The sequence below is a fragment of the Roseovarius sp. MMSF_3298 genome, assembly GCF_030733705.1.
GTDB classification, from domain to species: domain Bacteria; phylum Pseudomonadota; class Alphaproteobacteria; order Rhodobacterales; family Rhodobacteraceae; genus Roseovarius; species Roseovarius confluentis.
The window spans coordinates 112,985-207,973 of the sequence record NZ_JASHIN010000004.1; the positions used below are offsets into that span (position 1 = coordinate 112,985).

The 94,989-nt window shown below is 64.0% G+C and carries 92 protein-coding genes and 1 tRNA gene (1 of these 93 running past the window's edge); 51 read left to right on the plus strand and 42 right to left on the minus strand.

What is annotated here, in order from left to right; all coding sequences use genetic code 11:
* The 8 genes from RBB18_RS05835 to tpiA form a co-directional block, all read left to right on the plus strand.
* Positions 1 to 833: the 3' portion of an SPFH domain-containing protein gene (locus RBB18_RS05835; RefSeq protein ID WP_103764186.1), read on the plus strand. It extends 58 nt beyond the left edge of the window; the window shows 833 of its 891 coding nt (coding positions 59-891); the start codon falls outside the window, past its left edge; it ends in the stop codon at positions 831 to 833.
* Entirely contained in the window at positions 830 to 1,102 is a 273-nt protein-coding gene (locus RBB18_RS05840; protein WP_103764185.1) for an NfeD family protein, read from the plus strand. The genes RBB18_RS05835 and RBB18_RS05840 overlap by 4 nt, the downstream gene beginning before the upstream one ends.
* A 113-nt stretch (positions 1,103 to 1,215) precedes the next feature.
* Positions 1,216 to 2,622: a 30S ribosomal protein S6--L-glutamate ligase gene (gene rimK / locus RBB18_RS05845; protein ID WP_103764184.1), complete on the plus strand. Its 1,407-nt coding sequence runs from the start codon at positions 1,216 to 1,218 to the stop codon at positions 2,620 to 2,622.
* 210 nt (positions 2,623 to 2,832) lie between these two features.
* Complete coding sequence (locus RBB18_RS05850; protein ID WP_103764183.1) at positions 2,833 to 3,195, plus strand: SUF system Fe-S cluster assembly protein; 363 nt, start codon at positions 2,833 to 2,835, stop codon at positions 3,193 to 3,195.
* A 50-nt stretch (positions 3,196 to 3,245) separates the two neighbouring features.
* A complete protein-coding gene (locus RBB18_RS05855; protein WP_306110824.1) occupies positions 3,246 to 3,863 on the plus strand; it encodes a MarR family transcriptional regulator in 618 nt (205 codons plus the stop codon).
* A complete protein-coding gene (locus tag RBB18_RS05860; RefSeq protein WP_306110825.1) occupies positions 3,860 to 4,579 on the plus strand; it encodes a DUF3307 domain-containing protein in 720 nt (239 codons plus the stop codon). The genes RBB18_RS05855 and RBB18_RS05860 overlap by 4 nt, the downstream gene beginning before the upstream one ends.
* A 32-nt stretch (positions 4,580 to 4,611) precedes the next feature.
* The gene (locus RBB18_RS05865; protein WP_103764180.1) at positions 4,612 to 4,962 is read left to right on the plus strand and encodes an iron-sulfur cluster assembly accessory protein; all 351 of its coding nucleotides are present in this window, start codon (positions 4,612 to 4,614) and stop codon (positions 4,960 to 4,962) included.
* Positions 4,963 to 5,021: 59 nt separating this feature from the next.
* Complete coding sequence (tpiA, locus tag RBB18_RS05870) at positions 5,022 to 5,774, plus strand: triose-phosphate isomerase (RefSeq protein ID WP_103764179.1); 753 nt, start codon at positions 5,022 to 5,024, stop codon at positions 5,772 to 5,774.
* Between the two features lie 4 nt (positions 5,775 to 5,778).
* On the opposite strand, the gene RBB18_RS05875 is transcribed toward tpiA, so the two are convergent.
* On the minus strand, positions 5,779 to 6,240 hold the full coding sequence (locus tag RBB18_RS05875) for an Lrp/AsnC family transcriptional regulator (protein ID WP_103764178.1): 462 nt from the start codon (positions 6,238 to 6,240) through the stop codon (positions 5,779 to 5,781).
* A gap of 146 nt (positions 6,241 to 6,386) precedes the next feature.
* On the opposite strand from RBB18_RS05875, the gene cysG reads away from it, so the two are divergent.
* The 6 genes from cysG (at position 6,387) to RBB18_RS05905 (ending at position 11,828) form a co-directional block, all read left to right on the plus strand.
* The gene (gene cysG / locus RBB18_RS05880) at positions 6,387 to 7,781 is read left to right on the plus strand and encodes a siroheme synthase CysG (RefSeq protein ID WP_306110826.1); all 1,395 of its coding nucleotides are present in this window, start codon (positions 6,387 to 6,389) and stop codon (positions 7,779 to 7,781) included.
* A complete protein-coding gene (locus tag RBB18_RS05885; protein WP_103764176.1) occupies positions 7,781 to 8,083 on the plus strand; it encodes a DUF2849 domain-containing protein in 303 nt (100 codons plus the stop codon). The genes cysG and RBB18_RS05885 overlap by 1 nt, the downstream gene beginning before the upstream one ends.
* Entirely contained in the window at positions 8,083 to 9,750 is a 1,668-nt protein-coding gene (locus RBB18_RS05890) for a nitrite/sulfite reductase (protein ID WP_103764175.1), read from the plus strand. The genes RBB18_RS05885 and RBB18_RS05890 overlap by 1 nt, the downstream gene beginning before the upstream one ends.
* Entirely contained in the window at positions 9,737 to 10,483 is a 747-nt protein-coding gene (locus tag RBB18_RS05895) for a phosphoadenylyl-sulfate reductase (RefSeq protein WP_306110827.1), read from the plus strand. The genes RBB18_RS05890 and RBB18_RS05895 overlap by 14 nt, the downstream gene beginning before the upstream one ends.
* Positions 10,480 to 10,911: a DUF934 domain-containing protein gene (locus RBB18_RS05900; RefSeq protein ID WP_103764173.1), complete on the plus strand. Its 432-nt coding sequence runs from the start codon at positions 10,480 to 10,482 to the stop codon at positions 10,909 to 10,911. Before RBB18_RS05895 ends, RBB18_RS05900 begins: the two co-directional genes overlap by 4 nt.
* A gap of 71 nt (positions 10,912 to 10,982) precedes the next feature.
* Positions 10,983 to 11,828 carry a ferredoxin--NADP reductase gene (locus RBB18_RS05905; RefSeq protein ID WP_306110828.1) on the plus strand — a complete coding sequence of 282 codons (846 nt, stop codon included), beginning with the start codon at positions 10,983 to 10,985 and terminating at the stop codon, positions 11,826 to 11,828.
* Between the two features lie 76 nt (positions 11,829 to 11,904).
* Here the strand turns inward: RBB18_RS05905 and RBB18_RS05910 are convergent, their stop codons facing one another.
* On the minus strand, positions 11,905 to 12,846 hold the full coding sequence (locus RBB18_RS05910; protein WP_306110829.1) for a hypothetical protein: 942 nt from the start codon (positions 12,844 to 12,846) through the stop codon (positions 11,905 to 11,907).
* A gap of 203 nt (positions 12,847 to 13,049) precedes the next feature.
* Between RBB18_RS05910 and infC the strand changes: the two genes are divergently transcribed.
* The 5 genes from infC (at position 13,050) to RBB18_RS05935 (ending at position 17,834) form a co-directional block, all read left to right on the plus strand.
* A complete protein-coding gene (infC, locus tag RBB18_RS05915) occupies positions 13,050 to 13,595 on the plus strand; it encodes a translation initiation factor IF-3 (protein ID WP_152477076.1) in 546 nt (181 codons plus the stop codon).
* A 204-nt stretch (positions 13,596 to 13,799) separates the two neighbouring features.
* Positions 13,800 to 15,506, plus strand: coding sequence for a peptide ABC transporter substrate-binding protein (locus tag RBB18_RS05920; protein ID WP_306110830.1), 1,707 nt, complete (start codon positions 13,800 to 13,802; stop codon positions 15,504 to 15,506).
* Positions 15,507 to 15,548: 42 nt separating this feature from the next.
* Positions 15,549 to 16,556 carry an ABC transporter permease gene (locus RBB18_RS05925; RefSeq protein ID WP_306110831.1) on the plus strand — a complete coding sequence of 336 codons (1,008 nt, stop codon included), beginning with the start codon at positions 15,549 to 15,551 and terminating at the stop codon, positions 16,554 to 16,556.
* Complete coding sequence (locus RBB18_RS05930; RefSeq protein WP_306110832.1) at positions 16,549 to 17,457, plus strand: ABC transporter permease; 909 nt, start codon at positions 16,549 to 16,551, stop codon at positions 17,455 to 17,457. The genes RBB18_RS05925 and RBB18_RS05930 overlap by 8 nt, the downstream gene beginning before the upstream one ends.
* Positions 17,458 to 17,519: 62 nt before the next feature.
* Positions 17,520 to 17,834 carry a TraR/DksA family transcriptional regulator gene (locus tag RBB18_RS05935; protein ID WP_103764277.1) on the plus strand — a complete coding sequence of 105 codons (315 nt, stop codon included), beginning with the start codon at positions 17,520 to 17,522 and terminating at the stop codon, positions 17,832 to 17,834.
* Between the two features lie 5 nt (positions 17,835 to 17,839).
* On the opposite strand, the gene RBB18_RS05940 is transcribed toward RBB18_RS05935, so the two are convergent.
* The 3 genes from RBB18_RS05940 to RBB18_RS05950 all read right to left on the minus strand — a co-directional run bounded on the left by RBB18_RS05940 (position 17,840) and on the right by RBB18_RS05950 (position 23,485).
* The gene (locus RBB18_RS05940; protein ID WP_306110833.1) at positions 17,840 to 19,000 is read right to left on the minus strand and encodes a M20 aminoacylase family protein; all 1,161 of its coding nucleotides are present in this window, start codon (positions 18,998 to 19,000) and stop codon (positions 17,840 to 17,842) included.
* 11 nt (positions 19,001 to 19,011) lie between these two features.
* Positions 19,012 to 20,823, minus strand: coding sequence for an ABC transporter ATP-binding protein (locus tag RBB18_RS05945; RefSeq protein WP_306110834.1), 1,812 nt, complete (start codon positions 20,821 to 20,823; stop codon positions 19,012 to 19,014).
* 187 nt (positions 20,824 to 21,010) lie between these two features.
* Positions 21,011 to 23,485, minus strand: a complete 2,475-nt coding sequence (locus RBB18_RS05950; RefSeq protein ID WP_306110835.1) for a penicillin acylase family protein — start codon at positions 23,483 to 23,485, stop codon at positions 21,011 to 21,013.
* 106 nt (positions 23,486 to 23,591) lie between these two features.
* Between RBB18_RS05950 and RBB18_RS05955 the strand changes: the two genes are divergently transcribed.
* The 9 genes from RBB18_RS05955 (at position 23,592) to RBB18_RS05995 (ending at position 30,498) form a co-directional block, all read left to right on the plus strand.
* Positions 23,592 to 24,464 (plus strand): NAD(P)-dependent oxidoreductase, encoded by an 873-nt coding sequence (locus RBB18_RS05955; RefSeq protein ID WP_274594253.1) that lies wholly within the window; start codon positions 23,592 to 23,594, stop codon positions 24,462 to 24,464.
* Between the two features lie 177 nt (positions 24,465 to 24,641).
* The gene (locus RBB18_RS05960) at positions 24,642 to 25,325 is read left to right on the plus strand and encodes a Crp/Fnr family transcriptional regulator (RefSeq protein ID WP_306110836.1); all 684 of its coding nucleotides are present in this window, start codon (positions 24,642 to 24,644) and stop codon (positions 25,323 to 25,325) included.
* Between the two features lie 82 nt (positions 25,326 to 25,407).
* Entirely contained in the window at positions 25,408 to 26,049 is a 642-nt protein-coding gene (locus RBB18_RS05965) for a DUF4386 domain-containing protein (RefSeq protein WP_306110837.1), read from the plus strand.
* A gap of 186 nt (positions 26,050 to 26,235) precedes the next feature.
* Positions 26,236 to 27,363: a hypothetical protein gene (locus RBB18_RS05970; RefSeq protein WP_306110838.1), complete on the plus strand. Its 1,128-nt coding sequence runs from the start codon at positions 26,236 to 26,238 to the stop codon at positions 27,361 to 27,363.
* A 208-nt stretch (positions 27,364 to 27,571) separates the two neighbouring features.
* On the plus strand, positions 27,572 to 27,784 hold the full coding sequence (locus RBB18_RS05975) for a DUF2892 domain-containing protein (protein WP_103764275.1): 213 nt from the start codon (positions 27,572 to 27,574) through the stop codon (positions 27,782 to 27,784).
* Positions 27,785 to 27,787: 3 nt separating this feature from the next.
* Positions 27,788 to 28,219 (plus strand): YeeE/YedE family protein, encoded by a 432-nt coding sequence (locus tag RBB18_RS05980; protein WP_306110839.1) that lies wholly within the window; start codon positions 27,788 to 27,790, stop codon positions 28,217 to 28,219.
* A 3-nt stretch (positions 28,220 to 28,222) separates the two neighbouring features.
* Positions 28,223 to 28,660, plus strand: coding sequence for a DUF6691 family protein (locus RBB18_RS05985; RefSeq protein ID WP_306110840.1), 438 nt, complete (start codon positions 28,223 to 28,225; stop codon positions 28,658 to 28,660).
* A gap of 12 nt (positions 28,661 to 28,672) precedes the next feature.
* A complete protein-coding gene (locus RBB18_RS05990) occupies positions 28,673 to 29,557 on the plus strand; it encodes an MBL fold metallo-hydrolase (RefSeq protein ID WP_306110841.1) in 885 nt (294 codons plus the stop codon).
* A gap of 35 nt (positions 29,558 to 29,592) precedes the next feature.
* Entirely contained in the window at positions 29,593 to 30,498 is a 906-nt protein-coding gene (locus tag RBB18_RS05995; RefSeq protein WP_103764159.1) for an MBL fold metallo-hydrolase, read from the plus strand.
* Positions 30,499 to 30,527: 29 nt separating this feature from the next.
* Here the strand turns inward: RBB18_RS05995 and RBB18_RS06000 are convergent, their stop codons facing one another.
* The 4 genes from RBB18_RS06000 to RBB18_RS06015 form a co-directional block, all read right to left on the minus strand.
* Positions 30,528 to 32,546: a hypothetical protein gene (locus RBB18_RS06000; protein WP_306110842.1), complete on the minus strand. Its 2,019-nt coding sequence runs from the start codon at positions 32,544 to 32,546 to the stop codon at positions 30,528 to 30,530.
* Positions 32,547 to 32,844: 298 nt separating this feature from the next.
* Positions 32,845 to 33,510: an alpha/beta hydrolase gene (locus tag RBB18_RS06005; RefSeq protein WP_274594245.1), complete on the minus strand. Its 666-nt coding sequence runs from the start codon at positions 33,508 to 33,510 to the stop codon at positions 32,845 to 32,847.
* A complete protein-coding gene (locus tag RBB18_RS06010) occupies positions 33,507 to 34,136 on the minus strand; it encodes a DNA-3-methyladenine glycosylase (protein ID WP_306110843.1) in 630 nt (209 codons plus the stop codon). Before RBB18_RS06010 ends, RBB18_RS06005 begins: the two co-directional genes overlap by 4 nt.
* Positions 34,133 to 34,861, minus strand: a complete 729-nt coding sequence (locus RBB18_RS06015) for a cobalt-precorrin-6A reductase (protein WP_306110844.1) — start codon at positions 34,859 to 34,861, stop codon at positions 34,133 to 34,135. Before RBB18_RS06015 ends, RBB18_RS06010 begins: the two co-directional genes overlap by 4 nt.
* 232 nt (positions 34,862 to 35,093) lie before the next feature.
* On the opposite strand from RBB18_RS06015, the gene RBB18_RS06020 reads away from it, so the two are divergent.
* Positions 35,094 to 36,314 carry an MFS transporter gene (locus RBB18_RS06020; RefSeq protein ID WP_103764156.1) on the plus strand — a complete coding sequence of 407 codons (1,221 nt, stop codon included), beginning with the start codon at positions 35,094 to 35,096 and terminating at the stop codon, positions 36,312 to 36,314.
* 181 nt (positions 36,315 to 36,495) lie between these two features.
* Here RBB18_RS06020 and RBB18_RS06025 read toward each other — a convergent pair whose 3' ends face one another.
* The 4 genes from RBB18_RS06025 to cysS form a co-directional block, all read right to left on the minus strand.
* Positions 36,496 to 37,266 (minus strand): squalene/phytoene synthase family protein, encoded by a 771-nt coding sequence (locus RBB18_RS06025; RefSeq protein ID WP_103764155.1) that lies wholly within the window; start codon positions 37,264 to 37,266, stop codon positions 36,496 to 36,498.
* Positions 37,267 to 37,271: 5 nt separating this feature from the next.
* Entirely contained in the window at positions 37,272 to 37,991 is a 720-nt protein-coding gene (locus tag RBB18_RS06030) for a trans-aconitate 2-methyltransferase (protein ID WP_306110845.1), read from the minus strand.
* 3 nt (positions 37,992 to 37,994) lie between these two features.
* Positions 37,995 to 39,614, minus strand: coding sequence for a citramalate synthase (gene cimA / locus RBB18_RS06035; RefSeq protein ID WP_306110846.1), 1,620 nt, complete (start codon positions 39,612 to 39,614; stop codon positions 37,995 to 37,997).
* A gap of 187 nt (positions 39,615 to 39,801) precedes the next feature.
* Positions 39,802 to 41,172 (minus strand): cysteine--tRNA ligase, encoded by a 1,371-nt coding sequence (gene cysS, locus RBB18_RS06040; RefSeq protein WP_306110847.1) that lies wholly within the window; start codon positions 41,170 to 41,172, stop codon positions 39,802 to 39,804.
* A 399-nt stretch (positions 41,173 to 41,571) separates the two neighbouring features.
* Between cysS and RBB18_RS06045 the strand changes: the two genes are divergently transcribed.
* The 3 genes from RBB18_RS06045 to RBB18_RS06055 all read left to right on the plus strand — a co-directional run bounded on the left by RBB18_RS06045 (position 41,572) and on the right by RBB18_RS06055 (position 46,387).
* A complete protein-coding gene (locus RBB18_RS06045) occupies positions 41,572 to 42,948 on the plus strand; it encodes an efflux transporter outer membrane subunit (RefSeq protein WP_306110848.1) in 1,377 nt (458 codons plus the stop codon).
* 121 nt (positions 42,949 to 43,069) lie between these two features.
* Positions 43,070 to 44,251, plus strand: a complete 1,182-nt coding sequence (locus RBB18_RS06050; RefSeq protein WP_306110849.1) for a pyridoxal phosphate-dependent aminotransferase — start codon at positions 43,070 to 43,072, stop codon at positions 44,249 to 44,251.
* A 597-nt stretch (positions 44,252 to 44,848) separates the two neighbouring features.
* Entirely contained in the window at positions 44,849 to 46,387 is a 1,539-nt protein-coding gene (locus RBB18_RS06055; RefSeq protein WP_306112131.1) for a trimethylamine methyltransferase family protein, read from the plus strand.
* Positions 46,388 to 46,437: 50 nt separating this feature from the next.
* Here the strand turns inward: RBB18_RS06055 and RBB18_RS06060 are convergent, their stop codons facing one another.
* Positions 46,438 to 48,054, minus strand: a complete 1,617-nt coding sequence (locus RBB18_RS06060; RefSeq protein ID WP_306112132.1) for an acyl-CoA dehydrogenase family protein — start codon at positions 48,052 to 48,054, stop codon at positions 46,438 to 46,440.
* Positions 48,055 to 48,191: 137 nt separating this feature from the next.
* On the opposite strand from RBB18_RS06060, the gene RBB18_RS06065 reads away from it, so the two are divergent.
* The gene (locus RBB18_RS06065; RefSeq protein WP_103764149.1) at positions 48,192 to 48,491 is read left to right on the plus strand and encodes a septum formation initiator family protein; all 300 of its coding nucleotides are present in this window, start codon (positions 48,192 to 48,194) and stop codon (positions 48,489 to 48,491) included.
* Between the two features lie 39 nt (positions 48,492 to 48,530).
* Here the strand turns inward: RBB18_RS06065 and RBB18_RS06070 are convergent, their stop codons facing one another.
* Positions 48,531 to 48,935, minus strand: a complete 405-nt coding sequence (locus tag RBB18_RS06070; RefSeq protein ID WP_306112133.1) for a hypothetical protein — start codon at positions 48,933 to 48,935, stop codon at positions 48,531 to 48,533.
* Positions 48,936 to 49,090: 155 nt separating this feature from the next.
* On the opposite strand from RBB18_RS06070, the gene RBB18_RS06075 reads away from it, so the two are divergent.
* From RBB18_RS06075 to RBB18_RS06095, 5 genes are all read left to right on the plus strand, one after another.
* Positions 49,091 to 49,336 (plus strand): hypothetical protein, encoded by a 246-nt coding sequence (locus RBB18_RS06075; protein WP_306112134.1) that lies wholly within the window; start codon positions 49,091 to 49,093, stop codon positions 49,334 to 49,336.
* Positions 49,337 to 49,478: 142 nt separating this feature from the next.
* Positions 49,479 to 50,489, plus strand: a complete 1,011-nt coding sequence (gene pdhA, locus RBB18_RS06080; protein ID WP_103764147.1) for a pyruvate dehydrogenase (acetyl-transferring) E1 component subunit alpha — start codon at positions 49,479 to 49,481, stop codon at positions 50,487 to 50,489.
* Complete coding sequence (locus RBB18_RS06085; RefSeq protein WP_306112135.1) at positions 50,489 to 51,073, plus strand: hypothetical protein; 585 nt, start codon at positions 50,489 to 50,491, stop codon at positions 51,071 to 51,073. The genes pdhA and RBB18_RS06085 overlap by 1 nt, the downstream gene beginning before the upstream one ends.
* Positions 51,074 to 51,087: 14 nt before the next feature.
* The gene (locus tag RBB18_RS06090; RefSeq protein ID WP_306112136.1) at positions 51,088 to 52,488 is read left to right on the plus strand and encodes a pyruvate dehydrogenase complex E1 component subunit beta; all 1,401 of its coding nucleotides are present in this window, start codon (positions 51,088 to 51,090) and stop codon (positions 52,486 to 52,488) included.
* Between the two features lie 12 nt (positions 52,489 to 52,500).
* Positions 52,501 to 53,853 carry a pyruvate dehydrogenase complex dihydrolipoamide acetyltransferase gene (locus tag RBB18_RS06095; protein WP_306112137.1) on the plus strand — a complete coding sequence of 451 codons (1,353 nt, stop codon included), beginning with the start codon at positions 52,501 to 52,503 and terminating at the stop codon, positions 53,851 to 53,853.
* A 119-nt stretch (positions 53,854 to 53,972) separates the two neighbouring features.
* On the opposite strand, the gene RBB18_RS06100 is transcribed toward RBB18_RS06095, so the two are convergent.
* The 3 genes from RBB18_RS06100 to cysE all read right to left on the minus strand — a co-directional run bounded on the left by RBB18_RS06100 (position 53,973) and on the right by cysE (position 57,003).
* On the minus strand, positions 53,973 to 55,175 hold the full coding sequence (locus RBB18_RS06100; protein WP_306112138.1) for a permease: 1,203 nt from the start codon (positions 55,173 to 55,175) through the stop codon (positions 53,973 to 53,975).
* A gap of 65 nt (positions 55,176 to 55,240) precedes the next feature.
* Positions 55,241 to 55,984 carry a hypothetical protein gene (locus RBB18_RS06105; protein WP_103764142.1) on the minus strand — a complete coding sequence of 248 codons (744 nt, stop codon included), beginning with the start codon at positions 55,982 to 55,984 and terminating at the stop codon, positions 55,241 to 55,243.
* Positions 55,985 to 56,196: 212 nt separating this feature from the next.
* Complete coding sequence (gene cysE / locus RBB18_RS06110) at positions 56,197 to 57,003, minus strand: serine O-acetyltransferase (RefSeq protein WP_306112139.1); 807 nt, start codon at positions 57,001 to 57,003, stop codon at positions 56,197 to 56,199.
* An 85-nt stretch (positions 57,004 to 57,088) separates the two neighbouring features.
* Here cysE and RBB18_RS06115 point away from each other — a divergent pair, with 85 nt between their 5' ends.
* Positions 57,089 to 57,427: a TraR/DksA family transcriptional regulator gene (locus RBB18_RS06115; protein WP_306112140.1), complete on the plus strand. Its 339-nt coding sequence runs from the start codon at positions 57,089 to 57,091 to the stop codon at positions 57,425 to 57,427.
* Between the two features lie 24 nt (positions 57,428 to 57,451).
* Here RBB18_RS06115 and RBB18_RS06120 read toward each other — a convergent pair whose 3' ends face one another.
* From RBB18_RS06120 to fabD, 7 genes are all read right to left on the minus strand, one after another.
* Positions 57,452 to 59,923 carry a glycoside hydrolase TIM-barrel-like domain-containing protein gene (locus tag RBB18_RS06120; protein WP_306112141.1) on the minus strand — a complete coding sequence of 824 codons (2,472 nt, stop codon included), beginning with the start codon at positions 59,921 to 59,923 and terminating at the stop codon, positions 57,452 to 57,454.
* A gap of 402 nt (positions 59,924 to 60,325) precedes the next feature.
* Positions 60,326 to 61,495: an endolytic transglycosylase MltG gene (gene mltG, locus RBB18_RS06125; RefSeq protein WP_103764140.1), complete on the minus strand. Its 1,170-nt coding sequence runs from the start codon at positions 61,493 to 61,495 to the stop codon at positions 60,326 to 60,328.
* Positions 61,495 to 62,754 carry a beta-ketoacyl-ACP synthase II gene (gene fabF, locus RBB18_RS06130; RefSeq protein WP_103764139.1) on the minus strand — a complete coding sequence of 420 codons (1,260 nt, stop codon included), beginning with the start codon at positions 62,752 to 62,754 and terminating at the stop codon, positions 61,495 to 61,497. The genes mltG and fabF overlap by 1 nt, the downstream gene beginning before the upstream one ends.
* A 120-nt stretch (positions 62,755 to 62,874) precedes the next feature.
* Positions 62,875 to 63,618, minus strand: a complete 744-nt coding sequence (locus tag RBB18_RS06135) for a 1-(5-phosphoribosyl)-5-[(5-phosphoribosylamino)methylideneamino] imidazole-4-carboxamide isomerase (RefSeq protein WP_306112142.1) — start codon at positions 63,616 to 63,618, stop codon at positions 62,875 to 62,877.
* A 191-nt stretch (positions 63,619 to 63,809) separates the two neighbouring features.
* Positions 63,810 to 64,043 carry an acyl carrier protein gene (locus tag RBB18_RS06140; RefSeq protein ID WP_057794165.1) on the minus strand — a complete coding sequence of 78 codons (234 nt, stop codon included), beginning with the start codon at positions 64,041 to 64,043 and terminating at the stop codon, positions 63,810 to 63,812.
* Between the two features lie 229 nt (positions 64,044 to 64,272).
* A complete protein-coding gene (fabG, locus tag RBB18_RS06145) occupies positions 64,273 to 65,010 on the minus strand; it encodes a 3-oxoacyl-[acyl-carrier-protein] reductase (RefSeq protein WP_306112143.1) in 738 nt (245 codons plus the stop codon).
* A gap of 80 nt (positions 65,011 to 65,090) precedes the next feature.
* The gene (fabD, locus tag RBB18_RS06150; RefSeq protein WP_274594226.1) at positions 65,091 to 66,035 is read right to left on the minus strand and encodes an ACP S-malonyltransferase; all 945 of its coding nucleotides are present in this window, start codon (positions 66,033 to 66,035) and stop codon (positions 65,091 to 65,093) included.
* 175 nt (positions 66,036 to 66,210) lie between these two features.
* Here fabD and RBB18_RS06155 point away from each other — a divergent pair, with 175 nt between their 5' ends.
* A complete protein-coding gene (locus tag RBB18_RS06155; protein ID WP_306112144.1) occupies positions 66,211 to 67,470 on the plus strand; it encodes a cytochrome b/b6 domain-containing protein in 1,260 nt (419 codons plus the stop codon).
* 126 nt (positions 67,471 to 67,596) lie between these two features.
* Here the strand turns inward: RBB18_RS06155 and RBB18_RS06160 are convergent, their stop codons facing one another.
* Together RBB18_RS06160 and RBB18_RS06165 are read right to left on the minus strand one after the other, a co-directional pair.
* The gene (locus RBB18_RS06160) at positions 67,597 to 68,175 is read right to left on the minus strand and encodes a YceI family protein (RefSeq protein ID WP_103764134.1); all 579 of its coding nucleotides are present in this window, start codon (positions 68,173 to 68,175) and stop codon (positions 67,597 to 67,599) included.
* Between the two features lie 133 nt (positions 68,176 to 68,308).
* A complete protein-coding gene (locus RBB18_RS06165; RefSeq protein WP_103764133.1) occupies positions 68,309 to 68,794 on the minus strand; it encodes a hypothetical protein in 486 nt (161 codons plus the stop codon).
* Positions 68,795 to 69,050: 256 nt separating this feature from the next.
* On the opposite strand from RBB18_RS06165, the gene rpsF reads away from it, so the two are divergent.
* The 4 genes from rpsF to RBB18_RS06185 all read left to right on the plus strand — a co-directional run bounded on the left by rpsF (position 69,051) and on the right by RBB18_RS06185 (position 72,035).
* Positions 69,051 to 69,407, plus strand: coding sequence for a 30S ribosomal protein S6 (gene rpsF / locus RBB18_RS06170; RefSeq protein ID WP_103764132.1), 357 nt, complete (start codon positions 69,051 to 69,053; stop codon positions 69,405 to 69,407).
* 25 nt (positions 69,408 to 69,432) lie between these two features.
* Complete coding sequence (gene rpsR / locus RBB18_RS06175) at positions 69,433 to 69,660, plus strand: 30S ribosomal protein S18 (protein ID WP_093029287.1); 228 nt, start codon at positions 69,433 to 69,435, stop codon at positions 69,658 to 69,660.
* A gap of 12 nt (positions 69,661 to 69,672) precedes the next feature.
* On the plus strand, positions 69,673 to 70,317 hold the full coding sequence (gene rplI, locus RBB18_RS06180; RefSeq protein ID WP_274594222.1) for a 50S ribosomal protein L9: 645 nt from the start codon (positions 69,673 to 69,675) through the stop codon (positions 70,315 to 70,317).
* Positions 70,318 to 70,916: 599 nt separating this feature from the next.
* Positions 70,917 to 72,035: an AI-2E family transporter gene (locus RBB18_RS06185; RefSeq protein WP_103764130.1), complete on the plus strand. Its 1,119-nt coding sequence runs from the start codon at positions 70,917 to 70,919 to the stop codon at positions 72,033 to 72,035.
* A 246-nt stretch (positions 72,036 to 72,281) separates the two neighbouring features.
* Here RBB18_RS06185 and RBB18_RS06190 read toward each other — a convergent pair whose 3' ends face one another.
* From RBB18_RS06190 to RBB18_RS06220, 7 genes are all read right to left on the minus strand, one after another.
* Positions 72,282 to 72,818: a hypothetical protein gene (locus RBB18_RS06190; RefSeq protein WP_306121237.1), complete on the minus strand. Its 537-nt coding sequence runs from the start codon at positions 72,816 to 72,818 to the stop codon at positions 72,282 to 72,284.
* Between the two features lie 658 nt (positions 72,819 to 73,476).
* Positions 73,477 to 74,403, minus strand: a complete 927-nt coding sequence (locus tag RBB18_RS06195; protein WP_306112146.1) for a hypothetical protein — start codon at positions 74,401 to 74,403, stop codon at positions 73,477 to 73,479.
* A gap of 778 nt (positions 74,404 to 75,181) precedes the next feature.
* Positions 75,182 to 76,510: a trigger factor gene (gene tig, locus RBB18_RS06200; protein WP_306112147.1), complete on the minus strand. Its 1,329-nt coding sequence runs from the start codon at positions 76,508 to 76,510 to the stop codon at positions 75,182 to 75,184.
* Positions 76,511 to 76,745: 235 nt separating this feature from the next.
* On the minus strand, positions 76,746 to 77,375 hold the full coding sequence (locus RBB18_RS06205; RefSeq protein WP_103764126.1) for an SCO family protein: 630 nt from the start codon (positions 77,373 to 77,375) through the stop codon (positions 76,746 to 76,748).
* Positions 77,375 to 77,944: a hypothetical protein gene (locus RBB18_RS06210; RefSeq protein ID WP_245890520.1), complete on the minus strand. Its 570-nt coding sequence runs from the start codon at positions 77,942 to 77,944 to the stop codon at positions 77,375 to 77,377. The genes RBB18_RS06205 and RBB18_RS06210 overlap by 1 nt, the downstream gene beginning before the upstream one ends.
* Before the next feature lie 11 nt (positions 77,945 to 77,955).
* On the minus strand, positions 77,956 to 78,408 hold the full coding sequence (locus RBB18_RS06215) for a hypothetical protein (RefSeq protein ID WP_103764125.1): 453 nt from the start codon (positions 78,406 to 78,408) through the stop codon (positions 77,956 to 77,958).
* 237 nt (positions 78,409 to 78,645) lie between these two features.
* Positions 78,646 to 78,721, minus strand: a tRNA-Thr gene (locus RBB18_RS06220).
* Between the two features lie 138 nt (positions 78,722 to 78,859).
* Here RBB18_RS06220 and RBB18_RS06225 point away from each other — a divergent pair.
* On the plus strand, positions 78,860 to 79,735 hold the full coding sequence (locus RBB18_RS06225) for a hypothetical protein (RefSeq protein ID WP_306112148.1): 876 nt from the start codon (positions 78,860 to 78,862) through the stop codon (positions 79,733 to 79,735).
* A 49-nt stretch (positions 79,736 to 79,784) separates the two neighbouring features.
* Here RBB18_RS06225 and RBB18_RS06230 read toward each other — a convergent pair whose 3' ends face one another.
* The gene (locus RBB18_RS06230; RefSeq protein WP_274594216.1) at positions 79,785 to 80,054 is read right to left on the minus strand and encodes a DUF2312 domain-containing protein; all 270 of its coding nucleotides are present in this window, start codon (positions 80,052 to 80,054) and stop codon (positions 79,785 to 79,787) included.
* Between the two features lie 148 nt (positions 80,055 to 80,202).
* Here RBB18_RS06230 and RBB18_RS06235 point away from each other — a divergent pair, with 148 nt between their 5' ends.
* Complete coding sequence (locus RBB18_RS06235; protein WP_103764122.1) at positions 80,203 to 80,418, plus strand: hypothetical protein; 216 nt, start codon at positions 80,203 to 80,205, stop codon at positions 80,416 to 80,418.
* Here the strand turns inward: RBB18_RS06235 and RBB18_RS06240 are convergent.
* The 7 genes from RBB18_RS06240 to RBB18_RS06270 form a co-directional block, all read right to left on the minus strand.
* Positions 80,411 to 82,459, minus strand: coding sequence for an enoyl-CoA hydratase/isomerase family protein (locus RBB18_RS06240; protein WP_306112149.1), 2,049 nt, complete (start codon positions 82,457 to 82,459; stop codon positions 80,411 to 80,413). The genes RBB18_RS06235 and RBB18_RS06240 overlap by 8 nt on opposite strands.
* A 94-nt stretch (positions 82,460 to 82,553) precedes the next feature.
* Entirely contained in the window at positions 82,554 to 82,763 is a 210-nt protein-coding gene (locus RBB18_RS06245; RefSeq protein ID WP_274594214.1) for a hypothetical protein, read from the minus strand.
* 325 nt (positions 82,764 to 83,088) lie between these two features.
* Entirely contained in the window at positions 83,089 to 84,327 is a 1,239-nt protein-coding gene (locus RBB18_RS06250; RefSeq protein ID WP_306112150.1) for a FliM/FliN family flagellar motor switch protein, read from the minus strand.
* Positions 84,328 to 84,463: 136 nt separating this feature from the next.
* Positions 84,464 to 87,157, minus strand: coding sequence for a sensor histidine kinase (locus tag RBB18_RS06255; protein ID WP_103764118.1), 2,694 nt, complete (start codon positions 87,155 to 87,157; stop codon positions 84,464 to 84,466).
* A complete protein-coding gene (locus RBB18_RS06260) occupies positions 87,158 to 87,457 on the minus strand; it encodes a hypothetical protein (protein ID WP_306112151.1) in 300 nt (99 codons plus the stop codon). It abuts the gene before it with no gap.
* Complete coding sequence (locus tag RBB18_RS06265; RefSeq protein WP_103764116.1) at positions 87,454 to 87,822, minus strand: response regulator transcription factor; 369 nt, start codon at positions 87,820 to 87,822, stop codon at positions 87,454 to 87,456. The genes RBB18_RS06260 and RBB18_RS06265 overlap by 4 nt, the downstream gene beginning before the upstream one ends.
* A gap of 83 nt (positions 87,823 to 87,905) precedes the next feature.
* Positions 87,906 to 89,213: a helix-turn-helix domain-containing protein gene (locus RBB18_RS06270; RefSeq protein WP_103764115.1), complete on the minus strand. Its 1,308-nt coding sequence runs from the start codon at positions 89,211 to 89,213 to the stop codon at positions 87,906 to 87,908.
* A 217-nt stretch (positions 89,214 to 89,430) separates the two neighbouring features.
* On the opposite strand from RBB18_RS06270, the gene RBB18_RS06275 reads away from it, so the two are divergent.
* The 5 genes from RBB18_RS06275 (at position 89,431) to RBB18_RS06295 (ending at position 94,792) form a co-directional block, all read left to right on the plus strand.
* Positions 89,431 to 90,783 carry a substrate-binding protein gene (locus tag RBB18_RS06275; RefSeq protein ID WP_103764114.1) on the plus strand — a complete coding sequence of 451 codons (1,353 nt, stop codon included), beginning with the start codon at positions 89,431 to 89,433 and terminating at the stop codon, positions 90,781 to 90,783.
* A 134-nt stretch (positions 90,784 to 90,917) separates the two neighbouring features.
* Positions 90,918 to 91,949 carry a branched-chain amino acid ABC transporter permease gene (locus RBB18_RS06280; RefSeq protein WP_103764113.1) on the plus strand — a complete coding sequence of 344 codons (1,032 nt, stop codon included), beginning with the start codon at positions 90,918 to 90,920 and terminating at the stop codon, positions 91,947 to 91,949.
* Positions 91,950 to 91,952: 3 nt separating this feature from the next.
* Positions 91,953 to 93,152, plus strand: a complete 1,200-nt coding sequence (locus tag RBB18_RS06285) for a branched-chain amino acid ABC transporter permease (protein WP_103764112.1) — start codon at positions 91,953 to 91,955, stop codon at positions 93,150 to 93,152.
* Between the two features lie 12 nt (positions 93,153 to 93,164).
* Positions 93,165 to 93,920 (plus strand): ABC transporter ATP-binding protein, encoded by a 756-nt coding sequence (locus tag RBB18_RS06290; RefSeq protein ID WP_103764111.1) that lies wholly within the window; start codon positions 93,165 to 93,167, stop codon positions 93,918 to 93,920.
* A 116-nt stretch (positions 93,921 to 94,036) separates the two neighbouring features.
* Positions 94,037 to 94,792, plus strand: a complete 756-nt coding sequence (locus tag RBB18_RS06295; protein ID WP_103764110.1) for an ABC transporter ATP-binding protein — start codon at positions 94,037 to 94,039, stop codon at positions 94,790 to 94,792.
* Positions 94,793 to 94,989: the final 197 nt, after the last annotated feature.

Below are 94,989 nucleotides of genomic sequence, written 5' to 3' on the forward strand. Positions count from 1 at the left end.
CGCTGCTGCTGTTCATCGTGATCTTCCAGGGCGTGAAGATCGTTCCGCAATCCGAACAGCATGTCGTCGAACGCTTCGGTCGCCTGCGCTCGGTGCTGGGGCCGGGAATCAATTTCATCGTGCCCTTCCTCGACAAGATCCGGCACCGCGTCTCGATCCTCGAACGCCAGTTGCCCAATGCCAGCCAGGACGCCATCACCCGCGACAACGTGCTGGTCGAGGTTGAAACCTCCGTTTTCTACCGCATCACCAATCCCGAAAAGACCGTCTACCGCATACGCGACGTGGACGCCGCCATCGCCACCACGGTCGCCGGGATCGTGCGCGCCGAGATCGGCAAGATGGATCTCGACGACGTGCAGGCCAACCGCTCGCAACTGATCGACACGATCAAGCAGCATGTCGAGGACGCCGTCGACAACTGGGGGATCGAGGTCACCCGGGCCGAGATCCTCGACGTCAACCTCGACCAGGCCACGCGCGAAGCCATGCTGCAACAGCTCAACGCCGAACGCGCCCGCCGCGCGCAGGTGACCGAGGCCGAGGGCCAGAAACGCGCCGTCGAACTGGCCGCCGACGCCGATCTCTACGCCGCCGAGAAGACCGCCGAGGCCCGCCGCATCCAGGCCGACGCCGAGGCCTACGCCACCGGCGTCGTGGCCCGCGCCATCGCCGATAACGGGCTGGAAGCCGCGCAATACCAGGTCGCCCTGAAGCAGGTCGAGGCGCTCAACGCCCTGGGCCAGGGACCGTCATCTCAAACCGTCATCGTGCCCGCCCACGCGGTCGAGGCCTTCGCCAACGCTTTTACCATGCTCAAGGGCAAGCCATGATCGACCTGCTGTCGCACTGGTGGGTCTGGCTCTGCGCCGCGCTTGCCATCGCCATTCTCGAACTGCTGATGCCGGGCTACATCTTCCTCGGCATCGCGGTCGGGGCCGCGGTCATGGCCCCGCTGGTTGCCCTGTTCGGCCCCTTCGCGCCGCCGACGCTCCTCGCCCTCTTCGCGGGGATCTCGCTGGTGGCATGGCTGATACTGCGCCGCGTCTTCCGGGCGTCTGACGACCAGACCCGCTATTTCGACGAAGACATCAACAAGTAGCTCCACGCGCCGCCCCCGCGACCGTCACCTTACCGTAACCTTGTGCCGACATGCATTACGTGGTGAAACTTGCAGTTCCACCGCCGACCGATCCACAACCAGAAGGCCGTTCCATGACAGACTCCGCCGACAGCCCCGAGATCCTGAACTTTGGCTGGGAAGAATGGATTTCCCTGCCCGGACTGGGCGTGCCGGCGTTGCGGGCCAAGGTGGATACCGGCGCGCGCACCTCCGCGCTGCACGCCTTTGACATCGAAACCTTCGGGCCGTCCTCGAAACCCAAGGTTCGCTTCACCGTCCACCCGATCCCGGGACGCGACGACCTGGTGATCCCCTGCTCCGCCCCCATCGTGGACCGGCGCGAGGTGGCGTCCTCGAACGGCGAGAAGGAACTGCGCTACGTCATCGAAAGCAAGCTCGAGGTCGCGGGCCAGTCCTGGCCCATCGAGATCACGCTGACCAACCGCTCGACCATGAACAGCCGGATGCTGCTGGGCCGCACGGCACTCAAGGATCACATCTCGATCGTCGCCACCGACCGCTTCCTTCAGCCCGAACTGAACTACGAGGTCTATCACACCAAGAAGATGCGCGAGGCCCAGCCCAACCGCTCCCTGCGCATCGCGGTGCTGTCGCGGGAAAACAACTATTCCACCCGCCGCCTCGTCGAGGAGGGCGAGAAGCGCGGCCATTCCGTCGAGGTCATCGACACCACGCGCTGCTACATGGCGATCAACACGCTGGCACCCGAGGTGCATTACGACGGCAAGCGCCTGCCCCGCTACGACGCCGTCATCCCGCGCATCGGCGCCTCGATCACGTCCTACGGCGCCGCCGTCGTGCGCCAGTTCGAGACCATCGGCACCTATTGCGTGAACCCTTCGGCCGGCATCTCCTCCAGCCGCGACAAGCTCTATGCGCATCAGCTGATGGCCCGCGCCAAGGTCGGGATGCCCAACACCGCCTTCGCGGCCTCGCCGCAGGACACCGGCAACCTCATCGGCCTCGTGGGCACCGCGCCCCTGATCGTCAAGCTGCTGGAGTCGACGCAAGGAAAGGGCGTTGTCCTCGCCGAAACCAAGAAGGCCGCCGAGAGCGTGATCGACGCCTTCCGCGGCCTCAAGGCCAACTTCCTCGTGCAGGATTTCGTCAAGGAGGCCGCGGGCGAGGATATCCGCTGCCTCGTGATCGGCGGCAAGGTCGTCGCCTCTATGAAACGCACCGGGGCCGAGGGCGATTTCCGCTCCAACCTGCATCGTGGCGGCTCGGCCAAGTCGGTGCGCATCACCAAGACCGAGCGCGAGACCGCCCTGCGCGCCGCCCGCGCTTTCGGCCTGGGGCTGGCGGGCGTCGACCTTCTGCGGGCCGAGGCCGGGCCCAAGGTGCTCGAAGTCAACTCCTCGCCCGGCATGGAAGGCATCGAGACCTCCACCGGCAAGAACATCGTCGGCATGCTCTACGACGACATCGAAAGCCGCGTGCGCCCCGCCCCGATCCGCCGCCGCCGCTCCGGCAAATAGGGCCGGCCACGCAACGTCATCCGCCGCGCGTTAAGCAATGCGCGCCGTCTGGTGGCGCGCCGGGGCGGTGCACGCCCGGTGCACGGGGGGTGCACGCGTGTCACCCCCGCCCTTCCGGCCGAAATCGAGGTGTTAATCCACCGCGCGCCCTCTGGACGCGCCGCTCTCGTATCCTTATATATTCAGTCGGATAACCGCACAGGATGTGACATGACCCAGCAGCCAGAACCCCTCGAAGGCGCGCCGCTGATCGCGCCCTCCAGCACGGATCACCCGCTTTACGATCAGATCGTCGAGGCGTGCCGCTCGGTCTATGACCCTGAAATCCCTGTGAATATCTACGATCTGGGCCTGATCTACACGATCGACATCACCGCCGAGAACGAGGTCAGCGTCATCATGACCCTGACCGCCCCGGGCTGCCCCGTTGCCGGCGAGATGCCGGGCTGGGTTGCCGAGGCGATCGAGCCGTTAGCAGGTGTGAAACAAGTTGATGTTGATCTGACGTGGGAGCCGCCCTGGGGCATGGACATGATGAGCGACGAGGCCCGCCTCGAACTCGGATTCATGTAAGGCAAGCAAAAACGCTTGCATTTTTCAAAAGCAAGTAATATTACTTGCACATGATCTGGACCGTCTTCACCGGCGATATCGTCGAGTCCACTGCCCTTTCGGCAAAGCGTCTCGACGATGTCATGGCCTGCCTCGATCGGCTGTCAGATGACATTTCCGCTTGGAGCCAAGACGCTAGTGCGGCCTTCGGACGGCGCGGAGGTGACGGTTGGCAACTGGCGGTCAACGCATCCGAATATGACCTCAGATCAACGCTTTACCTGCAATCCAGCCTGATGGCGTTGGACCCGGCCGTGCAATCCCGCATCGCCGTGGCGATCGGCGAAGGCACCCTGCCCGACGGGCCTGACGCCAACCCCAACAGCGCCCACGGCCCCGCGTTCAGCGCCTCGGGCCGCCTGCTGGAGTCGCTCACGGGCAACACGCTTCTCGCGCACGCCGCCGGTGGCCCGCTCGATGCCACCTACCGCCTTGCCGACCACATCGCGCAGGGCTGGACACAGGCCCAGGCCCGCGCCGTGGCCGCGATGCTGCCCCCCGGGACCGGGCCGCGCCGCGTCGCCGCCGACCGCCTCGGCATTTCCCGCCAGGCCATCGACCAGGCCCTGCACGCCGCCGGCTACCCGGCCCTGCATGATGCCCTGACACTCCTGGAGGCGTCGGAATGATCGAGACCTTCACCGCCCTCCTCTTCGCCCATGTCCTGTCCGATTTCGTCCTGCAAACGGACTGGATTCACCGCAACAAGCGTCACTTCGGCGTCATGCTCCTCCACGGGGCGCTGGTACTGGTGGCCTCCTTGGCCGCGCTGGGCGAGGTCGCCGCGCTGCCCGTGCTGGCCCTCGCCGCCGCGCACATGGCCATTGACTGCGCGAAAACCTACGGCAATTTCAAGGGGCTGACCGCGTTTCTCGCCGATCAGGCCCTGCATCTTCTGGTGATCATCGCCGTCGCGTTCCACGCCCCCACCCTTTGGGCCACCGGCGCATGGGCCGACACGCCGACCCTGCTGCCGCTCATGGCGCTTCTGGCCGGGCTGGTCACCACCCTGGTCGCCGGTCAGTACGCCGTCGGCCTGCTGATGCGCTCGCACGGTGTGCTGATCCAGCAACGCGGACTGCGCAACGGCGGCCGCCAGATCGGGCTGATCGAGCGTGGGCTGATCTTCTTTTTCGTCATGGCAAATCAACCGCTTGGCGTGGGCTTCCTGATCACCGCGAAATCCATCCTGCGCTTCGGCACCGCCGCGCGTGACCAGAAAACGGCGGAATACGTGATCATCGGCACGCTGGCCTCCTTTGCATGGGCGTTCCTGGTGTCCGAGGCCACGCGCGCCTGGATGGATTTGCTGCCCCCGCTTGAGATTGCCGTTTGGCTTGCATAGATTGGGGACATCGCAGCGAGAAAGGCAGCACCATGTTCGGAATTCCAGGCAAACAGGCGGTCAGCATGACCCCGAAAGCGGCGTCGATGATTGCCCGCCTGATGGACAAGGATGGCCACCAGGGCCTGCGCATCGGCGTCAAGAAAGGCGGCTGCGCGGGCATGGAATACACCATGGATTACGTGACCGAGGTCGACCCCAACGACGAGGTGGTCGAGCAGGACGGTGCGCGCGTGATGATCGCCCCCATGGCGCAGATGTTCCTGTTCGGAACGGAAATCGACTATCAGACCTCGCTTCTGGAATCGGGTTTCGTGTTCAACAATCCCAACGTGACCGAGGCCTGCGGCTGCGGCGAGTCGATCAAGTTCGAAGGCATGTAGACGTTGCCCCGCCCTGCGCGAGCCGCTACCACTCCGGTCAATTAACCCGGAGGTAACGAATGGCGCGCAAACTGGCGGCAGGTAACTGGAAGATGAACGGCACACGTGCTGCCTTGGAAGAACTGTCTGCGCTCGCACAGGCGCATCCCGACCCCAGCGTTGATATCCTGATCTGTCCGCCCGCAACACTGGTTCAGACAGCGGCGGCAACCGTTGCCAATGGGCCCATCCAGATCGGTGGACAGGATTGTCACGCTCAGGCCAGTGGCGCCCATACCGGCGACATCTCTGCCGAGATGCTGCTCGACGCCGGCGCCACCAGCGTCATTCTCGGCCATTCCGAACGGCGCGAGGACCACGGCGAGAGCAGCGACGACGTCAACGCCAAGACCCGCGCGGCCCACGCCGCAGGGCTTGTCGCCATCGTTTGCGTGGGCGAGTCGCTGTCTCAGCGCGAGGCGGCCAATACGCTCGATATCATCGGTGAACAGCTGGCCACCTCCCTGCCCGATGGGTGCACCGCTGCCAACACGGTCGTCGCCTACGAGCCGATCTGGGCCATCGGCACCGGCAAGGTCCCCACGACCGAGCAGATCGACGAGGTGCACGACTTCATCCGCGCCCGCATGATCCGTCGCTTCGGAGAAAACGAGGGGCGCGCCATCCCGCTGCTCTACGGCGGATCGGTCAAACCCGACAACGCGGCCGAGATTTTCGCCACCGACAATGTCGACGGTGCGCTGGTCGGAGGCGCCAGCCTCAAGGCCACGGATTTTTCCCCCATTATCAAGGCGCTGGAAGGCAAAGCGTAGGCACCTAGACTGGCAGCATCGTGGTTGACTTGATCTCTTCCATCGACAACAGCGCCGTCACGTTGTGCACTTTCACCTCTGAAATCAGCGCCTGGTAAAAGATGTCATAGGCGCGCGCATTGCTGACCACGACCTTGAGAATGTAGTCGATATCGCCCGCCAGCCGGTGCGCCTCCATCACCTCCGGCCGTGTTCTCAGCGCATCGAGAAACCTGTCCTGCCATTCCTTGTCATGTTCAGACGTGCGGATCAGGACGAAGAAGCACGCCTCCAGCCCAAGGGCTTCGGGATCCAGCAGAAAGGTCTGCTGCCGGATTACTCCGCCCTCGCGCATTTTTCGAATCCGGTTCCACACCGGGGTCTTGGAACTGCCGACTGTTTTCGCGATATCGTCCAGCGATTGCCCCCCGTCCTTCTGAAGCTCCGAGAGGATTTTCCGGTCCAGTTCGTCAAGGCGAACACTCATTCTCTATTTTTCCTTTTCCCGGGACATTCCCAACTCAGCGAAAGCAAATTGGAACAAGCGTCCTTATTCACGCCGTCAGGTGGCGCAATACCGGGAATATTTTCTATATTATTACACAAGTCAATCGCAGCCGGAGGCAAGCCGCCGTGAAACATTTTCCCATCTTCGTCGCACTGGAAGGGCGCCGCGTGGTGCTTTCGGGCGGTGGCGACGCCGCACTCGCCAAGCTGCGCCTGCTTCTGAAAACCGAAGCGCAACTGACGGTCTTCGCACCAGCGCCGGCGCAAGAGATCGAGGACTGGCATACCGCCGGCAAGCTGCGCCTCGTGCGCCGCGCGATGGAACCGGGCGATACGACCTGTGCCGTGCTGTTCTATGCCGCGGACGAGGACGAGGCCGAGGACGCGCGCACCTCCGCCATCGCTCGCGCGGACGGCGCTCTGGTGAACATCGTCGACAACCTTCAGGACAGTGCCTTCATCACGCCGGCCATCGTCGATCGTGACCCGGTGACTGTCGCGATTGGTACCGAGGGCGCGGCCCCTGTTCTGGCCCGCGCGATCAAGGCCGATCTGGAAGAACGCCTGCCCGCCACGCTGGGCACCCTCGCCCGCATTGGCAAAGCGTTCCGCAAGGCGGTCGAGGTGCTGCCCATGGGCCGCAAGCGCCGTGATTTCTGGTCGGAGTACTATTTCGGAGCCGGCCCGCGCGCGATGGATGAAGGCGGCGAAGAGGCCGTCAACGAGATTCTTCCCGAGCTTCTGGACAGCCATGTGAACGCCGAAGAACGCCAAGGCCACGTGGCCTTCGTCGGCGCGGGCCCCGGCGACCCCGAACTGTTGACACTCAAGGCCCGCAAGGCGCTCGACGCCGCCGATGTGGTCATCCACGATCGCCTGGTTACGCCCGAGATACTTGAGCTGGCCCGCCGCGAGGCGACACTGATCGACGCGGGCAAGACCGGTTTCGGTCCCGCGATGTCGCAGGAGGTTATCAACGCGCTGATCGTCGAACACGCCGCCACCGGTGCGCAGGTCGTGCGCCTGAAAGGTGGCGATCCGACCGTCTTTGGCCGGCTTGACGAAGAGGTGGACGCGGTCAACGCCGCCGGGGTCGGTTGGCACATCGTGCCAGGGATCACCGCCGCATCTGCCGGTGTGGCCGCCATCGGTCAAAGCCTGACCAAGCGCGAGCGCAACGCCGCTGTCCGCTTTGTCACTGGCCACGACATGAAAGGTTATGCCGAGCAGGACTGGACCGCCCTCGCCCAACCTGGCGAGGTCGCGGCGATCTACATGGGCAAGAAATCCAGCCGGTTCATCCAGGGCCGCCTGCTGATGCACGGCGCGGACCGCGCCACCCCCGTCAGCATCGTCGAGAATGCGTCGCGCCCAGAACAGCGCATCGTCGCCACCACCGTAGCCCGCATGGCGCAGGACCTGGAAGCGTCTGATCTTTCCGGCCCTGCCCTGACCTTCATCGGCCTCGCGCCCCGTGCCGCAGAGGCAAATCTGACCCTTACGTCGCAGGAGTTCGCCTGATGCCCAAAGAATTCACCCCCAAGGTCGTCACCGCCAACGCCCTGCTGGAAGGCGACGTCGTCTACCAGACTGTCGATGACCGCTGGTCGCGGCATCTTTCCGAGGCTGAACTGATCAGCGACGAGGCGCTCGCCAAGCTGCGGCTGGCGCAGGCCGAAGGGCAGCCTGAACTGGTCGTCGGGCCGTACCTGGCCGATGCGAAACCCTCTGATGACGGCCCCCAGCCGACGCATTTCCGCGAGGAATTCCGCCGCACTGGCCCGTCCAACTATCACCATGGCAAACAAGCCGAGGTAAACTGATGTATTCCTATTCCGAATTTGACGCCGCCTTCGTGGCCGAGCGCAACCACCAGTTCCGCGCCCAGGTCGAGCGCCGCATCGCCGGCAACCTCACCGAGGACGAGTTCAAGCCGCTGCGCCTGTTGAATGGCCTCTACCTGCAACTGCACGCCTACATGCTGCGCGTGGCGATCCCGTATGGCACGCTCAACGCGGCCCAGATGCGCCAGCTCGCCCATATCGCCGAGACGTGGGACAAGGGCTATGGCCATTTCACCACCCGCCAGAACATCCAGTTCAACTGGCCGGAACTGCGCGATGTGCCGGAAATCCTCGATGCGCTGGCCGAGGTCGAGATGCACGCCATCCAGACGAGCGGAAACACCATCCGCAACGTGACGGCCGATCATTTCGCGGGCGCCGCCGAGGACGAGATTGCCGATCCGCGCCCGGTGGCGGAACTGCTGCGGCAATGGACCACCGATCACCCGGAATTCCAGTTCCTGCCGCGCAAGTTCAAGATTGCCGTCACCGGCAGCCCGAACGACCGCGCTGTGATCAAGGCGCACGACATCGGCCTGCAGATCGTCGAGCGTGATGGCGAGATCGGCTATCGCGTTCTCGTCGGCGGTGGCCTTGGCCGGACGCCGATGATCGGCAAGGTACTGTCGGATTTCGTCAGCCAGGAAGACCTGCTGCCCTATGTCGAGGCCACGGTCAGCGTCTGGAACCTGCTCGGACGGCGCGACAACAAGTACAAGTCGCGCATCAAGATCACGGTGCATGAACACGGCATCGACGACATCCGCGCCCGGGTGCAGGAGCGGTTCGAGGTTATCCGCCCCGCGTTCAGCGGCATCGACGTTGCCCTCTTCGAAGACATCAAGACCGCTTTCGCACCGCCTGCCTTTCGGCAGGACGGCACCGAGGTGTTCGAGACCACGTACAAGACCGACCCGATCTTCCGGTCCTGGGCCGACACCAACCTCATCGCCCACAAGGCGCCGGGATACGCCATCGTGCAGATCAGCCTCAAGGCCCACGGCGCCACGCCGGGCGACGCCACGGCGGACCAGATGCGGGTGATGGCCGACCTTGCCGAATTCTACGGCCATGACGAACTGCGCATCAGCCACGAGCAGAACGTGATCCTGCCGCATGTGCACAAGTCCAACCTGCCCGCGCTGCACGCCATTTTGAAAAAGCACGGTCTGGCCACGGCGAATATCGGCCTGATCTCGGACATCATCGCATGCCCGGGCATGGACTATTGCGCGCTGGCCACGGCGCGGTCCATCCCGATCGCCCAGCAGATCGCAACCCGCTTCGACGAGTTGAAGCTGGAGCATGATATCGGCGAACTGAAGATCAAGATTTCGGGCTGCATCAATGCCTGCGGTCACCATCACGTAGGCCATATCGGCATCCTTGGCCTCGACCGTGCCGGCGTCGAGAACTACCAGATCACACTGGGCGGCGACCATACCGAGAACGCAACCATCGGCGACCGTACCGGACCGGGCTTTTCGGCAGACGAGATCATTCCGGCCATCGAGCGGATCGTCGAGGCCTATCTCGATCAAAGGCAGGACCGGGACGAGACGTTCCTGGAATTCTACCGCCGCGTCGGCATGGCGCCGTTCAAAACCGCACTCTACGAGCAGGAGAAATCCTATGCTGCAGAGTAAGATAGACACCAGCCTGCCGACCCGCGTCTCGGGCCTCAACGAGTGGTATCGCCTGAATTCGGCGACCGCCGTTCTGAGCCATGCATTAGCAAGCCCGGACGCCGGAAAACTGGCCCTCGTGTCAAGTTTCGGCGCGGAATCCGTGGTGCTTCTGCACATGATCTCTGTGCTGAAGCGCGACACGCCGGTGATCTTTCTCGACACCGAAATGCTCTTTGCCGAAACCCTTGTCTACCAACAGGATCTGGCCGAGCGACTGGGCCTGAAGGACCTGCGGATCATTCGCCCCGACGCGGACGCGGTAGCCGAACAGGACCCCAACAGAGACCTGCACCAGTCCGACACCGATGCTTGCTGCACACTGCGCAAAACCGTGCCGCTTCAACGCGCGTTACAAGGTTTTGATGGCTGGATCACGGGCCGCAAACGCTATCACGGCGGCGACCGGGCTGCGCTTGACTTTTTCGAGACCGAAGAGGCCACAGGCCGGATGAAGGTCAACCCGCTGGCGCATTGGACGCGTCAGGACGTGCAGACCTACATGGAAGAAAACCGCCTGCCCCGTCACCCGCTGGTGGCACAGGGCTACCCCTCGATCGGCTGCCAGCCCTGCACCAGCCGCGTGGCGGCCGGTGAAGATGCCCGCGCGGGCCGCTGGCGCGGAACCGACAAGTCCGAATGCGGCATTCATTTCGTCAACGGAAAACCCGTCAGAACAGGAGAAACGGCATGAGCGTTATCGTGACCGATCAAGGCTTTGCAAACGACGATTGGGACGGCCCCATCGCCGCGCTGAACGACGCGCATCCGGGCTGCGCCATCGATCTTGCGTCCAGCAACGACCCGAACGAGCTGGCCGGGCGGATTTCGGACATCCCGATGATCCGTGTCGATTTTCCCAGCTTTTCCGACGGGCGCGGCTTTACCATCGCGCGCCAGTTGCGACTGATGGGCTTCAAGGGACGCCTGCGGGCCCGCGGCCACGTCATTGCCGATCAATATGCGATGGCACGCAGGTCCGGCTTCGACGAGGTGGAAATCTCCGACGATCTGGCGGAACGGCAGCCCGAGGACCAGTGGCTGTTCCGGGCGAATTGGCAGGCGCATGACTACCAGGCCCGTCTGCGCGGCACCGGGCGCGGCAAGATTCCCGCCGAATGACCCCTGTAATCTGACCTGAATCAAAGTATACGAGGAGACGCCCGGATTAAGACCCCGGACGATGATTTCTGATGAACGAGACCGTAAGCGTGACCGAAGCGAAACCCGTCAAAGTCCCCACCCTGCCCGACGCCCAGACAGTGACGGCGGTCAAACACTGGACCGACCGGCTGTTTTCCTTCCGCACCACCCGCCCTGCCAGCCTGCGCTTCCGCTCGGGCGAGTTCGTGATGATCGGGCTGATGCAGAAAGACGAGAAGACCCGCAAGGAAAAGCCGCTCCTGCGGGCTTATTCCATCGCCTCGCCGTCATGGGACGACGAACTGGAATTCTATTCGATCAAGGTGCAGGACGGGCCCCTGACCAGCCGCCTGCAGCATATCGAACCGGGAGACGAGATTATCCTTCGCCCCAAACCCGTGGGCACGCTGGTGCATGACGCGCTGCTGCCGGGCAAGCGGCTGTGGCTTTTTGCAACGGGCACCGGCTTTGCGCCCTTCGCCTCGCTGCTGCGCGACCCGCAGACCTATACCGACTACGACGAGGTCATCATCACCCACACCTGCCGCGAGGTGGGCGAACTGACCTATGGCAAGGAGCTGATCGACGGCATCCGCAAAGACGAGTTGCTGGAAGAGTTGATCGGCGAAGGCTTTCACGAGAAACTGCGCTACTATCCCACGACGACCCGCGAAGAGAGCGCCAAGATGGGCCGGATCACCGACCTGATGCGCAAGGGCGAAGTGTTCGAGGACCTGGACGTCGAGCCCCTTACTCCCGAGATCGACCGCGCGATGGTCTGCGGCAACCTGGCCTTCAACCTCGAGATCAAGGAGATGCTCGAGGAATACGGCCTGCGCGAGGGGGCCAATTCCGATCCCAAGGAATACGTGGTCGAAAAAGCGTTTCTCGACTGACCCTCTTTCGAGCCTCAAATAAGAAACCCGCGCTGATCGCAGCGCGGGTTTTGTCTTTGCAGCAAGTCCGATCCGATCAGAGGTTCAGCGCCTCGCGTACGGCATCCAGCGCGCTTTCCAGCATATCGGGATTGTCCCGTGCGGCTTGCAGGCTCGACTTCAGACCCGTTTTTTGCACCGTCCCGAGGTCCGAGTTGTCGATGTACTCGGTAACCTTGTCGTAATCGAACCCCTCGGGTGTCAGCAGCTCGGTGATGGGGGTCTCGGAAGCCTCGGATGCCGCCGCTTCAGTCGAATTGACGGCCTCGTCCGTTGCCTCTGCTGCTTCAGTCGCAGCCTCTTCCGCTGTGGCTTCGGTGCCGTCGGCTGCGGCGTCGGCGGTATCGGCAGCGTCGTCTGCCACCTCTTCGGTCGCGCGTGCCGCATCTTCAGTTGCGGTCGCGGCATCGCCCGCGGCATCCGCGGTCTCCTCAACCGCGTCCTCGGCGGCAGCCTCGGTTGTATCCGCCGCATCGCTGGCCGTGTCGGCAGCCGCGTCCGCCGCGTCAGAAGCGGCTTGCGTGGTTTCCTCGGCCACTTCCTCGGCTGTCTCTGCGGTCGCATCTGCTGCGTCCGCCGCGGCTTCGGCAGCAGCACCTGCGGCGTCACTGGCCGTGTCGGCTGCATCCGCGGCGGTGTCTTCAGCGAAATTGGCCGCATCGTCGGCCGCCTCCACGGCCTCCTGCGCTGCTTCGTCGGCGGCTTGCCCGGTCGCTTCAACGGCATCTTCCGCGGCCTCACCGGCATCCTCGGCGGCCTCGGCCGTTGCGTCGCCAGCAGCCTCCAGGGCCTCGCCGGTTTCCTGAACGGCATTCTCGGTTGCCTCGCCGGCGGCATCCGCGGCGCTTTCCAGTTCCTCGGGCGAGGAAACAGTTTCGGACACCTCGTCCACAACTTCCTGCGGTGACTTGCCGGTGAAGAGCATGTAGCCCCCGGCAAGGATGACAAGGGCCACGATCAGCCACAAAATGTTTCTCATTGGTATTCCTCTCAACTGGCAGGTTTCTGAAGACTTTCACAGCCTGCCTCACAGTTGCTTCGAGATGAAGCGTAAAAACGGTGCATGCAAGGGGAAATTACCGCCGGTCAAGGCTCTGACCCCCGATTTTGCCGCTTGAAACACCCCCTACGCGCGGTTACCTTGCGACCTCAAACTCGCTGAACGATCGAAGGACAAAAACCATAGCTCGCAGACCACACAACGCGCCCCCGACGCGCGACACCGGCCCCCGCATCAACGACAAGATCCGCGTTCCGGAAATCCGCCTGATCGGCGCGGAAGGTGAAAACGTCGGCGTCGTGACGCCCGAACGCGCCATGGGCATGGCAGAAGAGGCCGGTCTGGACCTGGTGGAAATCTCGCCGAACGCCAACCCGCCGGTCTGCAAGATCATGGACTATGGCAAATACAAGTACGAACAGCAAAAGCGGGAATCCGAGGCGCGCAAGAAGCAAAAGGTCATCGAGGTGAAGGAGGTGAAGTTCCGCCCCAACACCGACACGCATGACTACGACGTCAAGATGCGCAACGTGTTCCGCTTTCTGGAGAATGGCGACAAGGTGAAGATTACCCTGCGGTTTCGCGGTCGCGAAATGGCGCACCAGGATCTGGGCCGCGAACTGTTGCAGCGGGTGGCCGAGGACATCAAGGAAATCGGCAAGGTCGAGAACATGCCGAAGATGGAAGGCCGCCAGATGATCATGATCATCGCCCCGGGAGCCAAGTAGACCGTCAGAATTCGTGCCGCCGGGGTCAGCCGCTTGCGCGGTCTGACCGGGCCAGTCTGATCGCTTGATTTTCTGGCGGTCAGATGGTCTGATGACATTTGGATCACCCGCCCGGAACCCGTCACTCACAAAAATCAAGGGTTCACGATACGCCATAGTAGCCGACGTTGTGCGTGGTGATACGGATCAAGAGGGGACTTGGGGATGCAGTGTAGACGGCTTGTGGTCGCAGGGTTTCTTGCCTGTACTGTCGCACAGGGCGCCTTTGCCGAACGGGCGAGCGACGGCCAGGTCAACCTGATTTTCTGGCAAGCACCGTCGATCCTGAACCCCTATCTTTCCGGCGGCATCAAGGATATCGAGTCAGCCAGCCTCGTTCTTGAACCACTGGCTCGATACGACGAGACCGGCGATATGGTGCCATGGCTGGTGGACGAGATCCCAACGGTCGAAAACGGCGGTGTGAGCGACGACTTCAAGTCGATCACCTGGCGTCTTTCCGACGACCTCACATGGTCCGATGGCACGCCCGTGACTGCGGCAGACGTCAAGTTCACATGGTCCTATTGCACCGCCGAGGGCGGCGGCTGTGCGCATGTGGACAAGTTCGCGGGCATTACCGATATCGAAACGCCCGACAACCGCACCGTCGTTGTCCGATTTGACGAGCCAAAGCCGTTTCCCTACGACGCATTCGTCGGCGCCTCCTCCCCCATCCTGCAGGCCGACCAATTCGCTGACTGCCTGGGCGAGCGGGCCCCGACCTGTACCGATGCCAACTTCTATCCCATCGGCACCGGTCCCTTCGTGGTGGACGAGTTCCGCACCGGCGATACGGTCAAGATGTCGGCCAATCCAAATTATCGCGACCCCGCCAAGCCCGCCTTTGCCAGCCTCCTGATCAAAGGCGGCGGCACGGCAGAAAATGCTGCTCGCGCCGTGCTCGAAACCGCGGATTACGATTATGCCTGGAACCTGCAATTGCCCCCCGAAGTGCTGGACGGCATGCAGGCCGCCGGCAATGGGGAGGTGGTATCGGCCTTCGGAACGCTGGTCGAACGGATCGTGATCAACATGACAAATCCCGATGCGGATCTTGGCGAAGAACGCTCGACCCTCGCACATCCGCATCCGTTCCTGGACGACATCGCGGTGCGTCAGGCGCTGAGCATGGCCATCGACAGGTCAATCCTGGTACAGATCGGCTATGGCGAGGCCGGGCGCGTTACCTGCAACATCCTGCCCGCCCCCGAGGTCTATGCCTCCGACGCCAACGAGGCCTGCAAGGTGCAGGATATCGAAGGCGCCAAGGCACTTCTGGACAGTGCCGGGTGGACCGACAGCGATGGCGACGGTGTCCGCGACAAGGACGGCGTGCCGCTGCGCATGATCTTCCAGACCTCCACCAACGCCGTGAGACAGACCTTCCAGGCCGCGATCAAAAGCTGGTGGTCCCAGTTGGGCGTGGAAACCGAGTTGCGCAATATCGACGGCAACATCTTTTTCGGTAGCGACGCGAACAGCCCGTACACCTATCAGAAATTCTATGCCGACGTTCAAATGTACGCCCAGATGTTCGATGGAACAGATCCCGAGGCGTACATGGCCAGTTGGACCTGTGAGCGCATCCCAACACCAGAGAACCAGTGGCAGGGCACCAACATGCCCCGTTACTGCAACGAGGCTTTCGACGCGCTGTCGGCCGAGCTGCGAGAGACCGGCGGTCGTGACGAGCGCGCGAAGTTGGCCCGCGCCATGAACGACATGCTGGTGCAGGACTTCGTTATCTTGCCGCTTGTTCATCGCGGTCGCGTATCAGCGCATGTCAATTCGCTTGGTGGCGTCGTTCTGAACACATGGGACAGCGAGCTTTGGAACGTGGCAGACTGGCACCGCCTATCGGCCGAATGATCCGGCAACCGGGATAGGCGTGGCGTAAATGGACCGGGTGGAATGCTGACATTCGCGCTGCGCCGACTGCTGGTTTCGATCCCGCTGCTGATCGTGATAGCGCTGATCATTTTCCTTTTGCTGGACCTCGCGCCCGGCGATCCGATGGGAAACCTGCCGCAGACGATTTCGCCCGAGGTGAAGGCCCAGATGCGCGAGGCGCTCGGCCTTGGAGAGCCGTTGCATGTGCGGTTCTGGCGTTGGATGGTGCAGATTTTCTGGGTCGAGCCGCAGGTGCTGATCGACAACATCTTCGGCACCTCCATGGCTGTCGACAAGCCGCGCGTTCTGAGTTGGCAAAGCCGTGCGCCAGTGATGTTCGAGATCGCGCAGGCCCTGCCCCAAACGCTTTGGGTGGTCGGGACGGCCTATGTCGTGGGGATACTGATGGCTCTGCCCATCGGCATATACTCGGCTTACCGCCAGTATTCGGTGTTCGACAACGCAGGAAGCCTGGTGACAATGCTGGGCTACTCCCTGCCACCGTTCCTGACCGGGCCATTGGTGATATACGTGTTCTCCGTTCAACTGGACGTCTTTCCATTCATCTACGAGACCACGCATCGTGTCACCGACTGGGAAAGCTTCACATATCAGGTCCGTCAGATGGTCCTGCCGGTGATGGTACTGTCGGTCCAAACCACGGCGCAGATAAGCCGCTACATGCGATCGGCGGTGCTGGACAACCTGGGGCAGGATTACGTACGGACGGCGCGGGCCAAGGGCATGAGCGAATGGGTCGTCTTGATGGTGCATGTCCTGCGCAACTCGATGATCCCTGTGGTGACCGTGATTGCACTGGGAGCACCGGCTATTTTCGGCGGGGCGATCATCACCGAACAGGTCTTTGCGATCAACGGGATCGGGGCGCAGCTGATCAGCGCGATCAAGGCGAATGACGTACCGCTTGTGCATACGCTCACTTTCCTGTTCGCGGTGCTGATCGTGCTGGCCAATCTGCTGGCAGACCTGCTTTACGGCCTGCTCGACCCGAGGATCCGTTATGGCTGAGCGGCGCGTCGTTTCCTCCGGTCCCTGGCGCGACATGTGGCGCCAGTTCATGCGGCACAAGGGTGCGGTGTTCGGCGCCGGCCTGTTCGCAGTCATCATTTTTGCCGTGCTTGCCGGCCCGCTTCTGTGGCGCGTTCCGCCGGATACGCCAGACTTTTCGTCGCTCAACGCAGGGCCGAGCATGGCGCATCCCTTCGGCACCGATCAACTGGGCCGAGACCTGCTTGCCCAGGTACTGTCGGGCGGGCGCATTTCTCTTGCCGTGGGACTGACGGCGATGGTGCTGTCGGTCCTTCTTGGTACTCTTGTCGGCGTGGCGGCCGGGGTCTTCAGACGGCTCGACGGGCCGCTCATGCGGCTGACGGACCTGTTCCTGTCCCTGCCCCTGTTACCACTACTGCTGGTCATCATGATGCTGTTCCGCGAGGCGCTGAGCAGTGCCGTCGGCACCAACACGGGCATCTTCCTGCTGATCGTGACGGCCATTGGCGTCACAAGCTGGATGCCGGTCGCCAGGATCGTGCGCGGCGATGTCCTGAGCGTGCGGGAGCGCGAGTTCGTGTTGGCCGCGCGCGCCTCGGGCACCACGCAACTGCGCCAGATCACGCGGCATATCCTGCCCAACATCCTGTCGCCGATCGTCGTTTCAGCCACGCTGGGCATCGCCAACGCCATCATCACCGAAAGCGCGCTCAGCTTTCTAGGGCTTGGCTTCCCGTCCGATTTTCCCACCTGGGGTCGTTTGCTGAGCGACGGGGTTGTCTATCTGTCCGAGTTTCCCTGGCGGGTGTTCTGGCCCGGCGTGATGATCTCGCTCACGGTGCTGAGCGTGAATTTCATGGGCGACGGCCTCCGCGATGCGCTTGATCCCAAGTTGCGCGGACGCGCGGCGCCGCTTTGATCCCGATCAAGGAACGCCCTGCCCGGCCTGATAGGCTGACGGCGCAGCAACAGGAGGCCGACATGAATTTCGCTCACCAGAAGACCGCCCTGATCGAAAGGCGCAAGGCATTGACCACGCATATGACCCAAGTCGAGCATACGCTGGATGAGGCGCCGTCCAAGGATTGGGAAGACCGCGCGTCGGAACGGCAGGGCGACGAGGTGCTCGAAGCGCTCGGCCTGACGGAGCTGGCCGAAGTTCGGCGCATCGACGCCGCGCTGGCGCGGATCGAAGCAGGCACCTACGGAACCTGCACCATTTGCGGCGACCCTATCACGGAGGCCCGGCTGGAATTTCTTCCGGACACCCCGTTCTGCACGTCCTGCGCGGACTGACCGCGTCAGGCCGGCATGCGCTGTTCCACGATCCCGGCCCACCAACTGCACCCCGCCGGGATGACCTCGTCGTTGAAGTTGTACTCGGGGTGGTGCACCGGGGCCGAGGCGCCGTTGCCGACGAGGATATAGGCGCCGGGGCGTTCCTCGAGCATGAAGGCAAAGTCCTCTCCGCCCATCACCAGGGGTGCTGTATCACATTGACCTGACACGGATTTCGCCACTTCAGCGGCAAAGTCCGTCTGTTCATCATGGTTGGCCATCACCGGATAATTGTATTCGTAGTCCAGCGAGATCTCGGCCCCGAACGCCGCGCCGATATGGTCGCAGATGCCCTTCATCCGGGTCGCGGCCAGCTCTCGCGTTTCATTGCTGAGCGTTCTGACTGTGCCCATCAGCGTGACGCGCGACGGAATGACGTTGAAGGTGTGCGACGAGGTTTCCATCGAGGTCACCGACACGACGATCTGCTGGATCGGGTCGGCGTTGCGGCTGACGATGGTTTGCAGCGCAGTCACCAGATGGCCGGTGACGACCGTGGGATCGATGGTTTCATGGGGTTTGGCGGCGTGGCCGCCCTTGCCTTCGACGACGATGTCGAACTTGTCGGTCGCGGCGAAGAACGGGCCGGGACGGATGGCGAACTGACCCGACTCCACCCCCGGCCAGTTGTGCATGCCGTAGACCTCCTGGATGCCGAACCGCTCCATCAACCCGTCGTCGCACATTTCCTTGCCACCGCCGCCGCCTTCTTCGGCGGGCTGGAAGATGATGACGGCGGTGCCGTTGAAATTGCGCGTCTCCGCAAGGTACTTGGCGGCGCCGAGCAGCATGGCGGTGTGCCCGTCATGACCGCAGGCATGCATGGCGCCCGGAGTCTTCGAGGCATAGTCGAGACCCGTCGCCTCGTGAATGGGCAGCGCGTCCATGTCGGCGCGCAGACCGATCGTACGGCCAGACGTTGCCTCATGCCCCTTGATGACCGCCACAACGCCGGTGCGGCCCAGCCCTGTGACCACGTCGTCGCAGCCGAAGCTTTGCAGTTTTTCGGCTACCAGGGCGCTGGTGCGGTGGGTATCGAACAGAATCTCGGGGTTTTCGTGGATGTCACGGCGCCACTCGGTGATCTCATCCTGCATTTCTGCAAAGCGATTCTTGATGGGCATGGGCGGTCCTTTCAGTATCCACAATCCGAGGTCAGAACGACGTGATCCGGCGCGACGGTGCGATAGAGCGACGGACCGGGCGCGTGACCCTTGGGGTGTATAGGGGACGGGATCGGTTTGAAACTCAAATCACTTATTCGGTGCCTATGGGCAGGGTCGGCGACCGGCACCGCACGCAAGAGGGCGCGGGTATACGGGTGCTGGGGGTTTTCCAGCACCGCGGCGCGGGGGCCGCGTTCGACGATGCGCCCGGCAAACATGACCGCGACGTGATGACTGACCCGTTCGACCACCGCCATATCATGGCCGATGAACAGGTACGAAAGCCCCAAGTCGGCCTGTAATTCCATCAACAGGTTCAGAACCTGCGCCTGGACGCTGACATCCAGCGCCGAAACAGCTTCGTCGGCGACGATTAATTTCGGGTTAAGCGCAAGCGCGCGGGCGATGGCGACCCGTTGACGCTGTCCGCCCGAGAGTTCGTGCGGGTAGCGGTCGAGATAGCTGCGCGGCAGGTCGACACGGTCAAAGAGCGCCGCCACGCGTTCGGTGCGTTGCGCTTTGTTTTCATTGGTGAAGTTTCGCAAGGGCTCGGCGACCTGCTCGGCCAGGCGCAGCATGGGGTTTAGGCTGCCGTAAGGATCCTGAAAGATCATCTGCATCTGCGCCCGGATGCGACGGAGTTGAGCCGATTGCAAAGCCGTGATGTCTTGGCCGTCCAGCATGATGCGCCCGCTGTCCGGCTCCACCAGCCGCAAAATCGAGCGGCCTACGGTGGACTTGCCACAACCGGATTCACCAACAAGTGCAAGAGTTTGACCCGCATTGATCGCAAAGGACACGTCCTCGACCGCGTGAACATGTCCGATGGTACGGCGCAGCAGGCCGCCTCTGACAGGAAAGCGGGTGCTCAGGTGCTCGACCCGAAGAAGCTCGGTGCCCTGCCCCGGGATCGGTTTCGATGGGCTATCGGGGTCGAGCGGGAATGGCTCGGGATCAGGCTTGCCACGCATGTCGCCAAGACGCGGAACAGCGGCAAGGAGGTGCCGCGTGTACGGATGGGACGGCGCGGAAAACACTTTTGAAACAGTACCTTCCTCGATCTTCTCGCCATCCTTGAGCACCACGACGCGATCGGCCACCTGGGCCACGACGCCCATGTCGTGGGTGATGAACAGAACGGCGGTGCCGAAGTCGTGGCGCAGGCGGTCGATCAGGGCGAGGATTTCAGCCTGGGTGGTGACGTCGAGCGCGGTGGTGGGCTCGTCGGCGATCAGCAGGCGCGGCTCGCAAGCCAGCGCCATGGCGATCATGACCCTTTGTCGCATGCCGCCCGAGAGTTCATGGGAGTATTGGGTGAGACGGCGGGCGGGTTCGGACAGCCGGACTTCGTGCAGCAATTCCAATGCCTTCGACCGCGCGGCGGCGCGCGAAAGACGGCGGTGCTTGCGCAGGCCCTCGGCCAGCTGGAAACCGATGGTGAAAACCGGGTTGAGCGCCGTGGAGGGTTCCTGGAAGATCATGCCGATCCGGGCACCACGCAGGTCACGCATTTGATTTTGCGTGAGTTTTCCAAGGTCGACCGGACCCTGCCCTGCGTCGAAGAGCATTTGCCCGTCGGTGATCTGTCCGCCGTCGAAGCCGACGAGGCGCATCAGGGCCAGCGAGGTGACGGACTTGCCGGAGCCGGATTCTCCAACGATTGCAAGGGTTTCTCCAGGTGCGATTTCAAAGGAGACGTCGCGCACGGCGTCGATATCGCCCGCGTCGGTGCGGAACGAGACGCGCAGGTTTTCGATCCGGGCCAGGGGCATATCGCGCATGGAACCGAGTTAACCCGCCGCGTCCGGCGAGGTCAAATGGCAAAGGTTAACGGCGAATCGGTGGCTGAAAACCGCGTCGGTATCGCGTCGGTATGTGCTACTGTATCGCGACGGTGTTCCTGTCAGGCGTCCCGAATGAACGGACCGGACGGTGGGCGCCGGAATTTGTTAAAATTCCGGCGCCATCTCAGGGCGCGGCGGGGGTCAGGCGGGTGATTCCGACCGAGGCGGCGCGCGCCAAATTGGCGTCGAGCGACATGGGGATGTATTCGCCCCGGCGCCAGAGCTGGGCCATGTCGTCATAGTGCCGGCTGAGGAAGTGGCCCGATTGCCCGGTGGCGGTGATGAAGACGCTGCTGTCGGGGTCGGCGAAATCATAGACCCCGCGATAGCCCGCGCCATGGACGTTCTGAAACGGGTCGGGTCCCTGCCCCTTGGTGCGCCCGCGCAGGAGCGTGTTGTCGCCGCCCGAGGTCGACTGGCGGATGTTGACGAAGTAGCGCAGCAACGGCACCTCTCCCAGGGTCTGGTGATCGTGGGTCGCCTGGTGCGCGTCGCCCCAGCGCAGGCTTTCCAGCGCGCTGCCATAGCGTTCGTCGATCCAGATGAGCGCCGCGTCGAGCGCGATGCGGGCGATGTCCGAGCAGGTTTCCTGGGCCGTGGATTGGCGGATATCGCACCACGCGGACGCGCCGTCGATGTCGCGGTAGACGCGCTCGATGAAGACCGGGTCGGGATGGGTGAAGTCGTCGGCCAGCGGGCCGAGTTCGTCGACGATCAGGCGCCGTTGCAACTCGCGGAGCCAGGCGGCGTAGATCAGCGGTTCGGGCAGATGCTCGTTCATCTCGCCGTTCCATTCCGACAGCAGCGTGAGCGCGCGCTGGCGCTGGCGTTCGGGCGTTCCCTCGGGCGCGGCCTCGCCGGTGAACCACAGGTCCTTGCCGATGAGCGGCAGCAGCGAGCGGGCGGTGAAGCTGACGGTGTCGAGCTGCGCCTCGATGAAACTGTCGCGGGTGTGAACCTCGCGGTTCTGCATCAGGCGGCGCCAGCGGAAGACGCGCTGCGTGTCGCCCCACTTGTAGCTGACATGGTTGGGGAACGGGCGGTCCACGGTCTTGTTGTTGGTGTTGCCCAGAACGCCGCCTGCCGGGGCCTTGAACTCGGGGTTCGCCGAATAGGCCAGCGTGCCTTGCCAGCGATTGGTGTCTTCCCACCCGCGCGAAGGGTAGCGACCGCGCGTTTCATGCTCGGCGTCGCGGCGGGGCATGGCGCCGATGGTCTTCATGGCGATGGTGGACTGATCGACAAGCGTGAGGTTCTGCGACGGCGCGATGTAGCTTTCGCCCGCCGCGATGGCCTCGTCCACCGAGGCCGCGCGCATCAGGGCCATGGCCGAGGACAGCGTCGTGTCGCTGTCCGACAGCGCCGTCCAGCTGAGCGAGGCCACGTGGCCAGGAGGCGTGACATCGGCGAGGTTGTAATGCGAGCCGGGCAGCACCGGGCCATTGTCGGTCCAGCGCAGGGTGAGCGTGATGGGCGCGTTGTCCACGATGCGGATGATCGTGCTTTCGGTGCGGAACGGTTTGTATCCGTCGGGCGTGAGGTATTCCTGCGGGTTGTCTGGGTTGAGGCGCTCGATGAACAGGTCCTGATCGTCGAGATAGGAGGAGGTGACCCCCCAGCCCAGGTCGGCGCTGCGCCCGGCCATGACGATGGGCACGCCGGGGATGGTGGCGCCGATCACGCCGCCGGTCTGAAGCTCCAGCCGGGCGAGGTACCAGATGGCGGGCGCGGTCAGGCCGAGATGCGGATCGTTGGCCAGCAGAGTGCCGCCCGAGGCCGAGCGTTTGGGCGCGGCGGCCCAGGCGTTGGAGGCGCCGGCGAAGGCGCGCTTCTTGAAAGGCGAAAGCGGGTGGTCGAGGATGCCTGCGCCTGTGCTGTGGGCGAATTGCGTACCCTCGGGGAAGAGGCTGGCGTAATCGGGCAGCGCGGCGATGCCGGTGCCGGGGGCGAGCGGCATGATGTCTTCCATCCGGTCGGAATCGTCGAGCTCGAGCGCTGCGTGGGCGTAGAGCACTTCCTCTTCCAGGTGGGCCGACAGCTGCACCGCCATCAGCTTGACGATGGCAATGGAGTCGGCGGGCGTCCAGGGCGAGACGGGATTGTTGAAGAGGAACATCTCGGGCGCGCCGCGGCCCAAGGCGGATTCGTTGATTTCCTGCAGACGTGCGTTCACCCCGGCGGAATAGGCGCGCAGGGCGGCGAGTGTCTGGGTGTCCTGCGCCTCGACCGACCGCTGGGCCAGCGTGTAGAGGTCGAAGCGGCGCAGGATCTTGTCGATCTCGACGGTGCGGGTGCCGAACACCTCGGAGAGGCGCCCCTGCACGGTGCGGCGCATCATCACCATCTGCCACAGCCGGTCCTGCGCGTGGGCATAGCCCAGGCCATAGAACGTGTCGGGGTCGTTGGTGCCGAAGATGTGCGGCACGTTGGCGTTGTCGCGCACGATCTCGACCGGCTCCAAGATGCCGATGACCTCGAGATCCTTGGAATAGTCGGGCAGCGAGCGCGACAGCAGGAAATAGACGCCCAGCAGCGCGACCAGGCCGAGCAGGATCATACCGCCCGCGATCCGCACCAGCCATTTGAACACTTGCGCCATGCCCCACCCACGTTAGGTTGCCATTCCGGTGGGGATAGTCACAAATCCCGGCATAGACAATGGGCCGATCTTCACAATGCGGCCCGAAGGCACGAGGGAGATCACGATGACGAAGCTGGCATTTCTGGGACTGGGCGTGATGGGGTATCCGATGGCCGGGCACCTGGCATCGGCGGGCCATGACGTCTGCGTCTACAACCGGACGGGGGTCAAGGCCGAGGCCTGGGTTAAGGAGCATGGCGGGCGCCACGCGCCCACCCCGCGGGAGGCCTCGGAAGGCGCGGCGTTCGTGATGTCCTGCGTGGGCAATGACGACGACTTGCGGTCGGTCTGTCTGGGCGAGGAAGGGGCGTTCGCGGGTATGGCGAAGGGCGCGACCTTTGTCGACCACACGACGGTGTCGGCGCAGGTGACCGAAGAGCTTTATGCCGCCGCCAAGGAGGCCGGGATCGGCTATGTCGACGCGCCGATCTCGGGCGGTCAGGCGGGGGCCGAGAACGGGCAATTGTCGATCATGTGCGGCGGCGACGCGGAGGTTTATGCCAAGGCCGAGCCGGTGATGGAAATCTATGCCAAGCTGTGCCGCCGGATCGGCGAGAGCGGCGCGGGCCAGATGACCAAGATGTGCAACCAGATCGCCATTGCCGGGCTGGTGCAAGGCCTGTCCGAAGCGCTGCATTTCGCCGAGAAGGCGGGGCTGGACGGGCGCGCGGTGGTCGAGGTGATCAGCCAGGGGGCGGCCGGAAGCTGGCAGATGGCCAACCGCTACGAGACGATGCTGGACGACCAGTTCGAGCATGGCTTTGCCGTGGACTGGATGCGCAAGGACCTCGGGATCTGCCTGAAGACCGGAGACGAGAACGGTGCGTCCCTGCCGGTGACGGCGCTGGTGGATCAGTATTACAAGGACGTGCAGAATATGGGCGGCGGACGTTGGGACACGTCGAGCCTGATCAAGCGGCTGCGCAAGCTGGGGTGATTTCGAGGCGGGGCCGGGATGCGTGGCCCCGCCTCTTGCTTTCCGTAGGGCTTGCAGCGCCGCGCCGCCATGCGCAACTTGGTGGCGGAACCGGCCGCGAGCCCGGCAGGGAGTGACCCCGAGGCTAGGCGGGGTCTGGTGCGGTGTCGGTGACAAAGTCACGCAAGAGGCGAATAGATGAGCGCGGACGGGGCGACACGGATCGAGGACTGGACCGAGCGGTTCCAAGGGACACGCGCCCTGCCCCGCGCCGTGCGCGACCGGCTGATCCGGGCGGCGCGGATCGTGCGGATCGGGAAAGGCACACAGGTTTTCGGGCCGGACAACGTGCCGGACCGGCTGTTTTTCCTTTACGACGGGCGCATCCGGGTCTCGCAGACCTCGGAAGGCGGGCGCGAGATCGTGCTTTACCGCGTGGAGGCCGGGGACAGCTGTGTGCTGACCACCGCCTGCATGCTGGCCGAGGAAGCCTATAACGCCGAAGGGATCGCCGAGACGGACGTGACCGCCGTGGTCCTGCCCAAGCCCGATTTCGACCGGCTGGTTGCCGAGGAAGAGCCGTTTCGCAAATTCGTCTTCGATGCCTATTCGCGGCGGCTGATCGACATGCTGCGGGTGGTGGACGACGTGGCCTTTGGCCGGATCGACGTGCGGCTGGCCGAGCGGCTGCTGGCACTGGCGGGCGACATGAAGGAGGTCGCGGCCACGCACCAGGATCTGGCGAGCGAGCTGGGGACAGCACGCGAGGTGATCTCGCGCGTGCTGGCGGATTTCCAGAAACGCGGGCTGGTGCAGCAATCGCGGGGACGGATCAAGCTGGTGGACAAGTCCGCGCTGCGGGCGCTGGCGGAGAGCGCGTGATGTGCAAATCGCACGCCGTCCCGATGCCAAGTTTTATGATATAGACGCCGGAACGCGCGCATTTTTATGAAAGGATGCTGGCATGGCGGCATCGCATGATGACCCCCGTCTCGTCCGGCTTGCCGGGGCGCTGTATCTCGTAATCATCCTTTGCGGGCTGACCGCGGAGCTGGTGCTGCGTGGACCGTTGCTTGCGGGATCGCCCGAAGAGGTCGTCCGGGCGCTCGGCGCCGGTATTTCGCAACTGCGGCTCAGTTTGTTGGCCGATACCGTGATGTTGCTGGCGGATGTGGCGCTTGCGCTGGTGTTCTTTGGCCTGCTGCGTCATATTTCGGCCTCGCTGGCTCTGGCCGCGATGGTATTCCGCCTGGGACAGGCGGTGCTGATCGGCGCGAGCCTGATGGCGCTTGGCAGCGTGCCGATGGTGCTGGCCGATGCGCCGCGCCTCGCGGTGCATATGACCGACCTGCACGCGATCGGGTATGATGTCGGGTTGATCCTGTTCGCGGTGAACAGCGCGATCATGTCCGTCCTGTTGTGGCGGTCGGCGGTGCCGAACGTGATCGCGGGTGGTATTGCGGTGTCCGGCGTTGTCTACGGAGCAGGCAGCCTTGCGCGGCTTGTGGCGCCTGAGTGGATGGCCGTGATTGAGCCCGCCTACGTGGTGCCGATGGTCGCCGAGAGTGCGCTGTGCCTGTGGTTGCTGATCCGGGCGCGGGTCTGAATCCAGTGGACCGGGCTGGACCGGAACGTGCGGCGTTCCGCCAATTGGCAGCCAAGCACCTGAAAGCGCACGACAATATCGGCGATACGATGTGCCACCGCGATGCAGTCCAAGGTCCGGCCGAGTAGAGCGATGGAACGGGGCGCTTGATTCCGGCGTTGGACAGCGAAACAAGAGGTGCATGACATGACCAATTTCTTCATCGGCGGCGCATTGGCGCTTGCGCTTTCCTCGAAATCGCTGACCGCCGCTCCGATACACGGGGCAGGTACGGCCACGGGCCTTGGTACCGCGCCCGACGCACAGGTCTGGCTGGCGCAGGGCAACAGCGGCAAAGGCAATGGCAATGGCAATGGCAATGGCAAGGTCAAGGGCCAGGGCGGCGGCAACGCACAGAAAAAGGCCAAGGGCAATGCCGGCAAAGGCAATGCCGGCAACGCGAATGCCGGCAACGGCATTGCAAAGGCCAAGCCCGACAAGGGGAATAAGCAGGCTGGTAATGGCAATCCCGGCAAGGGCAACGGGAACGCCAAAAAGGCCGGCAACAGCCAACCGAAGGGCAATTCCAACGGCAACGGTGCGGAACGCGCGGCGAAGGCCAACGGTAAGCCCGACAAGGCCCGCAAGGTCTTTACCACGTCAGAGCGCGAAAACGTCGTAGAGCGCATTTTCCAGGCCCCTGCCCCGGACGGACGTGACATGACGCGGATCCTGACCGGCGCGGGCCTTGCGCTGTTGACGCCGGACATGGCGGTGTCGAACATCCCCGGTAACGAGCTGGTGACCTATGCCAACTGCCCGCCGGGGCTGGCCAAGAAAAACCCGCCCTGCGTGCCGCCGGGCCTGGCGCGGGACGGCATCGGGTACGACGAATGGGTGTCTTATGACCGGGACCGTTATGACCGTATCTGGATCGACCGCCGCGACGATTGGCTGGGCCGCGGGTACGACGTGGAGCCCGACCCCGGCTACCTGCTGCTGCGATCGGACGAGATTGCACGCCTCTACGGCCTTGACCCCGCGCCGCGCGGCCAGCGCTATGCGCTGATCGACGGGATGCCGGTTCTGCTGGGCGATGACGATTACCGCTCGTTCATGCTGGTGAACCAGTTGGCGCAGGTGACCGACGTGACCGGGGGCGTGCCGGTTTCACCGACGGCGGCGTTGACGCAGCGCGAACTGATCGACCTGTACCGCCTTCCACAGCTTGGGAACGACCGGAACTATGCCGTGGTAAACGGTCAAGTGGTGCAGATGAACAACGAGAATTACGAGTTGCTGCAACTGCTGCGCGTCGCACGCGCCGTTCTTTGAGGCCAAGTGGCGATATCCATGATTGAAGACGCAGCCGCCGGGGAACCGGCGGCTGTTTTGCTGTGTAGCCCGGAGGCGTGCGCGTGTCCGGTTTGATCATGAAAGTCGCCCTGTCTTCGGACCGAATTCTACAGGCTGGGTGACAATGTCACTGACATGAGCAAGGTCCGAGGTGCATGATCGGGGCATACTTTCCATGGAGGACACCATGACTGTCAATGTAGGCACCATCGACCGTATCCTGCGCGCCGCCCTAGGCGTCGTGCTGCTGTATCTTGCGTTTTTCAGCGGGTTGCCCGCGTTCGAAGCCCCGGTTTGGAGGTATCTTGCCGCGTTCGTGGGCGTCGTGATGCTGATCGTCGCGGCGGTGCGGGTCTGCCCCGTTTATTCCATCCTCGGCGTCCGGACCTGCGCGCGGTAAATCATGGAGACGGCGTTCACACCATTCGCGTCGCTGGGCGGCGGGGCACTGATCGGTCTGGCGGCGGTGCTGCTGATGCTGGGGCTGGGGCGCATTTTCGGCGCGACCGGTATCCTGTCGGGAGTCGTCTTTGCCGAAGGGCGCGAAGAGCTGTCGTGGCGCGCGGCGCTGATCCTGGGCATGGTGCTGGTGCCCGGGCTGATGTTTTTGACGACCGGGCGCTGGCCGCAGATCGACGTGCCAGTCAGTCCGGCAATGATCGTGATCGGAGGAATCGTCGTTGGATTCGGCGCGAGCCTCGGGTCGGGCTGTACCTCGGGGCATGGGGTGTGCGGGCTGTCGCGGCTGTCACGGCGGTCGATGGTCGCGGTGCCGGTCTTCATGGGCACGGCGGCGATCACTGTCTATGTCATCCGTCATGTGGTGGGAGGCTGAGCGATGAAGCTTTTATTCGCAGTGCTGACAGGTATCGTGTTCGGCACAGGGATCACGCTGTCGGGGATGATCAACCCGGCCAAGGTTCTGAACTTTCTGGACATCGCAGGGACTTGGGATGCGAGCCTGATCTTCGTGATGGGGGGCGCCGTCATGGTGACCTTTGTCGGGTATCGGCTGGTCTGGCGGCGGTCCGCGCCGCTTTTCGCCGGGGGGTTCCAGGTGCCCGGCTCGACGGTGATCGACAGCAGACTAGTGGGAGGATCGGCCCTGTTCGGGATCGGCTGGGGGATCGCGGGGTTCTGCCCTGGTGCGGCCATTCCGGCGCTTGGCACGGGCCGCTGGGAGGTTATCCTGTTCCTGGCCGCGGTGGGTGTCGGGCTGGCGCTGGCGCGACTCGCCAAGGGGCTGCCGCTGTTCCCACGAAAGGCCGAGGCGTAAAGGAGGCATGACATGACCGATTATCCCGTGAATATGAGTGTTCACCCGCAGGTGCAGGGGTTCTTCGATGAGGCCACCAACACGATCAGCTATATCGTGAAGGACCCCGGCAGCGACGCCTGTGCCATCGTCGACAGCGTGATGGATATCGACTATGCCGCCGGGCGGATCACCTATGACCATGCCGACGAACTGATCCGGCAGGTCGAGGAGCAGGGCCTGCGGCTGGAATGGATCATCGAGACGCATGTGCATGCCGACCACCTGTCCGCCGCGCCCTATATCCAGGAGAAGCTGGGGGGCAAGATCGGGATCGGGTCGAAGATCATGGTCGTGCAGGACACGTTCGGCAAGGTGTTCAACGAAGGCACGGAGTTTCAGCGCGACGGGTCGCAGTTCGACGCGCTGTTCGAGGACGGCGATACCTACCGCGTGGGCGAGATGGAATGTTTCGCCATGTACACGCCGGGCCACACGCCGGCCTGCATGGTGCATGTGATGGGCGACGCGGCGTTCGTGGGGGATACTCTGTTCATGCCCGACGGTGGCTCGGCCCGGGCGGATTTTCCGGGCGGGGATGCGGGGCAGCTTTACGACAGCATCCAGAAGGTGCTGGCCCTGCCCGACGCCATGCGCCTGTTCATGTGTCACGACTACGGACCGAATGGCCGGGATATCGCGTGGGAGACCAGTGTCGGCGACGAGAAAGCGCACAACATCCACGTCGGCGGCGGCAAGAGCCGCGAGGAGTTCGTCAAGTTCCGCACCGAGCGGGACGCGACCCTGGCGATGCCCAAGCTGATCATCCCGTCGCTGCAGGTGAACATGCGGGCCGGCAAGGTGCCGACGGACAAGGACGGGAACCCGGTGCTGAAGGTGCCGGTTAACGGGCTGTAAGGCACCGCACATTCAAAAGCATTCGGAGGGATCGCATGCGCGACGACATCCTGAGCAAAACTTCGGCCTCGACCGGCGCGGGAAGCCCCGAGGTGATCGGGTTTTATGACGAAGATACAGGCAGTTGCCAGTATATCTGCATCTGCCCCGAGACCCGGAAAGCGGCGCTGATCGACGTGGTGCAGACGCTGGACCCCAAATCCTTCGCCACCGGGTTCGCGCCCGCGCAATGGGCGCTGGACGTCATCGCGGAGCGCGGGCTGGAACTGGAGTGGATCCTCGATACGCATCCGCATGCGGATCACCTGATGGCGGGGGCGTGGCTGAAGGAGCAGACCGGCACGCCCACGGGCATCGGTGAAAAGGTTCACGAGATCGCGGAGCTTTGGCGCGGCTATTACAACGCGCCGCACGCCTTTCCGGTCGATCCGCATTTCGACCGGCTGTTCGCGGAGGGCGACACGTTCAAGATCGGCAATCTGGAGGTGGAGGTTATGTTGTCGCCGGGCCATACGCTGGGGTCCGTGACCTACGTGGTGGGCGACGCGATCTTTGCCCATGACACGCTGATGATGCCGGATGCCGGTACGTCGCGCGCGGATTTCCCCGGCGGGACGGCGGCGGAGCTTTATGACAGCATCATGCGCATACTGGAGCATCCGGACGACACGCGTGTCTTCATCGGACACGATTACGGCACCGATACGCGAGAAGAGCCCGCGTGGGAGAGCACGGTGGGCCAGCAGAAACGCGAGAATATCCACCTGAAGGACGGCGCAAGCAAGGCCGAGTACGTGGCGCGACGCGAGAAGCGGGATGCGACGCTGGCCCTGCCCGACCGGATGCTGGCGGCGTTGCAGGTGAACCTGCGCGGTGGGCGCTTGCCCGAGCCGGAGGAAGACGGAAAGAGCTACTTCAAGATCCCGGCGAACAAGTTCTAGCGATCCGGGCGCGTGGGCTTTCGCCCACCCTACGCGGCGCGGATGCCCGCGGCATACCGGTCGATGGCGGCGCGGATGTCCTGCATCTCGGGCCATTGCGCGGCGTCTTTGCCGTAGCGGTCGAGAAGCGCGGAATACTCCGTTTCGAGCGTGTCGAGGCGGGATTTGTGGGTATCGAGATCGGGCGCCTTGCGCCAGCTTGCGTCGACGCGGCCACGCAGAAACCACAGGCGCGGCGTGCGATAGATGTGGCGGTTGGTGTAGACGCCCGGCAGGTGCGCATCCTCACCGATCTCGGCGATGAGGGCTTCGGCTGTGGCCTCGGCCTCGGGGTCGCGGTTCAGCGCCCAGAGGGTTTCGGCAAGGCGGGCACGGTTGAAAACCGTGTTGATGGCGTTGGCGATGCAGAACTCAATGACGGGCAGCATGGCGGCGTGGTGCATCACGCGGTTCACCTCGACGTCGACCTGTCCCTTGACGAGGAAGGCGTCGAGCAGTGTGGCGAGCTGTTCACGAACGGCAGCGTCGGGTTCGGCGGTGAAGCGGCTCTGCACCGCGGGCAGAATTTCCTTGAAGAAAAGCGCGGTCTTGCCGGTCGACAGAAGCGCGCCGTGCAGGGTGCTGGTGACGTCGATACGGTCGCGTATATCCGGCGCATCGAGCCAGCCATCGGCGACGATCAGGCGCGCGACGGCAAGGTTGGTGGTGGAGCCGAAGTGATAATGCGCGGGACGGTAGTGCAGCGAAGACATGAGGTCGCGCGGCAGGTCGGCGAGGTGTTGCAGGGCATCTCCGGTCAGGTCGCGATAATCACGCGCGAGGCAGAGCGTGAAATGCGCCAGCGTGCGGGCCGCATCGGTATGACCCGCCTGCCAAAGTCGGGCGATCAGGGCGTGAAAAGCCGCGCTATGCGCCGTGATCAGCTGCGTTTGGGCGTCGGTGCTGCGCGGAAGCATCGTGCCGAGCGGCGGATAGGGCAGCAGGGCGGCGGGGCGCCCGGTGGTGTGCGCCCAGAGGTGACAGCCCAGCGTGTACCACGCGGTCGCGGGCTGGCTGAGCGTGGTGCCGTCCGCGAAATCGAGCGCGATCTGGCCCTCGGTGGTGAGCCTCGCGGTGAAATCCGGCAGGTCCGGCGCCGGGGGTGTGTTTTCCTGCATGTGCGAGAGCGCCTTGCCGACCCGGCTGACAAGAGGCGGGTAATGCGCAAAGAGCGTGGCCATGGTGGTGAAGAGATCGCGCAGGATCTGCGTGAGGTCGGCGCGTTCGGTCGCGGAGCGTGCGGTGGCGAGCGTGCGGGTCATGTCCGCCTCGGCGTGAAAAGCGACGCGGTCGCCGTGATGTAGAAGGACACCATCAGAACCTGCGTCGTCGCGCAGATGATATCGGTCGATATAGGCGAGGTCGGTGGCAGGCGCGTCCAACAGCCGGGCGCCGACCCAGGCACGGGTGCCATCGGTCAGCATCGGGGCGCCGCAGACCCGGACCGCATCGGGGGACGCATCGGGCAGCCGCAAGCCCCGGTACCAGACGCGTGACACATCGCGGAAATAGGGCGCGCACCAGGGCAGCGTCACGTCCTCGCCCAGGGGTGCCAGCGTGGCGAAATCCGCGCCGTCGAGGCGGACCCAACGATCAGGGCCGGTCGTCAGCGACATCCAGACCCCTGCCCCGTCGGTCAGCGCGACATGGGGCATGTTCACCTCGTTCTCGTCGAACCAGCGCAGGCGCAGGCCTGGCCCGGACAAGTCAATGCCGTCGGGGGGCGGCACCTTTTGGATGGTGAAATAAAGCTGCGTGCCGTCGGTGGCGTAGACATGGCCCAGCGGGCGCAGGTCCGCAGGCTCCCTGCCCTTTGCCAGTCGCATCCGCTTGTCGCGGAAATAGCCGGTGGTGGCGTCCCGGCCATGAGAAGTGCCAAGGGCGGTAAAGCTGTCGGCGTCGGCGGACTTGATGGGCTTTAACTTGCGAGCCATGACCAGGTAGATCGTGTCGGCGTCGCGCACGTAGCCTTGGGACAGGATATCAAATTTCGTGGTGTCGATTTCCATGCACTGACCGCAATCGCGCCTCAAAATGGGTCGGCCCGCCTGGCGTCCGTGACAGGCTGACGGCCACGGGGGATGTATGGAGCCTATTGTTAACCGTATGTTCCTGCTGGCGACAGGGGGATCATTGGCTGGGTATGGACGCGCCCGCAGTATTGCCGCGGCATTTCGCGGTGCCGGTGGTGCATCATACCGGGCCGGGCCTCGGCATGTGGGCGACGGGCGCATGCCGGGTGAAGTGCCCGGGGGGCGCGTGGGTTTTCACCCACCCTACGCGGGAATTGGCGGAACCACTTTTGATTCAAAGGCTAAGCTTGTCGCGCAGGAAGGCGAGCGCGACGGACAAGCCATCGGGGGCGATTCCGTGGGCGGTGCCTTTCATCACATGGGCGTAGACCTCTTTCCAGCCGGCGGATTGCAAAGCCTCGGCGGCCTCGGGCAAGGATTGCGGCGGCACGACGTCGTCAGCGTCGCCATGGACCAGCAGAACCGGCGGACGGCTGACGACGTCATCGGCCAGAAGTTCGGGTTGCAACAGGCGCCCCGAGAAGCCGACGATGCCGGCGATCTCGTCTTCGCGCCGCGGGGCCACGTGCAGGGCCATCATCGTGCCTTGGGAAAAGCCGAAGAGCACGACCTGTTCGGGCAGCACGTCCTCGTCCACCATCAGCGCGTCGAGAAAGGCGTTGAGGTCCTCGGCGGCGGCGACGAGCCCCCGATGGGCCTCTTCCTCGCTCGAGCCGTCGATCCAGGGGATCGGGAACCACTGGTAGCCGGTGGGCATCATCGGGATCGTCTCGGGCGCGTCGGGGGCCACGAAGAGTGTATCCGGCAAGTGCTCGGCCAACGGGTCGGCGAGGCCCAGGAGGTCGGCCCCGTTGGCGCCGTAGCCGTGCAGGAAGACGACGACGGAGCGGGTCGTGCCCGACATGGGTTCCTTGCGGCCGGCCTGAAGTACGCGGGTCATCTGATGCCTTCCCTTTGTTTCGCAACACGGTAGTAGGCCCAGAGCTGGCGGGCTGCAACCGATCTCCACGGGCTCCAGGCCGTGGCCATCTCGCGCAGGGCGCGGTCGCGAGGGCGTTCCGGCAGGTCATAGAGGAGGCGCGCGGCCTCTTGCAGGGCGAGGTCGCCGGGGGCGAAGACGTCCGCGCGGCCGAGCGAGAACATGGCATAGATCTCGGCCGTCCAGGTGCCGATGCCGGGCACCTGCGTGAGGGTGGCGATGACCTCGTCTGTGGGCGCGTCGCGGAGGGCCGTGAAGTTTATCCCGGCGTCCGAGAGTGCGCGGGCGTATCGGATCTTCTGCCGGCTGAGGCCCACGGCGCGGAGGTCGTCATCAGAGGCCCACTTGATCTTGCGCGGGCCGGTGAGACCTGCGGTTTTCATACGGCCCCAGATGGCGGCGGCGGAGGCGGTGGAGACCTGTTGGCTGACGATGGCCGACAGGAGCTCGGCAAATCCGTCCGGCTTGCGGCGCAGGGGAAGCGGGCCGGTCTGGGCGTGAGCATGGGCCATGCGCGGGCAGAGGGCGGTAAGATGCGCCACGCCTTCGGCCACGTCGTCTTGGGTTTCGATGATACGCCCGGTCACAGGGCGCGGACCCATGCGAGGGCGTCGTCCACGGTTTCGACGCGGGGGGCGTCCGGCTGGGGCGGACGGTTGATGAGCGCCACGCGGACGCCGAGGCGGCGCGCGGCGTCGAGCTTGGTGCGGGGCGTGGAGCCGCCGGCGTTCTTGGCAATGAGCCAGTCGACGCCGAGCGATTTGAAAAGGTCGTATTCCTGGCGTTCAGAGAACGGCGGGTTGCCGGGCAGAAAGCGGCCGTTCGAGAAGGGAAAGGGCGTGTCGGGGACATTGATCTGGCGGCTGATCACCGTGCAGTCCGAGAGGTTGGCGAAACGGTCGAGCGTCTGGCGGCCGGTGGCGAGAAAGACCGTGGAGCCGGGGGCGATGTGGGCGGCGGCCTCCTCCTCGCGGTCGATCAGGGTCCAGTTATCGCCCGGCCCCGGTGTCCATGGCGGGCGCAGAAGCTGGCAATAGGGAACGCCAAGGTCGGCGCAGACCCGGGCGGTGCGCTGTGAAATACTGTCGGCAAAGGGATGCGTGGCGTCGAGCACGGCAGTGATCGCGTGTTCGGCAAGGTAGGTGCGGAACGCGGGCTCGCCCCCGAAGCCGCCGGTGCGGGTGGGAAGTGCCAGCGGCGAAGGCGCGCGGGACGCGCCGGCGAGCGACGCGGTGGCCGAGATGCCCTCTTCATGCAGTTGGGTGGCGATGGCCTTGGCCTCGCCCGTTCCGGCAAAAAGAAGGAGGGTCACGGGGCGGGCCTTGGAGACAGGAGGAAAGGTCGTCTGGACATGGTCGGGCGGACTATAGGCGGGCAAGCCCTTCGCGCCAATCGGCAATTTTGCATTGCGCCTTGCGCCATACGACCGATGCGAAGGGCGCCGCCCCTCGCGCACCCCGGGATATTTATGGCCAGAGGAAAAGCATGCCGTGGTGGCGATTTGGGGTCTTGTGGGCCTCTCAAGAGGGGTCTAGCAAGGCGGCATGAGTGAGACCGCCCTGCCCTATGACAACGACCGCCGCGCGAAACGGAACGTGACCGTGCTGGTGCTGGCGCAAGCGGTGCTGGGGGCGCAGATGGCAATGATCTTCGTGGTGGGCGGGCTGGCCGGGCAGAGCCTTGCCAGCAACGTGTGTTTCGCCACCTTGCCGATTTCGCTGATCGTGCTGGGGTCGATGATCTCGGCCAATCCCCTCTCGATGGTGATGCAGCGGTTCGGGCGCAAGGCCGGGTTCCTGATCGGGGCGATGGGCGGCGCCGCCGGGGCGGCGATTGCGGGCTATGGCCTCTATCTTGCGTCCTTTCCTGTGTACCTGGCGGGCAGTTTCCTGACGGGGATCTACATGTCGGCGCAGGGATTCTATCGCTTCGCCGCCGCGGACACGGCCAGCGATGATTTCCGACCCAAGGCAATTTCCTATGTGCTGGCGGGCGGGCTGGCGAGCGCGATCATCGGCCCGCAGCTGGTGAAGGTCACGAGCCAGGCGATGGTGGTCCCGTTCCTGGGCACGTACCTGGCGGTTATCGCGATCAATTTGCTCGGCGCGCTGCTGTTCTTTTTCCTGGACATCCCCAGGCCGCCGCCGCCGGCACCCGACAGCCCCAGGGGCCGCACGCGGTGGGAACTGCTGACCACGCCGCGGATCGCCGTGGCCGTCATCTGCGCGATGGTGTCCTATGCGCTGATGAACCTGGTGATGACCTCGACCCCGCTGGCGGTGGTCGGCTGCGGGTTTACCGAAGGCAACGCCGCGGACATCGTGACCGGGCACGTGCTGGCCATGTTCGCGCCGTCCTTCTTTACCGGGCACCTGATCGCGCGGTTCGGGGTGGAGAAGATCGTGGGCACGGGGCTTGTGATCCTAGCCGCCGCGGGGGTCGTGGCGCTGCAGGGGGTCGAGATCGAGAATTTCTTCATCGCGCTGATCCTGTTGGGGCTGGGGTGGAATTTCGGATTCATCGGGGCGACCACGATGCTGGCCGGTGCGCATGATGTGCATGAACGCGGCCGGATGCAGGGGATGAACGACCTTCTGGTCTTTGGCGGCGTGACGCTGGCGTCGCTGGCCTCGGGCGGGTTGATGAACTGCTCGGGCGGCACGGCGGAGGCCGGGTGGACGGCGGTGAACCTGGCCATGGTGCCGCTTCTGACGCTGGCGGGCGGAGCGCTGATCTGGCTGGTGATGCGGCCGAAGGAGGCTTGAGGTTTTTTCGGCCGGAAATATTCCGGGGAGTTCAAGGGGCATTGCCCCTAGCTGACGGAGGAAGCTTGAACGCCCGCCGAACGAGCTGGTCTGACGGCGGCTTTTTCTTGCCGGAAATACTCTCGGGGGTTTGGGGGTGAAACCCCCAACGCGCTTGAAGAGCGCGCCGCAGGCGCTCCGCTTACCAGCGTCCGGTTATTGCCCGGCGCATCAGCCCGAGGCGGGAGCGGAAAGGCGGAAGCGCAAGGCGATTTTCCGAGACGGCCGCAGGGTCTCGGCTTGCCTTTTTCAGGATCGCCTCGGTCTGCCAGAGGGCGAGCATCGCGGGGCGGGTATTGGGTGCAAGGCGCGTGCGGCGGGCCTCGGTCAGCGCCGTCAGAGCGTCGTCGGTCAGCGCGCGGATCGCGGCATGCGTGCCTTCGACCAGCGGGATGCGGCCCTGGCGTTCCAGTTCCGGCACGGCGCGGAGCCAGTTGGCCACGCCCTGGGCGTAGCCTGCCTTGAGGATCGGTGCTTCGGGCGCGTCGCCGAGGGTACGTGTGGCGGCGAGCAACAACAGACCGGAGGTGTTGGTGAGGTGGGTGCGGAAGGCGCTCATGTCCTCGAACGGGTCGCGGTAGATGTCCCAACGGCGCGCCTCGACCAGCGCGTCGAGCCGTTCTGCCATCTCTGCGTCCAGCACCAAAGCGAGCGGCGTGGCAACCTCGTGGCGGCGCACGTCGGTGCCCGTGCGGATCTCCTCCAGCACGTCGCGCCACCATTGCAGGCGCATCTCGGCGATCATGGATTCCTGTGTCACCCACGGGGCGCGGGAAACCTCGACGTTGAACGCGTAAAGTGGAAAGAGCTTTTCGCGCACGGGCACCGGGGCGGCCATGGTAGCGGCGAAACGCTCGGGGTCGCCGCGCTGCACGAGGCCCGCGCAGGCCATGATGTCGGGGTCGAGCGCCATGCCGGTCAGGTAGGCCCAAAACCGGGGCGCGCAAGGATGAGCGCGTAGGCGATATCACCCGGGGCTTGCCGCCAGAGGGCGATTTCCCGGGCGGCGTCGTCGAGCACTTGGGCCAGGGCGTCGTCCGCGCCGGGGCGCAGGTTGGCGATGCGGCCGCCGAGTTCGGCATAATAATCCGCCCAGGCCATGCCGGTGATGAGGCGGTGATCCTGCACGACGTAGCCGGCCGCCTCGACCCGAGCGGTGATGCCGTCGAGGTCGGAAATCGCCGAGTAATCGGCCCAGAAATCGCGGGCGGCCTGCGGGGCGTCGGGGGGCAGCACGGGTTCGGAAAAGGCGACCGCGCCATCGGTCGTGAGGGCGCGTTTCCAGAGCGTCAGCCCTTCGGTCACGCCAAGGAAATAGAGCGCACCCGCGCACCAGATGAGGTCGTAAAAGCCACTGATCTGCGCCATGTCGCCGGTGGAGACGGTGACATTGGTAAAGTGGGCGGTGGCCGTGCGGGCTTCCTCGACGAGGTGGGGCAACTGGTCGATGCCTTCGATCCGCGCCCGGGGCAGGCACTCGGCCAACGTCACAAGGTCGGCGCCCGGCCCGCAGGCGGCGTCGATCACATGGGGGGCGTCCGGCATGTCAAGCTGGCTGAGGGCCCAGCGGACATCCTCGGATGTGCCGGGGCCCTGCCGGGTCATCTCGCGGTGGAGCGTCAGGAAAGCCTCGTCCACCGCTCAGACCTCTCCGCCGTCGCACAAAAGCTTCCAGTTTATGGCGTCGAGCAGCGCCTCGAACGACGCGTCGACTATGTTGGCCGACACGCCCACCGTGGACCAGCGCCGCCCCTGCCCGTCCTCGCTATCGATGATGACGCGGGTGACGGCCTCGGTGCCGCCTTGCGTGATGCGCACCTTGAAGTCCACCAGCCGCATGTCGGCGATGGCCTCCTGATAGCGGCCGAGGTCCTTGGCCAGCGCCTGGGCCAGGGCGTTCACGGGGCCACGGTCGGTGCCGGTCTCGTCCATCGACTCGCTGACCGACAGTTTCTTCTCGCCGTCGACCTTGACCACCACGACGGCCTCGGACAGGGAGACCATCTTGTTGTACTTGTTCTTGCGGCGCTCGACCGTGACCTTGTAACGCTTGACCTCGAAGAACTCGGGCAGAAGGCCCAGTTCGCGGCGGGCGACCAGTTCGAAACTGGCCTGCGCCATGTCATAGGTGTAGCCGCGGTTTTCGCGGGTCTTGACCTCTTCGAGGATGCGGGGCAGCGCCGGGTTGTCCTTTTCGATCTCCAGCCCGGCCTCGGCAAGGCGGTTGCGCAGGTTGGACTGGCCCGCCTGGTTTGACATGGGGATGATGCGGGCGTTGCCGACCTTGGCGGGGTCGATATGCTCGTAGGTCGTCGGGTCCTTGACGATGGCGCTGGCGTGCAGACCGGCCTTGTGGGCAAAGGCGGAGGCGCCGACATAGGCGGATTGCTTCATCGGGACACGGTTGAGGATTTCGTCCAGCTGGCGCGAGGCCATGGTGATGCCTTCCAGCGCCTGCGCCGTGACGCCGGTGGCGTAGCGGCTGGCGTAAGGCTCCTTGAGCAGCAGCGTGGGGATGAGGGACGTAAGATTGGCGTTGCCGCAGCGTTCGCCGAGGCCGTTGAGCGTGCCCTGGATCTGGCGCGCGCCTGCATCCACGGCGGCGAGGCTACCCGCGACGGCGTTCTCGGTGTCGTTATGGGTGTGGATGCCGAGGCGCTCACCGGGAATGCCCGCGGCGATGACGTCCGAGATAACTTCGGCGATGCGGTGCGGAAGCGTGCCGCCATTTGTGTCACACAGCACGATCCAGCGGGCGCCGGCGTCATGCGCCGCCTTCAGGCAGTCGAGCGTATAGGCGGGGTCGCGGACGTAGCCGTCGAAGAAATGCTCAGCGTCGAAAAGCGCCTCGCGGCCCTGTTTGACAATATGGGCGATGGAGGCGGAGATGTTTTCGAGGTTTTCCTGCGCCGTGATGCCCAGCGCCGTTTCGACATGGAAGATGTTGGTCTTGCCGACGAGGCAAATCGAGGACGTGCCGGCGTTCATCACCGCCGCCAGAACGTCGTCGTTTGCCGCGCTGCGCCCGGCACGCTTGGTCATGCCGAAGGCGGTGAGGCGGGCGCGGGTTTCGGGGGCGGCGTCGAAAAAGGCGCTGTCAGTGGGGTTGGCGCCGGGCCAACCGCCCTCGATGTAATCGATGCCGAGTTGGTCGAGCGTGGTGGCGATGGCCTGTTTCTCGGCGGTGGAGAATTGGACGCCCTGGGTTTGCTGGCCGTCGCGCAGCGTGGTGTCGTAGAGGCTGAGGCGGGTTTTGGTCATTGGTTCTTTCCCTTGGAGGGAAGGGCCGCGCCGGACCCTGGGAGGGCATGTGCCTGGCTCGAGCGGTGCGAGGCGGCGCAATCAAGTCGCACACGGGTTCGGCGCGTGACGTCGGCAAAGCGCCCTCCCGGGGGGAGGGTCGGGCGCGGCCCGGCCTGAGGCCGGGCGAAACAGAAGGAGAGGAGGATCATTTGAGAGCCTCCAGTTTGGAAGGATCGAAGTCGACGGTCGGCACGAGTTCCACAGCCGTCTTGCTCATGCGAACCTCCACCCCGGCATCGCTCAGGTGCGATTTCATGCGGTCAACTTCAGAGAAGTCTTTTGTCTGCATCGCGGTTTCACGCGCTGACATCAATTTCTCTTCGATGCCGGAGAGGTCCACCTGTGAGGATGAAACCCAATCCGGGACGGTGTCTTTCATCAAGCCCAGAAATTGAAGCGTGTACCGCAGGTTGGCGATATCGTCGGCAAGCGACAACTGGTGGCATTCGGAAATTGCGCGTGCGGTGTTCAAGTCGTCCGCAAGCGCGGTTACGACAGCCTCATAAGGCTTTCCGGTTCCGGTGGCTTGCGCCGCCTGTGCGTACCACTTGCGCAAGGTTTTCTCTGCCTCCCGCGCCTTTTCCGCCGTCCAGTCCATCGGCTTGCGGTAATGCGTGCCGAGGAACACGAAGCGGATCACCTCGCCGGGAATGCCCTGATCGAGCAGATCCTTCACCGTGAAGAAATTGCCGAGCGACTTGGACATCTTCTTGCCCTCGACCTGGAGCATCTCGTTGTGCATCCAGACCTGCGCAAAGTTTCCCTCGGGATGGGCGCAGCAGCTTTGGGCGATCTCGTTCTCGTGGTGGGGAAACATCAGGTCGTTGCCGCCGCCGTGGATGTCGAAGCTGTCGCCCAGTAGTTCATAGCTCATGGCCGAGCATTCGATGTGCCAGCCGGGCCGGCCCCGGCCCCACGGGCTGTCCCAGCCCGGTTGCGTCTCGTCCGACGGCTTCCAGAGGACGAAGTCCATCGGGTCTTCCTTGTAGGGCGCGACCTCGACACGGGCACCGGCGACCATGTCGTCGACGGAGCGACCGGAAAGCTTGCCGTAGTCCAGGTAGGAGCGGACGCGGAAGAGGACGTGGCCCTCGACGGCGTAGGCGTGACCATCGGCGATAAGCTTTTCGATCATCGCCACCATTTGCGGGATGTATTGCGTGGCGCGGGGCATCTGATCGGGTTCCAGCGCGCCGAGGCTGCCCATGTCGTCGAGGAACCACTGGGTGGTTTCGGCGGTGATGTCCGAGATATCGCGCCCGGTCTCGGCGGCGCGGGTGTTGATCTTGTCATCGACGTCGGTGAAGTTGCGGACGTAGGTGACGTGGTCGGGCCCATACACATACTGCAAGAGCCGGTAGAGCACGTCGAAGACCACCACGGGACGCGCGTTGCCCAGGTGGGCGCGGTCATAGACGGTGGGGCCGCAGACATACATGCGCACATCGTCTTTTTTCAGAGGCTCGAAATCCTCCTTCTTCCGGGTGCGGGTGTTGTGCAGTTTTATAGTCGTCATGGCGTCCTCGCGCGCGTGGTCCCGCGGCGGGCTTAGCAACTAACATTCAAGGATGGAATAGAAGACCGGCCCGCCTGAAGATGTCAGCGGGTAATGCAGCAAATGATGGTGCAGGTCGTCGTCATGCCGCTGAGCATTACCCACGGCCCCCGGCATGGTCAAGCGCGATGGGATACGCCGGCGAACCATTGCGGACGGGGCAAAACGTGGCTTTTGCCGAAACATCGGATGCACTGCGCACTGATACCCATGCGCCACAGTGCTGCCTGTTGACGTACCGGAAGTTAGGTAGATCGAGAAAATTCATCGTTTTTCTGATAATACTTCGTCTCGACGGGCCGAAAGCGCCGAAGAGCGCGAATAATAATCGGTCCAAGAGGCAGCGAGCGAAACCTTATTATGCGGGTAACGTCTTCTATTTTAGCGGGCTTGTTTTTGACCGCCTGCTCGGTCGGACCTGACTATCGACCTCCTTCGACCGATCTTCCGGATCGCTATTCCCTTCTTGCGCCGGTTACGAAGGCCGGCACCAGCGACCTTGAGTGGTGGCGTGACTTCGACGATCCGGTTCTGGATCGGCTGGTCGCGCGCGCGATGGTCGACAACATCAGCATTGCCGAGGCCCGTGAACGGGTGGCGGAAGCACAGGCGGAGGCGCGACGCGCCGGTGTCCCTCTGTCGGGGGACGCCACGGCGACAATCCGCGACAACAGCCGTGGATCAGACACGGCTTCTGCCGGACTGTCGGCGGAATATAACCTGGCCGGCAGAGCTGGTTGGGCGGGTCGCGCTGCAAGCCAGCGTCTCAACGCGGCCGAAATCGGCGTGGAAGAGGCCCGGCGCCTGCTTTTGGCGGAGCTGGGATCAGCATATATCGAGCTACGGTTCCTGCAGGAAAGCCTGACTTACCGGAACCAGGACATGGCATCTCGCCGAAGAACGCTGCGCGATCTCAACACCAAGTTGGAAGTTGGCGAGGGAACACGTTTGGATACGTTGCGCGCAGAAGCACTTATTCTAGAGACACAGGCCGATATCCCGCAGGTCGGCGCGCGTATCGTGCAGCAGCGCAACAGGATCTCGACCTTGCTGGGCGTACCGGTCGGCAGCCTGGGAATTGATTTAAGCCATACAGGCTCGCAACCGCGCCCTATCGGAGCAACGCAACCCGGTGTGCCTGCGGATTTGCTGCGAGCGCGGCCGGATATCCGCATCGCCGAACGTCGATATGCCGCCGCCGTCTCCGACCTGGGTGTGGCCGAGGCCTCGCGCTATCCCAGCCTGTCGCTGTCGGGTGCCATCACGGCCCCATTGAGTGGTGGGTCCTCGACCGAGAGCCTGGCCGCCGGGCTGGTCCTGCCCGTCTTTGACCAGCCGGGGCTGGCCGCTGCGGCCGATTCCGCGGAATCGCGGGCACGGCAGGCCTATCTGCAATGGCTCCGCACGGTGTTGGAGGCCGTGGAGCAGGTGGAGAACGAGCTTGCCGCGCTGCGGGCCGCCCGCCAGGCGGTGGCCGCCTCGCGTCAACTGGTTGCGCTGAACCAGGAAGCATTGTCCGTCTCGCGGGAACTTCTCACTCAGGGGGGAAACGCTACTGTTCTGGACGTTATCGACCGGGAACGCTCGCTCTCCGCTGCGCGGGCGACGCTTGCGGCGGATTTGCGCGACCTTGCGCTTGCCCATATCAACCTGCGCACGGCCCTCGGGATCGGGCATTCGGACCCGATCGTGATCAACACAAATGCAGCGCGCCCCACGAGCAACGACGCGGGCTGACCTACGACGCATAGAAGTTTTCTCTTTCTCGTGTCACAGCGTGCGCGTGTTCTGACGCCGGTCCGCTTGACAGTCCCCTGCCCTCTCGGCCAAGTGGCCCAGACTGGTAATGGGAGCAGGCATGGCATTGTCGAAGCGGATCACGGGGCTGACGGGCGGCGGGTCGGACGGCTGGGACGTCTATTACAAGGCCAAGGACATGATCGAGGCGGGCGAGGATGTCGCCATGTTGACGATCGGCGAGCATGATGTCGGCACCGATGACAGCATCCTCAATGCGATGCACGCCGCCACGAAGGCGGGGCACGTGGGCTATTCCATGTTCAACGGCAACCTGAACCTGCGCGAGACGGTCGCCGAGCGGGTGACGGCGCGAACAGGTATCACGACGACGCCGGACAACGTGCTGGTGGTGCCGGGCGGACAGGCGGGGCTTTTTGCGGCGCATCATGCCGCCTGTGACGAGGGCGACCGGGCGCTTTATATCGACCCGTTCTATGCCACCTACCCCGGCACGATCCGGGCCGTGGGCGCGCGGGACGTGGCGGTGGCCGCGCGGCCCGAACGGATGTTCCAGCCCGACCCCGCGGATATCGCGGCCGCGGCGACGGGCGCGAAAAGCCTGCTGATCAACACCCCGAACAACCCGACCGGCGCGGTCTATGGCCGTGAGACGCTGGAGGGGATCGCGCGGGTCTGCCGGGATCACGATATGTGGCTGATCTCGGACGAGGTTTATGACACGCAGCTTTGGGAGGGCGACCATGTCAGCCCCCGGGTGCTGGACGGTATGGCCGAGCGCACGATGGTGATCGGGTCGCTGTCCAAGAGCCACGCGATGACCGGCAGCCGGATCGGCTGGGTCGTGGGGCCGGAAGAGGCGATTCTGCACATGGGCAACCTGTCGACCCATACGACCTATGGCGTGGCGGGCTTCGTGCAGGAGGCGGCCTGTTACGCGCTTGGGAAAGGCGCGGATTTCGAGGAAGAGGTCGCGGCCCCTTTCCGGCGGCGGCGTGACCTGGTGCTGGGGCTTCTTGACGGCCAGGACGTTGTGCGCCCGATCCCGGCGCAGGGGGCGATGTTCGTGATGCTGGACGTGCGGGCGACGGGGCTGTCGGGCGAAGAGTTTGCCCTGCGCCTGCTGGACCGGCACAAGGTGGCGGTGATGCCGGGCGAGAGTTTCGGGAAAGCCGCGGCGGGGCATGTGCGCGTCGCGTTGACCGTGCCGGACGACCGGCTGAGCGAGGCGCTGGCGCGGCTGGTGGAGATGGCCGCGGAGCTGGCGGGCGTGGCGGCCTGACGGAGGGGTGAGAGGTTCCGGGTCAGGCCCGGGACGGGGGGCTCTTGAACTGCCGCGCGGTCGGGCCGGACGGAGCGCGTCGCTCTGACCAACGCGCCTCTGCGACCGCCGGTCGCGTCGAAGCCCTTACGATGCAACACATTTCCTGCCTGCATCCAAAGCAAACAGGAGGTAAAGAGATGTTCAAGGGACTGGGACTGTCCATGGCGCTTATCCTTGGAGGCATGGTCGGTCTGCCGGCCGCGATCCTGGCGGCGCTGTAAGAGACCAAGCACGCGATATAAAGGCCCGCGACACGCACGCGGGCCTTTTTACGTTCGCTGCCCTGCGGCGTAAGATTTTGTCGTTTCTGGACAATGCGTCGCTTTCGGGACAGATCGGACTCGGGCGCGCGGCCTTAAATCGACCATTGGGCCCAGCTATGCGGTCAAGCGCATGCGGGCTGGCGATGGAGGGCCGCGCATGGCGCAGCGCTGCAAGATAACGCGGGTGGTCCGCACGATCGGGGCTGACCGAGGGCGGGCCGCGCGGGGGCGGCCGGGACGGGGCTGAGACACCGCTCACCCCTGCCCTTTCCCTTTATCCAAGGACCCCGACATGAATAATCTTTCCCCCCGCCGTACCGGAGGCCGCGCCGCGCGTCGTGCCAGCCGGACCGCTCCGCTCGACGCCACCATCCGCCCGGTCCACGCCGGTATGGAGGGCGGCACGCTGAAGGTGCTGACGGACGCGCAGATCGGGCGCATCCACGACGCGGCGCTCGATGCGCTGGAACGCATCGGGTTGTCGGGCGCGCCGCCGAGCGGGATCGCTTACTTGACCGACGCGGGGGCCGTGCTCGGTGAAGACGGGCGCCTGCGCTTTCCCCGTGCGCTGGTGGAGGAGACCATCGCGCGGGCCAACCGGGAGATCACCCTGTATAGCCGCGACGGGGTCAACGACCTGCATCTTGGCGGCGCCCGGGTGCATTACGGCACGGCCGGAGCCGCCGTGAACATGGTGGATGTGCACGGGCGGAATTACCGCGAAAGCACGCTACAGGATTTGCATGATGCCGCCCGCATTGTCGACGTTCTGGACAACGTGCATTTCTGTCAGCGGCCCATGGTGGCGCGGGACATTCCCGACAACATGGAGATGGAGCTGAACACCGTCTATGCTTGCTGCACCGGCACGACGAAGCATGTGGGCACATCCTTTACCGAGCCGCATCATGTCGGTCCGGCGCTGGAGATGCTCTACATGATCGCGGGCGGCGAGGATAAATTCCGCGCGCGGCCGTTCGTCAGCAACTCAAACTGCTTCGTGGTGCCGCCGATGCGGTTCGCGACCGAGTCCTGCGAGGTAATGGAGCGGTGCATCGAAGGCGGGATGCCGGTGCTGCTGCTGTCGGCCGGAATGGCCGGGGCCACCGCGCCGTCGACCATCGCGGGGGCGATCATGCAGGCCACGGCGGAATGCCTGGCGGGACTGGTTTACGTGAACGCGGTGAAGCCCGGGCATCCGGCGATCTTTGGCACCTGGCCCTTCGGGCTGGATCTGCGGACCGGCGCGATGTCGATCGGGTCGGGCGAGCAGGCATTGCTAAGCGCGGGCTGCGCGCAGATGCACCAGTTCTATGGGTTGCCCGGCGGGGCGGCGGGCGGTGCGTCGGATGCCAAGCTGCCAGATATGCAGGCCGGGTGGGAGCAGATGTGCTCGAACGTAATGGCCGGGCTTGCGGGCGTGAACATGATCTACGAGGCAGCGGGGATGCACGCCTCGCTCTTGGGGTTCTGTCACGAGAGCCTGATCCTGAGCGATGACCTCATTGGCCAGGCGCTGCGCTGCGTGCGCGGGATCGAGGTGGATGACGAGACGCTGGCGCTGGACCAGATGGAGGCGGTCTGTATCGGCGGGCCGGGGCATTACCTGGGAACCGAAGCGACGCTGGCGCGGATGCAGCGGGATCATTGTTACCCCACGCTGGGGGACAGGTCGTCGCCCAAGGAATGGGTGGAGTTGGGCAAGCCGGACCTTGTGGAGAAGGCGGTGGCGCGGAAGGAAGAAATTTTGGCGCAGGCGCCGGCCGCCCGGTTGAACCCAATGCTGGATGCGGAGATACGGCGGAAGTTCGCGATTCATCTGAAGGCGTAGAGGTCCCGGATCAGGCCCGGGACGGGTGGTATGCTGGGCCGCGCGACGTTCTATAACCGCGACAGGATCGCGTCGGTGTCGACAGCGCCGATGGCACCGGTGGTGCGGCCCCGTTCGCCCGCCAGTCGCGTGGCCACGTAGGCTTCGGCCACATCAGGCGGCGCGTGACGGATGAGCACCGAGGCGGTCAGCAGCGTGGCGAGGCTTTCGACATACCAGCGGGCCTGCGCCTCGTCCGGCAGGCGCGGAAAACGGGTGATGTGGGCATTGAGCGCCGCGTCGTAGTGCCGGTATTGCCCGGCCACGGCGCCCAACTCGCGGCTGAGCACCTCGCCCGACAGAGGCACTTTCCGCAGGGTGCGCAGGATGTCGAGGCAGATCACGTTGCCCGAGCCTTCCCAGATCGAATTGAGCGGCGCCTCGCGGTAGAGGAGCGGCAGGGGCGTGTCCTCGACATAGCCCATGCCGCCCATCGCCTCCATCGCCTCGTAGACCACGTTCGGGCAAAGCTTGTTGCCGATGTACTTGGCCAGCGCGACGGCGACGCGGGAAAAGGCGCGGGCCTCGTCTGTGTCGCGGTCGAACTGCCCGGCGACGAACATCCCCAGCGCCAGCGTGCCTTCCCAATCGAGTGCCAGGTCCGAGAGCACCGACCGCATCAATGGCTGGTCGATCAGTGTCTTCTGAAAGGCCGTGCGATGGCGAGCCCAATGGGCGGCGTGGCCCAGGGCGGCGCGCATCAGGCCCGCGGGGGCCATGGCGGTGTCGAGGCGCGTGTGGTGCACCATCTCGACGATGGTCTTCACGCCCTCGCCTTCGTCGCCCAGCCGATAGGCCACCGCGTCGGCATATTCGATTTCCGCGGACGCGTTGGCGCGGTTGCCCAGCTTGTCCTTGAGGCGCTGGATGTGGATCGTGTTGCGCCGTCCCTCCAGCCACCGGGGCACGAGGAAACAGGTCAGGCCTCCGGGCGCTTGCGCCAGCGTCAGGAGGCCGTCGGACATGGGCGCCGAGCAGAACCACTTGTGACCGCGCAGCACATAGGTGTCGCCATCGGGCGCGGCACGGGTGGTATTGGCGCGCACATCCGAGCCGCCCTGTTTTTCGGTCATGGCCATGCCAAGCGTCGCGCCGGGCTTGCGCGCCAGCGGTTTCGGCGACGGGTCGTAGGCGCGGCTGAGCAGTTTGGGCGCCCACGTGTCGAAGAGCGCGGTGTCGGCCTGTAGCGCGGGTACGGCGGCGTAGGTCATGGTCATGGGGCAGCATACGCCCGGCTCCACCTGCGATGTCAGATAGACCATCGCGGCGTGGGTGGCGTGGCCGCCCGCCGCCCCTTCCCACGCGATGGCGGCATAGCCCGCGCCGATGCCGCTGCGCATGAGGTCGTGATAGGCGGGGTGAAAGCGCAGCTCGTCGAGCCTGCGGCCACCGGCATCGAAGAGCAGCAATTCAGGCGGGTTGCGGTTGGCCGCGCGGCCCGCCTCGGCCATGGCGGCGGTGCCAATGGTTTCGCCGTAGGCCGCAAGATGCGCGGTGTCCGCACCCGCCGCGCCGGCATGGTCGGCCAGCGCCGGATCGGTGGCATAAAGGTCCACATCGCCACGGGCGTCGGGCTGATTGGTCACGTCATGGGTGAGCAGCGCGGCGTCGGGGGGCAGTTGTGGCATGAATGACTCTCCTTGAGGACGAGTAGTAGCCTTTAAGAGGTTAGATGTGAAAGGGGATTCACAAAGCGAATCGCCTGTGTCATTGTGAGCGGGCACCGCCCGAAAAGAGGCGGGCGGCAGAGGCAGAAAGAGCAGTCATGAAATCGCGCAAGCGCCCCGCATTCGGTGTGTTGATCTATTTCGCCATAGCCTTTGGGCTGGGGGCGTATTTCACCTTTGCCGCGGTGCAGGGCGACTATGGCCTGTTCCGCCGCGCCGAGATCGAATCGGGCGAGGCCGAACTTCGCAAGCAACTGGCGGTGCTGGACGGACAGGTGGACCGGATGGAGAACCTGACCCGGCGTCTGTCGGACACCTACCTGGACCTCGACCTGTTGGACCAGCAGGCGCGCGAGGTTCTGGGGATGCTGCGCGCCGATGAGATCGTCATCCGCTGAGCCCCCCTGCCCCGGGTCCGGGCAATCTTGGCGAGGGCTTCACGCGAGCGGCAGATCATGGATGATCGAGGCGGGGACGAGCGCATGGGTTTCCCGGGTGGCGCCCTCGATTTCCAGCACGCCCATTGGCGGCGCCGCTCCGGGCTCGGCACGACTGACGCGCATGCGGTAGGTCACACCTGCATGCCAAAGCGAGAGGGACGCCGACGCGGTGCCATCGCTCCGCACCCAGTCGAAATCGCCGGTAACCTGCGTTGCGTCAACGCTGAACGCGACACGCGGCACTTGATCCGGCGCGCCGAGGTGAAAGCCGTAGAAGAGACCCGGTTGCAGGGAGACGCAGAGCGTTTCCCCGGTTTCGGCAAGCCGGCCAAGGAAAACGACATGTTCGTCCGGACCGCAGGGCGCCTCTGCGCCGTCGGGGCTTGCGGAGGATGGGCACATGATGTCACCTTCGGTGTGGCTTGAGCGGTGTGCGGACCCGGCCGATTGTTGGACGTGCCGCAAACCTAGGCTAGGTGTTTTGGTACGAGCAAGAGCGCATGTCGGGCCGGTCCGACCGGCCCGTGCGCAAGAACGGCAAGGAGAGGAGTGCAATCATGAGTGCGCAACTGGTGGCAGCCCTTATCGTGTCGCCCTTCGCGCTGGCCTTCGTCTATGCGGGATATCACGAGTATTCGCGCTACAAGTCCGAGGGCCGGGCGACCTATGGATTGGCCTATGACGAGGAGAGCGGCACGACCCACGTGACCGGCATCGGCGAAGACGAAACAGCCTATGATCCCGAAGAGTTCGATCCCAGCAACTACAACGATCCGGATATCAAGGAGGACGACCACGCCTAGCGGTTCCCCCGAACAGCAGCGTTGACCTGGTCAGCCGGCGTGATCTGACGCTGCGTCAAAATCCCCCTCGAAAAATCCGGGCGAGTCCTGTATAAGATAGTTTAAGGCTAAACTACCTTTTTCAGCACAGGAGCCCGCCCGCATGGCTGCCAGAAAAACCACAAAGAAACCAAACGTTTCCGCCGATGAATTGAAAAAGTACTACCGCGACATGTTGCTGGTGCGTCGATTCGAGGAGAAGGCCGGCCAGCTGTACGGGATGGGCCTGATCGGCGGGTTCTGTCACCTCTACATCGGACAGGAAGCGGTTGTCGTGGGGCTGGAAGCCACTGCCGAAGAGGGTGACAAGCGCATCACCACCTATCGCGACCACGGGCACATGCTGGCCTGTGGCATGGACCCCGACGGCGTGATGGCCGAGTTGACGGGCCGCGAGGGCGGTTATTCCAAGGGCAAGGGCGGCTCGATGCACATGTTCAGCCGCGAGAAGGATTTCTATGGCGGGCACGGGATCGTGGGCGCGAACGTGCCGCTGGGTGCGGGGCTGGCGCTGGCCGATCAGTACAAGGGCAATGACCGCGTGACCTTCACCTACTTCGGGGACGGCGCGGCGAACCAGGGCCAGGTCTACGAGACGTTCAACATGGCCGCTTTGTGGAAACTGCCGGTCGTGTTCGTCATCGAGAACAACCAGTACGCCATGGGCACCTCGCAAAAACGCTCGACCTCGACCCCCGACATCTACACCCGCGGCGAGGCTTTCGGCATCCCCGGCGAGGCCGTCGACGGGATGGACGTGCTGGCCGTGAAGGAGGCCGGTGCGAAGGCGGTGGCGCACTGCCGCAAGGGCGACGGGCCGTATATCCTGGAAGTGAAGACCTATCGGTATCGCGGGCACTCGATGTCCGACCCGGCCAAGTACCGCACGCGCGAGGAAGTGCAGAAGATGCGCGACGAGAAGGACTGTATCGAGCATGTGCGCGAGCTGCTTCTGGAGGGCAAGCACGCCAGCGAAGAGGACCTCAAGGCGATCGACAAGGAAATCAAGGACGTGGTGAACAAGTCCGCCGATTTCGCCAAGGAAAGCGCAGAGCCGGACGTGTCCGAGCTTTGGACAGACATTTACGTCGAAGACACGCGTGAGGACGCCTGATGCGCAAGCGACCGATGCTGATTGGCGCGTTTTTGGCCGCCCTCGGTGCGCCGTCCGTGGCCGCGACGGATTTCACCGATCAGGCGGCGGCGCTGCGCGCGCTCGTGCGCTATGACGGTCCGCCGACCGCGGCTGGGCTGACGCAAACAAGCCTTGATATCCGCCCCGACTGTACCTTTGCCCAGAATGCTGAGGGCAAGATGCAGGGCGTCAATGCACGCGTTGTCATGTCGGGCGACCTGCGCAGCGTGGCGCCAGGGGATATCTCGCTGGAGACGCAAAGCGAGGCCGTCGCGATACGGTTCGACCTGACGCCGCCTGTGCCGAACTGGCAGGCCACGACCCGGATAGCGGCGGGCAATGCGCTTTACGATCAACTGGTGTCCAACCCGGAAACCTTCGGCCCGCTGATGCCTGCCACGTGCACCGCGCAGGGCTGCGAAATGACACGACTGGTCCGCGATGACGAGGACCAACCTTTTTTTCGACTTTTAGTCACAGACATCATGACCGCGTCCGAGGCCAAACAGGCCACTGACGCGTTCCGCAACCTGGCGGCACTGTGCCAGGGCACGAGCCAGTAGGGAGAAAGCCGACAATGCCAACTGAAATTCTGATGCCTGCCCTGTCGCCAACGATGGAAGAAGGCACTTTGGCCAAGTGGCTGGTCAAGGAAGGGGACACCGTCAACTCTGGCGACATCATGGCCGAGATCGAGACCGACAAGGCCACGATGGAATTCGAAGCCGTCGACGAGGGCACGATCGGCAAGATCCTGATCGAGGAAGGCACCGAGGGGGTGAAGGTGAACACGCCCATCGCGGTGCTGCTGGAAGAGGGCGAAAGCGCGGACGATATCGGCGAAAGCTCGTCGGGCGGCGGTGCCTCTTCTGCCAAGGAGGACGATGATAGCGGCGATGAGGACGAGAGCCGCGGCAAGGCCGAGCCGGTTGCCGCCTCGCCCGCCGCGCCCGTGCCGCAGCCCGATGCCAGCCCCGACTGGCCCGAGGGCACCGAGATGCAGAAGATGACCGTCCGCGAAGCGATCAACATCGCCATGATCGAAGAGATGCGCAACGACGAGAACGTGTTCATCATGGGCGAGGAGGTGGCCGAGTACCAGGGCGCCTACAAGATCACGCAAAACATGCTGGACGAGTTCGGCGCCAAGCGGGTGATCGACACGCCCATCACCGAGCACGGCTTTGCCGGGATCGGCGTGGGCGCGGCCTGGGGCGGGTTGAAGCCGATCGTGGAGTTCATGACCTGGAACTTCGCCATGCAGGCGATCGACCAGATCATCAACTCGGCCGCCAAGACGAATTACATGTCCGGCGGACAGCTGGGCTGTTCCATCGTGTTCCGCGGCCCGAACGGCGCCGCCGCGCGGGTGGCCGCGCAGCACAGCCAGGATTACGCGGCGTGGTATTCCCACGTGCCCGGGTTGAAAGTGGTGCAGCCCTATTCGGCGGCCGATGCCAAGGGCCTGCTCAAGAGCGCGATCCGCGACCCGAACCCGGTGATTTTCCTCGAAAACGAGATCCTTTACGGGCGCAGCTTCGAGGTGCCGGTGCTGGATGATTTCACCATTCCCTTCGGCAAGGCGCGGATTGCCCGGCCCGGCGACGACGTGACCATCGTCAGCTTCGGAATCGGCATGACCTATGCTTTGGAGGCCGCCGACAAGCTGGCCGAAGAGGGCGTCAGCGCCGAGGTGATCGACCTGCGCACGCTGAGGCCGCTGGATTATGACACGGTGCTCGCGAGCGTCATGAAGACCAACCGCTGCGTCACGGTCGAGGAAGGCTTCCCCGTGGCGAGCATGGGCAACCATCTCAGCGCGGTGATCATGGAGCGGGCATTCGACTATCTCGATGCGCCGGTGATCAACTGCACGGGCAAGGATGTGCCGATGCCCTATGCCGCGAACCTTGAAAAACTGGCGCTGACCTCGACCAAGGAAGTGATCGAGGCCGTCAACAAAGTGACCTACCGGTAAGGAGAGAGCGCGATGCCCACGGAAATACTCATGCCCGCCCTTTCCCCGACAATGGAGGAAGGCACCCTGGCGAAATGGCTGGTCAAGGAAGGCGACACGGTGAATTCCGGCGACCTTCTGGCCGAGATCGAGACCGACAAGGCGACGATGGAGTTCGAGGCGGTCGACGAAGGCACGATCGGCAAGATCCTGATCGAGGAAGGCACCGAAGGCGTGAAGGTGAACACCGCGATTGCCGTCCTTCTGGAGGAAGGCGAGAGCGCCGACGATATCGGTGACGTGAGCGCGTCCGGCGGCTGCGGCGGTGGAGGCGACAAGGCCGAAGCCAAGGAAGACAAGCAGGATGCGGCCCCGAAGAAAGAGGCCGAAGCCAGCAAGCCCGAGAGCGGCGACGTGCCCCCTGCCCCGGCGGCGCCTGTGAAGGACGGCGAGCGCATCTTCGCCTCGCCGCTGGCGCGGCGGATCGCCAAGCAGAAGGGCATCGACCTGACCGAGCTGAAGGGCTCGGGCCCGCATGGGCGGATCGTGAAGGCGGACGTGGAGAGTGCCAAGGCCGGAGCGGCGAAGCCTGCCGAGGAGACCGCGGCGGGAGGTCCCGCATCGAGTGCGGGACAGGCGGCCCCTGCCCCGGCGGGCCCCAGCACCGACGCGGTCGTGGCGATGTACCAGAACCGCGAGTTCGAGGAAGTGAAGCTCGACGGGATGCGCAAGACCATCGCCGCCCGCCTGACCGAGGCCAAGCAGACCATTCCGCATTTCTACCTGCGGCGGGATATCCAGCTGGACTCGTTGCTGAAATTCCGCGGACAGCTGAACAAGCAGCTTGAAGGCCGCGGCGTGAAGCTGTCGGTGAACGACTTCATCATCAAGGCCTGCGCGCTGGCCTTGCAGGCGGTGCCCGATTGCAATGCGGTCTGGGCCGGGGACCGGGTGCTGAAGCTGAAACCGTCGGACGTGGCGGTGGCCGTGGCGATCGAAGGCGGGCTGTTCACGCCTGTCTTGAAGGATGCCGAAATGAAGTCGCTGTCGGCCCTGTCGGCGGAGATGAAGGACCTTGCCACCCGCGCACGGGAGCGCAAGCTGTCGCCCGAGGAATACCAGGGCGGGACATTCGCCATTTCCAACCTCGGGATGTTCGGGATCGACAATTTCGACGCGGTGATCAACCCGCCGCATGGCGCGATCCTGGCCGTGGGCGCGGGCGTGAAGAAGCCTGTCGTGGGTGACGATGGCGAGTTGACCGTGGCCACTGTGATGTCGGTGACGCTGAGCGTGGATCACCGGGTGATCGACGGGGCGCTTGGGGCGGAGCTGTTGGACAAGATCCGGGAAAACCTGGAGAACCCGATGGTGATGCTGGCCTGAGGGTTTTGGCGTTGCGATAGTTAGGGCCGGGGATTTCCCCGGCCTTTTTCGTTGCGAGGGGTGGGTTGTCACCCACCCTACGGGTCCGTTCGAACGTCTCGTCGCGCAGCGCCCCGCACTTACGACAGCGCGTATATCCCCAGCCCCACGGCCAACCAGCCATAGGCCAGGAGCGCCAGCCAGAAGAGCACCCGGTCGAGCCAGCCGCCGTGATCGTGGTCATGCCCCTCGTGCCCGCCCGAGCCGCGCCAGGCGAGCCAGCCGAAGGCAGCCGTCAGAGCCAGGAAGCCCATGTTGAACCAGAAAGTGTAGTCGATCTTGAAGCGCTCGGACGGCTCCATCATACCCTTGGCAGCACTTTGAGGTTCAAGCCCCAGCAGGGCGAAGCCGTAATGAATCGCCAGGGCCGTCAGGATCAGCGCGCCAAGGAACAGCCCGGCGATGTAGAGCGCCATCTTCCAGCCGTAGAACTGGGCGTTCACGCGGATCACGGGAAACACGACGAGGTCGGAGAAGATGAAGGCCATGATTCCCGCCACGCTAACCCCGTTGGCAAAAAGCAGGCCCGCGAGGGGGATATTGCCCATCGAGCCGATGAAGGTGAAGAAGGCCGCGATGGGGCCGATGACGGTGTGCGACAGCACCTCGAGGAAACTGCGTGTGCCTTCCTCGCCGGTGCCGGGGAAAAGCCAGGTGAAGAATTCGGCCGGCACGAAGGCGGCGATGATGCCGGCGATGGTGAAGCCGACGGTGACGTCTTTCCACACCATCTGCCATTCCATCAGGTACGCCTTGGCCATCTTGGACCAGAGCGCGGGCGATTGGGTGAGGTCGGCGGGGTCCTCGGGCTCGTCCTCTTCTCCGGCTTCGAGCGACTGGCGCACGTTCTCGATCAGCTTCTGCGGCCGCCAGAGAGCCACGAGACCCCACATCACCACGATCAGGATGAGGCCGCCCACGTATTCCGCGACCACGAACTGCCAGCTGAGAAAGACCGAGATGACGATGCCGAGCTCGATGACAAGGTTGGTGGAGGCCAGGAGGAACGCCATCGACGGAACGAAGCCCGCGCCCTTGGCGAAGAGCGCCCGCGTCGTGGCGAGGGCCGCGAAACTGCAGGAAGACGAGATGAAACCGAAGAACCCGGCCAGCGACATGGATCCGAGGTCCTCATCCCCCATCGCATGCCGCATCCGGTCGCGGCTGACAAAAAGCTGGATGACCGCACTGACGAGATAACCCAGTCCGAAGGCCCAGAAGGCCACCCAGAAATATCCGAGTGTGGTCAGGGCCGCGTCGGCCCAGGTTTGAAAGAAATTCATCGCGTCGGTTCCCACTTGCGTGGTCAACGCGACGGGTTTGCCGCCTGTTCCGGCGCGCGATCAGATCAGAACGATGGCGTGCCGGTCTGCTTGGCCTTCTGCGCCTTTTTCCACGCGAAAACCTTGCTGCGTTCGGTCCAGTCGTAGCGGCCGTCCTCGCGCACGAGGCTCCAGTAGAGGTCGCCGGCGTCGCGCCACGGGTCCAAGACGAGGCTGTCTTCCATCGAGTCACCCCGGCGGCCGAGAATGGTTGTGCTGTGTTCCAGGCGGATACTGTCATAATTGGCGATGGCGCGGTGAATTTGCAGCGTCTTGAAGTTCTCGCGTTGCAGGCGGGCGTCCATGTCATGCGCCCAGTGCCAGCACAGGCCACGCGGCTTGTTGCCAAAGTTGACGGCGGTGTTATGCGCCAGCGGGCCGCTGTCGATCTCGTACTCTACAACCAGTTGCGCGACGTAGGTATAGGCGACGTAGGCGGCGCGTCCGGCTTCCTCGGGGTCGACGCCAGGGCCGAGGTCGAGGAAAGCCTGTTTCAGCGCGGCGATGTTGGCGGCCTCGCGTTGTGCCGCGGCCTGGTAGAACGCCTTGTCGAAGCGGTGGCCATAGCGGGCCAGCTGCGCCGAGCGTTGCCAGACGGCGTCGGGCATGGAAATGGCCTCGGCCAGGGCACCGGGCGGCAGGCTGATGTTGGCGGTTGCGTTCCGCGAAGACGCGAAGGACTGCGAGCTGCCGTCATCGGAAACCTCCGTGCAACCTGTGAGGGCGGCAAGAGCAAGGCACGGAAGAAGTTTCAGCAGTTGTGATCGCATGGAGCGTGGCCCCCCGGGCAGACAGTCGCGAATTGTTCTAACTTGTCAGGCGTATCTAGACCTGCCCTTTCGGGTTGTCGACCTGAACAAGCGGAGTAACGCGCGGCTATGGCTGTCGGTTGCAGCATTTTTGCACCAATCCGGGCAAAGAAAAGCCCGGACCGACGTGCGGACCGGGCGAATCCAGGGTTCGACTGCCGAGGCGGGGACGTTCAGCGCACGCCCAGAAGCTGATCCATCGCGACGGAGGGCTGATCACAGCCCGCCTCTCCGACGATCTTGGCCGGCACGCCCGCGACCGTCTTGCAGGGCGGCACCTCCTGCAGCACCACCGAACCGGCGGCGATGCGGCTGCAATGGCCGACCTTGATGTTGCCAAGGACCTTGGCACCAGCGCCAATCAGGACGCCGTCGCCGATCTTGGGGTGGCGGTCTTCCTCTTCCTTGCCGGTGCCGCCGAGGGTCACGGAGTGCAGCATCGAAACGTTGTCGCCCACCACGGCGGTTTCGCCGATCACGATGGAGTGGGCGTGGTCGATCATGATGCCCTTGCCGATGCGGGCGGCGGGGTGGATATCGACGCCGAACACCTCGGAGCAGCGCATCTGGAAGAAACGCGCCATGTCGCGCCGTTCGGTGCGCCACAGCCAGTTCGCCACGCGGTAGGCCTGAACCGCCTGGAAGCCCTTGAAGAACAGCATCGGCAGGATAAAGCGGTCGCAGGCCGGGTCACGGTCATAGACGGCGACGATATCGGCGCGCGCGGCCTGCCCCAGTTCGGGGTCGTCGGCATAGGCCATGTCGCAGATTTCGCGCAGAAGCTGCTCGGGCATCTCGTGCGAGCCCAGTTTCATCGACGTGCGGTAGGCCAACGCGGATTCGATGGTCTTGTGGTGCAGGATCGACGAATGGATGAGCCCGCCAAGCAGCGGCTCGTCCTTTATCGCGGTCTCCGCCTCGGTGTTGATCCGGGCCCAGACCGGGTCAAGCTCGGCCAGCTTTGCATGTGTGTTCGCCATGTGCATGCTCCTTGGTGCGAGTATCGCTTATACCAGATAAGCTCGATCCGTAAAATGCAAAGGCGTCATGGGTGGGTTCACGAAAATGAATGAAGCAGAGATCAGGGATTTTCGCGCACTGATCGAGACGCGTCTGGCGGAACTCGACGACGAAGACGTCCGTGGCGCGGCGGGCAAGGCCACGGTGGAGCTGGACCAGCAATCGGTCGGTCGTCTGAGCCGAATGGACGCGTTGCAGAACCAGGCGATGGCCAGGGCCACGGATGCGCGCCGCGCCGGGGAGCGGGCGCGGCTGACCGCCACCCTCGCCCGGATGGACGAGGGCGAGTTCGGCTATTGTGAGGATTGCGGCGAGGAGATTGTCCTTGGCCGCCTGAAGCTGGACCCGGCCGCGACGCGCTGCGTGGAGTGCGCGCGCGGCTGAGGCTTCGCGTTCAGGCGGGACGGATCATGCGGTCACCTCGATCCGCGCAAAGCGGCCCGGCCCGAAGCGCGCGGAAACCTGCGCGACCTGAATCTCGTAAAGACCCGACAGTGCGTCGGCGGCCTGATCCGCCGCGCTGTAGGTCCAGACCGGCGACGTCGTGCTGGTCTGGCGGATCACCGCGTCCTGCTGCACCACGCGCACGAGGTATTCCTCGCGGTCCTCGCCCAGCGGCACATCGGCGGTGTCCCAGCGGTCACCGTCAATCCGGGTGCGCCGGATCCAGCTGATCGACAGGGCGCCGCCCGCGCCCGCCGAAAGCCTCAGATGCGCCGGCGACAGCGGCCTCAGACCCAGCCCGTCGAAAGCCAGCCGCACCGCGCTGAAGCTGGGGTCGTCCACCGGGCGCCCGGCGGGGCCGATCCGGTAGTAGCGCGCCAGCCCGCGCTTGGCCTTGGACAGCTCAATCTGCTTGGCGGTGCCATTGAGGCGCACCAGATAGCTGCCTTGTGGCCAGGCCTCGGCACGCTCGGTGCCGACCTGTCCGCGCAGGCGGTGGCTGAGCAGGTACGTGTCGATGTCGACGAGGTCTGCATCACGGAACTGGATGAGCTCCCACCCGTCGGGGGTGCCGTCGCCGATGGCGCAAAGGTTGCCGCCATTAAAGAGCGCCAGGTCGCTGATGCTTTCCAAACTGCCGCCCAGCATCCGCACCTGCACGGCGGGTCCGCGGTCGATGCGGCCCGCGTGGGCCGGAAAGAGCGGCGTTTCCAGCACACCCACGGGGGTGCGGGCCGTCACGAGGCTGTTGAGGGCATAGTTCGAATCCTCGTCCGAGGCATAGAGTGCGACAGAGCCGGGCCAGGGTTTGGCGGTGGCAGCGAAATGTGGTGCGTGAGGCACCTCGTCGCCGGTCAGAAGCGGCAGGTCGAGAAAGAACGGTGCCACCGGCAACGGCGCCACGAAGGGACGCAGGGTCACGGCCTCGTCCTCGAATTCGGCCGGGCGATAGCTTTCGGGTTCGATCCGCACCGCTTCGAGCTTTTGCGCCCCGGCCATCTGGTCGGCCCGGTCGACGCGGAAAAAGCCCCTGCCCTGTCCTTCGGGAATGGCGATGACGTCGCCCGCGCCGGTCTCGAGTTGCGAGGGCGGCAGGGTCAGGCGCAGGGTGTCCGTGGCGAGGCGCGCCTCGGACAGCCAGCGTTCAACGGTCTGGCGGCCCTCGGCGCGGGTCATGACCAGCGGAAATTCCGAAATCGAAACACCATGGGTGGCGTTGTCGGGCAGGATCGCCTCTTCGGCGATGACCTCGAAATCCCCGTCAGCCTCGATAAAGCGCAGGCGGACGCGGCCCGCCAGTTCCACGGTGCTGCCGCGCGTCTCCTCCAGGACGCTGTCCATCTCGGGGTCACGCACCAGCGTATCAAGGTCGATCACGCGATCGGCCCCGCCGTCGCGCATGATGAAACGCAGACGCCCGTCCCGTTCCACCGCGTCGACGCCATAGCGCAGCATCAGCGGTTGCAGGGCGCTGCGGGCTTCGGATACCTGGTCGACCGTGTAGCCGCGCACCAACCCGTGGGCCCCGGACGTGTCACAGGCGTTCAGGCCTGACCTCAGGCAAATTTCCTCGATGACCGAGGCCAGCATGCGGGACGAGATGCGCCCGTTGAGCCAGTGACCTCGTGTGTAATTGGCGCCATCGCTCCATAAGTCGCGATTGTTGGGGAAATTCGGATAGGGCCGCATGTCCCAGACCCAGGCATATGCGTGATCCATGTCCAGCATCGCGCCGTCGTAGACGTCCGATTGCGGGTTGTTGGCGGGATCGTTCCAATAGCCAAGAAAAGCGCGCAGGTATTGCTGTTGTATCAGCTCGTCGCGGCGCCCGTCCGAGAAATGCGGCAGGGTGGATTCCGAGGATTTCGGATCGAGGAACTTGTTGGGCTGGTTGGTGCCCTTGTCCACGGCGGCGCAGCCATACTCGTCCACCCAGGCGCCGTCGAATTGCGGCCCGCGCAGGCTCTCCGGGTCATGTGCCGAGAAAACCTGCGCGACTGCGCCGTTGGGCCACTGAAGCCGCTTGCGCGTCGCCTGCCAGACAGGGCGACGATCGGGCGGCGAGCAGGCCATGATACCGCTTTCACCGAAGATCATCACGTCGCGCACCTGGTCGATGGTCTCGCCCACCAGCGCCAGGCGATGACACCGGCCCGCGTCAAGCGGCCTGGCCCCCTCGACCTGGCCGCGCACCCATTCGGCCCCTGCGCGTGTCTTGCCCGCGCCCCGCCCGCCCAGGATGACCCATGTGCGCCAGTCGCCTTCGGGCGGGCGCTGGTGCTCCATCGCCCAGAAATCGAACAGGTACGGCAGCGACAGGATTTCGCCGTCACTCAGGCTGTCCAGAAACTCTTTCTGCGTCTCGGGCCCTGCGGAGACGAGCCAGTCGACATCCGATACTTTCCCGGGCTTCTTCGAGGTCGAGGGCGTATCCATCCGCGACGCCAAGCTCTTTTTCTCTTCTTTTTGCAAGTTGTGTCTCCGCATCTATCGGGATCTTCAGCCATTGCCGTATTTCCGACGTGGCGCGCCTGGCGTCTTTCAGGTCACCGAATTGCCCACGCCTGATCTGGGCGTAGACCGCCTCCAGATCGGCGCGCATGGCCGACAGCTGCTTCTCGAGCGCGTCTATCGACAGCGTGACCTGGGAAGGGGTCCGATCTTGCGTGATCAATGGCATGCGGGCCAACACCTCGAAGTTCTTGCATCGCGGAAGATTCATCTCAGAAAGCAAACAGGCGACCGGTGGTCATCCCACGGGTCGCCTGCAGTTTCAGAGATCTCGGTTAAGCATTCGTCGCGGCATCGTGCGGTGCCGTGGCAGCTTGCCTCGTGCGCCTACTGGTTGGCGCGTTCGGCCTCCAGCGCGCGGTAGGCCGCGACGTTGCGGTTATGCTCTTCGAGCGTTTCCGCGAAGAGGTGCCCGTCGCGCGGGTCCAGCGTGCGAGCCACGAAGAACACATAGTCAGTATCCTCGGGGTTTACCGCCGCCTCGATGCTGGCGCGGCCGGGATTGGCGATGGGCGTCGGCGGCAACCCGTCGATGACGTAGGTATTGTAGGGCGTCTCGGCACGCAGCTCGCTCTGGCGCAGGCCGCGGCCCAGCACGCCCTCGCCATTCGTGATGCCATAGATCACGGTGGGGTCGGTCTGCAGCCGCATCCCTTCTTGCAGCCGGTTGGTAAAGACGCTCGCAACCTGCCCGCGTTCGGTGGGCACGCCGGTTTCCTTCTCGATGATCGAGGCGAGGATCAGCGCCTCTTCGGGCGTCTCGACGGCAATGTCCGACGCGCGGTTCTGCCAGGCCTCGGTCAGGATCAATTCCTGCGCCTCGCGCATCCGGGTCAGAATGCTTTCGCGGGTGTCGCCCACGCTGAACTCGTAACTGTTCGGCGCAAGGCTGCCCTCGGGCGGCACCGCCGCCACCTCACCATCCAGCGCGTCGAACGCACCAAGCGCGTTCACCACCTGCCAGCTGGTCACGCCTTCGGCGACGGCCACGCGGTAGCGGGTGTCGGCCTGATCACGCACCTCGGTGAATTCGGCGGGAGGAGTGACCTCCTCGGCCTGCGGATCGAAGGCCGCAACCTCGACAAAGCGATTGGTGGCCGGGTCCAGTTCGCGCACCTCGACCTCGCTCGCATTGACGCCGATGCGGTACACCACCTCGGTGCCACAGGTGCTGGCCCCGCCTCGGGTCACGATATCGGTGATCTCGCCCATGGTGGAGCCTTCGGGGATCAGCCAGCTACCAGCCTTTAGAAGCTGCGTCTTGTCGGTGTAGTCCGCACCGATGCGGAAGATCCGCTCGCTGGTGATCGCGCCCTGCTCGGCCAGATCGGCCGAGATACCGCGCATCGAACTGCCGCGCGGTACCTGAAGGCAGATCGGCTCTTCCAGCGGACCCGTGGCCTGGTATTCGTTCTGGCCCCAAAGGATTACCCCGCCCAACAGGAAGACCACGACAACAAGAAACGTCAGGAAATTCGACGCGATGTGCCGCCACATCAGCGTACGGCCCCGATGCAGAGACAGGCATTGGTGCCGCCGAAACCGAAGCTGTTGGACAGTGCCACCTTGATCTCGCGTTCATGCTTGGCGTTGGCGGCCAGGTTCATCGGCGTTTCCACTGCCGGATTGTCCAGATTGATCGTCGGCGGCGCCACCTGGTCACGAATGGCCAGGATCGAGAAGATGCCCTCGATCGCCCCGGCCGCACCCAACAGGTGCCCGGTCGAGGATTTGGTCGAACTCATGGTCGCTTTCGAGGCCGCATCACCCAGCAGTTTCTCAACCGCCTTCAATTCGATCGTGTCGGCCATGGTGCTGGTGCCGTGGGCGTTGATGTAATCCACATCGGCAGGCTCGATCCCGGCATTGCGCAACGCACCCTGCATGGCGCGGAACCCGCCATCGCCATCCTCTGCGGGTGCGGTGATGTGATAGGCGTCACCCGACAGGCCATAGCCAAGGACTTCGGCATAGATCTTGGCACCGCGCGCCTTGGCGTGCTCGTACTCCTCCAGCACGACCATGCCAGCCCCCTCGCCCATCACGAAGCCGTCGCGGTCGGCGTCGTAGGGGCGGCTGGCGCCTTGCGGGTCGTCGGCGCGTTTTGTGGACAGTGCCTTGCAGGCGTTGAAGCCGGCAATACCGATCTCGCAGATCGCCGCTTCGGCACCACCCGCGATCATCACGTCCGCGTCCCCGTGCTGGATCAACCGCGCCGCATCGCCTATGGCATGCGCCCCCGTCGAACAGGCGGTCACAACCGCGTGGTTCGGCCCCTTGAAGCCGTAGCGAATGCTGACCTGCCCGCTGATCAGGTTGATAAGCGCGCCGGGAATAAAGAAGGGCGACACCCGCCGCACGCCACGGTCGCGAATAAGCAGCGTCGTCTCCTCGATCGAGCGCAGCCCGCCGATGCCGGACCCGATCATAACACCAGTGCGCAGGCGGCTTTCCTCGTCCTCGGGCAGCCAATCGGCGTCCCGCACGGCCTGTTCGGCCGCCGCAACGCCATAGAGGATGAAATCATCCACTTTCCGGCGCTCCTTGGGCTCCATGTAATCTTCGGAGTTGAAGGTGCCGTCGCTGCCGTCGCCCAAGGGCACTTCGCAGGCGTATTTCGTGGCCACGTTCGTGGGATCGAACCGCGTGATGGTGCCCGCTCCTGACTTCCCTTCCAGAATGCGGCTCCAGCTCTCCTCCACGCCAGATGCCAGCGGGGTCACAAGACCCAGACCCGTCACAACCACTCGACGCATGATGTTGCCCTCTTGTCCTACCTTCGTCGGCTTCCATACCGCGCCTTGCCTATCGGGGGCAAGGCCAACGGCAAAGGGGCGCGGTCTTCCGCGCCCCTTTTTTCAAGCCTGTCATTCAGCTTATTGGAACTCGGCGATCGGTTCGCGGTCGCCCTGTGCCACTTCCAGCGCCTCTTGCAGCGACACGTCGCGGGACAACAGCGCCCGGCCGATAATCGTGCCGGAAATGTTGGGTACGTATTTCAGACGCGACACGTCATCGACGCTGCGCACGGTACCGCGTGCGATGACCGGATGCCGGGTCAGACCGGCCAGCCCGCTGATCACGCCCAGCGTCCCGTCGCTGTCTTCGATATCGGCGTCGATATCGGTCAGGATGATGCCAGCCAGCGGCGCATCATCGAAAGCGGCGATATAGCTTTCAGGCGAGAACGCGCTTTTCGTGCGCCAGCCCTCGGTCATCACCGAACCCTGGAAGATATCGACGGCCAGCACGATCTGGTCGGGATAGAACTTGGCCAGTTCGCGCAGGGTATCGGGGTCGTAGGCGGCCATGGTGCCAACCACGATCCGGCCCGCGCCCTTGTCGATCCATTTTGCAACGCTGTCACGCGACCGGAAACCGCCGCCCAGCTGGACCGGGATCCCGACAGTGCGAATGATCTCTTCCATCAGGCTACTGTTGTCGCCGTCACCGGCCACCGCGTCGATGTCGGTCAGATGCATCCACGATGCGCCGGCGGCGGCAAAGGATTTCGCTGTCTCGACAGGGTCGACATGCCAGATGACGGGCTCTTCGAGCCGACCGCGCGTCAGGGACACGCATTTGCCGTTACGCAGTTCGAGAGTGGGGTAGATGATCATGCGACAGTCACCTTCTGATTCGGGCTGGTTCCGCCTTGTTTGCGGGGTCTGCCCTTCTTAGACCCCTGCTTCGTTGACGATGGTCTCAAATCGGCATGATACAGTCTGTTCCCGAAATTTTCGACCGCGCAAATGAAAAGACCCCGCCGCGCCGGCAGGGTCTTTCGAAAATCTCTTGTGCGTCGTCGTGGTTACGACGCTTCCTTGATGAACTTCACCGCGTCGCCGAAGGTCTGGATGTTCTCGGCGGCGTCATCGGGGATCTCGATGCCGAATTCTTCTTCGAACGCCATGACCAGTTCGACCGTGTCCAGGCTGTCCGCGCCCAGGTCGTCAATGAAAGAGGCGTTCTCGGTTACTTTGTCTTCCTCGACGCCCAGGTGTTCCACCACGATCTTTTTTACGCGGTCTGCGATATCGCTCATGTTTCGTTCCTCATCTTCAGCCGGGTCATTCGCCCGTTTTCTGTGCCCTCGCCCGTTTGGACTAGCGGCTAAATGTGCCCCTTGACCGGGCGGCTTGCATGACCCGTATAACGGGCATTTACGGGGTAATACAGTATCACCCCCGCGTAAACTGCGCCGCCTATAGCATATGCGACGCGATTGGCAAATGGATTCCCCTGCCCTTGTTTCCTCAACGCGGCGCGATGACTCAAAGCATCGCCATGCCCCCGTTGACGTGAAGCGTCGCCCCCGTGACATAGCCCGCCTCGGGGCTTGCGAGGTATAGGACCGCTGCCGCGATTTCCTCCGGCGTGCCCATGCGGGCGGCGGGAATCTGCGCGTTGATCTTGTCCTTCTGGTCGTCCGTCAGCTTGTCGGTCATTGCCGTGGCGATGAAGCCGGGTGCAACCGCATTGGCGGTGATCCCGCGGCTGGCGACCTCATAGGCGATCGACTTGGTCATGCCCACCATCCCGGCCTTGGAGGCGGCGTAGTTCACCTGTCCGGGGTTGCCCGTCGCGCCCACGATCGAGCTGATGTTGATGATCCGCCCCCAGCGCGCCTTCATCATCGGGCGCATCACGCCCCGGCACAGGCGCATGGTGGCAGTCAGGTTCACGTCAATCACGCTCTGCCATTCCTCGTCGGACATGCGCATGAAGATCTGGTCGCGGGTGATCCCGGCGTTGTTCACCAGGACATTGACGCTGCCCATCGCCTCGGCGGCCTGTTTCGGCAATGCGTCGACGGCCTCCGGATCGCTCAGGTTGCAGGGCAGTACATGCGCCCGCTCGCCCAGCTCCCCGGCCAGCGCCTCCAGCGGCTCGACCCGTGTGCCCGACAGGCCCACGGTCGCGCCCGCGCCATGCAACGCCTTGGCAATCTCTCCGCCGATGCCTCCGGATGCGCCGGTCACCAGCGCCGTCTTTCCCGTCAGGTCGAACATGTATCTTGATCCTTCTCGTCTGGCGCCAAATTTCCTTGCGAAGAAATTTGACAAGAAAATCCCATTTTCCTGGCCCCGGCTCAGCCGGCCATCGACTCGGCGGCCGCTTTCACATCCTCGGGCGTGCCGATTGCGCGGGTGGCGATGTCGCGGTTGATGCGGCGAACCATGCCGATCAGCGCCTTGCCTGCGCCGATTTCCCACACGTCGTCCACGCCCTGCGCGCCCATGTATTCCACCGACTCGCGCCAGCGCACGGACCCGGTCACCTGCTTGACCAACAACGCGCGGATCTCCGCCGGGTCCTGCACCCCGCTGGCCGTCACGTTGGCGACCACCGGTACGCGCGGCGCCGTGATCGTAACCTCCGACAATGCGGACGCCATCACATCGGCGGCGGGCGCCATCAAGGCAGAATGAAACGGCGCACTGACCGGCAGCAGCATGGCGCGCTTGGCCCCCTTCTCCTTGGCAAGTTCCACCGCCTTTTCCACGGCGGCGGCATTGCCCGAGACCACCACCTGCGCCGGGTCGTTGTCATTGGCGGCCTGCACCACGCCGCCATCCGCTGCGGCGGCCTGGGCCACCTCGGTCACAGTGGCAAAATCAAGTCCCAGGATCGCAGCCATTGCGCCTTCGCCCACCGGCACGGCAGCCTGCATCGCCTGACCCCTCGTGCGCAACAGGCGCGCACAGTCACTGACGCTCAGCGCCCCGGCCGCGGCCAACGCGGAGTATTCGCCCAGCGAATGCCCGGCCACCAGCGACGCCGCCTCGATGCTCACGCCTTCGGCCTCCAGCGCCCGCATCGTGGCGAGTGACGTGGCCATCAGCGCGGGCTGCGCATTCTGCGTCAGCGTCAGTGTTTCCTGATCGCCCTCCCAGATCAGGTCGCTCAACTTCTCGCCCAGCGCCTCGTCGACCTCGTCGAAGACCGCCTTCGCTGCCGGATAGGCATCGGCCAACGCCTTGCCCATCCCGATCGTCTGGGCCCCTTGCCCGGGAAATACGAATGCCTTGCTCATGGTGCCTTGCCCCTCCCATTCAATGCCCTCGGATAGCGTGACGCGACGGGCGGTGCAATGTCGGGGGCCGAAAAACCGCCCTTGCCGCACGCCCCCTGTGCGCAGGCGGATATTGCCCCGGCCACGCGCTCGGCTAAATTGCAGCGCAAGTTTTCGCCACATCAGAGCCTGCACAATGCCCCTCGCCAACGCCCACGACCGTTACGGCACCGTCACCAAAAGCTTTCACTGGCTGACCGCGCTGCTGATTCTCTCGGCCATTCCGCTCGGTCTCTTCGCCAGTGACATCGCCCACGCGGTCCGCAACCCGGACATCGTCACGACCGAGGCCGACGTCTCGCGTGCGGCCTTCCTGTTCTCCCTGCACAAGACCATCGGCGTGACCGTGTTCTTCGTGGCACTGCTGCGCATTCTGTGGGCCATGGGCCAGTCCAAGCCGGGCTTGTTGAACGGCAACAAGCCGCTCGAGGCGCGGGCCGCCGAAACCGTACATTGGCTTCTCTACGGCTCACTGCTGTTGGTGCCCCTGACCGGCTGGATCCATCACGCCGCCACCACCGGCTTTGCCCCGATCTGGTGGCCGTTCGGCCAATCCCTGCCCTTCGTTCCCAAGGATGAGGGGCTCGCGCACACCTTCGCCTCTCTACACTACATTCTGAACTGGGTGTTGTGGCTCAGCCTTGCGGCACATGTCGCCGGGGCGCTCAAGCATCACGTCATCGACCGCGACGCCACCCTGCGGCGTATGCTGCCCGGCCGAACGTCAGCGGAACCCTCGGCGCGTCAGCCCGGACATGTCCTCCCCGCCGTTGCGGCGCTGGTGATCTGGGCCGCGGCCCTCGGCACCGGAAGCGCATTGGGCTATTTCTCGCACGAAACCCAAGGCGCGCCGACAGCAGATGCCGAAATCGCCGAACCGGCCACGGAAACGGCCGCCGCGGAAACCACCGCCCCGACCGAGAACGCCTGGACCGTCACGGACGGGACGCTTGGCCTGACCGTTATCCAGATGGGGTCGGAGGTCGAAGGCCAGTTCGAGGACTGGACCGCAGATATCATCTATGACGAAGCCGCCGACAGCGAGGGCAAACACGGCAGCGTCGACGTGACCGTCACCATCGCCTCGCTGACGCTGGGATCGGTCACCAATGACGCCAAGGGATCGGACTATCTCGCCGCCGAGACCCACCCCACGGCCACCTTCTCCGCCGACATCGTGTCGCGCGACGGCGGCCATGTCGCCACCGGCACGCTGACGATCAAGGACAACTCGGTCCCTGTCGAGATGCCTTTTGACCTGAACATCGACGGCGACACCGCCACCGCCTCGGGCGGGTTGACGGTGGATCGTCGCGATTTCGGCGTGGGCGGACAAAGCGAAGGCAATGTCGGCGCCTCGGTAGATATCCGCTTCGCCCTGACGGCAGAGCGCTAGGGCCGGACGAGTCGGTTCACCCGTCCCGGGCTTGACCCGGGACCTCCGACCGCCAAAAGCGCCACGCACAAATAAGGCCCGCATCTCGGAATGCGGGCCTTTGAATTCGACGAACGTCGCTCAGGCTTATTCGGCCTTTTCAGCCTCGATCGAGATCATCACCTGAAGCTCATCGCTTACCGCCGGCGCGGCGTAGTCCAGACCGTAATCCGAGCGCAGCAGTGTCGTCGTCGCGTCGAAGCCAACCCACTGCTTTTCCTGCATCGGGTGCGCGTCCGCCTTGTTCAGTTCGGCATCCAGAACCACCGACTTGGTCGTGCCGTTGATCGTCAGATCGCCGGTTATCTCGGCGGTCGTATCGCCGGTAACTTCGATGCCGGTCGAGGTGAAGGTGATCATGTCGCCCTCTGCCGCGCCGAACATGTCCTCGCTCATGAAGTGCTCGAACCGCTTTTCCCAGCCCGTGTACATCGACATGACCGGGATAGACACCGACACGCTGGAGTTCGCCGGCTCTTCCTGGTCGAACATGATTTCACCTTCGAACCCGGTAAAGACGTTGTAGGTGGTTGAGAAGCCCAGGTGCTCATAGGTGAATACGACCTGGCTGTGGCTGGGGTCGAGGTTGTACTGCTCCGGCGCGGCCAGTGCGGCGGTCGACAAGCCGGCAAGGGCCATCGAGGTGGCGAATGCGATGGTTTTCATGAATGTAATCCTTCCGTGGTGCGTTAATCGCTCCCGACGGAAGATGATGCATTTCTCGCATCGAGCAAGTTGCAAGAATTGAACAGATCGTGTTGAGCGATGAACAGCCCACCCTGCGCGGGCTGACACCGGCTTAGCTGGTCCGGGGCATCGCGCTGCGGATGGCACTGGCCTCTTCGTCCGACCCCAGCGGCATTTCCAGCACCAGCACGCCGGACGCATCCTTGGCGCGCAGCTGGCGTTTGTTCACCGAAAGCTCCTGCAACGCGTCGATGTCATGGCAGGCTTTCAAGGTCGAGCGGCCCTTCGTGTCATATTCGTAGACCCGCAGTTGGCGCTTTACCGGGTCGATCTGCACTTCTGGCGCGGGCGCGTCGCGGTTCAGTCCGTTGAACAGGATCAGCCCGCCCAGCAGCAGAACGACCGACGCGAAGAGCTTGATCAACTGCATTGCCGCATCCTCGGACGGCACCAGCCACAGCCCGCCCGCCGACATGCAAAGCGCCGCCCCGGCGCAGGCGATCAGCGCCCGGCGGGGCGCGCTTTGAGGGGCATCAACCGCCACGGTGTCGTCGGTCAGCTTGGTGTTCTGAAAACGCCCATCGAATGCATGTGCCATTGCTAGTTCCTCGCCCGATTTCGGTTGTGCCCAGACTGCGCAGCGATCGAGACCAAAATGCGGCGGACCGGGGACTGCACCGGGGCGGCGCGCGGGCAATTTCACGGCCCCCGACACCCCTTGCCAAACATGGGGATGCGTCGTATACGCCCACTTCCTTTCGCACATATATCGAACCGCGCAGTCTCTCGTGGACGGGCCGCGAAAGGATCCAAGGCCCGCCTTTGAAATGCGCCCAGACAGAAGTGGAACTCACATGCCGCTCTACGAGCATGTTTTTATCTCGCGTCAGGACTTGTCCAACACGCAAGCCGAAGGCCTTGTCGAACATTTCAGCACCGTGATCACGGATAACGGCGGCACGATCGTCGAATCCGAGTACTGGGGTGTCAAGACGATGGCCTACAAGATCAACAAGAACCGCAAGGGCCACTATGCTTTCCTGCGCACCGACGCACCGTCGGAAGCCGTGCAGGAAATGGAACGCCTGATGCGCCTGCACGAGGACGTGATGCGCGTTCTGACCGTCCGGGTCGACGAGCACGCGGAAGGCCCCTCGGTCCAGATGCAGAAACGTGACGAGCGTGGCGACCGCCGCGAACGTCGCCCCTGATCGCTTGAAGAAAGGACACTAAACCATGGCTGCGAAACCGTTTTTCCGTCGTCGCAAGGTCTGCCCCTTCTCGGGCGACGATGCACCCAAGATCGACTACAAGGACACCAAGCTCCTGCAACGCTACATTTCCGAGCGTGGCAAGATCGTGCCTTCCCGTATCACCGCCGTTTCGGCCAAGAAGCAGCGTGAACTGGCCCGCGCCATCAAGCGCGCCCGCTTCCTCGCCCTGCTGCCCTACGCCGTCAAATAAGGAGAAAGACCCATGCAAGTCATCCTTCTCGAACGCGTGGCCAAGCTGGGCCAGATGGGCGATGTGGTCGAGGTGAAGCCCGGCTTCGCCCGCAACTACCTGCTGCTGCAAGGCAAGGCGCTGACCGCCTCGAAAGAGAATATCGCCTCTTTCGAAGACCAGAAGGCCCAGCTCGAAGCGCGCAATCTCGAATCCAAGAAAGAAGCCGAAGCCCTGGCGGCCCGTCTCGACGGACAGAAGTTCATCGTGATTCGCCAAGCCTCCGATGGCGGCAACCTCTACGGCTCGGTCTCGACCCGTGACGCCGCCGCCGTCGCCACCGAGGAAGGCTACTCGGTCGACCGCAAACAGGTCCTGATCCGTCAGCCGATCAAGACGCTGGGCCTGCATGACGTCGAGGTGCACCTGCACCCCGAGGTCGAGGCGCATATCGTCCTCAACGTCGCCCGCTCGCCCGAAGAGGCCGAGCTTCAGGCGTCGGGCCGCACCATCCAGGACGTGGCCGCCGAGGAAGAAGAAGCCGCCGATTTCGAGATCGCCGAGCTTTTCGACGACATCGGCGCCGCCGCTTCGGAAGACGACGATCTCGCCGAGGCCGTCGAGGAAGAGACCGCGTCGGACGACGCCGGTTCGAACGACGAGAGCGAAGACAAGTAATCGCAGGCACATCGCCGCGACCCAGGGCCGCCCACCGCGTGTGGGCGGCCTTTTGCGTCGATGGTCGGGTTCTGCGCGGACCCTGAGGCGAAAGCCGGGCGTCATCCCGGATCAGGTCCGGGACGGGTCGGCAGTGAGGGAAGAAGTTGATGGTGGTTCGTTGAATCGCCGCGCATCGACGGGCCGCGGCGCGGCGATTCAACGACGGTTCCACAGCACTTTATTCCCGCCAACTCCGCAAAACCTCCGAGCGGCGCTCCCGGCCTCACCAAATCGACGTGCCGGTGGGGCGGCCCGTCGATGCGCGGCGGTGCAGCAAGCTGCACCTTGGTTCGGCGCGGGTGCTTCGTTCGCAAGGTCGGCTCGGCGGGACGAAGTTGCCGTTCGCTGCCTTCCATCGGCCCCTCGGCGTTTGAAGAAACCAAGCGCTGCGTATGAGAAAATCCGATCTGGTCTTATCATTCTCAAGTTTCAAACGTCGTGAAGTGTTGTATTGCATCGGATCACGCAATGTATCGCGTCGTTCTTCGTCTTGGCTTGGTCCAAGGTGAACCGTTTTAGATACGAGGTCTTTGTGTCGACAAGGTCGGGGTAAGGATATGATCGCAGAAAAGGTCGTGCGGAGAGCGGTCGTCGGGATATTCCTGATACTGCTCGTTCACATGCTGATCGCAGCTAACGACTTTCTAATTCCCGTCGTCGCTTCACTCCTTTCCTATCTCACTCTTCGACCGCCGCAAAAGTGGCTCGCCCGTCGCGGCGTGGGCGGAGGAATATTTGCTGCCTTCGTAATTGTCGGCGTCTCAGTCCTTCTTTTTGTGGGGGCCGCGTGGCTGTCGAGGCCTGTGTCTGAAAGCGTGCGACTTCTTCCGACGGCCATCCGCGATGCGCAGTCGGTCATGCGCAGCGGATCGCCCGGCATCTTTTCTGAGATTGCTGAGGCGGCCGAGGAAACACGTGAAGCGGTCGAGGAAGGCAACGCAGATGAAACGGAGGAAAGTAAGGCTTTAAAGGTGGAAGTCGTTGAAAAGGATAGGACGGTCGAGCAGTTGGTAAGCATTGGACCGTCCCTGCTTGGGCAGGTAGTGCTTTCGCTGGCCCTGCTTTTCTTTCTGCTCGCGTCCGGCGACCTTTTCTCGCGAAAGATCGTCGAGAGTTTCGACCGCTTCGAGGACAAAAAACGCTCGCTTAAGCTCTTGAATGAAGCCCAAGACGATCTTGGCAACTACTTAGGCGCAATCACACTAATTAACATTTGCCTCGGTGCCACTATCGCGGTCTTGATGTACTTATGGGGTATCCCGGAATATCTCGTGCTCGGTTTCCTCGGCTTCGCGCTGAACTTCATCCCCTATCTCGGTGCAATCGCAGGGGCAGCGATTGCCGGACTTCATGGCTACGGCACCTTCTACGACATCTGGCCCGCTCTCGGGGTAGCTGCGACGTACTACGGAGCCACCGCTCTCGAAGGGCAATTCATAACCCCCTATGTGATTGCAAGCCGCCTTCGGCTGAACGCGCCTGTCGTCTTCATCGCGGTCGCGTTCTTTGCTTGGATCTGGTCATTCATTGGCATGATCGTCGCCATCCCGATACTTATTGTCGTCAAGCGGTTGCTGGACGCCAATCCTGGAACCGCAAATATCGGCAGGTTCCTCGAAGGGCATCGGAAAATAGAGAGTTCTGACGAAACTGGCTCAGAAAATGAAACAACATAGGAAGACGGTAAAGGTCTTGTTCTAAAGAGAAGGTCTTGCAGATTACCGAGTTTGCTTCGTTTCAAAGCTTGGGTTCGCGATGTTGTGACGGCAGCTAGCGGCCGACATGCGGAGCCCAAACATCAAAACCTTTGGTCAAGATTGTCCGCCCAGAAGAGAGAAGAATACCAGCCCGAAAGAAAAACGCGGCGCCTGACACGGCGCCGCATCTTTCAGTCTCTTTGGGTCGTATGCACGGGTCTAATATTATGCGTTCAGCCACGGCTGGCGGGTGTCTGGACCCGCATTATCACCGGGGTCGCGCTCGGTTGTCAGCCACGGCTGGGGGTTGTCGGGACCCGCATTTTCGCCGGGGTCGCGCTCGGTTGTCAGCCAAGGCTGAGGGTTGTCGGGACCCGCATTTTCGCCGGGGTCGCGTTCGGTTGTCATCCAAGGCTGAGGGTTTTCGGGGCCCGCATTATCGCCGGGGTCGCGTTCGGTTGTCATCCAAGGCTGAGGGTTTTCGGGGCCCGCATTATCGCCGGGGTCGCGCTCCGCATTAAGCCTCGGAAAATTTTGGACGTTATCACAGAGGTCCCCTTTATCGCGCTCGGTCTTTGTTTTCAGCGGCGGACGCTTGATGTCTACGTCACAGATTTCGCCTTTGTGATGTCCGGCGGTTGACCCCGAGCGCAGGGCTTCCACTCCAGAATCGCGCTCGGCCAGCAACTGGGTGGGGCCAAAGAAAACGAAAGCGGCAATGAAAGTTGTTCCGATGAATCTTAAAATACTTAACGTGTGCATTGTACGTCTCCTCCTAGAATTGAGTTTTGGAAAAATTGTCTTAAACGGGCGTACGATAGAGAGTCTTCACGCCAAACTGGGAAAACAGTACGCGTGAACGATGGTCATTATTGCCTATTTGGTTTGGTTCGAGGCCGCCATAAATCTTAGAGCCCAAACAAGAGAACCGAGAGAAAGACACCACCGTTCTATTTTCTAGTATTAATGAAAAACAGGTGACTCGCTGTGATGGCGTTCACAATTCTTAGGTTTTTTCGGTTTCTTACTCCACCGAACCTGTGCGCCGCAGCACTTCGGCCATGGGCTCAGTCCGGACCTTCGCCGCAAGATGCACGAAGGTCCGCAAGGCAGGACAAAGCGGTCGCGCAGAAGATGTATTCAAATGGTGCAAGCAACCAGAAACCCTCCATTACTCAAACACCTAAATCTGTCCGGTATGTGCTGACGTTAGACAGCTTATTGCGTCACGTCGGGCTTTTTCTTCAGCGCTTTGATGCGCCGCTGACAACACGTCCGCCGCGCTGTTACCTCGTTTGCAAGCCAGAAGGATGACATCGCCGGGGAGACTCAGTTATTTAAACCGATCACTCACGACCTCATAACGCCGCGTTCAAACGCCGTATTTCGTCAACTTTAGTCGCGCCTGTCGGCGGGGGTGTTATAAGAAGCTCGCCTCGAGATCAGCGCCAGCCCCGGTCTCAGCAAGCAATATCTCGGCAAGGTCCTGCGGAACGATAGGTCCCGTACCACTGGCAAGGCTTTCAGAAAAACTTAAGCCAGAACTCACTACGGAGCCGTCCGCCGTCGGCGCCGCGGCCATTTCGATAGACCAGATGTACTCGTCGAGGTTAGCGGAAAACGGCTGACGGCTGATCTCGATCGTCTCCACGTCCACCGGGTCCAAGCCTCCATGAATGCTCGGATGAAAGGCCAGCGTGTCTAGATCAATCAGAGCGTCGAGCGCGACAAGGTGCGATAGCGGTATGCCAGCACCCTCTACCTCGTCGTAGTCCATAACAACCTTTGTGCCGCCATCGGTCTCAGCCGTCAGATCCACGTCAAAGCCGCCCGGCGTACTGCCACTGGTGGCGCCCCAACTCCAGCTGAGTATCTCGATTTCTGGCCCAGTGGACGGGGTTTTGTCCGTGGTGCCATCGTCTGAACCGTCGGGCTCGTTGGCTATGTCTGCGAGCAGCGCGTCAAGTTGGTCTAAAGCTGCGACAAAGCCCGATGCACCGGCTTCGTCGACGTCGTAATCGCCGACCGGAACAATATCGAACCCGTAGTTTACATTTATTCCAACGGTGGTGTCGCCTTCGGTGCTGCCGCCGCTGGTATCATAAGACGCGATAATTACCTGCTCCAACTCGAAGGTCATGTAGTCGCCGTTTTCGTCGACCTCGATGGAAAATCCATCGGTGTAGCCGGATATCACCAGTTCAAACATAACGCGCAGAAAACCCGGCGGCAGGACGCCATCAGGGTCCTCGATTAAAAATTCAGTTCCGTCAGGCGCTATTGCAGTCAAGCTGCTTTCACCGCCACCAAAATCCTGTTTTAAACTCCAATCTATAGTGTAGGTCATTTCTGGTCCTCCCAGCGGGATGTGTTTCGATACAGGTATTTTCTCCGAGGTTGAGTTAGATGGACCGCATCATGCAGACGCGAACGCCTCTCGGCAATGTTTTTTGGGGATTGTGCAGCCGACGCATACTCGAAGGACCGCGCGATATGCGGGCGCGTTGGTCTATTCAACAGGCTTAGAAAACTGGAGCCGCTGTTGAAAAATTACTCATAAATTCAAGGCGCAACCTAAGTTTGAACATTGGCGTCAAGCCGATGAATTGACGTCATCTTCGGTCGAAAGACTGGGGTTCATCTACTTGCTCCCCATTGCAAGTCATCAAGCAAGTCAGCCCACCTTTGGGCCATCTCCACCCGTTCAACTCAGAACGCGCCACGCGCATAGGCTTGGCGCACCTCGTTGCGCGCCAGGATGAAGGAGCTTGCGTCCGAACGGCGACGGTTCGGGTATCCATGCCAACCCCACTCAGAAAGGAAAGTGAGGCAGTCCCATATTCGGTTTTTGCTTACACCGCGTAGGCCACGCTTCCCTTCCTCCCAATCGAACTGGGTTCAAACTATGGTTTGATCGAGTTGAATGACGGCTTCCACAGAAGTCACCCTGTGATTCCGCACGTGCAGAGAATATCAGATTCCCGCCCTTCGCGACGGATGCTGCAACCTGAAGCAACGACCGAGTTGGGCTCGAAGCGGCCATCGCTATCAGACCCGTCGCCTGCCCCAGAAAAAAGGGCCGCCCCACCGGACGGCCCCTTCCCTAAAGCGAAAACCGGCAGACATCAGTCTTCCAGCTTCTCGACCTCTTTCTCAAGCTCGTCCTTGGACACCTCTTTCTCGGTGATCTCGGCCTGATCGGCGATATGGTCGATGACCTTGTCCTCGAAAATCGGCGCGCGCAGTTGCTGGCGCATCTGCGGGTTCTTCTGCACGAACTCGAAGAATTCACGCTCCTGCCCCGGGTATTGCCGCGCCTGCTCCATGACGGCCTGCGTCATTTCCTGGTCGGTCACCTCGACCTCGGCCTTCTGGCCCAGGTCGGCCAGCAGCAGGCCAAGACGCACGCGGCGCTCGGCCAGCGTCTTGTGCTCGTCGGTCGGCTCGATCTCGGGGTGGTCGTGGCCCTCGACGTCGGGGTTTTCCTCGTGCCACAGCTGGTGCGCGATCTGGCCCGCTTCGGCCTCGACCATGCTCGGCGGCAGCTCGAAACTGACCAGCCCGTCCAGTTGGTCGAGGATGCCGCGCTTCATCACCGCGCGGGCCGCACCGGCGTACTCGGCTTCCAGACGCTCGGCGATCTGTTCCTTCAGCGCGTCAAGGCTTTCGGCCCCGAACTTCTCGGCCAGCGCATCGTCGACCTCGGCCGCCACGGGCTCCTTCACCGCCTTCACGGTGCAGGTGAACTCGGCGTCCTTGCCCGCCAGGTGCGGCGCCTGGTATTCCTCGGGGAAGCTGACCTTGACCACCTTCTCCTCGTCCACCTTCACGCCGACCAGCTGTTCCTCGAACCCGGGGATGAAGCTGTTCGAACCGAGCGTCAGCGGATAATCCTCCGCGCTGCCGCCCTCGAACGCCTCGCCGTCGACACGGCCCACGAAATCGATCGTGACCTGATCGCCATCCTTGGCCTTGGTGCCTTTCTTGCGGTCCTTGAAGTCCTGCGCGCTGGACGCCAGGTTCTGCAGGGCCTCGTCGACTTCCGCATCACCGGCCTTCACGACCAGTTTCTCGGCCTTCACCTTGGACAGGTCCACCTCGGGGATGTCCGGCAGCGCCTCGTAGGTCATCTCGACCTCGACATCGTCGCCCGGCTTCCAGTCCTCGTTGACCATCTTCACTGCGGGCTCTGCGGCTGGCCGCTCGCCCTTGTCTTCAAAGTGCTGGCTCATGGCGCCGTCGACGGCTTCCTGCATGGCCTCGCCCATGACACGCTCACCGAACTGCTTTTTCAGCAGCGGCAGCGGCACCTTGCCCTTGCGGAACCCCTTCATCTCGACATCGGGTTGCGCTTCCTTCAGCTTGTCCATGACCTTGTCGTCCAGCTCCTGGGCCGACAGTTTCATCGTGTAGCCGCGTTTCAGCCCTTCATTGAGCGTCTCTGTGACCTGCATGTTCGTCCTTCCATTGCAAAAAGGCCGCGGAGGCGTCCGCGGCGGTCAAAATCACTCCGGCTATCTATTGATGGAGGCTGGGGCGTGCAAGCGGAGTCTTGGCGCATCCGCGGCAAGACTCCGTCCCGGGCTTGACCCGGGACCTCCTGGCAACCCAGCACCATCCGTTCCGGACTCGATCCCGGGACCTCCCCGCCACCTTGCACCACCCGTCCCGGGCTCGATCCGGGACCTCCTAGCCCCCCACGTATTTCCGCACGATCGCACTCACCTGCCCGGGCGGCAGGACGGGCGGCACCTGCGTCAGCACCTCGCCCTCCGGGTCCAGCACGTAGATGAAGCTGCCATGGCTGTAGATCGGCCCGTGTTCGGGGTCGTCGAACAGGTGCTCGAACTCCACCTGGAACGCGTCATAGGCCACGTCCAGCGCCTCGGGCGTGCCGGTCAGCCCCAAGAGATCATCCGACACCTCTGCCAGCGACGGCCCCATCGTCTCGACAGTGTCCAGCTTGGGGTCGATCGTCACCACCAGCGCCGACATCTCCACGCCGTCCGCCTCCAACTGCGCCACAGCATCGGCCATCAGCGGCAACGCCGCGCTGCAAATGCCGGGACAGTTGGCATAGCCGAAAAAGAGCAACTGATGCCGGCCCTGCGGGTCCGCCTGCGTCCGCGTTCGGCCCATGTGATCGGTCAATTCGAACGGCCCGCCAACCTCCCACGGCAGAGCGGTCGGCGCGTCTTTCAGCGCGGCCGCAAGTCTGTCATCGGAAACAGGCTTCGCGTCCTGCCCATGATCCTCTCCGTCATGGGCCAGCGCCGCTCCGGCCAGCAGGCACACCGCGGCTGCCAGCTTTCCCCGCATCAGAACCACTCCTCGATAAAGGCCGCGTCCGCCTCGAGCCCGAGGCCCAGGTACCCGCTCTCCTCGATCATGCCGTTCACCCGCGGATCGCGTCGGAACCAAGGGCCCTTGCCATCCGCATTCGGGTTAGCTTCAGCCCATTTCTTGGTCCAGCTGTTGGCCGTAACCCACTCGCTCTCGCCCACCTCGCGGATCTTCTGCACAAGGTAGATATTCGTGGCGCCCAGCTCCAGGTCCTCGATCATCAGCCCGTCCACTTCGACCTCTGCCCCGCAATAGGGCGCCAGTTCCAGCGCCGCGCCGGTAAAGGCGGGCTGGCTGTTCTTGTTGGGATAGACCAGCACGCCGTCAGCCGCGCGCAAGAGCCCCAGCTGCCGCTTGCCCCCGCCGCAATCCTCGGCGCAGTCGCCGGTCAACTCGCACAGCATGTCCACCACCGTCGCCTCGAACCGCGCCGGTTTCTCGGCGGCCAGGTTCCAGCTTTTGGCCTCGGAGCCTTCCGAGAAGTCCTGCGCCGCCGCCGGCAGGCAGAGGCAGAGTGCGGCCGTTGTCATGGCAATCCGTTTCATGGTCACATTCCTCATTCCGCAGGTTCGGGGATGGCAAAGCCCGGCACCGGGCCATAGATGTCGTGGCTCAGGTTGGTGATCCCGTGATCCGTCACCACCTCCTCGACCACCAGGTAATTCAGCCCGTCGCGCCGATACAGCATTCCGTCCGCCGTCACCTCGTGGCTGGCCAACCGCAGCTGCGTGTCCCCGCTGGCCGACTGGTCGTCACCTTCGATCTTCAGCACCATGTAGACCTCGCCATCCTCGCCCAACAGGCCCACCGGGATGCCCCCCGCCGAACACCATAACGCACAGGTGTGGTGTGCAGTGCCCACCACCGCGTCGGGCCCGCCCATGACACCCGAGTAATAGCACCAGGTGTCGATGATCTCGCCCCTGACCTCGATCCGTTCGCCCTCGGCCGCCAGCCCGACGCCCGGCAACAGGCCGGCCAGCGCCGCAAGTCGTGAAATTCGTCCCATCCCTTGATCCTTTGCAAAATGACTTTCTTATCCGATGCCGCGATTAAGCCCCGAGCGCCGATCACAGGTCCAATCACGTTTTTTTGGGACAGCGTGAAATGCGGCGGCGGCCGGGCCTGCCACACGCATGCTTCGAGACTCTTGCCGAGAATTGCCAATGCAGAACGTTGCAGGTGGAAGTATCAAATTCGTGCCAAACCGGCCTGAAATCGCCGAGAACGAAAGGCCCGTCGAAAATGGTGCCCCCACACGGACTCGAACCGCGGACCTACTGATTACAAATCAGTTGCTCTACCAGCTGAGCTATAGGGGCACTGACCGCTTGATTACGCATCCCCGGCACGATCCGCAAGATGAAATCTGGACTCGACCCTGCGTAACCGAAAGCGGTTTAACTGCCGGAGAAAGCCTCTATATTGCGCCCGCGAACGCAACAAGGGGAGTGTTCAGGATGCAGGTCGTTATCCACGCCGGCGCGCACATGACGGACGAGGATCGTCTGATAAATACCCTGCTGGCGAACCACGATCTGCTGTCCGAAATCGGCACCGACGTGCCCGAACCGAAATCCTATCGCAAGCTGTTGCGCGACATCCTAAACGACGTGACCGAAAGCGGGATCAGCCCGGAAACCCGCGATGACGTGCTCTCGGCCATCAACCATGAGGCGGGCAACGACCGGCTGGTCCTGTCCAACCAGGCCTTTTTCGGCACGCCCAAGATGGCCGTGGGTCAGGGTATGTTCTATCCTGCGGCCGAAATGCGGATCGAGGCGTTCCGCCAGATTTTTGCCAATGACGGGCTGGAACTGTTCCTTGGCCTGCGCGACCCGGCCACGCACCTGCCTGCGCTCTTTGCCAAAACACCGCACGACACGATGGCCGACTTCCTGAATGGCGTCGACCCGGCACAGTTCCGCTGGTCCGAGACGATCGCCCGCTTCCGCCGGAACTTTCCCGACATGCCGATCACTGTCTGGTGCAACGAGGACAGCCCTCTGGTCTGGGCGCAGGTCCTGCGCGAGATGGCCGGGCTTGACCCGCATGCCGGGTTCGAAGGTGAATTCGCACTGTTGCAGGAGATCATGACGACCGCCGGCATGAAACGCTTCGAGGCCTATCTTGCCTCGCATCCCGGAATGACGGAAACCCAGAAGCGCCGCGTGATCTCGGCCTTCCTCGACAAATTCGTCAAGGACGAGGAAATCGAGGAGGAACTGGACCTTCCCGGCTGGACCGAGGAACTGGTCGATACCTTGTCCGAGGCCTACGACGAAGACGTCTACGAGATCGAACGCATCCAGGGCGTGAACTTCATCGCGCCCTGAGGCCGTCTCGCTATCGTAGGATGGGTGGAAACCCACTCGCCGACAACACTCACATCCCCAGCGCTTCCTTGTACATCTCCAGCACCGCCTCTTCCTCGGCGATGTCGTCCTTGTCCCGCTTGCGCAGCGCGACCACCTTGCGCATGACCTTGGTGTCGTATCCGCGCGCCTTGGCCTCGGCCATCACCTCTTTCTGCTGCTCGGCAATGTCCTTCTTTTCCTGCTCCAGGCGCTCGAACCGTTCGATGAACTGGCGCAGCTCGTCGGCGGTTACACGGTAGCTGCTGTCGGGGCCGGGTTGGGGGGTCTGGTCGTCCATGAAGGCTCTCCAAGGTCTGGGCTGGGCCTCTTGACTACAAGCGCGTCAGTCGTCCCGCAAGCCCGTTTTCGCGCTCTGTCGCTTGCGATGCCACGCCCGATGCGCTACCCGCGGTCGCACCCATGAAGGTCTATCGCGGAGGCACCTGATGGAAATGCTTATCTGGCTCGGGGCGGCGGTCACGCTGGCCGGTCTGGCCCTGCTTGTCTGGTGCATCCTGCGCGTGATCCGCGCCCGTCGCGCCGGGTTGTCCGACGACGATTTGCGCGCCACGCTGCAAAAGATCCTGCCCGTCAATACCGGGGCGCTCTTCCTGTCCGTGATCGGGCTGATGCTGGTGGTGCTCGGGATCGTGCTCAGCTGACTGCGCCGCCGAAAAAGCGCCGGCCGAACTTGACCATGTCTTCCAGCATCGCGGGCGGCGTCCACAGCTCCGGCCCCAGCGGTGCCAGCGCCTTCATCGTCCGCACAAGGCCCAGCGGCCCGCCCGTTTCCGGCCCGATATCGGCCCAGAGCAGCGGCCCGCCCCGCGCGATGTCAAAGCCATAACCCTTGACCATGCACAGGTCCACGTCCGAGGCCCGCGCCACGGTGCCGTCGGCGATCATCCGTGCGGCTTCGGCCACCAACGCCGCGTGCAGCGCCCGATCCAAGGCAACATCCGGCCGCTCGGGCAGGTCGCGTTGGCCCTCGCGCCAGGCCTCCAGCCACCTCGCCAGCCCCGGATCAGGGGCCAGCGCCTGGCCTTGGGCGGCATGGAACCCCTGTCCAGGTGTCTTGCCAGCAGCCACCGCGTCGGCGCGCGCGTCCAGCAGGGCCAACTCCGGCACGCTGCCGAAAACCCGACGCAGACGCGCAACCGTCACACCGATCCCATCCGTCTCGATCAGCTCCAGCGGCCCGCGGGCAAAGCCCAACTGCCGCGCCGCTTCCTCGACCGCATGCGGATCGGCCCCGGCCCGCATCAACGCCAACGCCGCCCGCTGCACCGCCCCCATCAGGCGGTGCCCAATCATGCCGGGACGGTCCGCGCTGCGCAGCACGACGCGCCCGGACCCCGCGAAATACCGCATGACGGTCATGACCGCATCCGGCGCCGCGCCGTCGGGCACCGCCAGTTCGACCAGCGGCAACGTATAGGCCGGGCGATAGGCCCGCAGCGCCAGCACCTCGACCGCCGCGCCCAGTTGCGCGCGTCGCTTCGACGCGCCGTCGCGCCCCGACACCAGGCACCATACCGCTCCCTTGCGCACGGCCGCCGCGCCGGGATCGCCGCCACCATCGTCCAGCACAAGGTCGGCGGCCATCAACACGACCGGATCGCTTCCATGACTCAGCCGGGCCAGCCGCGCATCGCGCTCGTCCGGCGCCATCCGCTTTCGCGCCACCGCGCCTTCGTAAACGGCCCGCACACGCGCCGCGGCCGCCGCGCTCGCCGGGCCGGGTGCCAGCACCGCCACGCGCTGACCGCGATCAAGGCAATGCACCGCCAGTTCGGCCAGCACCGGGTCCGATCCGGCCAGCACAACGGTGCCGATTTCACTTGCCCTGCCCTCCTGCGCCTCGGGCCAGGCTCGGGCGCGCCGCTCGGCAGTGTATAGATGCCGGGACGCGCGCGCATCCGGACGCGCCAGACACGCTTCAAAGGCCGCGGTCTCGAACTGCAATCCTTGTTCATAGGGCAAAAGCTGCGCCGCCTCGACACAGCGCAGGATGTCGGCCTCGGCGGTGTCACCCTGCCGCAGTCGGGCAGAGACGTCCGCGACCGCGCCGCGATAAGCGGCCGGATCGGAAAATCCCCGGTCGATCTGGCTGGCCCGGGCAAAATCCTGCGCCTGCGCAAAACGCCGCGCCGTGGCCAACGCGGCTGCCATCGGCGCCTCCAGCGTCACTTCGGCGAACAGTTTGGCCAGGCGCGGCTCCCCCGCTTCGATGGACCGTCCCGACAACAGGAACTCCAGCGCCACTTGCGCTCCCAGCAACCGCGGCAGGCGCTGCGTGCTGCCGCCGCTCGGCATGAGGCCCAGGCTGGCCTCGGGCAGGGCCAGTCGGCACGTGTTGCGCGCGACCCGCGCATGTGCCGCCAGCGCCAGCTCGAATCCCGCGCCAAGGGCCATTCCCTCCAGCGCCGCGACAACAGGCTTGGGGTGGGTTTCGATTTTGCGCGTCAACGCATCGATCCAGGGGGTGGCCAGCGGGCCATCGTATTCCGAGAGGTCGACGCCGGAACAGAACGTGTCTCCGGCCCCGGTCAAAACCACCGCGCGCGCACCGGAGTCTTCGGCGGCGCGGTCCAGGGCCGCGGCCAGGTCGCGCCGCATGCCAGGTGACAAAGCGTTCGCCTCGCCCCGCGACAAGCGCAGGACGGCCACCCCATCGGCCAGCTCGTAAATGACTTCGGACACTGCTCTTTTGCGCCCCGGTGCGCCTCAAACCATGCGCGGATTAGACCCTCTCGGCGGGGGGCTGCGCAATTGTTTTGATCCGAAGCGGCAGCGTTCAGACCGGCATATTCTCGAACTGTGCCTCAATCGCCTCATCCAGAAGCGTCTCGTTCAAGCGCCGCATCTCCGAAGGCACCGGCTCACCGGCCTCGCGCATCTGGCCCAGAAGCCCCGCCAGCCGCGGCTGAAGCCGATAGCGCTCGCACTCGCTCAGGTCCAGGATTTGTCGGTGCAACTGCTTGATTTCCTGTGTCAAACTGGTCATGGCGTCTCCTCCCAAGTGCAGCCCGCCGCATCCGGTCCATGTAACCGCAGGCCTTGCTCCACAACCATAACATGAAGCGGGCTCGCAATAGAAGCATCGCGGACCCGATATCGACGGTATTTGCAGCTTTCCGCGCGTCTTGGGCAGTATTTGGGCAAATGCGCCGGAACGGGTGTCAGATTGTGGACGTCAGAGCAGCGCCGCAACGGCAGGTTTTCCCCCTGCCCGTTCGCGAAGGTAACGCCTGCGATTGGTCACGAGACAACGTCGACGCCGCGGCCGAGCGATGGCTAAACGGGTCCCACGGCGCGGGCGCCCAATGGGTTCATCCAAGGCTCGGGCCGCCGGGCATCGGCAAGTCTTCATCCCCGCCGTCAGCCTCGAACCGGGCGGCGGCGCGGGCAAGCTCCTCCTCCACCAACGTATCGAGACCAACATTATCGTCGCCGTCCGGCGAGGGCAGATCAGGCAGACCACCCATTTCCGGCAGGTGGGGAAGACCGCTCATATGGTCCGGTCCCTCGATGCCGGGCAGATCCAGCAAGTCCATCCCCCCACTCGGCAAATCGGGCAGTGCCCCGTCCGAACCATCAAACCCCGTCATACCACCCTCCAAGGGCGCGGACAGCGTGGCCGGGCCGCCTGTCTCGGGCGCAGAGCCTCGCGCGCCATTGATCGCGCCTTCCTCCGCATCGCTTTTCAGCACCAGTCGCACCGCGCGAAACCCGTTGAGCTGGCCCAGCTTGGCCGCGGCCACCTTGTGACCTTTCGCGCCGATCACGCGCGCGCCGGTCACCGTATCAGGTGAGAGTTTCAGCACCGTGCCCGGAGTCCAGCGGCAGATGTCACTCAGCGGCAGGCGGATCGGCGCAAGCACCGCATCCAGCATAACCGGTGCGTTCATCGCGTTTTCTTCCAACTTTCGCGCCAACGTGTTGCCACTCGGCTCCTCGACCTCCGGCACGGGTGGGGGTTCAGGCAGGATCAGTTCCATCATCCCGGTCTTTGCACCAGGTCCGAAATCCACGCTGAGGCGGTACAGGTCATAGTCCGGGGCCCACAGCGCCAACGCCAGCGCGCGCCCGTTCTCCACCCGGTCGCCAAACCGGAAGCGGGCCGCATCCGGCATCCTGTCACAGGCATTCACCTGCTCGGCATAGCTATCCAGCACCGCATCCATCAGCGGTTGCACGATGGCCGCGTCGGTGGGGGTGAAGGAGCGGGGTTTCGCCTCACCCTGCCGGACCTCCCCCATCAGCTGTACCTCGATCAGGGCCATGACGAACTGCAGGTTCAATTTGATCGCGCCGGGCGGTCCCTCCAGCCCGTCCAGCAGGATCAGCAGTCCGTCGTCGCCCGCCAGTGCCTCGATCCCCGTCAGGGCCACGCTTTCATGTTCGACCATGCGCACGACCAGCGGCAGTTCGAACTGCGCCGCCGCTTCCTTGGCGAGTGCCAGGCGCAGCGCCTTCGTCGGCGACATCTCGCGCGCGTCGAATTCGTCACGGGCCACCTTGGCCTTGCGATGAATGACCGATGCGCTGCTGGCGGGCTCTGCGCTCATGACCTGTTTTTGCCCCCTTCTCTTGCGCCCGGCACCCACGCGGGAAACGCGGCCGCGCGCCATGTTTCGCCCGGCCAGGTCCGGACGATTTGCGGCAGTTAACTGCAAGAAGGTTACGATTGGATTTATGGCCGCGCTACTGCGCCGCCTCCGCCGCGCCCGCTTCGGCCACCGGAAGGTAAACGCGGAATGCCCCGCCCGTCTGCCCCGGCAGGTACTCCACTCCGCCGCCCAACCGGGCCATGATTTCGCGGCAGATCGCCAGCCCCAGCCCGGCCCCACCGGCCTTGTTCTCGCTCACGCGCGAGAATTTCTCGAAGATCGTCCCCTGCTGACCCGCCGGGATACCGCTGCCATTGTCGATGAAGTCCACCAGCAGCATACCGTCACGCTCGGCCACGCGGATATCCAGCCGCGGCGCGTCGGCATCGCAGTATTTCCGTGCATTCGACATCAGGTTGATGAACACCTGCGCCAACCGGTTGGTGTCGGTGTACAGCCTCACCTGGTCCGCGCCCGCGTCGCGGCCGACCGTCATGCTGTTGTCCGAAAGCCCGGCAGCCGTCTCGGCCCGGTCCAGCAGTGCACCGAGGTTCCCCTCCTCGAGGTTCAGCACGATCTGTGCGTTCTCCAGCACACTCAGGTCCAGCAGGTCGTCCAGGAGCCGCGTCAACCGGATGGCCTCGTCGTGAATGATCGAGGCATAGCGGCGCTGTCCTTCGGGCGGCATCTCGCCCCCGTCGCGCAGGATCTCGGAAAACGCCCGGATCGACGTCATGGGCGTGCGCAACTCGTGGCTGATCTGGCTGAGAAACGCGTCCTTCTGCACCGAGATCTGGGTCAGCTTCTCGTTGACCTGCCGCAGTTGCCGGGCGGTGCGGGCCTGTTCTTCGGTCTTCATCTCCAGCTGGCTGGAATATTCCATGATCTGCGCGGTCTCGTCGGCCACCGCCATCAGGTCCTGCACCGACACGCTGGCGCCGCCCACGATCTGGCTGATCATCGCGTGGGCCGTCGCGGCGCCCACCGAGCCGGCCAGCGACCGCTCCAGCCGGCTCAGAAAATCGGGCGTGGGTTCCGGCAGGTAGCCACTCATGCCCTGTTCGCGCGCCACCTCGCCGAACAGCGCCTGCGCCTCCTGGGCGCCCATGATCCGCTGCGCCATGATCATCAGGTCCTCGCTCTGGACCAGGCCCCCGGTCCAGCCACCCGACGGCGCCGAATGGTCGAACACGTTGACGAACTGCGCGCCCTGCAACCGCTCCACCGGCTGCGGGAAACTGATCAGCGAGACAAAGACGAACACCACGATGTTCAATGACAGGCTCCACATGAAGGCATGCACCACCGGATCCATCCCCGCGGCACCGAACAGAGCTTGCGGGCGCAGCCACGCCAGGCCCAACAGCCCGTTCTCGAGCACCCCCTGCGGCATCACCGCCGAGGCGCCGAAGCTGGGCAGAAACAGGCTGTACATCCAGACCGCAAAGCCGACCGCCAGCCCTGCCAGCGCCCCGCGCCGGTTGGCCCCGCGCCAGAACAGGCCGCCCAGAAGCGCCGGCAGGAACTGCGCCACGCCGACAAAGGAAATCAGCCCGATCGCCGCCAGCGCCGCGCCGCCGCCCGACACCCGGAAATAGAGGTACCCCAGGAAGAGGATCACCATGATCGAAAGCCGGCGCGCCCGGATCGCCACCGCCCGCACGTCGCCCGAGACGACGGCGCTGCCCCCCGTCATATGCAGCCACACGGGCATGACCACGTGGTTCGACACCATCGTCGACAGGGCGATGGCCGCCACGATCACCATCGAGGTCGCGCTGCTGAACCCGCCCAGGAACGACAAAACCGCCAGACCCTCCTGCCCGTTCTCCAGCGGCAGCGTCAGCACGAAAAGGTCCGGGTTCGCGCCCGCCGGGCTGAGGTCGAGGCCCACCGCCGCGATCGGCACGACGAACAGGCTCATCAGCATCACGTAGGTCGGGAAGGCCCATGAGGCGGTGCGCAAATGCCCCTCCTCTTCGTTCTCCACCACCATCACCTGGAACATCCGCGGCAGGCACATGAAGGCCGCCGCCGACAACAGCGTCAGGCCCACCCAGCGGCTGCCCGGAACCTCCCACCGTGCGATGGCGCTCTGGTCGATCCGGGCCAGCGTCTGCTCGACACCGCCCGCGAGCCCCCAGACCACGAAGATACCGACCGCCAGAAGGGCACACAGCTTCACCACCGCCTCGAGCGCGATGGCCATGACCAAGCCGTGATGCCGCTCGTTGGCGTCAAGGTTTCGGGTGCCGAACAGGATCGTGAACACCATCAGGCCGATGGCCACCCACAGGGCCACGCCGGTTTCGCTGATCTCCCCGGTATGGGTCGGGTCAACAGCGGCAAAGGCGGCAAAGGATATCGTCACCGACTGCAATTGCAGGGCGATATAGGGCGTCGACGCGATGACGGCGAGCACGGTCACGAACACCGCCAGCGCGTTGGACTTGCCGAAGCGGCTGGAAATCAGGTCGGCAATCGAGGTGATCCGCTGACTACGGCCGACCCGCACCATCTTGCGCAGGGTCCACCACCAGCCCACCATCACCAACGTCGGGCCAAGATAGATCGTCAGGTATTCAAGCCCCGACCGCGCCGCAAAGCCCACCGCGCCATAGAATGTCCAGGCGGTGCAGTAGATTGATAGCGAAAGCGTGTAAACGATGGGAGAGCGCAGCCAGGTGCCTCGCCCCCGTGCCGCCGCCCGGTCCGCGGCGAAGGCCACGCAGAATAACATCGCCACATATACAAGGCTGACAAGGACAATGACGTTCAGAGCACCCATTCATCCCTCCCGGGACACATGCACCTGCTCGTTCGCGTCGCCGGCGGGATCTCGATTTACGTCCGCATCGGGCCCCGACAACCGCCGCGACACGATCCAGCCCATCCCGATCAGCGCGGTCCAGCACAGGAATATGTAGAACATCACCATCACCGTGCGCGCGCCGTCGCCCGATTTCCACAGAAGCGGCAACACGAAGATTCCCGCGCCCAGCACGGGCAACAGCCGGGCGGCATCCATGGCACGGCGTTGAAAGTAGGCCCGCCGCGCCAGGAAAACCGATCCGCGCTTGGGGCTCATGTCGGCACCAGCGCACGCACGGCGTCCAGCACCTCGGCATTGGAAAACGGCTTGGTCATGTACCGGTTGGCTCCGGCCCGCTCGGCCATCTCGAGGTCCTTGGCCTGGCCCCGCGCCGACAGCATCAGCACAGGCAGGCTTGCAAACTGCGCCTCGGCCCGAATCTCGGACAGGATGTCGAAGCCGCTCTTGCCCGGCAGCATCACGTCCAGGATCACCACGTCCGGCTCGCGCGCGCGGACAGCCTCCATCGCGTTCTGCCCGTTGGCGTGGGTCTTCACCTCCCATCCGTCACGGGACAGGATAAAGCTCACGGCCTCGATGATATTCTGTTCGTCCTCGATCAGAAGCACGGTCTTGCCCATCCAACCGGCCTCCCCTCCGATCAATTTCCTCTCCCGTCCGCCGACTATTGCGAAACTCTTTGGCTCTGTCAAAAGAACATATCCTAGAACGCGTTCTTCAGAACCGATCGCTCTCGCCGCGCCAGGCAGCCTTCGATCGGACAGATCCGGCAGGTCACCCCCACGGGCCGTGCCTCAGCCCGATCAGGCCCGCGCCGCTCGGGCAGCAAAAGCATGTAGGCCCGCGTCAGCGGCGGGTTATCGAACCCTGCCGGCACCGTCTCTTCGGCCACCGCCAAGGCCCTCACCCGCAAATCGCCCTGCAACAGCACCGCCTGCACCGGGCGGGCGGGCTGACCCAGTACCTCGTAAAGCGGCCACATGGCACACCCCGCCCCGCTGCGCGGCGTGGCGAACCCCATGACCGTCTTACGCAGAATTAGCGCCCCCGCGCCATCCACCACGATCAATCCCACCGGCCCCACCATTTCTTCGGGCAGCAAGGCCAGGCGCCGGAACACCTGCGCCAGCGACCTGCCGGTGGCGCGCGCGATAGCGTCGGGCGCCGGGCCATGGGCCGCCAGCTGCGCCTCCATCTCGTCACGCGGCAGCGCGCGGGCATCCTCAAGCACTTGCGTCAGCGCCACCCGGGCCAGCGCCCGCGCCGCTTCGTTCTCGACCTCCGAAACAATCGCCTCGATCCGCGCTTCCGCGCCCCAGCCCTCGAGCTGGGGAAAGTGAAAGTCGTGGCGTTCCAGGAACGCGTGCATTTCGTCCTGCGGCGATGTCACCTCCGCGCCGGCCTCGGGTGCGGCCTCCAGGTAACGCATCAGCGCCTCGGCCCCCTCGGCCAGCCGCGCGCCGTCTTCATTGATATTGCGGTGAAACCGCATCTGCCATTCGGGCTCCAGTTCGCGTGTCTCGGCCAGGATCGAGGCGGTCGACCGGATCGACGTCACCGTGGAAATCACCTCGTGCAGCGTTGCCGACAGTTCCGGGTCATGCGCCAGACGCTCGCTCAACGCCTTGACTGTCCGTTCAAGCGCGTCGCGCTGCTGGCCAAGATCCGCCAGCCGCCCCGCCCAGCCGGGAAAGCGTCCGACGAACTCCTCGACCCTGTCCAGTTCAGGCGCAGTCACGGAGAAATCGCCGCCGGTCTTGGCCTCGCCCGCCGCCTCCTGCAAAGCCGCCAGAAGGTGCGATTGCACGCCTTCGGTCAGTGTTGCGGGCTCGACATTCAGGGCTTCGGCGATCTGCAACAGCGTGCGCCCGCCGATTCGACGCCGGTTATGCTCGATAAGGTTGAGGTAGCTGGCCGAGATTCCCGCCGCCTCGGCCAGTTCGGCCTGCTTCAACCCGGCCACCAGCCGCCGTTGGCGGATGCGCGTGCCTGCCATACCGGTCTCTGCCATTGGCACTTGCCCTTTGAATCAATCGTCTTCGTTTCTGCCTGAAAACTAATTTACAGATTTCTGCACTGCGTTGAAGATTTTATTTACAAAAAAAGCTTTTGCCCCAAGGCGCTTGTTGAACGGTTTTCGACCCCCTCCAATAATGCCGACAGCACACATGTGCATCCGGCCGGGCTTGAGGAGGCCCGTCCAGGAAGAAACTCTAGGGAGGGATTCAATGTCCAAAACTGACCTCACGCGTCGTGGCCTGCTCAAGACCAGCGCCATCGCCGGCGCCGGCGTCGCGCTGCCGACCATCTTCACGGCAAGCTCCGCCGCCGCCTTCACCAACGAACCCACGGGCGACACCGTCACGCTGGGCTTCAACGTACCGCAGTCCGGCCCTTATGCCGACGAAGGCGCGGACGAACTGCGCGCCTATGAGCTGGCGGTCGAGCACCTGAACGGTGGCGGCGACGGCGGCATGATGAACACCTTCTCGTCCAAGGTGCTCGAAGGTGCGGGCATCCTCGGCAAGAAGGTCGAATACGTCACCGGCGACACCCAGACCAAGGCGGACGCCGCCCGCGCATCGGCCAAGTCGATGATCGAGAAAGACGGCGCGGTGATGATCACCGGCGGTTCGTCCTCGGGCGTGGCCGTGGCCGTGCAGGCGCTCTGCCAGGAGGCCGGCGTCATCTTCATGGCCGGTCTCACGCACTCCAACGACACCACCGGCAAGGACCGCAAGGCCAACGGGTTCCGTCACTTCTTCAACTCGTACATGTCGGGTGCCGCGCTTGCGCCGGTGCTGGCCAACGCCTACGGCACAGACCGCAAGGCCTATCACCTGACCGCCGACTACAACTGGGGCTACACCACCGAGGAAGCCGTGCGCGCCTCGACCGAGGCCATGGGTTGGGAAACCGTCGCCGCCGTGAAAACGCCGCTGACGCAGACCGACTTCTCGTCCTACATCGCGCCGGTGCTGCAATCGGGTGCCGATACGCTGATCCTGAACCACTACGGCGGGAACATGGTCAACTCGCTGACCAACGCCGTGCAGTTCGGCCTGCGTGACAAGCAGGTGAACGGCAAGGACTTCCAGATCGTGGTTCCGCTCTACAGCCGCCTGATGGCCAAGGGTGCCGGCGCCAACGTGAAGGGCATCTTCGGCTCCACCAACTGGCACTGGTCGCTGCAGGACGAAGGCTCCAAGGCATTCGTCAAGTCGTTCGGCACCAAGTACGGCTTCCCGCCGAGCCAGGCCGCACACACCTGCTACGTCCAGGCGATGCTCTACGCCGATGCCGTGCAGCGTGCCGGTTCGTTTGCCCCCTGCGCGGTCGCCGAGGCCCTGGAAGGCTTCGAATTCGACGGCATGGGCAACGGCAAGACGCTCTATCGCGCCGACGACCACCAGTGCTTCAAGGACGTGCTGGTCGTGAAAGGGAAAGAGAACCCCGAAAGCGAATTCGACCTGCTCGAAATCGTCGAGGTGACCCCGGTCGACCAGGTGACCTACGCCCCCGATCACCCGCAGATGGGTGGCGCGGAGGCGAGCCTGGGCGAGTGCAACGACGGCGCCTGATCGCACAGGTCTGACCTGACAAGATCCGACGCGGGCGCCCTTGTCGCGCCCGCGTCCACCACCAAGCCGGACCACGCGCCCCGCGCGCGTCCGTGATCAAAACCGGTATATCTGCAAACCCGAGGGGCACCCCGATGGAAGCCATCATCCTGCAAGTTCTCAATGGGCTGGACAAGGGCTCGGCCTATGCGCTGATCGCGCTCGGCCTGACGCTCATCTTCGGCACATTGGGCGTCGTGAACTTTGCGCACGGCGCGTTGTTCATGATCGGTGCGTTCTGCGCCGTCACGCTGAGCCGCATACTCACGCTCTCCCGCACCGTCGTCGACGAAACGCAAACCGACTTCCTCGGAAACCCGCTCGAAGTCCAGGTACCGTATGTCTACGATTGGTTCGGTCAGGCCACGGGCGATGCCATCATCGACTGGGCCGTTCCGCTGTCGATCCTCTTCGCCATTCCGGTGATGATGCTGATCGGCGTGATCATGGAACGCGGGCTGATCAAGCATTTCTACAACCGCCCCCATGCCGACCAGATCCTCGTGACCTTCGGCCTCGCCATCGTGCTGCAGGAAATCATCAAGTTCTACTACGGCGCCAACCCGATCCCCACGCCGGCCCCCGATGCCTTCCGCGGGTCGCTCGATTTCGGCGCCATGATGGGTCTCGATCCCAACGTGGTGATCTACCCCTACTGGCGGATCATCTACTTCGCCTTCGCCGCCGTGATCATCGGCGCGGTCTTCGCCTTCCTGCAATTCACCACCTTCGGGATGGTGGTCCGCGCCGGCATGGCCGACCGCGAGACCGTGCAGCTGCTGGGCATCAACATCGACCGCCGCTTTACCATCATGTTCGGCCTTGCCGCCGCGGTGGCGGGCCTTGCAGGCGTCATGTACACCCCGATCAACTCGCCGAACTACCACATGGGGATGGATTTCCTCGTGCTCAGCTTCGTGGTCGTCGTGGTCGGCGGCATGGGCTCGCTTCCGGGCGCCGTTCTGGCCGGGTTCCTCCTGGGCATCCTGGAAAGCTTTGCCTCCATGCGAGAAGTGCTCGAGATCCTGCCCGGCATCAACCAGATCATCATCTACCTGGTTGCCATCATCATTCTACTGACACGTCCGCGTGGCCTCATGGGCCGCAAGGGCGTCATGGAGGACTAAGCCATGCTCGGTCTCGACAAGAAAGACTTCCGCCTGCTTCTGATCGTGCTGATCATCACCATGCTGGCGCCCTTCATCCTGAACCCCTTTCCCGAAGGCTCCGGCCTGGCGCAGTTCAACGCGGGCTATCCCGACCTGATGCAGCGCTTCGTGATCTTCGGGATCTTCGCCATCGGGTTCAACATCCTCTTCGGCCTCACGGGCTACCTCTCCTTCGGCCACGCGGCCTTTCTGGGGGTCGGTTCCTACGCGGCGATCTGGATGATGAAGCTGGTCACGCTGAACGTCATCCCGGCGATCATCCTCGGCGTGATCATCGCGGGCCTCTTCGCGCTGGCGGTGGGGTTCATCTCGCTGCGCCGCTCCGGGATCTACTTCTCGATCCTGACACTGGCCTTCGCGCAGATGTCCTATGCCCTGGCCTACTCGGTCCTGACGCCGATCACCGGCGGCGAGACGGGCCTTCAGATCAAGTCCACCGACAGCCCGCTGCTGTCGAATCTCGCCGACGGCGAGATCGGCCGCGCCAACCTGTTCGGCATGGACATGCGGGCGGGCTTCGACATCTCCATGGGTGACTGGCTCTTTACGATCAACGCCGGATACTACATCGCGGCGGTCTTCATGATCATCGCATTCTACCTCTCGATCCGCATCTTCCGCTCGCCCTTCGGCACCATGCTGCGCGCGGTGAAGTCGAACCAGACCCGGATGTACTACACCGGCCTCAACGCGCGGCCCTACACGCTGGCGGCCTTCGTGATCTCGGGCATGTATGCCGGTCTCGCGGGTGGCCTTCTGGTGGCGATGGACACGCAGGCCGGCCCCGAACGCATGTTCTGGACGGCCTCGGGCGAGGTCGTCCTGATGACGATCCTCGGCGGCGCGGGCACGCTTATCGGCCCGGTGCTGGGCTCGGGCGCGATCAAGTACATGGAAAACATCCTCAGCAAGATCAACAAGGACATCCTGCACGAATGGTTCGCCTTCATGCCCGATGGGCTCGAGGATTTCGTCATTACCCTCGTCTATCCCTTCATCGGCAAGGGCTGGCACCTGACCCTGGGCCTTATCTTCATGGCCGTGGTGATCTTCCTTCCCGGCGGCCTGGTCGAGGGCGGACAACGCATCGGGCGTCTGCTTCGCGGCAAGAAAGCGAACCCGGACGACGAAAAAGCCACCCAATCCACACCGGCCGAATAAGGAGCGACGACAATGGGTATTCTTGAAGTCAAGAACGTCAACAAGCGCTTCGGTGGCCTGCAGGCCCTGGGTGACGTGAACCTCAGCGTGGCGGAAAACACCTGCCACGCCATCATCGGCCCCAATGGGGCGGGCAAGTCGACCCTGCTCAACTGCCTGATCGGCAAGCTCATCCCGGATACCGGCTCGGTCATGTTCGACGGCCAGTCGGTACTGGGCCGCAAGCCCTACCAGATCAACCAGATGGGCATTTCCCGCGTGTTCCAGACGCCCGAGATCTTCGGCGACCTGAGCGTGCTGGAAAACATGATGATCCCGATCTTCGCCAAGCGCGACGGCGCCTTCCGCATGCACGCGCTGGCGCAGGCCACGAAGGAAAAGGACATCGTCGAGCAGGCCGAGCACATGCTCGAAAGCCTGAACCTCGCCGACGCCCGCCACGACCATGCGGCCGCCATGTCGCGCGGCAACAAGCGGCGGCTGGAAATCGGCATGTGCCTGGCACAGAACCCGCGCCTGCTCTTGCTGGACGAACCCACCGCCGGGATGGCGCGGGCCGATACCAACAATACCATCGACCTGCTGAAGCAGATCAAGGACGAGCGCGACATCACCATCTGCATCATCGAACACGACATGCACGTGGTGTTCTCCTTGGCCGAGCGCATCACCGTCCTGGCCCAGGGCACGCCGCTGGTCGAGGATACACCGGACAAGATCAAGGGCCACCCCAAGGTCCGCGAAGCTTACCTGGGCGAAAGCGCCTGACCGCCATGCCACGAACGCCCCGGACTTGATCCGGGAGCCTGCCCCGGACCTGATCCGGGGCCTCGCCCCCACTGCAAGAGGTCCCGGATCAGGTCCGGGACGGGAGGACACGAAAAATGAACGTCAAACCCGACTTTTCCAAGCACCGCAACCACGCCGAAACGGCGCCCGCTTTCCTGTCGGTCTGGGGCATGCAGGCCTATTACGGCGAAAGCTACATCGTTCAGGACATCTCCTTCAACGTCCACGAGGGCGAGATCCTGGCCCTTCTGGGCCGCAACGGCGCGGGCAAGACCACCACGCTGCGTGCCATCGCCCGCATGGACACGCCGCAGGTCAACCACGGCGAAATCTGGCTGGACCACCAGCCCCTTCACAATATGAAAAGTCACGAAGCCTCGGCCGCCGGCATCGGCCTCGTCCCCGAGGATCGCTGCATCATCCCCGGCCTGACCGTCGAGGAAAACCTGCAACTGGCCCAGATCGCCCCGCCCATCGGGTGGTCCCTCGACCGGCTCTACGAGCTTTTCCCGCGCCTCAAGGAACGCCGCCGCCAGGAAGGCGTGACGCTCTCGGGCGGTGAACAACAGATGCTCGCCGTCGCCCGCGCTCTGGCCCGGGACATCAAGGTCCTGCTGCTCGATGAGCCCTACGAGGGCCTCGCACCCGTCATCGTGGACGAGATCGAAAAGACCCTGCGCATCATCAAGGAACAGGGCATCACCACGATCCTCGTCGAACAGAACGCGGTACGTGCCCTTGAACTCGCCGATCGCTGCATCATCCTCGATACGGGTGGCATCGCCTTCGACGGGACCGCGTCAGAGGTGCTGGAAAACGAAAGTCTCCGCGCCGAGTATCTGGCCATCTGACGCCAACCTCCCTAGGCTGCCGCCAGGAGAACGCCCGCCCCGCCGCCGTCTCAAAGGCGGAGCGGGCCTGCAAGACATTCAAGACCACCGAGGGAGGAACCATGTCCGATAAAACCTATGCGCCCAGTGCCGATTTCGCGGCGAATGCCCATGTCGACGCGGCGAAGTACGACGAGATGTACGCCGCCTCGATCAAG

Coding starts and splice junctions, on each gene's coding strand:
- RBB18_RS05840 (WP_103764185.1), top strand. CDS start 830: ATGATCGACCTGCTGTCGCACTGGTGGGTCTGGCTCTGCGCCGCGCTT.
- rimK (WP_103764184.1), top strand. CDS start 1,216: ATGACAGACTCCGCCGACAGCCCCGAGATCCTGAACTTTGGCTGGGAA.
- RBB18_RS05850 (WP_103764183.1), top strand. CDS start 2,833: ATGACCCAGCAGCCAGAACCCCTCGAAGGCGCGCCGCTGATCGCGCCC.
- RBB18_RS05855 (WP_306110824.1), top strand. CDS start 3,246: ATGATCTGGACCGTCTTCACCGGCGATATCGTCGAGTCCACTGCCCTT.
- RBB18_RS05860 (WP_306110825.1), top strand. CDS start 3,860: ATGATCGAGACCTTCACCGCCCTCCTCTTCGCCCATGTCCTGTCCGAT.
- RBB18_RS05865 (WP_103764180.1), top strand. CDS start 4,612: ATGTTCGGAATTCCAGGCAAACAGGCGGTCAGCATGACCCCGAAAGCG.
- tpiA (WP_103764179.1), top strand. CDS start 5,022: ATGGCGCGCAAACTGGCGGCAGGTAACTGGAAGATGAACGGCACACGT.
- RBB18_RS05875 (WP_103764178.1), bottom strand. CDS start 6,240: ATGAGTGTTCGCCTTGACGAACTGGACCGGAAAATCCTCTCGGAGCTT.
- RBB18_RS05885 (WP_103764176.1), top strand. CDS start 7,781: ATGCCCAAAGAATTCACCCCCAAGGTCGTCACCGCCAACGCCCTGCTG.
- RBB18_RS05890 (WP_103764175.1), top strand. CDS start 8,083: ATGTATTCCTATTCCGAATTTGACGCCGCCTTCGTGGCCGAGCGCAAC.
- RBB18_RS05895 (WP_306110827.1), top strand. CDS start 9,737: ATGCTGCAGAGTAAGATAGACACCAGCCTGCCGACCCGCGTCTCGGGC.
- RBB18_RS05900 (WP_103764173.1), top strand. CDS start 10,480: ATGAGCGTTATCGTGACCGATCAAGGCTTTGCAAACGACGATTGGGAC.
- RBB18_RS05905 (WP_306110828.1), top strand. CDS start 10,983: ATGAACGAGACCGTAAGCGTGACCGAAGCGAAACCCGTCAAAGTCCCC.
- RBB18_RS05910 (WP_306110829.1), bottom strand. CDS start 12,846: ATGAGAAACATTTTGTGGCTGATCGTGGCCCTTGTCATCCTTGCCGGG.
- RBB18_RS05920 (WP_306110830.1), top strand. CDS start 13,800: ATGCAGTGTAGACGGCTTGTGGTCGCAGGGTTTCTTGCCTGTACTGTC.
- RBB18_RS05925 (WP_306110831.1), top strand. CDS start 15,549: ATGCTGACATTCGCGCTGCGCCGACTGCTGGTTTCGATCCCGCTGCTG.
- RBB18_RS05930 (WP_306110832.1), top strand. CDS start 16,549: ATGGCTGAGCGGCGCGTCGTTTCCTCCGGTCCCTGGCGCGACATGTGG.
- RBB18_RS05935 (WP_103764277.1), top strand. CDS start 17,520: ATGAATTTCGCTCACCAGAAGACCGCCCTGATCGAAAGGCGCAAGGCA.
- RBB18_RS05940 (WP_306110833.1), bottom strand. CDS start 19,000: ATGCCCATCAAGAATCGCTTTGCAGAAATGCAGGATGAGATCACCGAG.
- RBB18_RS05945 (WP_306110834.1), bottom strand. CDS start 20,823: ATGCGCGATATGCCCCTGGCCCGGATCGAAAACCTGCGCGTCTCGTTC.
- RBB18_RS05950 (WP_306110835.1), bottom strand. CDS start 23,485: ATGGCGCAAGTGTTCAAATGGCTGGTGCGGATCGCGGGCGGTATGATC.
- RBB18_RS05955 (WP_274594253.1), top strand. CDS start 23,592: ATGACGAAGCTGGCATTTCTGGGACTGGGCGTGATGGGGTATCCGATG.
- RBB18_RS05960 (WP_306110836.1), top strand. CDS start 24,642: ATGAGCGCGGACGGGGCGACACGGATCGAGGACTGGACCGAGCGGTTC.
- RBB18_RS05965 (WP_306110837.1), top strand. CDS start 25,408: ATGGCGGCATCGCATGATGACCCCCGTCTCGTCCGGCTTGCCGGGGCG.
- RBB18_RS05970 (WP_306110838.1), top strand. CDS start 26,236: ATGACCAATTTCTTCATCGGCGGCGCATTGGCGCTTGCGCTTTCCTCG.
- RBB18_RS05975 (WP_103764275.1), top strand. CDS start 27,572: ATGACTGTCAATGTAGGCACCATCGACCGTATCCTGCGCGCCGCCCTA.
- RBB18_RS05980 (WP_306110839.1), top strand. CDS start 27,788: ATGGAGACGGCGTTCACACCATTCGCGTCGCTGGGCGGCGGGGCACTG.
- RBB18_RS05985 (WP_306110840.1), top strand. CDS start 28,223: ATGAAGCTTTTATTCGCAGTGCTGACAGGTATCGTGTTCGGCACAGGG.
- RBB18_RS05990 (WP_306110841.1), top strand. CDS start 28,673: ATGACCGATTATCCCGTGAATATGAGTGTTCACCCGCAGGTGCAGGGG.
- RBB18_RS05995 (WP_103764159.1), top strand. CDS start 29,593: ATGCGCGACGACATCCTGAGCAAAACTTCGGCCTCGACCGGCGCGGGA.
- RBB18_RS06000 (WP_306110842.1), bottom strand. CDS start 32,546: ATGGAAATCGACACCACGAAATTTGATATCCTGTCCCAAGGCTACGTG.
- RBB18_RS06005 (WP_274594245.1), bottom strand. CDS start 33,510: ATGACCCGCGTACTTCAGGCCGGCCGCAAGGAACCCATGTCGGGCACG.
- RBB18_RS06020 (WP_103764156.1), top strand. CDS start 35,094: ATGAGTGAGACCGCCCTGCCCTATGACAACGACCGCCGCGCGAAACGG.
- RBB18_RS06025 (WP_103764155.1), bottom strand. CDS start 37,266: ATGGCGCTCGACCCCGACATCATGGCCTGCGCGGGCCTCGTGCAGCGC.
- cimA (WP_306110846.1), bottom strand. CDS start 39,614: ATGACCAAAACCCGCCTCAGCCTCTACGACACCACGCTGCGCGACGGC.
- cysS (WP_306110847.1), bottom strand. CDS start 41,172: ATGACGACTATAAAACTGCACAACACCCGCACCCGGAAGAAGGAGGAT.
- RBB18_RS06045 (WP_306110848.1), top strand. CDS start 41,572: ATGCGGGTAACGTCTTCTATTTTAGCGGGCTTGTTTTTGACCGCCTGC.
- RBB18_RS06050 (WP_306110849.1), top strand. CDS start 43,070: ATGGCATTGTCGAAGCGGATCACGGGGCTGACGGGCGGCGGGTCGGAC.
- RBB18_RS06055 (WP_306112131.1), top strand. CDS start 44,849: ATGAATAATCTTTCCCCCCGCCGTACCGGAGGCCGCGCCGCGCGTCGT.
- RBB18_RS06060 (WP_306112132.1), bottom strand. CDS start 48,054: ATGCCACAACTGCCCCCCGACGCCGCGCTGCTCACCCATGACGTGACC.
- RBB18_RS06065 (WP_103764149.1), top strand. CDS start 48,192: ATGAAATCGCGCAAGCGCCCCGCATTCGGTGTGTTGATCTATTTCGCC.
- RBB18_RS06070 (WP_306112133.1), bottom strand. CDS start 48,935: ATGTGCCCATCCTCCGCAAGCCCCGACGGCGCAGAGGCGCCCTGCGGT.
- RBB18_RS06075 (WP_306112134.1), top strand. CDS start 49,091: ATGAGTGCGCAACTGGTGGCAGCCCTTATCGTGTCGCCCTTCGCGCTG.
- pdhA (WP_103764147.1), top strand. CDS start 49,479: ATGGCTGCCAGAAAAACCACAAAGAAACCAAACGTTTCCGCCGATGAA.
- RBB18_RS06085 (WP_306112135.1), top strand. CDS start 50,489: ATGCGCAAGCGACCGATGCTGATTGGCGCGTTTTTGGCCGCCCTCGGT.
- RBB18_RS06090 (WP_306112136.1), top strand. CDS start 51,088: ATGCCAACTGAAATTCTGATGCCTGCCCTGTCGCCAACGATGGAAGAA.
- RBB18_RS06095 (WP_306112137.1), top strand. CDS start 52,501: ATGCCCACGGAAATACTCATGCCCGCCCTTTCCCCGACAATGGAGGAA.
- RBB18_RS06100 (WP_306112138.1), bottom strand. CDS start 55,175: ATGAATTTCTTTCAAACCTGGGCCGACGCGGCCCTGACCACACTCGGA.
- RBB18_RS06105 (WP_103764142.1), bottom strand. CDS start 55,984: ATGCGATCACAACTGCTGAAACTTCTTCCGTGCCTTGCTCTTGCCGCC.
- cysE (WP_306112139.1), bottom strand. CDS start 57,003: ATGGCGAACACACATGCAAAGCTGGCCGAGCTTGACCCGGTCTGGGCC.
- RBB18_RS06115 (WP_306112140.1), top strand. CDS start 57,089: ATGAATGAAGCAGAGATCAGGGATTTTCGCGCACTGATCGAGACGCGT.
- RBB18_RS06120 (WP_306112141.1), bottom strand. CDS start 59,923: ATGGATACGCCCTCGACCTCGAAGAAGCCCGGGAAAGTATCGGATGTC.
- mltG (WP_103764140.1), bottom strand. CDS start 61,495: ATGTGGCGGCACATCGCGTCGAATTTCCTGACGTTTCTTGTTGTCGTG.
- fabF (WP_103764139.1), bottom strand. CDS start 62,754: ATGCGTCGAGTGGTTGTGACGGGTCTGGGTCTTGTGACCCCGCTGGCA.
- RBB18_RS06135 (WP_306112142.1), bottom strand. CDS start 63,618: ATGATCATCTACCCCACTCTCGAACTGCGTAACGGCAAATGCGTGTCC.
- RBB18_RS06140 (WP_057794165.1), bottom strand. CDS start 64,043: ATGAGCGATATCGCAGACCGCGTAAAAAAGATCGTGGTGGAACACCTG.
- fabG (WP_306112143.1), bottom strand. CDS start 65,010: ATGTTCGACCTGACGGGAAAGACGGCGCTGGTGACCGGCGCATCCGGA.
- fabD (WP_274594226.1), bottom strand. CDS start 66,035: ATGAGCAAGGCATTCGTATTTCCCGGGCAAGGGGCCCAGACGATCGGG.
- RBB18_RS06155 (WP_306112144.1), top strand. CDS start 66,211: ATGCCCCTCGCCAACGCCCACGACCGTTACGGCACCGTCACCAAAAGC.
- RBB18_RS06160 (WP_103764134.1), bottom strand. CDS start 68,175: ATGAAAACCATCGCATTCGCCACCTCGATGGCCCTTGCCGGCTTGTCG.
- RBB18_RS06165 (WP_103764133.1), bottom strand. CDS start 68,794: ATGGCACATGCATTCGATGGGCGTTTTCAGAACACCAAGCTGACCGAC.
- rpsF (WP_103764132.1), top strand. CDS start 69,051: ATGCCGCTCTACGAGCATGTTTTTATCTCGCGTCAGGACTTGTCCAAC.
- rpsR (WP_093029287.1), top strand. CDS start 69,433: ATGGCTGCGAAACCGTTTTTCCGTCGTCGCAAGGTCTGCCCCTTCTCG.
- rplI (WP_274594222.1), top strand. CDS start 69,673: ATGCAAGTCATCCTTCTCGAACGCGTGGCCAAGCTGGGCCAGATGGGC.
- RBB18_RS06185 (WP_103764130.1), top strand. CDS start 70,917: ATGATCGCAGAAAAGGTCGTGCGGAGAGCGGTCGTCGGGATATTCCTG.
- RBB18_RS06190 (WP_306121237.1), bottom strand. CDS start 72,818: ATGCACACGTTAAGTATTTTAAGATTCATCGGAACAACTTTCATTGCC.
- RBB18_RS06195 (WP_306112146.1), bottom strand. CDS start 74,403: ATGACCTACACTATAGATTGGAGTTTAAAACAGGATTTTGGTGGCGGT.
- tig (WP_306112147.1), bottom strand. CDS start 76,510: ATGCAGGTCACAGAGACGCTCAATGAAGGGCTGAAACGCGGCTACACG.
- RBB18_RS06205 (WP_103764126.1), bottom strand. CDS start 77,375: ATGCGGGGAAAGCTGGCAGCCGCGGTGTGCCTGCTGGCCGGAGCGGCG.
- RBB18_RS06210 (WP_245890520.1), bottom strand. CDS start 77,944: ATGAAACGGATTGCCATGACAACGGCCGCACTCTGCCTCTGCCTGCCG.
- RBB18_RS06215 (WP_103764125.1), bottom strand. CDS start 78,408: ATGGGACGAATTTCACGACTTGCGGCGCTGGCCGGCCTGTTGCCGGGC.
- RBB18_RS06225 (WP_306112148.1), top strand. CDS start 78,860: ATGCAGGTCGTTATCCACGCCGGCGCGCACATGACGGACGAGGATCGT.
- RBB18_RS06230 (WP_274594216.1), bottom strand. CDS start 80,054: ATGGACGACCAGACCCCCCAACCCGGCCCCGACAGCAGCTACCGTGTA.
- RBB18_RS06235 (WP_103764122.1), top strand. CDS start 80,203: ATGGAAATGCTTATCTGGCTCGGGGCGGCGGTCACGCTGGCCGGTCTG.
- RBB18_RS06245 (WP_274594214.1), bottom strand. CDS start 82,763: ATGACCAGTTTGACACAGGAAATCAAGCAGTTGCACCGACAAATCCTG.
- RBB18_RS06250 (WP_306112150.1), bottom strand. CDS start 84,327: ATGAGCGCAGAGCCCGCCAGCAGCGCATCGGTCATTCATCGCAAGGCC.
- RBB18_RS06255 (WP_103764118.1), bottom strand. CDS start 87,157: ATGGGTGCTCTGAACGTCATTGTCCTTGTCAGCCTTGTATATGTGGCG.
- RBB18_RS06260 (WP_306112151.1), bottom strand. CDS start 87,457: ATGAGCCCCAAGCGCGGATCGGTTTTCCTGGCGCGGCGGGCCTACTTT.
- RBB18_RS06265 (WP_103764116.1), bottom strand. CDS start 87,822: ATGGGCAAGACCGTGCTTCTGATCGAGGACGAACAGAATATCATCGAG.
- RBB18_RS06270 (WP_103764115.1), bottom strand. CDS start 89,213: ATGGCAGAGACCGGTATGGCAGGCACGCGCATCCGCCAACGGCGGCTG.
- RBB18_RS06275 (WP_103764114.1), top strand. CDS start 89,431: ATGTCCAAAACTGACCTCACGCGTCGTGGCCTGCTCAAGACCAGCGCC.
- RBB18_RS06280 (WP_103764113.1), top strand. CDS start 90,918: ATGGAAGCCATCATCCTGCAAGTTCTCAATGGGCTGGACAAGGGCTCG.
- RBB18_RS06285 (WP_103764112.1), top strand. CDS start 91,953: ATGCTCGGTCTCGACAAGAAAGACTTCCGCCTGCTTCTGATCGTGCTG.
- RBB18_RS06290 (WP_103764111.1), top strand. CDS start 93,165: ATGGGTATTCTTGAAGTCAAGAACGTCAACAAGCGCTTCGGTGGCCTG.
- RBB18_RS06295 (WP_103764110.1), top strand. CDS start 94,037: ATGAACGTCAAACCCGACTTTTCCAAGCACCGCAACCACGCCGAAACG.